Here is a 113,371-nt window from a genome sequence, read left to right on the forward strand (position 1 = left end):
CAAGGAAAATCTCGATCAACGCAATCAGAAGGTCGAGCTTTTCTTCGGCCCCGCGCGTCGCCACCGCCTCGGCCAGCTTCAGCGCGCGGCTCCGGTCCAGTTTCGGCAGATCACCTAAAAGACCCACCAATTCTGCGTATATCTCCAATCCTCCCAGATTGATCAGCCGCACAGCTTCACCCACCGATCCGCCCGACAAGGCCGCCAGCCCCTCTTGTTGGCCCGGCTCCACTGCAACGTCCGCCTGTTCCAGGGCCGCCGCCATATTCGCTGGAGACAAGGGCGACAGGCGCAATTCGCGACAGCGCGACCGGATAGTCGGCAGCAATCTGGATGGTTGGTGCGCGACCAACAGCATGGTCGTCTTGGCTGGCGGTTCCTCCAACATCTTCAAAAGAGCGTTGGCCGCCTGCACGTTCATTTCGTCAGCGGCATCCACAATCACCACCCGCCGCCCGCCCTCGGTGGCTGACAGGGACAGGAACGGCGTCAACTCGCGGATTTCCGAAATCCGGATATCCTTAGAAAACTTGCCGTCGCGCAGGTTCTTTTCCCGGTCAGAGTCCGTGCTCCCTGCCCCGCCACGCCGGATCACCTTCAACCCCGGGTCAGACCCGGCCATGATCCGCCGCGCCACAAGGTGTTCCAGATCGATCTTCAGCGATATCGGCTTAGATGGTGCATCACCAAACAGGCCGCCATCGTCATCCCCGTCCGGTGTCGCCAGAAGAAACCGCGCAATGGACCAGCCCAGCGTCGCCTTGCCGACGCCGCGTGGGCCAGTGAGCAACCAGGCATGATGCAACCGTCCCGAATTGAACGCATCCAAAAACGCAGCCTCGGCGGCGTCCTGCCCAATCAAACGCTTGGTTTCGCGCGGGTGCGGCGCCCCCTCGACCTTGTCCGGTTCCGGGTGCTCAGTCACGCTCATGCCAGGTGCTCCAGAACTGCCTTGGCCACATCTTCGGCCACTGCGCCCATGTCACGGCCTGCATCTATCAGGTGAAACCGGTCGGAAAACTCCTTTGCCAGCGCCAGGAACCCCTGCCTCATCTGCTCCTGCAGACCAGCCCCGAAATCCTCGAACCGTTCCTCGGCGGTACCACGCCCCTTGGCGCGGGCATGGCCTACACCCGGGTCCATATCGAAAAGCAGCGTCAGATCAGCCTCGACACCGATCATCAGGTTATGCAGCGCATCAACCTTCGCCCTCAGATTGCCCCGGCTCAGCCCTTGATACATCCGTGTACTGTCAACAAAACGGTCACAGATCACCACCCTACCGGCCTCGAGCGCGGGCCAGATGGTACGTTCCAGATGATCTCGCCGCGCTGCGGTAAACAGAAGCAGTTCGGTTTCCGCCGACCATCGGTCGGGGTCGCCTTCCAGCACCAGCGCGCGAATTTCCTCGGCACCCGGCGACCCACCCGGCTCGCGGGTCAGAACAACGTCATACCCACGCGCTTCCAGCACTTCGGCCAGCATCCTTGCCTGGGTGGACTTGCCCGACCCATCAATGCCTTCCAGCGTGATAAATCTGCCCTTGGCGCTCAAAACGCACCCTCGGGGCCCTGGTTCAACCGCTCCAACAGAATACCTGACACGGTTTTCATCCGCACCAAGAAGCCACCACGCTCTACTGCGTTCGCCGCCACCAGCGGCACCCGCATCTCTTCCAGTCCCACGGGTTTTAGAACCAACTCAGCTAGTGGAGCCCCCTCCTTGATCGGGGCTCGCACAGGGCTGTCATAGATAATCTCGCCCTTGATCTTGCCGCCTGTGGCCGCAGGGACCAGTGCACTAATATCCGCGTTCGCCACAAGCCCGACTTTTGACGCATTGCCCATCCAGACATCGGCCTCGGCTAGGACCTTGCCCTTTTCGATCACCTTCTTCTGGGCAAACTGGCGAAAGGCCCAGTTGACGATTGCCTCGGCCTCGCGCGCCCTCGCCGACGAGGTATCAAGCCCCGAGATTACGAAGATCACCCGCCGATCTCCCTGCACCGCCGAACCGACAATACCATAGCCAGCTTCGCTGGTGTGCCCGGTTTTGAGCCCATCTGCGCCAATCCCCAAGCCCAAAAGCGGGTTGCGGTTGCGGGTGTTCTGCGGCGCACGGCCGTCAAACTTGAACTCTTTTTCCGCAAACATCGGATAGTATTGCGGGAAGTCCGTGATCAACCGATTGGCCAGGAGCGCCAGATCACGCATGCTCATCCTATGCCCTGCTGCGGGCCAGCCGTTCGAGTTGGCAAATGTCGAATTAGTCATGCCGATCTGCTGCGCACGCTGGGTCATGAACCGGGCAAACCCGGCCTCGGTCCCATCCGGGCTCAGCGCCTCGGCGATCACCGCGCAGGCATCATTGCCCGACAACACAATGATCCCGCGGATCAGATCCTCGACCAGTACACGGTCAGTAGTATCGAGAAACATTGTCGAGCCGCCATAGTTCATCGCGTGTTTCGACACCGGCAGCTTCTCTGACATAGACAGCCGCCCGTCACGAATAGCCTCGAAGGCCACAAAAAGCGTCATCAGCTTGCTCATCGAAGCAGGCGGTAGAGGCTTGTCTGCATTCTTTGTCAAAAGCACTGTGCCGGTGGTCTGGTCCACAACATAGGCCGCTCTTGCGCGGGTCTCGAAGGCGCTTGCTGGCAGGGCAAACAGGATCGCGGCCAAAAGGCCGGTGAAAATCCGGGCAGACAGGTGATGCATCGCGACTCAGGCTCAGTTTGTTACGAAATATGCGTCAGTAAAGCCTGATGCCTTGACCTTTTTCAACAGTTCGCCGCGTTCCGCGCTGGTATTCGCCGGTCCGACCAGAACCCGCCAATAAGGCTTGCCCTTGATCTTCTGCTTTTTCACCGTCGGGACCATGCCTGCCTGGCTCATCGCCACACCGGTGTTACTTGCGTTCTTCTCCACACTGAAAATCCCGATCTGGATGAAGGGTTTCGCAAGCCCGCTGGGTTTCGGCGTGGCCTTGGCTGCTGTCGCTACCACCGGTTGCGGTTTCAGCGCGGTCAGCGGGGCTTCGGTCACAATAGCACTTGCCGGTGTAGCCTCAGCTTTCGCCTTCTTGCTGAACAGCTTCCATTTCTTTTTCTCGGGCGCCGCCTGTGTCTCAGACGCCGCTTGCGATGCTGGCGTCGCATTTTCGGCCTGGTCGATTGCCGCCGCCGCGCTCGCAATTGGATCAAGCGGCTTGGCTTCGATTTCCGCCGGAGCATCCAGTGTTTCTGCAGTGGCTTCCTGTACGGGCGGCTCCTCGGCCACAGCTTCGCGGCGCAGTGCCACAACGTCAAGCTTCATCGGCTGCCCCGCCAGCATGCCAAGCGCATCGGCGGCATCCGATGACACTTGCAGCCTCGGCCCGGGGTTTTCCCGTTCACGGCGAAACAGCGCGCCGACAACGAACTTGCCCGAGGCATCGTTGCGAATGATCACCCGTTCTGGTTCGTTGACATCCGGGTGCGCCACCCAAACCCCGCCAAGCGACGGGCGCCCATCCCATAAACCGGCCTCCTTGGCTTGGAATACCTCAGGTGCCTCGACATCTCGTTCGACGGTCTTGCCGCCCAGCCCGGGCATCTTTGCGCGCGTCACCGCGTCTTCAGCACTCGATTGTTTCTTGAACAAATCGCCAAACTGGCCGCCTTCGCTGCATGCCGTCAGCGTCGCCACCAAGGTGACCGCCAACATACTACGGCCCAAAGCGCCGAAGGGGGTTTTTCGGAATCCTTCGAAATTCATGCCCATTCCTCTGCCCGTTCGCGCCCAGTTTTTGCGGGCGTCTGGTTGAATTGCCTCAAGCGCAAACCCGTTTTTGGGCTGCTTTTGGCTCACCCTAGCGGCTTGCGGCCTTCAAGAAAAGACTGCGAAAGGGAATCGGCGGGAATTCGTGTGTTTTTCGCCCATCCGGTTGTTATTGTCACACATCAACCAGGCATTGTTCCACGATTTTCCGGATATCTGGCGGCGCCGGTTGCGAACGGAACGTGCTGGCGACAGTGAAAACACAGACAAACCGGCCCTCGAAACACAAGATCCCGTCCTGGCACCCGTCGACACGAAACGTGATAGACCGATCACCCAGAGCCGTTGGCACCACCTTGCAGATCAGTCTATGGCGCGGCGTGATCGGGCTGCGGAAATCCAGGCTCATGTGGACAAAGGGCGTGCCGACATCGCGGTCAAGTTCCATCTGGTACCAACCATCCCCGCCCAGCACATCTTCCCACCAGCCATTGATCGCATCCAGCGCCCACCAAGGAATGCGAGCTGTATAGGCAATCCTGGCCGGGTCGCAATCGCCCCAAGTGACCCGAATCTCGTGCTCGTATACCGGTTTTTCTGTCGCTGTTTGCATTGCTCTACTCTGCTTGTTTTGACGCGCCATTTCACCGCCCCTTCTGCCTAGGTCAACCCCACCTGCACAGGGTCTGGCCACAGAACATACCGAACCACTCACCCTATTTCCGGAATTTCGGTAAAAGACATGCTTTTCCTCGGCGACAAAACCCATTAGTCACATCGCACCGGAGGAGTGGCAGAGTGGTCGAATGCACCGGTCTTGAAAACCGGCGAGGGTTAACGCCCTCCGTGGGTTCGAATCCCACCTCCTCCGCCACCATACCAAGATAACACTTTGTTTTTACTCGATAATTTACCCCATAACGCCAGCAACCCTAACCTTTTCCCTATCTTGAGCCAACGCGTGAGTGTCCTATCAGCATATTACGCCTGGTAATTGTTTAGCATTTAAATGCATCTTCCAAGTATTGCGATACTGTACCCATCATGGCCAAGGCAGTTATCAATCACGAGTAGCGGACTTTTGTGCAGATGGTAGCGAATGACCGGTTTGAGCCCAATCTGTTCATTGGTAATTCGTGCAGCATTTGTCACGAAGGGCGGAAGTGGACTTTCTCTGCAACTGTGAGCCAGCCATGCCGCGACAGTGGAAGCCGACATTCAGGCTGCCATGAAGCGGAAGGCTCTCTGCGCCGCCACAGGTCGGTTTGAGAATGAGGGGGCCACTCTTGAATCTAGTGTCTCCGATTACAGGACCGCGACCCAAAGCACGTGAACCGCCATATAGATAACGGTAAGAGACGCTATAGTGTAAAAAGTCGCCCTGACTTCGTGCGTTTTCTTGGTCGAATAGGCCCAGAAATGCGCAAACCGAGCCGCAACAAAGCCGAACATCATCGTTTGCGCCAGCCACAATGCTGGGTTTACAGCAACAAACAACAAACCCGCGATCAAAAAGGCCGGAATATTTTCAAGATCATTGCGGTGCATTCTGCGTGATCGGTCGACATAGTCATTAACCTCCAGCTGGGATGGGTCAGGGCTTTTGTTGATCAATCCCTTTTGAATATCTTCTGGGCTGGCAAGGCCAGAATTGCTTTTCAGCATACGGTAGACTGTCATCCAGCCCTGCAGCATTATTTTCAGAACCATGAGCGCTGCAGCGATTACATACACTTCGAAGATCGGGTTTTCCAAGTTCAGCAGAGTCATTGTTTTCTCCCTTATTGCAGGTTCAATTGGAAGGTGCGCAGCGTCTGCGCAATTGGGTCGATGGGAATAAAGCCGTTACTTTGAGGCTTATGAGCTGTCTCGTTGACAGGTTCGTAGGTTGGATAAAAAAAAACATAGCTAGCCTGAGGCAACACATGCCCGGTCACAGTCGGCACAATTCGTAAATGGAGTCGCACCAGCGGCGCAGCACAGCGGATGATTTTACATATTCGGCGACGGGGGTTCGCATCGGCCAATACCGCAAAGGCGCAACTTGTCCAAAGACGCTGAGGTCCGCAATTGATGGGTGTTCACCGCCAATAAACCGATATTGTTCAACGAGTTCGGAAAGTTTATCGAGTTTGGCGCGTCCACAGGCTTCGATCTTTTCCTGGCCAAATGCTGTGAAACCACAATCATCCAGATATTTGCGGAGTCTGTGGCGAAGTTTGTTCTTTTGGACTGAAGCAATTGCCGAAGGTTGCCCGGCCACAACGGCTTCGAAACCGGGAACGCCTACGGGATGTATAAGCATTTCGTATTCCATGACCTTGTGGAACTGGTCTTCGAATGCTGTTTTCAGCCTTTGAGTGGTTTCATGCTGGCTTTCATCGGGTCTGTGGCCGCAGGGGATATCGTATTGGTTCGCCAGAAAAGCAATTATTGCATCGGTTTCGCCAACCGCCTCACCATTTACTTCTACCCAAGGGCTGTTGCCGGTGGGCGAATTTTCCACGCTGCTGTGAACAATCTGGCGATAAGGGATTCTGTGAAGGTTCAACCAAGCCAGAAGCTTTACCGCGAACGGACAGGCAGACGGCAGCCCCCATGCAGGTGGATATGTGAACACAGTTAAATCAGACATGATTGCCTTCTTGCTTACCAACGGTAAGTGACGTTAACTTACCATTGGTAAAGAGAGCAAGAAAAAAATTATGGCTGATACTGATACCCGTGAACGCATTCTGGAAGTCGCACGTCAATTGTTGGCAGAAGGAGGGGTGCGTGCCGTTACCTTTGACGGAATTGCCCGCAAAATTGGCCATTCAAAACAGGCCGTTCTCTATTGGTACCCAAACAAACGGGCCTTGCTAACGGGGCTGCTGTTCCCATGGTTCGATGTTGAAGTGAATTGTGCATTGGACGCAATTGCGGAAGAAACTGATCGAAAAAAGGTGATCCAGAATTTTGTCCATGCGATTGCGTCGTTCCATCTACAGGATATTGAGCGCTTTCGTATGATGTATATGCTGCCGCAGATTGAAACATCGCAAATGGCAACTGAACTTCTGAAGCCCGATATGAGACTGCATGAGGTTACGGATCTACTTTACGGCAGGCTCGCGGCCAAGCTTGGAGGCACATCGAAAGAAAGCCGCCTGGAAGCGTTCAATCTTCATGCCTCGGTACTAGGCTTGATGACAATGATCTCGTTGACCGAGGCAGTGAACGATCCACTGAAACACGCCCATGAAGACTTGGTCGAGAACCTAGCACACCAGTTAAGCTCTCAGGCTGGAAACTAGAACGGTTTTTAACAAGACCTTCAGATGACAGCTTGCCGCAACTAAAATGCTGAGTGATGCGCAAACTGCAGGAAAGCAAACGCTGTGATGGGGCATGTGATCGACTGACGAGCGGCAGCTACCGGCAGTGGGGTCGCACCCTTGCCGAACACGAATAACGCATGAGAAGGGTAAAATAACTGTGCTGTTGCAGCGAATGGCAGGTTCGACTGGCCGCACCGCAGCATCGAACCTGCATGGTCGAAGTCCGGTAGCGGGCGACACGTGCCTGCGCTTTCCTTCTGGCGGTGACAAAACAGTCTAGCCCAGGATGGCAATGGCCAGAAATTCCATCGGTGCTTGCTTCGTGCTCATTCTGGTGCGAAAGCTCGTGTTCTGTGGCGCCAACAACGTTGGTATCGGAATGCACTCGCACCGATTCCGGTAGCGCCAGGAAAATGGCTAGTGACGTGATCGCTAGAACGCGACATAGAAGGCCCGCAAATTTTCCGCGCGGACCGCACATCAATTGATCCCGTTCTCCCGCTGAAGCTCACGCACGTAGCGCGCAATTAATTTCACGTCGCCCTGTGTCAAACCCTCGACCGGGGGCACGTTGCCGAATTTCCAATGATGCGCGCGCACGCCGCTTTTTGCCGCGCGAATGAAAGACGTGTCCGAGTGGTGACTCGGTTCGTAAATCTTGTGAACCAATGGCGGCGCGACACCGTTTTGACCAGCGGCGTTTTCACCATGGCACGCTGCGCACTTTGCCTCGAAGGCTCGCTTGCCAATTTCCGCTTTAGCCGAAAGAACGGCTGGTAAGCGGACCTCAACGATTGGGTCCCCTTCGGCGATCCTGCTCGTGTCCGGCGGCACCATAGAATGGCCTTGGCTTGCTGGTGCGGGTTGCAGAAACTGCCAGGCTACCATCACCAATCCAGCCAAAAAAAACCCGCCAACGAATAAACTTGATTTGCTCATTTTATTCCCGCCATTTCGGCCTCAATTTCTCAGATCAGTTTTACCTGGGTGCCGATCGGTGCGCGCTCATACACTTCTTCAATCTGCTCGTTGAAGAGACCGATGCATCCATTAGATGATCGGCGCCCAATCTTGCGTGTGTCTTGTGTTCCGTGGATTCGGTAGAATTGCCACGACAAATAAAGCGCACGCGTTCCAGGTGGATTATTTGGTTCGCCGCCTTGAATATACGCTGGCCACTCGGGGTTCCGCTCGCGCATCAACGGGGTTGGTGCCCAACCTGGGTTCATACGTTTTTCAACGACTTTGGTATAGCCACGTTTCGTCAATTCGTCCGTCAATGGCACGGAAGTCGGATAAATTAGCATCTCCCCGTCTGGGGTCCAGTGCTGCAGGACTTTGGTGGTTGTGTCGGATAGCAGAATACCCTTGCCCAAATTGTCGAAGTGGTCCTTCCAGTCATGCAGCACAAACGAAGAGATATTGCGACGAACGGCCTCGTCTTCCTGCGCTCGCAATATCGCGGGCGTCGTCAGGAACGCCGACACTCCAATAAAGAGTTTTCGTCTGTCGATTTCGTTTTTTCGGTTGTTGCCCATTCCATGCCTCCAACTAATGGATTCATCCAGTCGGTTATCGGATGTTTGTCTGCCGGAAGAACGTCCCACATCAACCTGACAAGGCAGTGATATTTGTATCGAAATGTATCCTTGACCTTACCGCATGAGAGGCCCGCAAATGAGTGCAAAGTCAAATCCTGCGAGGAATCGATGAGCGAGAAGACAAATACGACCGGACCAGGTCAATTCAAACTCATGCACTACGGAATGATGGCGTGTTGCGCCATCATGCTCATGCCAATTGCCGGCTACTTCGTTGCTGGCGGTACACTTGGCGGGCTGTGGAGCAACTCGGCCGCATTCCTTCCGCTCCTGTTCTGCGTCGGAGCACATTTCTTGATGCACAAGATGATGGGAAAGTCCTGTCACCGGGCTTCGGAGGATAAAAAACCGACAAAGACGATTCCACTGCTCACGGACCAACGGGTGGAAGATACGCAGCGCCAAGTCCTTTGATTTGAAGGGGCATTGGCGCTGCATTCTGGTCGGTTCGCTGGGGATTGTGATCACAGGGTGTACTCCAAGCCCCAACGTATGTGTAAAACCGGGTGGCGCGGCGTTTGCTTCCACGAGCGCGGCGCTGGCCATGCCGAAAGGATGCAGGATCGTTGGACCAACTTCTGGCACCGTACAGTCGATAATTTGTGAAAACGGGCGCCAGGGATTTATCCTCTCTGATGTCCAAATTGGCCCTTTGGTACCACCCGAATAAAGGTTCGGACTATGAAACTCAGGAATGCACGGCGAAGATGTTTTCTCTTCGAAAAATAGTATTGGCCTTGGCGATTGGTCTGTGGCTTGGCGGCCCCGTTCCAAATGTCGCCAGGGCCAAGTCCTCCGACGAGATATCGGTACCTGCTGTGAGCGCCAAGCTGATCACGGTACAGAATGCCGTTGCCAAGGAGGCCGCCACTATTTCGGCAGGATTGGACCTTGTTCTTGGCGACGGATGGAAAACCTACTGGCGTTCAGCGGGCGAAGTTGGGCTTCCGCCGCAAGTCGATTGGAGTGGTTCGAAGAACGTTGCAAATCTCGAGATTCTCTGGCCGGCACCGACGCGCTTTACTGCCTTCGGGATCGAAAATGCCGCCCTTGGCCTGCCGGCGAACGCCCCATCACCGCACGCATGCGCGCCAGCGTCCCACGTGCCGATTGCACTTGGCCATAAAGGTTTGACAACTCCGCCACCGGTCGGGTCAGAAGTGCAGCATACAGCAGAAAACGGATCAGCTCAGCTGTATCCAATTGCCCGGTCTGCAACCTCTGACTGGACAGAAACACCAAGATCACCGCGGCCGCCCCGGCCGTGAAACCGATGACCGGGTCCATCGCCGCATAAATTCGGTTCTCGCGCAGGCGCAAACCCATCGCCCGATCCACCTGGCCAAGATACCGGTCAGCCTCGACCTTCTCGCGGGCGAAGCTCTTGATTGCCGGCAGCATCTCAAGGCTCTCTTCGGCCAACGCCACGACGTCAGCCTCGGCCATTTGCACGTCCTGGGCCAACCCCCGCAATCTCCGGCCGACAATCTTGAGGATCAGGTAGAAGCCCGGCACCAGAATTGGCACCAATGCCGCTAACAGCGGGTCGATGCGGAACATCAGCACGATCGCGCCCAGCGCCGTCAACGAAAGTGGCACAGCGGATACCAACGTGCCGCTTAAAAAATTGCTCAAGCGGGCAACTTCATAAGTCATCAGGGCAAGCGTGTCGCCTTGTCGATGATCCTGGTGGTAGCTCAAGGGCAGATGCTGCAAGTGGTCAAAGACCTGGACACGCAGATCAGACAGCAACCGCAGCGCCACCCCACCCGACAACCAACTAACCACAAAGCGCAATCCTGTGATCAGAGCAAGCACCGCAAGAATTGTCGCCAATAACTCCAGCCTGGCGTTCCCCTGCATCTGCACATCACTGGCCAGCCTTGCGACAAGCCACGGCACAAACAGCGTGATGCCCGAATTGATCAGCATCAGCGCCGCCACAAGCATCAGCAGTCCCCGATAAGGCCGGGCATAGGTCAGTAGGGCACGCAATTCCACCTTAACGCCTCAGGAAATCAATGATCCGGCGCGCGTAAAGCCGCCACAGCAACGCCCCCTTCATATCTGGATATTTCTGTTCCATGAAGCCGCGAGGTGGAAAAACATTCTGCCGCAGGAACCGTATCTTCGCCCACACCCCTGGCAGGGCCTTGAAATTCTGCATCGCCTGTTGCGTCGCATTCGCCTGCAATAGATACTGCTCCGTCGGAGAACCCTTCGTCTGGTCGTTCAATGCGTCAATCACATCTCCAGGTATCTTACACCCCAGCCGAACCTGCGCGATGTTCAAACCATCTAGGCACACCGCTGCCGCTCCGAGCGCAGCGGCCTTGTCCACAAGTCGCGCCCATTCTGCCTGATCAAGCGCCTCTGCCAACAGAAAAATGTCCTCAGCCCAGATCAAACGATCACCCCCAAAAAACCGGACACCGTTCACCATGTACGGGCTGCTGACATGCTTTGCACGATGAAGGCAGGCAAAGATAAGGGCATCCACCCGGCTCATTCTCCTGGCATGAGGGGACAGCGCCTCAAGCAACTGCGCCTCACCCCATAGATCGTCGAACGGGACAATTCCACGCAGCGCCCGGGCGTTCATGATCGACCAGTGCAGATCAATCGAATGGGTCGTTTCCCCCACATGTTTGGTCCACTCTTCCTGGGATTTCAGGTCGTCGGACAGGTTCATGCCGACGGGCTGGCCGAACCCTTGCGCGTTCAGAACATCCCGCGCTACTGCCAGCTCCTCGGGATCAATCAGCAGATCACTATCCCAACGCGCCCGTGACGCAGGTTCGTCGTAAAGGTCATAGGCCAGGGCGGTCCCCTTCAGGACCAGAACCCGCAGACCGCGCGCAGACATGGCTTCTAGCAGATCCGACAAAACCGCGCGATGACGCAACTCCCACATTGCCTGGCCACGGGCTTGCTGTCTGAGCGGTTCGAGAACCTCTTCGGGCCATTCCTTCTGCCCAAGCAGCAGCCCTGCGATACCACCGTATAGTGCCCTCTCGACGCATTTGTCGGCGTCGATCGTATCATCCCAGACCACCGGCCCGCCGAGTGCCCGGGCCAGAAACCCGTCGATGCCTTGAGAAGGTTTCATTTCTGGCGCCGTTTTCTTCTGAGTTCGGATGCGGAGTTATCACCGATGCTGCCCGGTGTTGTCTGAGGCCAGCATGCAGCAAGTAGAAAGGAAATCAACTTGGTCTTCGACGTTAACCAAACGAACCTGGCTCTGCCACGTTAAAACCAGGCCACGTGCATCCTGCGCACAATCGCACCGGTTCGCCGCCGAGCAACGCACCTATTAAGGGTAAGCTGGCGAATGCTGGAAACCGTTGTGTTCCGGGGCAAAACCGGGGTCTGCGTGCTAAGTGACCGACACTCAGGCCACCGTTTCTCTGTAAAGCCCTGGAACCAAGTTTTCGGCCAACTCTTGAAGGTCTTCAGGCGCCGTCCCCGGCGGCTGCAGTGGCCCGTAATATACGTCATAGCTGCCGCCCAGCTTGGCGAACAACTCCGACGCATATCTCAATGACGCCACCGTACGCCCGAAATCGTCGTTCCCGCCGCTCAGCAGGCGGGCCAGTTTTCGGGTTCGGTAGTAGTGTCGAGAGTTGCGCAGATTGACCGAGGCCGGCACGATCGGTGCCTTGCTTGCGGCAGACATCCGTGTGATGCCGGTGCGCCAGGGCGGTTCAACCAGCAAACCATCGGACATACCGGCGACACGGCCCGACCCGAACACCAACAAGGCGCCCCCCGCATCCAGCTGCTCCTGCATCCCGGCACGCGTCCGTCGTGCTGCAAGAACATTGTCATTTCGGTCAAGGTCCACCGCGATGATACGCTCAGGTCCCAGAAACCGTTCGGATTCACGGTTGGCGACGACCTTTAGATCGGGGCGGTGTTGCAAAAGAGCGCCCGCATGAGCAATGAAATCAAATGTGCCGACCGGGTGAGTTGCTCCGATCACGACAGACCCTTGGGTAGGAATGTTGTCCATCCCGTGTGTAGTGATCTGGGTACCGCCATTTCTTGCCAGCAACGCCTGCACAAGGTCCGGCCCGGTGCGACCATCAAGGTCAATCAACACCTTCTCGGTTTCGCGCAATGCGAAAAAAGCCTGCCCGGTTACGGCACGGTTGAGCATGTCCAGCGCACCCATCGACAACCGCAGAGCTTTGAGCCGAAAATCAGCACCTTCCGGCACACGCAACCGCGCACGCAGAAGCTCGTCCATCGGGTTTTCTTTTTCACGACCGGTCAAGATATGCCCTGGGTAAGAAGCGCCTGTTCGGCTAACGCTATCATGCCTTTTGACTCTCCGCACCCTATCCGCGCAACCGGAGAATGTCGCTCCCCGTCTCTGACGACAAGACCAGGCGCGCAAGACACAACACCAGGCCGTTCTGGAAGGCAACCGGGTGGAATTCTTTATAAAAGCTGCGCGCATGGACTATGATGCCCGCAGGACACGTTTGCGCAGTTTTCCAACCCGGCAAACCGGAAGGTTAAAAGAAGGGACATCATGAACACTCCTGCTCCCGCTGGCATTGACGAGGTGATGCTGAATTTTTCACCCACAAGCCTGCAGATCCTGAATGCCGTCCTTGCGGTGGTCATGTTCTCGATTGCAATTGACCTGAAACCGGACGACTTCAAGAAACTGGTGCGCGCACCCAGGCCGCTGCTGACGGGGCTGTTTTCGCAATTCATAGTCTTGCCGGTTCTGACCTTCTGCATGATCCTGATAACCCAGCCACAGCCATCCATCGCCCTTGGTTTGATACTTGTCGCGGCATGCCCTGGTGGTAATATCTCCAACTTCATAACCCACCGTGCTGGCGGCAATTCCGCACTGTCGGTGTCGATGACCGCGTTCGCCACTGTCGGTGCCATCGTGCTCACGCCCTTCAACATTGCCCTTTGGGGCAGCCTCTATGCCCCGACCCGGGAAATCCTGCGAAAAACCTCGATCGACCCGGTATCGGTGGCAATCACTGTCGGCGTCATGTTGGTGTTGCCCCTAATCCTTGGTGTGGCTCTGAACACAAAACGGCCGGACATCACCGCAAGGATGCGCACCCCGATGCAGTATCTTTCGATGGGGATTTTCGTGGCGTTCGTCGTGCTGGCCTTGGCGGCAAACTGGGCATTGTTCCTGCAATTCGCCGGAGCGGTCGCGGCCTTGGTGCTCTTGCACAACGCCCTGGCGTTCAGCGGCGGCTATGCAACAGCCTCGCTGATGCGGCTCTCGGCGTTCGACCGCCGCGCCATCATGATCGAAACCGGCATTCAAAACTCCGGCCTTGGGCTGATCCTGATCTTCGGGTTCTTCAGCGGGTTGGGCGGCATGGCAGTGGTGGCTGCATTCTGGGGCATTTGGCACGCGATCTCCGGGATCGTTCTTGCGGGTTATCTGGCGCGGACCAGAGTTGCCCACTGATCACTCAGCCAGCATTGAATCTGCACAACACCGCGTTGGAAACCGACGGATAAGATGATGGATCGGTGTCGTGGTTTTTGCCCTGCCTAGATTGCCACATAACTCCAAAATCGGAGCGGCCATCGAACCAACAGGTTCCATGGCCGCCACGCTTGGTTAAACTTCGTCAATTCCAATCAAATCGTGATCAGAATGTCGTCGATAACAACCGCCGTCCCGTCATCGGTGGTGATGCCTACAGCATATACGCCGTCGAAGCTGGTGATGTCGTCCGCTCCGGGTGCGTCGTCGGCGAAATCCACCGCGTTGAAGTCCAACACCTCGGCCCCATCGGACGCATTGATCGTGAACTCGAAACTGTCGACTTCAACCAACGTATAGTAGTAGTCGCTGTTGGTCGGGAAAAACGGATTTGGATCGCCTTCAACAATATCGATGGTGTAAAGCGTGATGGTAACTGTCACGTTGTCGGCACCAACGACGTTGAGCGACAAGCCATCAAGGTTGAAAGACGTGCCGATCCCGTCGGGCAGTAACGTCGGCAGATCCGGATCCAGACCAGGGGCCAGAGTTGCATAGAACAGCCCCTGATCTCCGATACCAAAGCTCGTGCCGGGCCCGGTGAAACCAAAGGTTTCATCCACTACGGTTTCAATAACCTGTTCGCCGCGCTCATCGAGCACCGGCGCACCGGTTTCATCGAACACCGGAACATCAATCTCGGAATAAGTGCCGACCAGAACGTTGTCGCCGCCAACTGTGGTTTGCCCACCTATGATCCCTGCTGAGTTGTCACCGTCACGACCATCACCGGCGGTCAGTTCATCGGTTTCGATCACAGTGGCGCTACCATAGAAGGTAAACCCTTCATATGCTGTGACGTCGATCGTTGCTCCGCTGTCGCTCGAAAACGGTTCGAAATCCAACGCAACGGTTTCCGCACCGGTCCCGTCTTCGGGATTGACGTAGTTGTAGGTCACTTCACCGGACGTGGTGTCAGTACCATCGGAAACTGAGTATTGCAGCGTTCCGATCAGGCTTTCGCCATCGGCCAAACCCAGATCGGCCAGCGTGATTGTGACAATTCCCGTCGCTTCATCAAACGAATACGGGGCGGTGATTGGCACCCCGTCCTCGGAATACCCGATCACGAAAGCATCCACTGTAATGGTCAGCGGATCGCCATCGGGATCCGACACCAACGCGCTAAGATCGATTTCAAGCGTGGTGGTGCCCGGGTCATCAACAATTACATCCTGAATGATTTCGTTGCCGGGTCCGGGAATTGGTGTCGGAATGCTTTGTGCCACAGGTGGGGTGTTGCCCGCGCCCGGCGTATCACCGGCAATCTCAAGCGAAACAGTGCTCGAAGAGCTTTCACCCGCAGCGTCTTCAACCGTGAAGCTGATGGAGATGACCTCAAGATCACCTTCTTCCAGGAAGAATTGGGTCAGGTCGATAATAACGTCTCCGCCTTCACCAGTGTTGACGGCCCCTGTGAACTCGACATCGCGGGTGATCCCATACTGATCGACCCAGGTCATGCTGGTGATGGTCAGTTCGTCACCAATATCCGGGTCGGTTGCCAGGTCACTGAAGGGGATGCTGACAATCCCATCAGCTTCATCCAGCCCGGTCAGGTCTACAACATGCGCCGTCGGCGCCGAGTTACCGGCCGGAGTCGGCTCATTCAGCCCGTTGATCGTCACCGTCAGCACGCCAGTGTCGGAGTTGTTGGTGGCTCCGCTGTCGTCGGAAACCCCGAACGTGAACGCCGTCACGACGGATTCGCCCGTTCCCAGCCCAATTCCATCGGGCGAGCCAAATCCCCCGGACGTCAGGTCGTCGGGATTGATCGAAATCAGCCCGTTGCCTATCACGGTAAACGGGATCGGCAGCACGTCGCGCGACTGGGTGATGTTGGTGAAGAACAAGTTGTCGGTCAGATCCGGGTCCGTCACGTAATCATTCAAGTCGATAACAATGTTTTGGCCGTTCACTTCGTTGAAGATGTCAGCGACCGCGCCGGCCTGAGGTGCATCGTTTTGGCCTGTCACAGTGACCGTTACTGTCGCCGTTGAGGTACCGCCATTGCCGTCATCCACTGTATAAGTGAAAGTGTCCGTCGCGCTTTCCCCATCGGCCAGATGGTCAAACTGGCCGTCCGGATCATAGCTGAAGGTCCCATCGCCATTGTTGGAAACTCGTCCGGATGTCCCTGTGGTATCGACCGAGAACGTGTGTGTGTCCGACGCGTCGATATCGGAAAAATCGGCACTGATGGAAGCAATCGGGCCGTCTTCGCTGACGGTGGCCGCGACATCGTTAGCAACCGGATCATCATTGGCGCCGGTGATCGTCACCGTCACCGTCGCTGTATCTGTCCCACCATTGCCATCGTCCACGGTATAGCTGAACGTGTCGGTTGCCGTTTCTCCGACAGCGAGCGATTCAAACTGACCGTTTGGATCATAGCTGAACGTGCCGTCGCCGTTATTCGTTACGATGCCCAACGTGCCGGTGTCATCAACCGAGATGGTATGTGTATCCGATGCATCGACATCCGAGTAATCAGCATTGATCACCACACCCGGCCCGTCTTCGCTGGCTGTTGCGGCTACGTCGTTCGCTTCGGGATCATCGTTGGCGCCGGTTACCGTCACCGTCACCGTGGCCGTATCTGTCCCACCATTGCCGTCATCCACGGTATAGCTGAACGTGTCGGTCGCGCTTTCTCCGTCGGCAAGCGATTCAAACTGGCCATTCGGGTCATAGCTGAACGTACCGTCGCCGTTTTCGGTCACGCTACCCAACGTTCCCGTGTCATCAACCGAGAAGGTGTGGGTATCGGACGCATCGACGTCCGAATAATCGGCGTTGATCACCACACCCGGGCCGTCTTCGCCAGCTGTTGCGGTCACGTCATTTGCTTCGGGATCATCGTTGACCCCCGTGATCGTCACGTCGAATGTCTGGGTGAAGGTTGCACCATGCTCGTCCGTGCTGGTCACGGTCACGGTTTCCGTAACCGATTCACCTGCTGCCAGCCATTGGTAGCCATCACCCGGGTTAAACTGGACCGAGAAGTCCGTCGCCGAACCAAGCCCGGTCGTTCCTGGAGCCGGGCCGCCGACGATCGAAATTGAGTTCGCCACAGTCGCGTTCACCGCATTGGTACTGGTCACCGAGAGTGTCGGTGTGGTCACGGCATCACCGTCAAAATCAACCACTGTCATGGTAAAGGTCGAACTGTTGTCCTCATCCGTCGTGGCAAGAGGGGTCTGAACGACGGGCGCGTTGTTGGCCTGCGACGTCAGATCAAGCGTGTAGTCACCGAACTGAAGGAAGAAGACCTCGTCATTGACTGTGTCGGTACCTTCGTCGCCGTCGCCCGTGTTCTGGTCATCGATGATCAGATCGGTTCCCGATTGTGAAATCGTGAAATCGCCAATGCTGCCGGCAAAAGCCGCCACATCCTGTCCTGAGCCGCCGATAATGGTATCATCACCTTCGCCGCCAGTAACCGTGTCATGGCCGCTTGCCGCATCGATCAGATCGTTTCCGGACCCCGCAGTGATAACATCATCACCGCTGCCACCGTCGATCGTATCGTTTCCGGTACCGCCGTCGATCGTGTCGTGACCGCTGCCACCGTCAAGATCGTCGGCACCGTCATTGCCCTCGATATCGTCGTTGCCGCTGCCGCCATCGACCGTATCATTACCGTCGCCACCGCTGATCGTGTCATTGCCGAAGACACCATCGATCGAATCGTCGCCTTCGTTTCCATCAATCACGTCGCCGTCTTTGCCGCCATCAAGCGTGTCGTTTCCGGTCAACCCCTGGATGGTGTCAACGCCATCGCCGCCACTAATATCGTCATCGCCTGCCGTTCCGATAAGCAGGTCGTCGTTTTTTGTACCGTTGATTGTCGCCATGAGTGTGGCCCCCTGAAATGATCTCTAATTTGAAAACTGGAATCGCAAAAAACTTAAAAAACACGGGCATTGTATCACAAAACGCCCGCTATAGGTGCGCCGAAAATAGAGTTTTCTCGGTTTTCAGGACGTAATGCCAATCGGCGTCCATCTAAGAACTTACTTTTCAACGTGTTTTTCGAACTGGGATATGGCCGCAACCCGCTATCTCGACGCGCCGTCCAAAACGCTTCAAATGAGCCGATAGCCTTGAGTCTTTTGGTTCGGAGTTGCCTTTACTGACTTGAGCCTGACACACCGTCGAACCCGCCACCAAAGCGATCAAGAACGTTGCGGGTGATCTGCTCGACCTGGGGGTCGCCATGGATCAGCCCCGCCACCCATTCACAGGTGGCCGCGGTAAACACTTCGCCTTTATCGCGCGTCCACGAGATGATCATCCCGTTTCCGCGCTGACAGGCATCAAGCGTCTCCTCCGTCACCTCGCCATGAAGCACTTGCGCCTTGAAGGCCGCATCCGCCGAGCCGATGTAAAGTGTCTCTCCCCAGACTCCGTGATTGTCCTCGATATTTGTGGCAAGGCCCATCGCCAGTATGTTGATCTCCGGCACGGCCCCGTCTGAACAAGTTGGATACGGCAAACCGTCTTCGAAACGGAAGTCCAGCCCGTCCACCTCATACCCAAAAATCCGCGCGTCCCGGCCCAATACGTCTCCGTACCCGACATTCGCACCGTCAAAGGCCCAATGCTCGGGGCGATAGACCGTAAAGCCGCCAGCACCGCCGCCAACGCAATTCCCAAGCCCCGCATAGACCCCGCGCAAGGCGTTGACTCCAAAGGTCAGAGCACCGGGGCGGTCGACCGGCGCAACTTCCCAAGCGCCGGACACAAGATGCTGATCTGTGGTGCCCATCAGCGGGTCCTGGTCGGCGATATACTTGTAACAGACCTGTCTGCGCCCTTGGTCTTCAATCCGCGTTTGCCACAGGAAATTTCCGGCAAATCGCGCGACCTTGCCACCGCCTTTAACATACCCATCTACCGCGTCGCGCATCTCGGCGCTCCAGTATTCATCATGACCGACGAAAACCGCGCAGGCATAACGCTTCAGCAGGTCCGGATCGGTGTGCAGATCGTGCAGTGCGATCACATCGAACTCATAACCTTCGCCTTCGGCCCAGCGGGCGAAGTGACGCTCATAGCTGGCCCATCCGGCCGAAGCGTATTTTTTGGAATAGCCATAGGCATAAGCCCATTCCATATACGGGTAACGCACCATTTCCCCCGGCACCGGAGGCTCTTTTTTCAGGGCCCGGGGCGCACCCTTTGGCAATTTGCAGAAGCCGCGCGTCCACGGACGCTGGGTGGAAAGAACCGGTGAAAACGCATTGCCATCTGGTCCGGTGATCCCCTCGTAATGGTTCGACCCGCCCCAGCAGTTGTACGCGAGCCAGGTCCCCGTCGCGCAGACCATAACATAGGGTGGTGTGATGTCGGCGGCACTGCGTAGCAGGAAAACGTGGTGTTCCTCGACCACATCTTCGCCGCGCCGCGCCCGCAATGTCACCAGGTATCCGCCAGGGGCCCAGTCCTCGGGGATGGTGAATTCGTACCCCACGGGCCAGTTGCAGCCACTAACCGAACAATCTTCGGGTGTCTCATGATGCTGGCCCGGCAGGCCACTTCTGCGATGAACCTCCTGGTAAACCAACCCGTCGCGGCCGATCTCCACTTCCCATTCCGATGCCGTGGTTGAAACGTGCAGAGCCACCCGGTCACCCGGCACATAACTCATCTCGGATGTGTATCCCCATATCTCCAATACCGCATCGTCGCGGGCCGGACCGATATAGTAATGATCGAGAATATGGCGCGCCCGGGCGCGGCTCCGAGGGGTGATCGCGGGGCCTGGGCCGTCCTGTGTCATGTTCTCACTCCGGTAGGTATCTGTCCGACCAGCGCTCGCCTGCCGCGCCCTTGTCTATCATGGTCTGGATTTCACCTTTGGAAAAGCCCAGCCGCGTCAGGATCACCCGAGTATCAGCACCGTATTTCGGTGCGGGTTCCGGGATGGAAATGGTTGCAGTGGCCGGGCGCACCGCATTTGGTGCCACAAGATCAACCCAGCGCCCCATCGGGTGACGGTCATGGCGAACCACACGAAATGTCGCCGTGCTGATATCAATCTCGCCCGCGCTTTCCCGCTGCAACGCCTGATCGCGGGTTTCATGAAGCGAGCCCAACCGCACGATACCCACCGACGTGCCCGAATAAGCCTGCGCCCAATCATCCACCGGTCTGGTTGCGAAACGTTCAGCGAGCTTTCCCACCAGTTCCGCCTCATCCACACCTGCCAGATCAGCAAGCGCGCCCACCATCGCCAAGGCCTTGTACTTCAAAGTCGGCGCGGCAAAGAACATCCAGCCGTCTGCCGCTTTATAGCAGTGATAAAAAGGTCCCCAACCGCGCACTTCACGTCCTGCAGGTTCATCAAACGGTTCGCGCCCGTCGAAATCGTACATGAACTGCGCCTGAATCATCTCGCCCGCCGCCGCAAGCGAGGCCCGCGCGATGCCCCCCGCGCCCGTCGCCCGCAATTGCTCCAGCGCTCCGCCCAGGGCCACACAGGCGCAATAGCCGGTCAGTACGTCAATCGTTCCGAAATGGGCGTGTTCCTCAGGTGTCTCCGGCCCGCCGCCAAAGCGGGTCATCACCCCTGTTGCCGCCTGGGCCAGATCGTCATACCCCAGGTGATCTGACTTGGGCCCGCGCACTGGGCCGCCGAACGCGTCAAGCTGTACGAGAATCAGGCGCGGGTTGATCGAATTCAACCGATCTTCGGTAAGCCCGAGCGCGTCCCGTTGTTGATCCGTGCCGTTTATGGTGATCACATCAGCCTCGGCCACCAGTCGCCAAAAGACCTCGCGCCCGTCTTCATTACGCAGATCCAGCAGGATGCTGTCCTTGCCCCGCTGGGCATGCAGTCCGAAAACCACAGCATTCCAGGGATCTACCGAGGGTAAAACCGGTTGAACCAGCGTGACTGTCGCACCGAAACGCGCAAGCGTAGAGCCCACGGTCGGCCCTGCGATCACGTTGGTCAGGTCAAGCACCCTAAGCCCGTCCAGCCAACCGCCTTGCTTGCTTGTCCCGGACACCGTACGGGGCGGCTCGGCCAAGACGGCCTCCAGCGCAACTCGCATTTCATCCGGCTCGGGCCCTGCAACCTTGTCCATTGCGCCAACATCACCGCAAAGCCAGGCCAGGTTGCCCATCTGTCGCATAATCCCATAGCGCGGATCATCCAGCTGGATCACCAACCCCGAGGCCAGTGCGTCCTTGTCGGCAAGCCATTCGCGCGTGCTGCGCTGCGCCGTGGCCGGCGCCTTCGCCACACCAAACAGCGCCTCCCATTCATGGGCGGGACGGGTTAGGAACGCTGCCTTCATTGCATCCGACACCCGTTTCCGGTCGCGCGCGCCCACTGGATAGCTTCGCAACGACCAGTCATCAGGCCACGCCGACCTGTCAGAATAAACATCGAAATCCGGCAGCTCAGCTAAAAGATGCCCAAGCCCCAGCACCTCCAGAACCCTCTGCGGGTGGTTCACAATCGAACAGGCCACAACGTAGAACCCGCGCCCGTCCGCGCATTCGTAGGTGCGATAAAACGGGTCAAGGAATTCCGAAAGCTCGGCAAAGCTCAGATCATTGGGCAGGCCCTCACCGGCCCGACGTTCCAGCTCGATCTCGCGCGGGGATTTGTAGCGCTCCGGATATCTCTCAATTTGCTCGCAATTATAGACCAACCCTTCCAACAGAGCCGAGGCCAGCGGCACCTCGATATGTTCACCACCCATGCGGTCGCGGGCCGCCAGGGCAAAAAGGACCGACATCGCGCCGAACGTCGCCCCATAGGCCGAAGCCAGACCAAGCGGTGTAAAGGACGGGTTGATCCCCATCAGACGCCGGTTCAGCCCCATGTCGGTGAACTGCCCGGTGCGCGAAGCAATCACCGCCTCCCACGCGGCAAGGTCGGGGAATTCCGGGTCGGTCGAGGCAAACCCCGGCAAGGACACCGAGATAATCCCGGGATGCGCCGTGCGGAGGTCCTTGGGCCCAAGACCCAAACGCTCCATCACACCCGGTCGGAAGTTTTCGATCACCACATCCGCGCGGCGCACAAGCTCCAGCGCTGTTTCCCGTCCAGCCCGGGTTTTCAGGTCCAATGTCAGCGCCCGCTTGCCACGTGACAGCATATCGAAAGCCGGATCAAGCCACCTTGGCCCTCCCGGCGGGTCGATTCTGATCACCTCGGCCCCCAGATCAGCAAGCATCATGCCAACCAAAGGACCCGCTAGATACTGTCCGAAATCAAGCACACGCAGGTGGGATAATGGTCTGTTTTGCATCTGACTTCCCTGGTTCGGCAAAGCGGCATGACGTCACCCTAACCACCTCCCGCAGGTTGCGGACACCAGGAAAGCGTCATGTTTTTGTCGCAACTGGCCTGGCTTATGCTCTCCCCGACACGGTCCCCCGATAGCCATCGGTACGCAGATCATCCGTCCGGGGAGCGCCTCTTGCACAGTCAGGATCGGTTACCCGGAGAACTTTCCGGATCAAACCCGAACGCATAGTTGGAGAAATGGCGGCCTGTTCGTTTGGCATATGCGGGCAGCATGGGCGCACAGTGAGGGAAATTCAGCACAACATGGGCGAGATGCGGGATAAACAGCCCAAAACCCGAAAGGCAGGATGCCGTTCTGTGCTAATTTTCCGGTGCTTTTCCGAGTATTTGGCAGGGGCAGCAGGGTTCGAACCCGCGACCTACGGTTTTGGAGACCGTCGCTCTACCAGCTGAGCTATACCCCTAAGGCCGAGGCAGGATTTAATACCGCACCAACCTGATTGCAAGCCGGAATGACAGTATTTCCGGATCATACCTGCAACAATACCCGGTCAGGGCGGCGCACACCCGTAAACGGTGCGCAAGGCGTTTTCTTCGTCCCCTGACGATACATGCGTGGCAGCTTGCAGTTCATGTTGCGGCACCAGCGGGACCGTCGCTGCCTAGGCGGGGCCTCGACCCGTCTTCACACCGGAAACATGGGCCTCACCCTCACTCACTCATGCCTTGCACGCAGGGCAAGCGCACGGGCGGTCTGATCATTCTCGATCAGAAGCTTGGCAAAATCACCGACATAACCCTTGGGAAGACCCGTTTCGATCGCCTTGTCGAACAGCACCTCGGCCTCGTCGAACTTCCCGTGCAAAACCTTGATTCTCACCTCTAGAAACATCAGCCCGTTCATCCAGGGCGCAATCTCCAAGCCCGCGGAAACAGCTTTCTCCGCCGTGGCAAGATCGTCCTGTTCAAGAGCAATCCGCGCCAGAAGCTTATGGTCATACCCGTCGGCGTCGTCCCCTTCGACATTGCGCATGATCATCGCGCGTGCATCATCCAGCCGGTCATTGCGCCATAAGAAATACGCGGTCCAATAGCGGTAGAAGCTCGACGCACCATGCGCCTCACCCGCCTCGAGCAGGGTCGTCATTGCCAGGAAATCCATACCCATTTCCGAAAAGGCCCGCGCCTTGAGCACAACACCGTCAGAGCGTTTCGGGGCGATCTCAACCACCAGTTCGGCGTCCCGCAGCGCCCGGAACGCATTGCCGTTCACACGCGCGATGTTCGAGCGCCAAATCAGGATTTCGACATTGTCCGGACGCAGCTCGGCCGCCGCGTTGATGTGCTCCAACGCCTCTTCGTTGCGACCGATTTCGAAGAACACCTGGGCCAACCCTTTGCGCGCATTGGCGTCAGATGCGTTCAGTTCCAACGCCCGCTCAAACGGCTTGATCGCCTCTTCGAAACGTCGCTCTTCATACAGGATCCAACCCTTGGTACGCAGGTTCCAGCGGTCCTCGCCCTGGATCGACAGGGCAACGTCGACCAGTCTCAGCGCCTCGTCCGCTGCCAGCAACTCACCCCAATACCCGGCGGCGGCATAACCGGCCCACCCATCCCCCGATGGCCCGGCATCAAGCGACACCTGGAACAGTTGCATCGCCTTGACGTAATCCCCCTGGTCATAGGCCACCCAGGCCAACCCGTTCAGCCCCCGGTGCTCGCTGGGATCGAGTTGTAAAATCTCGCCATAGGCGGCTCTGGCTTTCTGCCACTGTTCAAGATTGCGATATGCATCGCCCAGATTGTCCAGAATGCCGATATGCTGCCGCCTGCTATAACCGCCCTCGTCAAGCGCCTTCTGGCATATCCCGATCATATCCTCGTTCGGGGCATCGTAATCAAGGCAGACCCGGGCATGGGTTTTCTCGGAACTGTTCAGACTGGCCTTGGCCACAGTGCCGGTCGGATGCAGGCAAACGCCCACCGTAAGACCCAAGAAACCGATAACCCTAAACACCTTCCACAGCTCCGTTTCACATCCAGCCGCTTCATCGACGGCTTGCCCAAGAAGGCATCAATCCGTTTGAATTGCAAACACTTCAACAAATCTCAACAGCCCATCCGAAACGAAAAAGGCCGCCCCAAAGGGCGGCCTCTTCATCCGGATGTGATCCGAATTACTCGATGATTTTTGCGACGACGCCGGCACCGACGGTGCGGCCGCCTTCACGGATGGCGAAGCGCAGACCGTCTTCCATGGCGATCGGCGCGATCAACTCAACCGTGAACGACACGTTGTCGCCCGGCATCACCATCTCGGTGCCTTCGGCCAGTTCAACCGTGCCGGTCACGTCCGTGGTCCGGAAGTAGAACTGCGGACGATAGTTGGCAAAGAACGGCGTGTGACGGCCACCCTCTTCCTTGGTCAGGATATAGGCCTCGGCCGTGAACTTGGTGTGCGGTGTCACCGAGCCCGGCTTACACAGAACCTGGCCACGCTCGACACCTTCACGGTCAACACCGCGCAGCAGGGCGCCGATGTTGTCGCCGGCTTCACCGCGATCCAGCAGCTTGCGGAACATTTCAACACCGGTGCAGGTGGTCTTGGTGGTGTCGCGGATGCCGACGATTTCGATCTCGTCGCCCACGTTGATCACGCCACGCTCGACACGGCCGGTCACAACGGTACCACGACCCGAGATCGAGAACACGTCTTCGATCGGCATCAGGAACGGCTGGTCAATCGCGCGCTCGGGCGTCGGGATGTAGGCGTCAACCTCTTCCATCAGCTTGCGGATCGAGTTCTCACCGATTTCCGGATCACGACCTTCCAGCGCGGCCAGGGCCGAACCGGCCACGATCGGGATATCGTCGCCCGGGTACTCGTAGCTCGACAGCAACTCGCGGATTTCCATCTCGACGAGCTCCAGAAGCTCTTCGTCGTCAACCTGGTCAACCTTGTTCATGTAAACGGTGAACGCGGGGATACCAACCTGGCGACCCAGCAGGATGTGCTCGCGGGTCTGGGGCATGGGGCCATCGGCCGCCGAGCATACCAGGATCGCGCCGTCCATCTGCGCCGCACCGGTGATCATGTTCTTCACATAGTCAGCGTGGCCGGGGCAGTCGACGTGGGCGTAGTGGCGGTTCTCGGTTTCATACTCGACGTGCGCGGTCGAGATGGTGATGCCGCGCGCCTTCTCTTCGGGGGCACCGTCGATCTGGTCGTAGGCCTTGAAGTCACCGAAATACTTGGTGATCGCCGCCGTCAACGTCGTCTTGCCGTGGTCAACGTGACCAACAGTCCCGATGTTCACGTGCGGTTTCGTGCGTTCAAACTTTTCCTTTGCCATCGTCCGGCGCCCTTTGCTTGTGGCCCCCGGATTTGCACGGCGGGCCAAGTTTCACTCCGCGCGCCGTTTATTTGGTTATGGTCAGGAAATCAAGGCCCGGATGCACTTGGCTGGCGTAAAATCGGGTCGCGCAGAAGCGTTCGCCCTTCCGCGCGCTTGGCAAGCCGACAAAACCCGGCTTACTCCTCAGTTGCTTCTTCGATTTTCTCTTCGTCCGACACGACCTCTTCCTCAACCTTGGCCACATCATCCTTCTTGTCCTTGAACCAGCCCTCGGCGCGATCTTGTCTGCGCAGGTAGTTCTGAATTTCCTTGGCCACGTTGCGCGCCAGGCCCTGCATCTGCTCTTCTTCTGTCTGGGTATAGCCTGAACCAAGGATCGTATGACCGCCAAAGCTCTCTATCACGGTGATCTGTTCGGGCTTTTCAGTCAGCTTCTTGCCAGCCGCGTCATCCCACACAGTGACGTTCACGATCAGGATCGATTTCGGGCTGACTAATAGCGGGATACCGGGCTGCGCCAGGACATAACCTTCAAGGCTGATACCAAAATGGTAGAACTTGTCGCCCTCGTAACGGCCAAACCGTTCATCCATCGCATCCGTCATCGCAGCGATGAACTTGTCCTTGTCGGCGTCGCGTGACAGTGGCCCCTTGACCATGTTCGGGGCCACCACGACATTGTGGCCCAGCGCGAAATTGCCCAACGCGACGGGGGGTTTATCCAAGTCATTTGCGTTGGTACAGGCGACCAGAAAACTCAGCCCCAGTAAAAGCGTTGCATTGCGAAAAATGGCGCGAAACATGGCATCCCCCTTGGTTGCAAGCTCCTCGATAACGCAGGCAGGCCATGCGTGCAATCACAAGAACAGGCGTTTGAAACACGCACCCCGCCGCCTATATCATCATGTAACTGTCGTGGAGGGCGATATGAGTTCTGCCGATCTTCCGGTACATGTGCCGCTGGTCACCCAGCCAATGGGCATTCTTGCCAGCCTCAATGCCGCGCGGCGCAACCTTCTGGAAATCCTGCCCGAGATTGCCACCCGCCAACCGATGGTCTCGGGACGCACCGCCAAACGCTGGCACATGGTGATGGACCCCGATGCTATTCGCCGGATGCTTCTGGAAAACCTCGACAATTACCCGAAATCTCTGGTTACCAAGAACCTTCTGAAACCGGCGATCGGTGACTCGCTCTTTATCGCCGAAGGGGCGCATTGGCGCTGGCAACGCCGCGCCGCCGCTCCGGCCTTTTCCCATCGCAACGTCACCAACCTTGCCCCGGTGATGTCCGCAGCGGCAGAAACCAGCCTCAATCGGATCACGGCTGCAGGCCCCCGCGCCGTCGACATGTATGTCGAGATGGTTCGCGCCACTTTCGAGGTGATCGGCAACGTCACCTTTTCCGAAGGCTCAAGGTTCGAGCCCGAAGAGGTCCACCGCGCCATCGACAGCTATATCGACGCCGCCGCACGCCTGTCGCTGTTTGACGTGCTGGGGTTCCCCGATTGGGTGCCCCGCCCGGGCCGTATCTTCACCGGGCGCGCGGTGAATGACATGAAGGCGCTGGCAGACGGTGCGGTCGAAGCTCGGGCTGCCAAGGGGCCGCGCGACATACCCGATCTGCTCGACCTGTTACTCGAGGGCGAAGACCCGGAAACCAAGCGCAAGATGAACACCGCCGAACTGCGCGACAACCTGCTGACCTTCATCGTTGCCGGTCACGAAACCACCGCCCTCACCCTGTCATGGGCACTCTACCTCTGTGCCTTTGATCAGGACGTGCAGGCCCGCGCCCGAACCGAAGCTCAATCCGCCCTCGATGGCCGCATCGCCACCGCTGATGACCTCGACAACCTCCCCTTCATCCGCATGATCGTGGACGAGGCCCTGCGCCTTTACCCCCCTGCCGGAATCATCTCGCGCACCGCACAGGAACACGATGAGCTGTGCGGGCGCGAGGTTCTGCCCGGCGACACGGTAATGATCCCGATCTATGCGCTGCACCGCAACCGTGTGCTCTGGGATGGCCCCGATGCCTTCCGCCCAGACCGCTTTGCCGACCGCAAATCGGTGCAACGCTTTGCCTACCTGCCCTTTGGAGACGGACCACGCATCTGTATCGGCGCCAGCTTTGCCATTCAGGAGGCGGTGATTATCCTCGCCACCCTATTGTCGCGCCGACGTTTCCACCTTGTGCCCGGGCGCACACCGAAACCGGTCATGATCCTGACACTGCGCCCCGAAGGCGGGGTCTGGCTCACCTCGGAACCGGTGTGATCCGGCGCGCCCTCCGAAACCGACATCTTTTCCATCCTGTCTTGCCGCGAACGGTAGCCTTGCCTATCCAAGCCACCTAATGTGCAGCCGTTGACGCTCCGCTTACGCTCACCCCACGGAAGGATTGCGCATGTCCCCCAAGGCCACCGAAATGTCCAACACCAGCCTCGACCCCGAGGATTGGGGCGAGTTCCGCGCCAAAGCCCATGACCTGCTCGAGGCCTGCCTCGACCGGCTGGAACAGGCCCGCAACCTGCCTTGGCAACCGGTCCCGCAGGATATCCGGCACAGCTACGTGCTGCCCGACAAGGGTGCCGCCTCGGACGATCTGACAACCGCCCTGCGCGAGACTGTGATGCCCTACAACACCGGCAACACTCATCCCCGCTTCTTCGGCTGGGTCCATGGCACAGGTATGGCCGAGGGCCTGCTTGCCGAAATGGTTGCCGCCACGATGAACTCGAATTGCGGCGGGCGTGATCACGGCATGGTTTACGTTGAACGCGCCGTGATCGATTGGACCCGCCGCCAGATGGGGTTCCCCGACACCGCCTCGGGCGTCCTGGTCACCGGCACGTCCCAGGCAACGGTTATCGCGCTCTCGGCGGCCCGGTTGCGTGCACTGGGGCCCGAGGTACGCACAACCGGCCAGGGCGCCCAGCGCTTGACCGCCTATGCCGGGGCGGGCATCCACAATGCTGCCCGCAAAGCGATCGAGCTTCTTGGCATCGGTTCAGACAACCTGCGCCGGATTCCCCAGATCGATGGGCAGGTCGATATAGCCGCGCTGAAACGACGGGCCGCACAAGACCGCGCCGACGGCGCCATTCCCTTCGCCCTCTTCGGCACCGCCGGATCGGTGGACTTCGGCCAATTCGACGATCTGAACGCGCTGGCCGACGTCGCGGCAGAGGAAAACCTCTGGCTGCACGTCGATGGCGCTTTCGGTGCCTGGACACGACTGGCGGATGCCCCATGGCGCGCGCTCAGCGAAGGGATCGGTCGCGCCGACAGCATGGCCTGCGACTTCCACAAGTGGATGTATGTTCCCTACGAATGCGGTCTTGTTCTGATCCGTAACGAGAACGAACACCGCGCCGCCTTTGCGGCCCGTCCCTCCTATCTCGAAGCTATGGACACTGGCCTTGCCGGCGGCGATCCGTGGTTTTGCGACTATGGCATCGATCTGTCACGTGGCCCCCGAGCCCTGAAAGTCTGGAGCGCGATCAAGGCTCACGGCGCCGAAAAGCTGGGCAAAGCCATCACCGCCAACTGCCACGCCGCCGCGCAAATGGGCGCGTTGGTCAGCGAGACACAGAACATGCAACTGGCGGCCCCGGTGGTGTCGAACCTCTGCGTTTTCACGGCCGATGCATCCCTCGACCCCGAAACGCAAAGCAATTTGAACATGCGCATCGCCCAGGATCTTCAAAACTCGGGTCAGGCGGTGTTCTCAACCACCTGGGCCCAGATCAACGGACACAAGGTCACCTGCCTGCGCGCCGCAATCACCAATCATCGTACCCGCCCCGAGGACGTTCAAGCGGCCATGGATGCGGTAATCACGGAACGCGGCTAGGTCCTATTCCCCGGCCGCCCGTTTCGGCAAAACCCACCCTGCCCGCGGGAAGTGGCAGGTATAACCGTTGGGAACCCGTTCCAGGTAATCCTGATGCTCCGGCTCCGCCTCCCAGAAGTCACCCACCGGCTCAACTTCGGTGACAACCTTACCCGGCCACAGGCCAGACGCCTCAACATCTGCAATCGTGTCCTCGGCCAACGCCATTTGCGTCTCGTCCGCATAATAGATGGCCGACCGGTACGACATGCCCCGGTCATTGCCCTGACGGTTCGGCGTGGTCGGGTCGTGGATCTGGAAAAAGAACTCCAGCAGGTCGCGATAGCTGATCCGTGCCGGGTCAAAAACTATTTCGATCCCCTCGGCATGGGTGCCGTGGTTTCGATAGGTCGCGTTGGGCACATCGCCGCCGGTATATCCCACCCGCGTGCTCTCAACACCGGGCAGCTTGCGGATCAAATCCTGCATACCCCAGAAACAGCCACCGGCCAGAACTGCGCGTTCGCTCATGCCACATCCTCCACCTGATCCAGATAGGCCCCGTACCCTTCGGCCTCCATTTCGTCCTTCGGAATGAACCGCAACGAGGCCGAATTGATGCAATAGCGCAGACCGCCATGCTCGGGTGGCCCATCCGGGAACACGTGCCCCAGATGGCTGTCCCCATGTTTCGAGCGCACCTCGACCCGCACCATCCCGTGGGTCAGGTCACGATGCTCGGTAACATGCGCAGCTTCCACCGGCTTGGTGAAACTCGGCCAGCCGCATCCGCTCTCATATTTGTCTCCCGACACGAACAGCGGCTCACCCGACACGATATCCACGTAAAGACCCACCGCCTTGTTCGTGGTCAACTCGCCCGACCAGGGCCGTTCGGTCCCGCTCTGCTGGGTGACGCGAAACTGCTCCGGTGTCAGGCGGGCAATTGCGTCTTCGGTCTTTTCATAGCTCATGAAGTGTCCCTTTCACGCTGTGCCCCCATTAAGTGCGCGTGGCTCTGGCTTTTTCAACACCTCTCATCAAATCGTGACAAATGCTTCGGTCACTCATGGCACACGCCGGAAACCGCCCTTGTCAGCGCTTTCGGCAAAGGCTGCGTAAACCCGCAATGCCGCGCTTACCTCACGATTGCGTCCAACCGCCCGCCACGGCTTGTCGCTAGCCTCCATCTCGGCCCGCCGCTCGTCCAGTTCCGCGTCGGACACCAGCAATTCGATTTGCCTTGCAGGAATATCAATAGCAATCCGGTCCCCCTCGCGGATCAGCCCAATCGCCCCACCCGCCGCCGCCTCGGGCGACACATGACCAATCGACAACCCCGCCGTCGCGCCGGAAAACCGCCCATCTGTGATCAGCGCACAACTGTCATCCACGCGTGTCGCCTTCAGGCTCATGGTTGGCTTCAGCATCTCCTGCATGCCCGGCCCACCCCTGGGCCCTTCATAGCGGATCACCACCGCCGAACCCGGCTCAATCTGCCCGCCATCAATCGCCTCCAACGCCGCATCCTGATCGTCAAACACCCGCGCCACCCCTTCCCAGCGCAACATCTGCTTGGGCACCGCCCCGGTCTTCACGACGCATCCATCGGGCGCGATATTGCCGCGCAGCACCGACAGCCCGCCCTCTTGCGAATAGGCATTCTCGATACGGCGAATACACCCGTTTTCACGGTCCAGGTCCATCTCTTGCCAGCGCATGTCCTGGCTATAGGCTTGGATCGTCCGGCGCCCGCCCGGCGCTGCGCGATAGAAATGGCTGACCTCTTCATCCCCGCTTTGCAGGATGTCCCACTTGGCCAATTGCTCGGCCATCGACTGCCCCGACACGGTCATCGCGCTATCATCCAGCACCCCGGCCCGCTGCAATTCGCCCATCAGCCCCATGATGCCACCGGCGCGGTGCACGTCCTCCATGTAATAGTCCTGCGTCGCGGGCGACACCTTGCACAGATACGGCACTTCACGGCTCAACCGGTCGATATCCGCCATGGAGAAATCCACGCCTGCTTCCGCTGCCATCGCCAGCATGTGCAGGATCGTGTTGGTCGACCCACCCATGGCGATATCAACCTTCATCGCATTTTCAAACGCCGCCTTGCCAGCGATTGCGCGCGGCAAGATCGCCTCGTTGTCGTCTTGATAAAACGCCTCTGCCAACGCGACGACCCGTCGCGCCGCTTTCTGAAACAAATCCTTCCTGTCCGCATGCGTCGCCAGCATCGACCCATTCCCGGGCAATGCCAAACCAATCGCCTCGGCCAGGCAGTTCATCGAATTGGCCGTGAACATCCCCGAGCACGACCCGCAGGTCGGGCAGGCGTGATCCTCGATCGCCTGTGCCGCATTGCCCTGCTCAGGATCAAAGGCCGCCACATAGGCCTGGATCGGATCAACCCGTGTGACTTCTTTCTGCCCCGGCAGCCGCCCGGCCTCCATCGGCCCGCCGGACACGAATATCACCGGAATATTCAGGCGCAGCCCCGCCATCAACATTCCCGGCGTGATCTTGTCGCAATTCGAGATACAGATCATCGCATCAACGCAATGGGCATTGGCCATATATTCGATGCTGTCGGCGATCAACTCGCGGCTGGGAAGCGAATACAGCATCCCGTCATGCCCCATGGCGATCCCATCATCCACGGCGATGGTGCTGAATTCCCGCGGAATGCCCCCCGCCGCCCAAATCTCTTCGCACACCAACCGCCCCACTTCGGCCAGATGGACGTGGCCTGGCACGAACTCGGTGAACGAATTGGCCACTGCGATCACCGGCTTGCCGAAATCCTCTTTCTTGACGCCACCCGCCAGCCACAACGACCGCGCCGCCGCCGCCGTCTTTCCCTCCGTCACGATCGATGATCTCAGTTTCGGCATGTTTCCCTCCCCGTAGGGTGGGCAATCTGCCCACCTTCCCACCCCGACAAAATCACCCTCCCCGCCTTCAAACAACCACCCTCAGGGAATTTCCCGCGCATTTTCCCCATGAAACCGTCCCTGCGCATTCCCAACTCAACCCCATGAACAGACGCCAATTCAATACCCGTCTCACCGCACTGGGGCTCGCCCCCTTGGTGCCATCCGTCGCTTCTTCCAGCGCGGTGGGTCCGCTGTCACCCGCGGCTTCAGCGCAATATCCCTGGGCGCTGCAATATACCCGTGTGCACGGATCCTGCTCGCCTGCCCGCTTGGCCAAGGCTTTGAAGGTAAAGCCGGAAATCGCGGGGCAGCTTTTTGCACGATTGCAGGCGAACGGTATTGTCTCGGCCCCCGGCTTCACCGGCATCGCCCGCACGGTCAACCCGATTGACTGGAACCTGCAAAGCGCGGCCTCTCCGATGCAGAAGGCCGGTCGTACACTTCAGCGACTACACGACGCCTTCCGCAAAACCAGCGCTCCAGAACCGGACGAGCAGCCGCTCAAAGAGGCCAGAAAAACGGAATCAGCACACTCGCCAGTAGCCCAATCGACAGGTTCAGCGGAACACCGACCCGCATGAAGTCGGTGAACTTGTAGCCACCTGGGCCATAGACCAGCATGTTGGTCTGATAGCCAATCGGCGTGGCAAAGCTGGCGCTTGCCGCCACCATCACCGCCACCACCAGCGGCCTTGCATCAATCCCCATCGCATCCGCCAGACCAATGGCAATCGGCGTGACCACCACGGCCACCGCATTGTTGCTCACCATCTCGGTCAACACAGAGGTCAGCAAGTAAATCGCCCAGACAATCAGCGCCCCCGGCAACAGCGCCAAAAACGGCGCCACCGCCTCTACGATCAGCTTCACGGCACCAGACGCTTCGAGCGCCGCCCCGATCGCAAGCATCGAAAAGATCAGCGCCAGCAATCGTCCGTCAACAAAGGAAAACGCCTCGTCCGCGTCAATGCAGCGGGTGATTAGCACCGCGACCACGGCCAGTATCGCCAGCATGAAAATCGGCGCCACGCCGAACCCCGCCAGCGCCACCAACGCGATCAACGCAATAATCGCAATCGGTGCATGTTGCCGCCGAAACGCCCGCGCCGTCGGTTGGCTGACATCCACCATGTCCATGTCAATTGACAGGCGCTGAATGTCCGCCGGAGATCCTTCCAGCAACAGCGTATCCCCGACCCGTACCACGAGGTCATCCAACTGCCGCCCGATATTCTGGTTCTTGCGATGCACCGCCAGCGGATAAACCCCGTACCGCCGCCGCAACCGCATCGAACCCAGCGACCGCCCGATCATCTTGCACCCCGGCGTAATCAGCACTTCAACCGTCGTGGTTTCAACCGCGCTGACCTGTTCCACGGGTTTCAAGCTCTTGTCCTGTTGCAGGCTCAGCAGCTCGGCCATTTGCGTGCGCAAGACCACACGGTCCCCAGCCTGCAACGTCACCCCGGCCAAGTCGCGCCGCAGCGAGGCATCGCCGCGCAACACGTCAATCAATCGGACACCGGCCCGTTTGAACATCTGCACGCCAGTGACTTCCCGCCCTATCAGCTCGCTTTCCGGTGGGATCACGGCCTCAGTAAAAAACTTCATCTTCGACCGATCAGACAAAAGCTGCGCCATGCTATCGCGATCCGGCAACAGCATCGGCCCGACAAAACGCAAATAGATCATCCCCCAGATCACAAGGATGATGCCCAGCGGCGTGACCTCGAAAATCGAAAACGCCTTCATCCCCTGCGCGCGCGCCACACCATCGACAAGCAGGTTCGTCGACGTTCCGATCAGGGTCAGCGTCCCGCCCAGGATCGCGGCATAGCTCAACGGAATCAGCAACTTGGACGCTTTCAACCCCATGGTCCGCGCCAGTTGCACGAATACCGGGATCATCACCACCACAACCGGTGTATTCGACACCACCGCGCTGGCCAGGATCACAAAAGCCAGCAAGAGCCCAATCGCCAGTTTCGGGTTGGTTCGCGCCTGTGCATCGGCGAACTTGGTGAACGCGTCCAGCGCCCCGGTCCGCACCAGCGCGCCCATCACGATGAACATCGCTGCGATCGTCCACGGTGCTGGATTCGACAACACGGTCAATGCCTGATCGTAAGGCAAGACCCCCAGTGCCAACAGAACCGCCGCACCGGTCATCGCCACCACCTCGGTGGGATAGGTCTCGCGCAGGAACAAAACAAACATCGCCAGCACCACGGCTATAGTGATCATCGCCTGTCCGGTCTGTCCAATCTCGAGGGCTGCCATCATTGCGTGGGGTCCATGTTGTCAGCTGCCTTATCCTCACCCGGCTGGCCCGCATCCGCAAGCCCCGCGTTATCGCGCGGTTGCACCAGGAACAACCCGATCAGCATCAATCCAAGCGCAGCCCAGAAATACCCGGAATAGCGTTCCCCCAGGATCAGCATGGCCCAGACCACACCGAATCCGGTCACAAGATAGGCAACCTGGCCCGCAAAAACCGGCCCGGCGCGCCCGACCAGCCAGACATACCCGACATAGACAAAGGCATGGATCAGCGAGCTGGCCATGAAGGCATAATCGGGTGCGCCCCAAGGCGGGCGCGGGTCGATCCACGTGCCGGTCATGACCGCCAGTGGCAGGGCCATCAACGCCCCCACGATCGACGCCCCGCACAAAAGTTGTGTCGGCCCGGCCCCGCCGGTTCCCCATTTGGCCACCACATTGCCCTCGATCCCGTAGAGAAGCGGCGCAATCAGCGCCACCGGCAGCCATGCCAGCATCCCCGGATCGGGCAACCCCGTTGGTCCTGCCAGCAACGCCACACCGCCGATACCGCACATGAGGCCCAGAACCCGCAGCATCGACATCCGGTCCAGCCCCAGCATCAGCGCAATGGGAAAGGCAAACATCGGCACCGCAGCAATCGACACCGACATGACACCGGACGGCAGGTGCCGCACCGCCTCATAACTTGCCGTATTCGGCAACAAGGTACCGGTCAGCGCGATCAGCACATAAAAAAAAACCTGCCTGCGCCCCAATGGCAGCCCCCGTCGCCGGATTGCCAGCACAACGCCCAGGATCACCGCGATGATCACCATCTGCCAGAAGATCAGCCCGAAATGGCGGTATCCCTGGCTCACCACGATCTTGGACAACGGCTGCGTGATCCCCCAACCCGCGCCGAACAGGCACAGTATCGCGGTCAGCCAGATCCGTTCCTTCAGCCGCGCGCTCAAGGCCCGGCCTGTTCCAGCCGCCCGCCCTGGCGCACCATCTCGATCCGCGTCGCCTTGCCGGTCCTGTCATCGGTCTCGACATAAACGCCCGAAAGGGTGGCCTCGTCCTTGGCCGGGACAAACCGGGTTTTGCTCATCCCGGTCACGAAACGCCGCATCGGCTCGGCCCGCTCCATCCCGATCACGCTCAGGTAATCGCCGCACATCCCCGCATCGCTCTGAAACGCCGTGCCCCCGGGCAGGATCTGTGTATCTCCTGTGGGCACATGGGTATGGGTGCCCACAACAAGGCTCGCCTTGCCGTCGCACCAATGGCCCATCGCCATCTTTTCGCTGGTGGCCTCGCAATGCATATCAACAATCGACGCCTGCACCATGCCGCCCAGTGGGTGCGATTTCAAAACACCCTCGATGGCGCCCCAAGGGTCATCAAAGGCGCGTTTCATGAACACTTGCCCCAACACCTGCGCCACCAGCACCTTGCGTCCGCGCGTCGCCTCGAACACCCGTGCACCCTTGCCCGGTGCGGTCTTGGCATAGTTGACGGGGCGCAGGATACGCGGCTCGCGTTCGATGAACTGCAGCATATCCTTCTGGTCAAACGCATGATCGCCCAGCGTGATGCAATCGGCGCCTGCCTCCAGGATCAGCTTGGCATGCTCGGCGCTGAGCCCCATGCCGTTGCTGGCATTCTCGCCATTGACCACAACGAAATCCAACCGCCACTCTTCGCGCAGACGCGGCAGGTTTTCCACGATGGCCCGCCGTCCGGCCCGGCCCATCACATCGCCAAGGAAAAGTATCTTCATGGCCTACCCCTAGGCGCAACATTCGAAGGGGGCAACCCCCGTAGGGTGCGTGATTTCACGCACCACGCCTTACGTCCCGGCCCAGTCGAACCCCAGCAGGATATCCCAAAGCTCCCCTGCGAATTTCGGAAAGGCCGTGCCCTCGCGCAGCAACAGGCTGACATGCCTCCTCTCCTGCACCCCCGCCACCGGGCGAAACACCAGGTCCTCGCGTTCGGCCTGCACCACCGACTGCGGCAACACCGTCACCCATTTCCCGGTCCGCACCATCGCCAACAACGACGTGGTGTTGTGCAATACCACCTTTGAGCCGGCAATCGCCTGCTGGAACGCCCCATCTCCGATCGAGTTGATCAGGTTGTTGCGGATGAACCCCGCCCCGGCGACCTGATCAATCGTCGGCTCTGGCTCCTGCCGGGCAAGACGGTGATCCGGCGCACAGATCACGCCATAGCGATCCCGGAACAGCCCGACCTGCCGGATACCGTTCAGCGTATGCTGCCCCGACACGACGCCGATATCGGCCTGCCCGCGCATCAGCGCGTCGATCACCTGCTCGGTATCGGTATCGCGCAGCTCGACGCTCAATCCCGGATGCCGACTTGTCAACTCCCCGATGGCAAAGGGAAACACTCTTGCCGCCACGGAAGGGATCGACGCCACCCGGATCAGCCCCTCGGGCGAGCGGGCGCAGGTCTCGATGGCCGCAAGCGTATAATCGAACTGGCGCAGCTCGGTCTGCGCCAGTTCGAACACCTGCTCTCCCAACCGGGTCAGCCGGTTTTTTCGGTCACTTTCAAACAACCGCCAGACAAGGTGTTCCTCAAGCTGTTTCAACGTCATCGACACCGCCGACGGGGTCCGCCCCAGACGCGCGGCGGCCTCGGACAGGTTGCCGCTCTGGGCCACGGTTACGAAGGTGCGCAGCATTTCGATCTTGATCGCCACAGTTTCAACTTTCTTGAAATTTCATTCAATCATTTTAGTTTGACTGACATTGCCCTGTCCAGCCATCCTGCCGCCAAACTTCCAAATGGAATCGAATGATGTCTGACACAAAACTCAACTTCGTGGCTGGTGAATGGGTCTCGGGTGACTCCGAGATCGAAAATCGTAACCCTTCGGACCTCTCCGACCTTGTCGGCATGTTCGCCCAGGCGAGCAGCGATCAGCTCGACGCGACGCTTGACCAGGCCCATCAGGCCCAGCGCGAATGGGCCGCCTACGGGATGGAGCGCAAGCAGGCGGTGCTGATGAACATCGGCAACGAGCTGATGGCCCGGGCCGAGGAACTTGGCACCCTTCTGGCCCGCGAAGAGGGCAAACCCTTTGCCGAAGGCAAGGGCGAGGTTTATCGCGCCGGTCAGTTCTTTACCTACTACGCCGCCGAATGCCTGCGCCAACTGGGCGAAAACGCCGACAGCGTCCGTGACGGCGTTGAAATCGACGTGCGCCGCGAAGCAGTGGGCGTTGTTGCCGTGATCAGCCCGTGGAACTTTCCCACCGCCACCGCCTCGTGGAAAATCGCCCCGGCGCTTTGCTATGGCAACGCGGTGGTGTGGAAACCCGCCAACATCACCCCCGCCTCGGCCGTTGCCCTGACCGAGATCATCTCGCGCCAAGACATTCCCAAGGGCCTGTTCAGCCTCGTCATGGGCTCGGGCCGCGCTATCGGCCAGCGCCTGGTCGAAAGCCCGAAAGTGAACGCCATCTCCTTCACCGGCTCGGTTCCCGTCGGCAAAGGCATCGCCGCCGCCGCGATCCAGAACCTGACCAAGGTGCAGATGGAAATGGGGTCGAAAAACGCCCTCGCCGTGATGGACGACGCCGATCTCGATCTTGCCGTCACCCTTGCCCTTGGCGGCGCTTTTGGCGGGACCGGGCAGAAATGCACCGCCTCTTCGCGCCTTGTCGTGCACGAGGCCATCCATGATGCCTTTGCCGAGAAACTGGTCGCAGGCGCCAAGGCGATGAAGGTCGGCCACGCCCTGGCCGAGGGCACCCAGATGGGCCCGGTTGTCAGCCAGCAACAGCTTGACGAAAACCTTGCCTATGTCGATCTGGGTCGCTCCGAAGGCGCTGAACTGGCCTGCGGCGGCGAACGTCTGACCATGGAAACCGAAGGCTTCTACATGTCACCCGGTGTCTTCCTGAACACCACCAATGACATGCGCATCAACCGCGAGGAAATGTTCGCGCCCCTGACCAGCGTGATCAAGGTGGGCAGCTATGACGAGGCCTTAAGCGTCGTCAACGACACCAATTTCGGGCTGACCTCGGGCATCGTCACCCAGAGCCTTGCCCGCGCCACCCATTTCCGCCGCAACGCCCGGACCGGCGTTGTCACCGTCAACCTTCCCACCGCCGGCACCGATTATCACGTGCCCTTCGGCGGGCGCGGTGACAGCTCTTATGGCCCGCGCGAGCAAGGCAAGAACGCAGCCGAGTTCTACACCACGGTCAAAACCGCCTATATCAGCGCCGGGAGCCCGGTCTGATGCGTCCCGCACCCAGAATAGACGGGCTGCAATACGCCAACTGGTCGGAAAAGATCTTTCGCCAGATGCGCGAGGGGGGCGTGGACGCGGTCCATGTCACAATCGCCTATCACGAGAATTTCCGCGAAACGGTGCTGAACTTCGAGCAGTGGAACCGCTGGTTCGAACAATACCCCGACCTGATCATGAAGGGCCTGACCGCCGCCGATATCGACACCGCCCGCGAAACCGGGCGCACCGCGATTTTCTTCGGTTTCCAGAACCCTTCGCCCATCGAGGACGATATCGGCCTTGTCGAAATCCTCCACACCCTCGGCGCGCGGTTCATGCAGCTCACCTATAACAACCAGTCGCTCCTCGCGACCGGCTGTTACGAAGATTACGACGCCGGTCTGACCCGCATGGGCAAACAGGTCATCCGTGAAATGAACCGCGTTGGCCTTGTTGTCGACATGTCCCATTCCGGTGACCGCTCGACTATCGACGCCGCCGATCACTCCGAACGACCCATCGCCATCACCCATGCCAACCCGCATGAATGGCAACCGGCCCTGCGCAACAAGCGCAACGAGGTCATCCGTGCCGTGACCTCGAATGGCGGCATGTTCGGCTTTTCGCTCTACCCCCACCACCTCAAGGGCAAGACCGACTGCACCCTCGAAAGCTTCTGCGAGATGATCGCGCGCACCGCTGAAAAGTTCGGCGCCGAGCATCTCGGCATCGGCACCGACCTCTGCCAGGATCAACCCGACAGCATCGTCGAATGGATGCGCGTCGGTCGCTGGACCAAAGAAATCGACTATGGCGAAGGCTCGGCATCGGCCCCGGGCTTCCCACCAATGCCCAACTGGTTCCAGGACAATCGCCACTTCGGCAATATCGAGGACGGCCTGCGCAATACCGGCATGGACAGTTACGAAATCGCCGGAATCATGGGCGGCAACTGGCACCGCTTTTTCGCCGAAAACTTCGGCCCCAAGGAGTAGGAAAAATGAGCGAAACCACCGCCCTGCGCCCCGCCTTGACCGCCATGCGCCTGTCACGTCTGGGGTCTATGCATCAATGCCGGCTCAGCTTCATGCGTCAATTGACCCGACGCATGGCACAGGAAAACTGGAGCTTCGCGCGCCCAGTGTTTGACATTGATGCCAAGGGCGTTGGTCGCGCGGTCTATACTGCCCAAGGCCCCGACCATACCTATTCGCTCGTCGCCTTCGCCCATGACCTGCCACCGGAAATGCGCTCGGACCGGGTGATTGCCACCGCGTGGGACGCCACCTTCACGCTCTTTGACGGCGTACCCACCACCGCCGATCTTGACCGGCTAGAGAAGAACGTACCTTTCCAGGAGGCCGGTCGCGTCACCGACAGAGAACTCTCCGTGTCGCGTGCCAACCGATCGGTGCGGCTTTGGGCGCATGTGATGGACGCCCTTGCCTCGGGTCAGCAACCCGACCGGGACGAGGTTGAAAAGGTCGGCTACCTGATGCGGACCACCGCCGTCTACGGCTCGGGCAAGCTCGGCGCTGCGGATCGCGAGAAAACCGCCCACCGTGCCGACGTGCAGGCCCCGTTCCAAATCGAAATGCTCTCGGTTTTCCTCACCCGCGCCTTCGTGCGCGATCTGGTCGAGGAAATGGCCCGCGCCAAGGGTGGCGCCAAGGCCATCCGGCTCGATCCCGCCATCGCCTCGCGCCTTGGCATCGGCAATTCCACCGGCCTTGGCCTTGCCCCCTTCATCGTCAACCACCCGGTGCTGTTCAACAACTGGATCGAAGCGCGCGAAACCGCCATCGCGCGGGTTTGCGCCCTGCCCACGGCCAGCGCCGATGAGATCGCGCAATTCAAAGCGCTGTTCGACTGCCAGAAGATTTCCTTTGCCGGCTGGCACTCGGAACACCCGATCCAGATCGAGAAGCTGGCCAGCTTGCACGGCGACCTGTCCAAGATCGACGCCTACCTGTCCGATCCGGGTCTCACCGGCGCCGCACCATGGCAAGCCTTGATGGACTGGGCCTCTGCAAACCTTGGCGAAGAAGCCCAGGAAATGCTCGCCTCTCTCATCCTCGAACCCTATGGCCACTTGGTCGACGACCTTGGGCCGACGATGGCCGATAACACGCCCGAGGCCTTCACTATCGACGGCAGCATTAGCATCGGTGACACCGCGGCACAGATCGAAAACAGCTTCGGCTGGGCCTTTGATCTCGACTGGGACGCAAAGGGCAACATCGCTCGCGCCTGGTATGTCTCGGAAGAAAAACTCGAACCCCGTCTCGGCGAACGGTTCAACGAACCCATCGCAGAATATGAGCAACCACTGGCCCCGGCCCGCGACGCCACTCGCGCGTATCAGGCCCTCAAAACCTGGGATGCTGACAAACCGATTGCCGCGTTCCTTCTGCGCCACCCGGAACACCGCCACACTGTCCGCCGCGCCCAGATCGCCGCCCGCTTCCCCTACAGCGAAATTCACGACAACACGATCGCGGCGGACATGCTGCCCATCGACATGCTGCGCGTGAAACTGGCTTTCTTCGGGGCCACCCATTTCGATCCGCGCTCGGACCGCTGGGTGCGCATCTGCATGTACCAGGACACGCCCTATCCCGAAGATTTGTCGCCCGAGAACGCCGATTTCTGGACCTACCCCACGGAGGTATCGTCATGAGCTTTGCCCTGAACGAAGTCGAAGTCACCGCCAAAAAAGCAACCCGTGGTGCCGGTTACGACTGGGGCCTCGCCGAAGAGGCCGGCAAGGCCACCCGCTGGCTCTGCATCCAGGGTCTTGACGGCCCGACCCTTCTTGCTTCGCTACTGGCCGCTGGCTACGCTGGGGAATTGTCCAACCACCGTCCGAAAACTCTGGCCGCACCCTGGAATGGCGCTGAATCCCTCTGCCCGCTGATTACCGGCTCGGCCCTGTCGGATTGTGCGGCCACCCTCCCCGGCGAGATCGGCGCCACCACGGCCCCGGCGATCCTGTTGCCGTTCGTGGCCTCGGCGGCTCGGCAAACCGGCAAACCGCTGCAACTCTCTGGCTCAGGCTTCAGCGCCTGGACAGATGGCGATGCCCTATCCGTGCAAGGTAGCATTCCAGCGGAAGTAGAAAGGCTCACGCTGGAACACGCCGGGGAAACCGCCCTGGGAAACCCGGAGCTAACCCGCTCCACTCCCGATGCGGCAGCCTGGGACACACTCAACCAGTTCGCCCATCGCATATATGCACCCGCCACCGAGGAATCCCGCCTCCTGGGCGCCGGCGCCGGCCTGACCGACAACGACTGACAGACAATCGGCGCGCGCCAAGCGCCGTCAGACAAACCCCTTGTCACGGATCACCCGGGTCAGGTTTTCTGCCGATTGCGCAACGCCCTGTCCGGACGTGTCCAGCACCGCATGCGCCCGGCTATAAAGCGCCTCGCGGCTCTTGAGGATCGCGCGTAGCTGCTGCATCGCCTGTGGGTTCCCGGCCATGGGTCGCAAATCCCCCTGCGCCTGCACACGACGCATGTGCTCTTCCGGCCGGGCCTTTATCCACACGGTATGAAACTGGCTCAGCATACGCTCGTATGTCGCCGGTTCCGACACGATCCCTCCGGCCACCGCCAGAACGACCGTGTCCCGCCCGGCAATCACCCGCTCCAGCGCCTGCGCTTCAAGATCTCGATACCCTTCCGGCCCATATAGCGCCATCAACTCGGTCACTGGCATGCCCGCATGTTCTTCGATCTCGCGATTGAGCTCCAGGAATGGCAGCCCCAGCACCTCGCCAACCGCTACGCCAAGCGTCGACTTCCCGGCCCCGCGCAATCCGACGAGACATATCCTTCCGGCGCGCGAAGCATCTTCCGACCATGGGTCACCCTCACCCACCAACCGCTCTAGCGGCACATCCAGAACCAATGCCACCTGCGCCAGTCGCCCGATCGAGATATTCCCTTCGCCCGCCTCCAGCTGCGCCAGGTATCGCATAGACACACCGGATCGCTCCGACACCACCCGGCGTGGCAACCCCTTGAGCTGCCTCGCCTTGCGCACCCGCGCGCCAACACGGGCCAGCAACTCGGCAACCATCGCCTCACCGTCAGCCTTGCCAATGTCCGCGATTTCACTCAATTCAACATTCCCCATACGCCGCAGTAGGATGGGCGACCGCCCACCACCCGCGCCTAATAGGTCTCCACGTGATACCGGCCATCCTCGCGCATCGAATCCCGTGTCGCGCTCCACGACACGCCAGCACTCTCTGCGATGTTCGACAGGGCCTGATCCACGCCCACCTCCATGCCACGCAGGCCGCAGATGAAGATATGCGTCTTCGGATCAGCGATCATCTCGCTCACCACTTCCTGCTTGGCCATCATCCGGTCCTGCACATATTCCTTGTCCTCCCCCTCTAGACGACTAAACACCATGTGCTTTTTCAGGATGCTGTCCGGCACTTTGCCCAGCGGTCCGAAATAGGGCAGGCTGTCCGGTGTACGCGCCCCAAAAAACAACACCATATCGCCGCCTGCGCTCCCGCGCGAACGCTGCCGATGCATGGTGAACGCCCGAAACGGAGCCGACCCGGTGCCGGTACAGATCATCAGGATTCGCGCCTCCGGGTCGTTCGGCATAAGGAAGGTTGCACCGAACGGCCCCGTCACCTGCACCTCGTCGCCAAGCTTCAGGTCACAGACATAGTTCGAACAGACGCCCTGATCCTCGCGCTTCACGGTTAGCGACAGGTTGTTGTACCCCGGCCGCTCGCCATCGCGCGGACTGGAAATCGAATAGAGCCGCGGCAGGTGCGGCTTGCCATCACCATCCACGCCCGGCGGAATGACCCCGATCGACTGCCCCTCCAACACTGGCATCGGATGCCCGCCGAAATCCAGTATGATATGGCGAACATCGCCGTCCGCCCCCTCGCCGGTCAGCCGGTAATTCCCCTGTACCCGCGCCACTACCGGCTTGGCAGCCGTATAAGTATTCACACTTGGTTTGGTGGCACTTGCCGGGGCTTTCGACCTGCCCCCGGCCCCTTCATGCGCCTCGGCGAGCAATGCGGCCACCGCTGCATCCATCGCCTCCAGACCGGTATCCCCACCCTGTTCCAGCTCTTCCTGCTCGGGCAGTTCCTCCCAACCGAACTGCTCTTCGACAGAATAGGGCGTGTTCACCACCCGCCATTCGTCAATCGAACCCGTTGGGCAGACCGGAATACAATCCATGCAGAAATTGCACTTTTCAGCGTCCACCACGACATTGGCATCGTCATGGGTGATCGCTTCGATCGCACAGGTCATCTCGCAGGTGTAACAGCGGATGCAGATTTCCGGGTCGATCAGATGTTGCTTTTGGGCTGTGCTCATCAGTGTCCTTGGGCCGGGCGCAAAATGATCTCGGGCACAACAATGGCCTCGATCAGCTCACGGCAAAGCCCCCGGCAGTTTGTGCAGCCAACACAGGGCGTACCCAGTCCCGCGATCCGCTGAACCAGCGCATCGCTGCGTTCGGTGACGGCCTCACTGCGGGTGATGTTCATACTCATCGCGCGGCTCCCTTGCGTCTGCACCGATTCAGTATTCCACTTCAAGGTGCGGTTTTCCTTGCGTCAGATCAAGGCCCCTATCCATACAGCCTCAGGCTTCAGCCAGTTTCACATACTCGAAATCGCCCGGCTTGTTGTCGATGCCAACCTTGGGCGGCGAAATCCAGCGGGCATAAACTCCCGGTTCGTATTCCGGCTTCATCAGTGACTGAATGAAGTCGCCATCCGCATGGCTGGGCAGCCAGTCTTTTTCGCCCGCATCATACTCGGCCCCGCTTATGATCTGGCCTTCCGGGCTGATAAGCTTGTCGGCAAACACCCCGATCTTGCGGTGGAACGCCTCGTGCGGCAGCTTCAGTTTGAAGTCGATGCCCATCTTCTCGATGATCTTGTTCCAGCGACCCACACCACCCGCTGCGTCCTTGGTATAGTCATCCCGCAAACGCATGTTAATCGCCGTCAGCGCCGGCACCTCATGCTGCACGATCTGGCCATCGACGATGTCCCAGACACGGTAACTGTCGCCCTGCAGCTGGTGGTCATCCGTCAGCCGGTTCTCCTGATAGCGCCCCTTGATGCCCGCGTTGAACGCATTGGCCGCGTTGGTCGACACTTCCTGCCCGAACAGGTCCAGGCTCAGCGTATAGTGCAGGTTCAGCTTCTTCTGGATCAGCGGCAGGTCGATCACCCCCAACCCACGCAGGCGATCGACATCGAACGGATCGTCAATCCCGTTCTCCTTCATCACCTCGCAGGTCCGCTGGATCGTCCGACCGACGCCGGTTTCACCCACGAACATGTGGTGCGCCTCTTCGGTCAGCATGAAACGGCAGGTCCGGCTCAACGGGTCGAACCCGCTCTGCGCCAACGACTCCAACTGCATCTTGCCGTCCCGGTCGGTGAAATAGGTGAACATGAAGAACGACAGCCAATCTGGCGTCTCTTCGTTGAACGCCCCCAGCATCCGCGGCGCCTCTTCGCTTCCCGACTGACGGCGCAACAGATCATCCGCCTCTTCACGCCCGTCCCGGCCGAAATACTTGTGCAGCAAGTAGACCATCGCCCACAGATGCCGCCCCTCTTCCACATTCACCTGGAACAGGTTGCGCATGTCGTAAAGCGACGGCGCAGTCAGGGCGAGCGCCTTCTGTTGCTCGACCGAGGCCGGTTCGGTATCGCCCTGAATGACGATCAACCGCTTCATCAGGTTACGATATTCCCCCGGCACCTCCTGCCAGGCCGGCTCGCCCGCGTGTTCGCCGCAAGGAATACGTCGGTCCTCGACCTGCGGTGCCAGCAGCACACCCCAGCGATAGTCCGGCATCTTCACATAGTCGAACTTGGCCCAGCCCTTGGGGTCGACGCTCACGGCAGTGCGCAGGTAAACGTCCGACTGCTGATAACGATCCGGGATCAGCTTGCCCCACCAATCAAGATAACCCGGGTGCCATTTCTCCAGCGCCTTCAGCACCTTCTTGTCGCTGGACAGCCCCACATTGTTGGGGATTTGCGTGTCATAGCTCACATTGATCAAGTCAAGCATGTCTATCCTCCTTGTCGGGGTGGCGGGCTAAACCCCGCCCTACGCCCGATGTTCCCGTAGGCCGGGATCCAGCCCGGCATCCGTTTTTCATACACGTTCCATATTGTAGTCACCGCGCAACCCAGTGCCATACCGCTGCAACGCGCCATCCTCGCCTACCGCGTTGGGCCGCTGAAAAATCCAGTTCTGCCACGCCGTCAGCCGCCCAAAAATCCGCGTCTCCATCGTCTCGGGGCCCGCGAACCGCAAGTTCGCTTCCATCCCCGTCAACGCATCCGGGCTGAACGAGGCCCGCTCCTCGGCAAAGATCCGGATTTCATCCTCCCAGTCGATGTCATCCAGAATATACGTCACCAACCCCAGCTCGTCGGCGTCTTCGGCCTCAAGCGCCTCACCAACCCGTTCCTTCGCCGCCTCGACCGCCTCTTCATCCCCCCAGAACCGCGTCTGCAATCGGGTCAGATCATTGCCCATCGGATATTGTCCGAAATTGCTCTCGCCCAGGGTGATCGCTGCCATCGGGCGATTGTCGCCTTCGAACTCGTCCTCCATCATGTAGGACCGGTCCACTGCAAACAGAAGCTCGGCCAGCACCCCGGCAAAACACGATCCATGCTCGACCAACGCCACCAAAGAGCGCGAGGTCACATCGACACGTTTCAACACCCGCTTCCACAGACCCAACACTTCTGCAGCCAGCCAATGATCGGCGTTTTCCAAAAGCAGGGTTTCATGCGCCAACACCGCCCCCGGGTCGCCCTGCGTCTGGAATTCCCACAGCCCCAGCTCCATCTCGTTTAGCCGCAAATGCAGAATCGCGTCATCCAGCTCGCGCGCCGCCCGTAGCATCCACGCCTGCGCCCCCTCGGCGGTAAACGCGTCCATGTCCGCCGGGGCATCTTCTTCGGGTCCCTTCACCGTTATCACGGCCTTGCGGATTTCACGGTCCAACTCAACCTCGACCGCGGAATAGCTGACTGCCCTGTCGGTGATCTCCCGCTTGAGAGGGGTCAACTCGATGCCGGTCAAACCGCCCGGCCGGGCCGAAGCCGCGGCAAACTCAGCTGCCCGTTCGGCGACAACGGCGTCGAACTTCGAATTCGGCACCACCTCATCAACCAGCTTCCATTGCCTGGCCCTGTCACCACGCACGCCCTCTTCCATGGCGCAGAACACATCGGCCCGGTCGCGCCGTACCTTGCGCTTGTCTGTCACCCGGGTAAGACCACCGGTCCCCGGCAGCACGGCCAAAAGAGGCACCTCCGGCAACGCCACGCTCGACGAGCTGTCATTCGTTAGCATTATGTAATTGCATGCTAGAGCCAGCTCATATCCGCCCCCAGCACAGGACCCTTTCACCGCCGCAATGTACTTTTGCCCACTGTCGGCCTCGGCCGCCTCATAGGTATTGCGCGTCTCGTTGGTGAATTTGCAGAAATTGACCTTATGCGCGTGACTGGCGCCGCCCAGCATCCGGATATTGGCTCCGGCACAGAACACCCGGTCCTTGGCCGATTGCATGATTACGACCTTGACCTCGGGATGCTCGAACCGCATCCGCTGAACGATGTCGCTCAGCTCGATATCAACGCCCAGGTCATAGGAATTGAGTTTCAACTGATAGCCGTCAAACAACCCGCCATCCTCGTCCACATCCATGTAGAGGTTGGCAAACGGCCCGTCATACTCGACCCGCCAATGGCGGTACTTCGACGGATCGGTCTGAAAATCAATCACCTTCGCCACGGGTCACGCTCCCCTGTCGTCCTGTTTCGCCTCGCATCTCTGCACGATAATGCAAGATTTTACATCGGTAAACGGCAGATCCAAAAGATTAGTTACAAATTTATTTCCACAAATTCAACTATATAGATCCCCTCAGTCAAGCTCACCCAAAATTTATGCATTAAATTTCCTATTTTCCTGCGAATCCCTCGACAAACTCCGCAACCGCGTCCAATACCACCTCGGGCTGATCAAACTGCGGCGCGTGGCGACACTCATCCAGCACCAGCGCGCGCGCCTCCACCAACCGCTCTGTCACTGCCGCGACCTGTGCCAGTGTCCCATACTGATCCCCATGCCCCTGGATCACCAACACCGGCACGCGCACCCCGTCCAGCGCTTCCTCCACGTTCCATTCCCGAAAGCCCGGATCCAACCACGCTCCGTTCCAGCCATCAAATGCAGCCTCCACATCCGAGTGATACCGGCCCAGCTTCTCGCGTAGGTCGGTTGTTTCAAACGCCTCCCTGGCCCGGGCGATTTCGGTCAGACCTTCGTCCTCGGCGAAGAAATGCGGCGCCATCAGCACAACGCCCTCGACTCGCGCATCACCAACCCGCCCTGCATATTCGGCTGCAATCGTCGCGCCATCCGAATGCCCCATCAGAACAACCGGTTCCGCCCCCAGCACGTCCAGAACCTCGGGCAACACCTCCACCGCCTCGTGGGTCATGTAATCCAGCGGCCTTGGCAAATCACAACTGTCGGACTGTCCGTAACCCGCCCGCGAATAGGCGAACACGGCACAGCCCGTGACCTCGGCCAGCGCCCGAGGAAATTCCCGCCACAGCGCCACACAGCCCAACCCTTCATGCAACAACACAATCACCGGACGGTCACGAGGCACCCCCCATGAGGCCCACTCCAACCGCTTGCCCTCGGCGCTCAGAACCCCGCGCCCGGCCTGCCAATCAATCATCGCGCAGCTTGAACCGCTGGATTTTCCCGGTTGCCGTCTTGGGCAACTCGCTCACGACTTCCACCCAGCGCGGGTATTTCCACATCCCGATCCGTGCTTTGACAAAGTCCTTCACCGCCTGCCCTTCGGGCGCGGCTTCCCCGTCCTTCATCACCAAAAACGCTGCCGGCTTCGCCAGCCCCTTGTCGTCCTCGCGCGCCACGACTGCGGCCTCCAGCACGCCCGGGAACTCGATCAACGCCTGTTCCACCTCAAACGGGCTGACCCAAATGCCCGAGACCTTGAACATATCGTCGGTTCGCCCGCAGTAGACAAACCGACCGTCCCCATCGCGTTCGTACTTGTCGCCGGTCCGGGTCCAATGCCCCTCGAACGTGCTCTGACTTTTCGAGCGACGGTTCCAATACCCTTCGGCACTCGAGGGCCCGCGAACCAACAGCTCGCCAACCGCGCCCTCTCCGACATCCTCGTCATGCTCATCCACCAGCCGCACTTCATACCCCGGCACCGGCACGCCCGATGTGCCGTAGACAATGTTCCCCGGCGCGTTCGACAAAAAGATATGCAGCATTTCGGTCGAGCCCACGCCGTCAATGATCGGTGCGCCCCACCGCGCCTCCCAGCGCTCGCCGATATCACGCGGCAGCGCCTCTCCAGCAGAGGTGCAAATCCGTATCGCATGATCCGGATTGCCACCCTTGGCCTCCTGCTCGGCCACCAAAGCGGCATAAAGCGTCGGCACCCCGCAGAAAACCGTTGGTTTATGCGCAGACATGATGTCGAACGCCACATCTGGCGTCGGTCGCCCACCAAAAATCACTGTCGTTGCCCCCACTGACATCGGGAAGCTCATCGCATTGCCCAGCCCATAGGCGAAAAAGAATTTGGCTGCGGAATAGACCACATCGTCCTCGCGAATGCCCAAAATCTGCTGTCCGAACGTATCCGCCGTGGCCTTCAGGCTTGAATGTACATGCCGCACGCCCTTAGGCATGCCCGTCGACCCCGAGGAATAGAGCCAAAAGGCCAGCTCGTCGCCATAGGCGTCCACGGTGTCGATCACTTCGGCCCCTTCAACGAACTCGCGATAACTCTCGGTCCTCTCCGGTGCCCCGCTTTCGTCGCTGTCGATCACCAGCACCGCCCGCAGGAACCGGTTTTCAGCCACGGCAGGCTTTACCACCTCCCACAGCTCATCCGACACCACCAGGATCGACGCCCGGCTGTCGTTCAGGATCGCCTCGTAGACCGAGGCTGACAAAAGCGTGTTCAACGGCACCGGAATGGCCCCGGCCTTGATCGCCCCCCAGAACACTACCGGGAACTCGATCTGGTCGCGCACGATCATCGCGATCCGCTCTTCACGCCTTACCCCATGTCGATATAGCGCCCCGGCAAAATGGCCGCTTTCCTCGGCCAGCCGCCCATAGCTCAGCGCGCGCTGTTTCCCGTCCGCCTCGCGAAAGGCGACCTTGTCGCCACGCCCCTCCTTGATGTGGCGATCGACAAAATACAGCGCCGCGTTTTCGTTTTTCTCCAACGGATATTCCTCCCCTTATTCCGCCTCCCGCGCCCTCCCCGGCGCATGGACGGAATCATTTCCTTGCTGACATCCTGCATCAAGGTTGGAGGATTTCAAACCTGCGGACCAGTTACGCTGCGATCTCCTCGATCAGCTGCGCCCCGCTGGTCCGGTTCGAGTTCACCTCGCGCCCCACCCGGTGGAACTGCAACACATCCTCTGCCGCAGGCCGCATCAATACCGCCGCCCCATGCCCTTCCTCACCCAACCACTTGCCCCAGTCCCTGGGCTCAAGGACCACCGGCATCCGGTGGTGCACCGCGCCGGTCGAGTTGTTTGCGGCACAGGTGACAATCGCGCAGCTTTTCACCAGCGCCTCTCCCTTGTCCCAGCCCTGCCAGATACCGGCAAAAACCAATGGCGCCCCGTCTCGACGGCTGAAATACCACGGCAACCGATTGCCCTTTTCATCCTTCGACCATTCGTAAAACCCGCTGACCGGAATCAAACACCGCCGTTCCCGCGCTGCATTTCGAAAGGCCGGTTTCTCGGCGATCGTCTCGGCGCGCGCATTGATCAACAAAGGCCCATCCGTGAGGTTCTTGTACCAGCTCGGCAGAAACCCCCACCGCATCGCCCCAAGGCGGCGCTGCCCCTCCTCCCCGCTCACCACGTGAATATTGGTGGTCGGGCAGACATTGTAACTCGGCACATCAGGCAAGTCATTGCCCGGCACAGCCCCAAACAACTGGGCCATCGCGTCTGTCGGAAGAGTCATTGCAAATCGTCCGCACATGCCTCAACCACCTCCCGCTGCTCTTTCTTGGCAAAAATACTCCGGGGAGTTTGAGGGGCTGGCCCCTCAATCCCAAACCATCCAAACCCGCACCCACAAAAACTCCATCGGGCGGGGTTCGGGAGCGGGGCGGGCGGTTGGGCGCTCCCGGACCCCGCCCAACCAGCGCTCATTTCTTGGTGATCCGCCCATCGGTATAGGGCTCGTAGGGCGCATGCTCGGCCAGGTACTCCGCCGTCACATCCGCCAGGTCCGGGCCATAGTCATAGGCGTTCATCGCATCGCGGAACATCTTGTAGCCATCCCCACCACCACGGACATAATTGTTCGACACAACCCCATAGACCTTCTCCATATCCAACGGCGCACCACCGACCATAACATCGCTCACCCGGCTGCCCGCCGGTTGGCTGGCGTCAAAGGCAAATGTGATACCAGCTACCTGAGGAAAGCGACCCGCCCCGTCCTCGTACTGGCTGACGCCATTTTCCAGCGCCTCCATCATCACCGCACCAGTAACTTGGAAAGTCGATAGAGTGTTCTGGAACGGCAGCACCGTCAGAACCTCACCCATGGTGATCTCACCACCATCGATCGAAGCGCGAATACCACCACCATTCTGAATGGCGATCTCGATGCCCTGATCCTTGACGCGGGCCAGCATCGCATCGGCAATCAGGTTGCCCATGGTGCATTCCCCGGCCCGGCACGATCCCTTGGCACCGTCAATCGGCTCGGCCGCATCGGCCACCACGCGCTGACGGATTTCCTCCAGCGGCACGGCCAGCTCGGCCACCCGCGCCTTGGTTGCTGCGTCCTCGGCCACGCCCGCATCCATGATCAGCGGCTCACCCTTGGCTTCGACAATCTCGCCGGCATCATCGAAGGTAACGTTCAACTCGCCCAGGAACTTGCCATAGGCATAGGCCGACACGATGGCTGTCGATCCAACCATCGTCGGGTAGGGCCCCGCCGCCCGATCCGACGTATTCGACAACAGCGTGTTGGAATGCCCGCCGACAATCACATCCACCCCGGTCGTCTCGGCGGCCACGCGCTGATCCACACCATAGCCCGAGTGGCTCAGAACGATAATCTTGTTCACCCCCATCTCGGTCAGCTTATCGACCTCGCCCTGCACCGCCTGCGCCGGATCGGTAAAGGTGATATTCGGACCCGGGCTAGCCAATTCATCGGTGTCATGCGGCGTCAGGCCAATGAGGCCGAGTTTCTCGCCACCCCGCTCGATCACCGTCGATTTCGCCAGCTTACCCGCCAGCAATTCCTCGCGGCTCACGTCTGCATTCGACATCAGCACCGGGAAGTTCACTGCGTCCATGAAGCCGCGCAGCACCTCGGGCCCGTCATCGAATTCGTGATTGCCCACGGTCATCGCGTCATAACCCAGCTTGTTCATGAACTCGGCCGCCACCTTGCCCTTGTAATAGGTATAAAACAGCGTGCCCTGGAACTGGTCACCGCCATCCACCAGGATCGCGTTGTTTGTCCGGCTTCGCGCCTCGGACACGGCGGTGATCAACCGCGCGGTGCCGCCGAAACACTTGCCCTCGGCGTTGTTCTCCTCGCTGCAGCCGCTGTCATACTTGCTGATCGGCTCGAACCGGGCATGGAAATCGTTGGTGTGCAGGATGGTCAGGCTGTAATCCGCAGCCGCCGTACCCGCGCTCAGCGCCAGCGCGCCCGCTCCCATCAGAAATCGCATCATCATTTTCAAATACCTCGCTTGTTGGAATCCCTGCTGCAATGCTGCACCCACCTCTGCCCCCCTGTCAAAGCCAATCCCGCTTGACCGCGCGGCAGAGCCGGGGCATCACGCCTCCATGCTGATCTACAAGATTTTCCGCGCCCCCGAATGGGCCGAACTGGAAAGCAACGGCGAAACCGCTGGGGCACCCATCGATATTTCTGACGGCTACATCCACTTCTCGACCGCCGAACAGGCCCGCGAGACCGCCGCCAAGCATTTCACCCACGAGGACAATTTGATCCTCGCCGCGCTGGATGCCGACACATTGGGCGAGGCGCTGAAATGGGAACCCTCACGCGGCGGCGCGCTCTTCCCGCATCTCTACCGGCACCTCACCCTCGCGGATATCCTGTGGACCAAACCACTACCGCTTGGCTCCGACGGCCACGGTTTCCCGGAGGGCTTTGCATGACAACCCTGATCGAACGCCTCGGCCTCACCGCCCTGCACCGGCTCGACCCGGAACGCTCGCACGATCTGGCCCACCTCGCCCTGCGGATGGGGTTCGGCCCGCGGTCAGCCCCCTACAGCTCGCCGCGCCTGCGCACCTCGCTCGCATCGCTCACCCTGCCCAACCCGGTCGGCCTTGCCGCCGGGTTCGACAAGAACGCCACCCTGTTGCAGCCCCTCTCACGTGCCGGGTTCGGCTTTGTCGAGGTCGGTGCCGCCACGCCGCGCCCGCAACCCGGCAACCCCAAACCCCGCCTGTTCCGTCTCAGTGCGGATCGTGCCGCGATCAACCGCTTCGGCTTCAACAACGACGGGATGGAGGCCATCGCCGCCCGCCTCGCCACCCGGCCCAAGGGCATGACCCTCGGCCTCAACCTCGGGGCCAACAAGGACAGCGCGGACCGTTCCGAGGATTTCGCCCGCGTCCTGGCCCATTGTGGCGCGCATGTGGATTTCGCCACCGTCAACGTCTCGTCCCCCAACACCGAATCTCTGCGCGACCTTCAGGGCGCCGAGGCACTGCGCGCCCTGCTCACTGGCGTGATTGAGGCCCGCGACTGGCTCAAACGCCCGATTCCGGTGTTCCTGAAAATCGCCCCCGACCTGAGCGACAACGAAATCGGCGACATCGCCGAGGTTGCCCAATCGGTGCAGATCGACGCCATCATCGCCACCAACACCACGCTGTCCCGCGAGGGGCTGCGAAGCCCCAACCGTGATGAAAAAGGCGGCCTCTCCGGCGCCCCCCTGTTCGAACCCTCCACCCGCGTGCTGGCAAGGCTCTCGCAACTGACGGACGGCAGCATCCCAATCGTCGGCGTCGGCGGCATCTCGACCGCCGAACAGGCCTATGCCAAGATCTGCGCCGGTGCGTCAGCCGTACAACTCTACACCGCCCTGATCTATCACGGGCTATCCCTGACGTCGCAAATCACCCGTGGCCTTGATGCGCTGCTCGAACGCGACGGCCATACTAACATCGCCCGTGCCGTGGGCTCCAAACGACAGGACTGGCTCTGATGCTTACCATCTGGCACAACCCCCGCTGCTCGAAATCCCGCCAAACCCTGGCGCTGCTCGAAGAGAACGGCCACACACCCGAGGTGCGGCGCTATCTTGACGACGCCCCGACCGAGGCCGAGTTGCGCACAGCCGCTGCCGCCCTTGGCGTAGCTCCCATCGACATGATGCGCACCAAGGAAGCCGAGTTCAAAGCCGAAGGCCTGACCAAAGACAGCAACGACGACACGCTGTTCGCTGCCATGGCCCGCGTTCCCAAGCTGATCGAACGCCCAATGGTGTTCTCTGGCGACAAGGCCGCGATCGGTCGCCCACCCAAGGCGGTTCTCGACATTCTTTGACGGGCGGAAGGGCCTTTCGAAAGGCCTTGGACACGCAAATTCGAATTTGCGTAAAAAAGCGCCTTCTAAGGCGCTTGGCTCAAGCCGTTTCGAAACGGCTTCCCGCGCCTACCCCAACCGCTGCAGCAACGCCTTTGACGGCTCGCCCGTCACCGGCAAACCGTTGGCGGCTTCATAGGCCCGGATCGCGGTTTCGGTCTTCTTGCCAAACACCCCATCCGCGCCACCGGTATCATAACCGGCCACGGTCAGCCGCGATTGCAAGCGTTTGCGGTCGTTGATCGTCAACCCATAGCGATCCGGCCCGAAAGACCCTCGCAGTGGCCCCGCCCCTGCCAGCCGATCCGACAGATGCCCTACCGCGATCGCGTATTTCTCTGAATTGTTGTAGCGCAGGATCACGCTGAAATTCCTGAACACCAAAAAGGCCGGACCACTCAGCCCTGCTGGGATCAAAACAGACGCCGCCCCATGATCCGGCAGCCGTCCACCACCGGCGGCTTTCACCCCCAGCGCGGCCCAGTCGCCAACCGATTTCTTCACGCCACGCCCGGCCAGCCCGGCATTGAACCCGGAGGGTAGTTTTACCTCCAGCCCCCATTTGCCGCCCTTGCGCCAGCCCGAACGACCCAGATACGCCCCCGCCGAGGCCAGCGCATCCGTCGGATCCTCGCTCCAGATATCGCGCTGTCCGTCGCCACGGAAATCCACCGCGTAGGCCTCGAATGTGGTCGGGATAAACTGGGTATGCCCCATGGCCCCGGCCCAGCTTCCAACCATCCGCGACGGGCTCACATCGCCCCGCTGCAGGATTTTCAACGCCGCTACCAGTTGCTTTTCAAAGAACGACCCGCGTCGCCCCTCGTAAGCCAGGGTCGAAGTGGCCGAGATCACTGAAATGTCCCCGCGCCGCGCGCCGTATCGGCTCTCCACGCCCCAGATCGCGGCGACCACATTGGCGGGCACGCCGTAACGCCCCTCGACCTTGCCCAAGAGCGCCCGACGCGCGCCAAAGGCCTCCCGCCCCTTCGCAACCCGCTCGTCCGAGGCCATGATCGCCAGGTAATCCTGCAAGGTCCGCGAAAACTCGGTCTGCTTGCGGTCGCGCTCGATCACGCCGGGAAGATACCCCGCTCCGCGAAACGCCGAATTGAGCGTTGCCACACTGATCCCTCGCGCCTCGGCCCGGGCCCGGAACGCGGCCACCCACGCATCATAGCCCACATTCGGCGTGGGCCGCAGCTTGGGGTCCACCCGCGGCGCGGCCTGCCGAGTAGGCGACGGCAATCCGCCCCCCATGCAACCCGACAACAATAGCGCCGCGCCCGATCCTGCCACCCATCGCCGTGTTACCTGCATCGCCCTACCCTCACATGTCTGCCTCACATTGATTGTGGCGCAGCCCCCCGGCCCACATCAAGTCGGCATTTCCGCACTGGGCGGAAACCGGACTATCTCTTGCGCGCCGACCGCTCCAGCGCCGGATAGCGCAACCCAAGGCTCAGCCCGCGCGCCAGTGACGAAATATGCAGCGCCAACCACAGCCCATGATTGCCAAACGGCTCGATCAGCAGCCACACTGCCAGTGAATAGATCACTGCTACGACCATCATCATGTTGCGCATATCGGCCGTGCGCGTCGCGCCGATAAAGATTCCGTCAAACATGATCAGCGCCAACAACAGCGGCGGTGCGACGATCATCCACGGCAGGTAGGTCCGCGCCTCGGCCTGCACCTCGGGCGCTTTTGAGATCACGTCGATCATCATCGGACCGAACAACCAGAACACCAGCGAAAACAGGATAGCGGTGATCCCACCCCACAGGCTGGTCAACAGCGCCCCGCGCCTGAGCCGCGCCACCGCCCCGGCCCCAAAGGCCTGCCCCACCAGCGTTTCGGCGGCAAAGGCGAACCCGTCCATCGCATAACCGGTGATGTGCAGGAATTGCAGCAACACCTGATTGGCCGCCAGTGTCACATCACCGAACTGACCGCCCAAAAGCAGGAAGGAGACAAAAATGGCCTGCAACAGCAGCGACCGGATCAGGATATCGGTATTCACCACCGCCATCCGTTTCAACCTTGCAGCTTCAAATACCCGCCCCCAATCGCGCCACAGGCGGGTGGCAAAGACATCCCGACACAGAAACAATCCCATCGCCAACCCGCTCCATTCCGCCAGAAAAGTTGCGAATGCCACACCTTCCACGCCCCAACCCAGCCCTAAAACGAACCACAGATCCAGAACCACGTTCAACCCGTTCATCCACAGCTGCAGGATCAGCACACCGCGGGTGCGCTCCAGCGCGATCAGCCACCCGGTAATCCCATAAAGCGCAATCGCCGCAGGCGCCGACCAGATGCGAATGACCATATAATCCCGCGCCAACCCCTCGACCTCGGCACTGGCCGGTGACACCGCAAAGGCCCCGGCAAACAGGGGCCAATGCAGTGCAATCAACACCAGCCCACCGCAAATTGCCACGATCAGCGACCGGGTCCAGAGCGCCGCCACCTCGGCTGCATTCCCGGCCCCATGTGCCTGACTGGTCAGGCCCGTTGTCCCCATCCGCAAGAACCCGAAAATCCAGTAGATCGCCGACAAGACAATCGCCCCCACCCCCACGGCGGCAATCGGCGCGGCCTCGGGCATCTGCCCCACCACGCCGGTATCGACTGCCCCCAACAAAGGCACGGTGACATTGGCCAACATGATCGGGATCGCGATTTTCAGCACCCGTTTATGGGTTACTTCGCGGACGGACCCATCCATCACCCTAGTCTTTGGCGCGCGGTGGCATCAGGAAATGCCCAGTCGCCTGGGCAAAAGCCCGGTCGCGATTGTCCTGCCACGCCTCGACATGCACGGATGCGTAGCGCCGACCCGACCTGTTCACCTGGGCGCGCGCATAGGCATCGCGCGGCTTGCCCGAGCGCAGGTAATCAATGGTAAAATCAATCGTCTTGGGCAAACGCGGCAAATGCCCCTGGATCAGCTCGTTCATATCAAGCTCGCCGCGCTCCATCTCGTCCCAGATCACCGCCCAGCTCAACCCGATCACCGCCGCGACCTCGAGAAACCCAGAGATTGCCCCGCCATGCAGCGCTGGCAGCATCGGATTTCCGATGAGTTTGTCATCAAACGGCATCACCGCAGTCAGCTCATCCCCCCTCCGATCGAACTCGATCCCGAGGTAGTTGATATAGGGCACCCCGTGCACCAGCGCATTCAGCGCCGCATCACGGCGTTGCTTCACAACCTGGACCGGCTCGGGTTTCTGGCGCATCACTTGATTCCCTGCACTGTAAAGGCACCACTGGCCGTGGCGACGGGGCGGTCCTCGTCCTCGTCCACCGCCACGGCGCGGACAAAGGCCACCGACCTCGTAATATGGTAGCATTCCGCCCGCGTGGTGATCGCCTGGCCCGGCGTCGCAGGGCGCATGTAATCAATCCGCAGATCGATTGTTGCCGTCAGACTGGGCGAGGCCGGGTGGCTCATTGCCGCTGCGCCGCAACAGGTGTCCATCAGTGCCGATACCGCCCCGCCATGGATGACCCCGGTTTCCGGATCGCCCACGAAACGCTCATCATAGGGCATGACAATTTCGGCCGTGCCATCGCCAATTTCGGTCAGGTTCATGCCCAGCTCCCGCGAATGCGGAATCGCCTGGATGAATTGCGCGGCTACTTTTGCTTTATCCACCATGCGGCATTCCCAACTTGCGCCCGTATTGCGGGTTTTCTTCTTTGAACAGGTATCCCAAAGCGCCGCAAGCATCGAAATAACCTTACGTCGCATCGTCCATCGCTCTTGATGCGCGCGCAGAAACGCCAATACTGCGCCGCAGAATAGCGCCCGCCTCTCCGGTTGCCCTTGCGGCACATAGGCAATACCATTTACGCGCAAGGAGGGCGGAATGTCCGGAATACGATTATCATTCAAGGAAATGTGCGAACGGTTCGACGTAACCCCGCGCACATTGCGCTATTACGAATATATCGAATTGCTGGAACCCGAACGCGACGGCCGCTCCCGCTACTATAGCGAACGCGAAATAGAACGCATGATCCTGATCCTGCGGGGCCGCAAATGGGGGTTTCAACTCGAAGGCATCCGCCAATGGCTGCTGATCTACGAGGAAAACGGCTACCATGCCCGCAGGGCCTGGGTGAAATCCGCCAATGGTCAGCTTGAGGTCCTGCGTCAGCAAATGGCCGATCTGGAAGATGCCATCGATACCTTGGAGCAATCCCGCGACAACACCGCCAAATTGATTGAGACCGAGGAATCAGGTGGAGATATTGGCAATGCTTGGCGCCCCGACCTGGATGAGCGGCCAAAATGACGTGACGTTACGCTTACGTTAACGTCAACTTTACTTGCATCGACACGTTTCCGTCGTAAATCTTGAGCATCCGTTCACAACGCTCAGGCTTAAATGATGTCCGATTCCGACGACCTGATGACCATCCGCCAGATGTGCGACGCATTTGACGTGACCCCGCGCACCCTGCGGTTCTATGAATCCAAGGAACTGATCTTTCCCAAGCGCGACGGTCAAAAACGGCTTTTCACCAAAAGCGACCGTGCCCGCCTGAAACTGATCCTGCGCGGCAAGCGCTTCGGCTTCTCGCTCGAGGAAATCCGTCAGCTGCTCAACCTCTACCACATTGGCGATCAGCAACAGACCCAGTTGCAGCGCACCTTCGAGGTGGCACAGGAACGCCTGGCCGACATGGTGCACCAGCGCGACGAGTTGACTGAAGCGATCAGCGACTTCACCGAACAGCTGAACTGGCTGGAAAAGGTCATCACGTCGATGAAACAGGAAAACGACGCGGCTGAGTAAGCCCACGCTTTCCACGCCACAAGAACAACACCCACGCACCAACACGAGGTCCGATATGCCCACCTATACCGCCCCCACCAAGGACATGGCCTTCATCCTTCATGACGTCCTGAAGGTCGAACAATCCGACATCCCCGGCTATTCCGAACTTGAGGCCGACTTCACCTCCGCCGTTCTGGAAGAGGCTGGCAAGCTGAACTCCGAGGTCATCGCGCCGCTGAACGTGGTCGGCGATCACGAGGGCTGCCGGTTGGAAAACGGCGTGGTCTATACCCCCACCGGCTTCAAGGAGGCGTTCGAACAGGTCAAGGAAGGCGGCTGGACCGGTCTCGACATGCCCGAAGAGTTTGGCGGTCAGAACCTGCCTTACGTGCTGTCGACCTCGGTCGGTGAAATGTTCTCGGCCGCCAACCAGGCCTTCACCATGTACCAGGGCCTGACCCACGGCGCCGCCTCGGCAATCCTGGCCCACGGCACCGACGAGCAAAAGGCAAAATGGCTCCCGAACATGGTGTCCTGTGAATGGACCGGCACCATGAACCTGACCGAACCCCATTGCGGCACCGATCTGGGCCTGATGCGCACCAAGGCGGAACCGCAGGACGATGGCAGCTACAAGATCTCCGGCCAGAAGATCTTCATCTCCGCCGGTGAACACGACATGGCCGACAACATCATCCACTTGGTGTTGGCCAAGATCCCCGGCGGCCCCGAGGGCATCAAGGGCGTCTCGCTCTTCATCGTGCCCAAGTTCCTCGTTGATGACGAAGGCAACATCGGCGCCCGCAACGGCGTGTCCTGCGGCGCCATCGAAAAGAAAATGGGCATCCATGGCAACTCCACCGCGGTCCTGAACTATGACGAGGCGACCGGCTATCTTTTAGGTGAGGAGCACAAGGGCATGCGTGCCATGTTCACCATGATGAACGAGGCGCGCTTGGGCGTCGGCATGCAGGGGCTGGCGGCCGCGGAAGTCGCCTATCAAAACGCGGTGGACTACGCTAAGGACCGCCTCCAGGGTCGCGCCGTAACCGGCACAGAAAACCCCGATGGTCCCGCCGATCCGCTGATCGTGCACCCCGACATCCGCCGTTCGCTGATGGATCAGAAAAGCTTTGTCGAAGGGGCACGCGCTTTCATCTACTGGGGCGCCCAGATGATCGACGCCGCCCACCGCTCGCAAGATGCGGACGCTGACGGCCTCGTGTCGCTGCTGACCCCGGTAATCAAGGGGTTCCTGACCGACGAAGGCTACGACATGACGGTCAAGGCGCAACAGGTCTATGGTGGCCACGGCTACATCGAAGAACACGGCATGAGCCAGTTCACCCGAGACGCGCGCATCGCAATGATCTACGAAGGCGCCAACGGCGTTCAGGCACTTGACCTGGTGGGCCGCAAACTGGCCCAGGACGGTGGCAAACACGTCATGGCCTTCTTCAACCTGGTCAAGGAGTTCTGCTCCGAAAACAAGGATGTCGAGGGCATGGAACCTTTCGTCGGCCCGCTCAAGGAAGCCTCGAAACACCTGCAAGCGGCTGGCATGTACTTCATGCAGAACGGCATGAAAAACCCCAACCACGCTCTGTCGGGCTCGAACGACTTCATGCACCTCTTCGGCCACGTGTGCCTCGGCCTGATGTGGGGCCGCATGGCCAAGGCATCGCTGACCGCACTGGCCAACGGCACGTCCGACCCGACGTTCCACGAGACAAAGCTCGCCACCGGGCGTTACTATATGGCACGCCGCCTGCCCGCGACCACCATGCACCTCGCCCGTATCGAATCCGGTGCCGACACAGTGATGGCCCTGGACGCCGAGCAATTCTGATCGACGGTGCGTGAAATCACGCACCCTACGGAGACGACACCATGCCGAAACGCTTCCGCCTGACCCGCCGGTTCCCCTGTGCAATGACAGAGGACGGATACCGCAGGCTCAAGCGTTTCGCATCCGAGGCCGGGCTCGATGAGGGCGAGGCACTCAGTTTCCTGTTCGAGAATTTCGACAGTGTGATGAACCACGAAAACCTCAGCGCCCGACTGCGGCTGTTCAACTCAGAACTGGAGGCGCGGAAGCGATGATCTCGGTTCGCACCTTACCTTCCGGCCAAGACGCTCATTGCAACCGTCGCAGTGAGTATTTTTGGCAAAATGAAGATCAGGGGCTCACCCCGTTCCACCGCGTCGCACGCGTGGCGTCCGCTAAGGAACGGGGCTTCACTTTGCGCGGCCATCGGCTCTCCAGCCTGTACCGCAATGCCGACGATGGCGCGTTAACCTTAATGCCCGGTAAACGCGCCCCTTCATTTTGCCAGAAATACTCTGCCGGGGTCTGGGGGTGCAAAACCCCCAGCTCCGCCATCAAGACAGGGAACGCGCCATGACCATCAAACTCCACTGCTTCGGCGAATCCGGCAATGCCTACAAGGCTGCCCTCGCCCTTGAACTGTCCGGCCTCGAATGGGAGCCGGTTTTTGTCGACTTTTTCGCCGGAGCCAATCGCAGCCCTGAATATCGCGAGATGAACGTGATGGGTGAAGCCCCGGTTCTTGAAAGCGGTGATTTCCGCCTGACCCAATCCGGCGCCATCCAGCAATGGATCACCGACCAGACCGGCAAGTTCGGCGGGGAAGGTGACGACAAATACCAGGTGCTGCGCTGGGTTCTCTGGGACAACCACAAGCTCAGCTCGCAAGCCGGGATGACCCGCTTCCTGATGAACTTCCTGCCCGAAGAACACCGCAACACCGATGTGATTGGCTTCATGCAAGGCCGCCTCAAAGGCGCTTACCAGGTTCTGAATGCCCATCTCGAAGGTCGCGACTGGATCGTCGGTGATGACATCACCAGTGCCGACATTTCCTGCTGCGGCTACCTCTTCTACCCCGAACCCTTCGGCTTTGACCGCACCGAATGGCCCAATATCGACCGGTGGCTTTCGAACATCGAAAACACCCCCGGCTGGGAACACCCCTATGACCTGATGCCCGGCAGCCCGGCTGACCGCGCCTGAGAAGGAGACCACTATGACCGAAGCCTATATTTATGACGCCGTGCGCACCCCGCGCGGCAAGGGCCGCAAGGACGGGAGCCTGCACGAGGTATCCGCCGCGCGACTCTCCGCCGTGGCCCTCAATGCTCTGAAGGATCGCAACAACCTCGAAGGCCATGCCGTCGAAGACGTGATCTGGGGCAATGTCACCCAGGTCGGTGAACAGGGTGCCTGTCTCGCGCGAACCGCCGTTCTGGCCTCCGATCTGGATGAATCCATCCCCGGCGTCAGCATCAACCGCTTCTGCGCCTCCGGTCTGGAAGCCGTCAACATGGCCGCCAACCAGGTGCGCGGCGGGGCCGGTGACGGCTATATCGCAGGCGGCGTCGAAAGCATGAGCCGGACCCCCATGGGCATGGACGGTGGTGCCATCGCCGTTGACCCGTCTATCGCCATCGACAACTATTTCGTTCCGCAAGGTATCAGCGCCGACATCATCGCCACCGAATACGGTTTCACCCGTGATCAGGCCGATGCCATGGCGGTTGAATCGCAACGCCGCGCGGCGGAAGCCTGGGCCGACAACCGGTTCGACAAGACCGTTGTGCCGGTCAAGGACGTCAACGGCCTGACCATCCTCGGCACCGACGAATACATGCGCCCCGGCACCGATATGCAGTCGCTGGGCAGCCTCAACCCCTCGTTCCAGCAGATGGGCGAGGTGATGCCGGGCTTCGACAATATCGCCCTGCTGAAATACCCGCACCTGGAACGGATCAACCACATCCACCACGCGGGCAACAGCTCAGGCATCGTCGACGGTGCGGCCGCCGTCCTGATCGGTAACAAGGAGTTGGGCGAGAAGCTGGGCCTCAAGCCCCGCGCCCGTATCCATTCCACCGCCAAGATCGGCACCGACCCGACCATCATGCTGACCGGCCCGGTCCCCGTGACCGAGAAGATCCTGCGCGAAAACGGCATCGAAATCGGCGACATCGACCTGTTCGAGGTCAACGAAGCCTTCGCCTCGGTCGTCATGCGCTTTGAACAAGCCTTCGATGTCGACCACGACAAGGTCAACGTCAACGGCGGCTCCATCGCCATGGGCCACCCGCTGGGCGCCACCGGCGCCATCATCCTCGGTACGCTTCTGGACGAGCTGGAACGCTCGGACAAGGAGGTCGGTCTGGCCACGCTCTGCATCGGCTCGGGCATGGGCGCCGCCACCATCATCGAACGCGTGTAATTCGGCAGGAGAATTAGAAAATGTCTGAATTTACTATGGAAAAAGGCGCCGATGGCGTCGCGGTCATCACCTGGGACTGCCCCGGCAAGACCATGAATGTCGGCTCGGAACAAGGCTTTCGCGAGCTTGACGAACTGACCACCGACGCGCTGGCCGACGACGCGGTCAAAGGCATCATCATCACCTCGGGCAAACCCGATTTCGCTGGCGGCATGGACCTCAACGTTCTGGCCGATATGCGCGCGCGCGGCGGCGACAATCCGGCGCAATCTCTGTTCGACGGGATCATGAGCACGCATCACCTGCTGCGCAAGATCGAACGCGCCAACATGGACCCCAAGACCAACAAGGGTGGCAAACCCGTTGCCTGCGTCCTGCCCGGAACCGCCATGGGCATCGGTCTTGAAATCGCGCTGGCCACCCACCGCATCTTTGCCGCCAACAATCCCAAGGCCAAGGTCGGCCTGCCGGAAATCATGGTCGGCCTGTTCCCCGGCGGTGGCGGCACCACCCGCATGGTGCGCAAGCTTGGCGCCATGGCCGCGGCCCCCTTCCTGCTGCAAGGCAAGACGCTGAGCCCCGAAAAGGCGGTCAAAGCTGGAATCATTGACGAAGTTGCCGATGACCCGATGGCCGCGGCCAAGGAATGGGTTCTGAACGCCAAAGACGCCGACATCGTCAAACCCTGGGACACCAAGGGCTACAAGATGCCCGGCGGCGCGCCCTATCACCCGGCTGGTTTCATGACCTTCCTCGGTGCCTCGGTTATGGTGCACAAGGAAACACAGGGCGCGTTCCCGGCGGCCAAGGCTGCGCTCTCGGCCGTCTATGAAGGCACTCTGGTACCTTTCGACACCGCATTGAAGATCGAAGCCCGCTGGTTCACCAACCTTCTGATGAACCCGTCGTCGGCGGCGATGATCCGTTCGCTCTTCATCAACAAGCAGGCGCTTGAAAAGGGTGCCGTGCGGCCCAAGGATGTCGACGACCAAAGCGTCAAGAAGATCGGCGTTCTGGGTGCAGGCATGATGGGCGCGGGCATTGCACTCGTTAGTGCACAGGCTGGTATGGAAGTCGTCCTGATCGACCGCGACGATGAAACCGCCGAGCGCGGCAAAGCCTATTCCGCCACCTACATGGACAAGGGCATCAAGCGCGGCAAAGCCACCGAAGAGAAGAAAGCCGCCCTATTGGGTCGGATCACGGCCACCGCTGATCTGGACAACCTCAAGGGCTGTGATCTGATCATCGAGGCCGTTTTCGAAGACCCCAAGGTCAAGGCCGAGATGACCCAGAAGGTCGAAGCGGTGATCCCCGAGGATTGCATCTTCGCCTCCAACACCTCGACCTTGCCAATCACTGGGCTGGCCAAGGCCTCGAAACGTCCTGAACAGTTCATCGGCATCCACTTCTTCTCGCCGGTTGAAAAGATGTTCCTGGTCGAAATCATCAAGGGCAAGGAAACCGGGCCTCGTGCGGTTGCGAAAGCACTCGATTACGTCCGCCAGATCCGCAAGACACCCATCGTCGTCAACGACGCACGGTTCTTCTACTGCAACCGCTGCATCATCCCCTATGGCAACGAGGCGACCCGCATGGTCACCGAAGGTGTCGCCATGCCGATGATCGACCACGCCGCGCGTCAGCTTGGCTTCCCGGTTGGTCCGATCCAGCTGGGCGATGAGACCTCGGTCGACCTCGCCGTGCGCATCATGAAAGCCACCAAGGCCGCCATGGGCAACGAATATCCCGCTTCTGAGGCAGACAACCTGATCGTCTGGATGGAAGAAGAGGGCCGCCTGGGCCGCAAGTCCAAGGCCGGGTACTTCGACTATGACGAAAACGGCAAGCGTCAGGGGTATTGGAAGGGCATGCAGGACAAGTACCCGCTGGCCGACGAACAGCCCGAGTTGCAAGAGGTTCAGGATCGCCTGATGTTCGCCCAAGTCCTTGAAGCGGTGAAAGCGTTGGAAGAGGGTGTTCTGGAAGACATCCGTGAAGGCGATGTCGGCGCCGTCCTCGCCTGGGGTTTTGCCCCCTGGTCCGGCGGCCCGTTCAGCTGGCTTGACATCATCGGCGCACCCTACGCGGTGGAACGCTGCAACGAACTGGCCGCCAAGTTCGGCGATCGCTTCCTGCCGCCCGCTCTGCTCGTCGAAATGGCCGAGAACGGCGAAACCTTCTATGGCCGCTTCGGTGGCGAAGAGGCCGAGGCCGCGTAACTTCAGGCTGCCAAGCAAAATCAAAAGGGCGCGCCACCTCGGCGCGCCCTTTCTTGTTCATAGCTTTCGGATTACTGACCTGAAAGCTGCTGTAGCGCCCCGGCCCAATCTTCCACGTGATAGGTCTCGACGATCTTGCCATCCTTCACCTCGTGAATGTCGATCGTCAGGATGTCGAACCCACGGCCCTGACCATCCACTCCGAACATCGGGGCCACCGGCGTGCCAGTGGCGCGGCTGCGCACGGTCACGAAATTACCTGCTTCGTGCATCGCCTCGACCTTCCAGTTCAAATCCGGGATCAGCTTGCCAAACCCGCCCATCTGACCCAGGAAAGCTTCCATGCTCTTGGTCTTGCCGGAGTAGTCCCCAATGCTTGCCCAATCCTGCGCCAGCACACCGGTCAACGCCTGTGCATGGGCTTCCGATGCTGGATTGCTCAGAAGGTCATAGAAAACCTGCACGGTCTCCTTGTTCCCGGCCATCACCGCCGAGGCCGACGTTGCGATTGCCAGAACTGCACCGGCGGCAAGGGTTTTCAGGTTGGTCATGTCATTTACTCCACTAGGTTATCATTTTCTTCGGCGCGCGCTGCGCGCTCCCATGCCAACCAATCTGGACAATTCGCCAGTAAATCATAAGATACGATTATTAAATCTAACTGTTCGGAAAAGTTTGCTAATGATAGATCGCCTCCGGCAAATGGCAATCTTCGCCAAAACCATCGACCATGGTTCGTTCCGGGGCGCCGCACGTGAATTGCGCCTGTCGCCTTCCGTGGTCAGCCACCACATTTCCCAGCTTGAAGAGCATCTTGGCGTCGCCCTGCTTTATCGCACCACCCGCAAACTGACCCTTACATCAGAAGGCGAACGGCTGCTGGCCGCAACGCAAAACATGCTCGATGCGGTTGAGGACGAGTTGAACGACCTCACCTCCTCGGCCCGCGATCCCAGCGGCGAGCTGCGCATCACTGCGCCGTCGGTCCTGTCGCAGTCACCCTTTACCGACATGCTCGCCACGTTCATGGCACGCTATCCGCGTATCCGGCTATCACTGGATTTCTCGGACAGCCGCAAAGAACTGATCTCGGACGGATTTGACATAGCAATCCGCATGACGCTCAAGCCGGTTGGAAACTCGCCTTCGACCCGCAAGCTGTTCCGGGTGCCGCGCAAACTGGTCGCCGCGCCCGAGCTTCTTGCGTCACGGCCGGCGGCGCAACAACCCTCCGACCTTGCCGATTGGCCGTGGCTTGAACTCACCCCGGTACAGGACCGGGAAGTGGCCTTTCACAACGGCAACTCGAAACAGACCATGCGCAGATCCGGGTATCGTTCATCCTGCAATGATGCACAGGCCCTCTATCGCCTTGCCCGTGCGGGCACTGGCCTTGCCATTGTGCCGGACTTTCTGGCCAGCAAGGACGCTGCCACAGACGCCATCAGATTTGTACTTCCTGAATGGCAGGTCGCTCCAGCCGAAGTCTTTGCCGAGTGGCCCGTCAACGCCCCGAAACATGGGCTGGTCCGCCTGTTCGTCGACACGCTTTGTAGCTACTGACAGGTATCACAACCCACAACAAGAAATGGGCGCGTCCATCCCCGGACGCGCCCATTCTTTTCCGTCCCCCGGCGGCGGGTGGTTCAGGCCGCTACCTGCAGGCCTTGAGATTGGTCAAGGCGCGCAGCGCGAAGGGCATTAAGGCAGCTATTGCACTCCCCGCTCCGCATGTGCCCCTGAACCAGTTCCATGGCACAAGGCTCGGGCAGCATCTGGTAGGGACAGTGCTGCACCTTGCCCCGCAGGGCGATCTGAACCAGGTCACCGCCGGAAGGACAGAAAAGTAGGGCGCCGTGTTCGGCGAAAATCACCTGATCGGCTTCGAAATGCAGGTTGACAACCTCGACTGCATCCGCGGGACAGACCCGCTTGACTCCACGCGCACCCTCAAGAGCCGCCGCTAAAACCAACGCAAACGGATCGCCCAACGCCTTTTCCGCCAGGTCGCTTTCCAGCATCACGCCCTGACGCGGCAAGACGATCATCAGTTCGGCATTGTCGATGGCCCCCACCGGGACCATTAGCGGCCAGAATGCTTTGGGGCAACGCCCCGAACCGGACCACAGCGGGGTGCGCGTGACCTTGGCCACCCGCTGCATGCCGCCGTCAAAGGTCAGAACCAGGTCTCCCTCCTGGACCGCCCCGACCTCGCGCCAGCCAATTGCCGTGGCAATCATGGTCCCCGCCGTGATCCCGCTCAGAACCCCATGGGCGCCCCCGTCATGGACCTCCGACGCGTCCACCACCCGGTGAGCGCCCTTGCGCTCTGCGCTGATCCATCCAAACATCCGAAAACCCCGGGATTTCTTGCACCGCTCAGTGGCGGCTTTTGTTTTGATGTGACCAGTTGGGGTGATTCCTGTGCCCGCCCTTGGGCCGGGTTTGGGCCGAAATATGTCATTGTTTGCGGTCCCGAAACAATTGCCCTGCGCCGGGCGTCTTGTCTTCGGAGTTGGGCGGATTGGAAAGAAAATCAGAAGGCGTAGCCGAACCGCTCGATATCCTCTTGGCACAAATCCGCGACACGGCTCGAATCGACGTCACTGTAGTAATCCCGGTAATCCCGCACCCGTTCACTGGCGTTTTCATGCGGGAACTCCAGCCGGAATCCCAGGTGCTCCCACAGAGGAGCCGCATCCTGCTCAAAATGCTCAAGCCTTATGTACAGCGCCGCGCGCTCCACGCCCAAAGCATCGGTCATGTAAAACCGATAGGGGAACTGCTGCATCCCGGTGCTGACTTGCGGCGTGTTGAGGAACGCGCTGAACCCCAGCGTCTTGGCCAGCCGCACCGCCTCATGATCGAATGTCTGCCCCTGCAGCCAATGGTAATAGCTCACCATCCGGTCCCACGGGTTGCGCACCAGGGTGAAACAGAACATCCCCGCAATCTCATCGGGGCTGACCAACCCGTCGATATCGGCCAGGGTGGAATGTTTCCACAACCGCCCGCGCGCATCGACATCCCTAAGCCGCTTGCGACGTTTCTTCGCCTTGGGCGTATCGCCCAGCATAATGTCGTCCTTCATCGCCCGGCCTTCCAACGCCAACGCCAGCGACGTGCCCCCGGTCTTGGGCACATGGACAAAGATGTACTTGCGACCATGCGAGAGGATCATGCGGGCAAGCTAGCCGCTGCTTAGAGGGAAGGAAAGGCGGCGATGCGGACATAGCCACCATTCGAGTAAAAACGCTGATTACCGCACTTTTGACGGCACTGCACTGTACTCAACCGTCGATACGAGAAGCCAGTTGGGCATAAAGAGCCCGGTTTATCGGGGTTTCAATGCTCAATGCCTCGCCCAGTTTCGTCACGGCTCCACATGCAGAATCCAGCTCTATGGGCTTGTTCTGCTCCAGATCGACGAGCATCGATGGTTTGGCTTCGGGCGGAAAGGAATGAATGACATCAACAAGTTTTTCCACAAGATCGTCCGGCAGGCTAGCTCCGCTCGCTCGACCGACACGAATGGCTTCGGCCGCTGTGTCGCGAAAGAGTTGGATCAGTGCCGGATCGGATTGAAGTTCACCAAAAGACCCGCAATTCGCGCAGATCACCGAGCTTGAAGAAGACCAGCCGATGAATTTGAACCAAATCGCAGAGGTGATATCGGGCGAAATTTGCGCGTCCAGCCCTGCGTCGCGGCAGGCATCGCGGAATTTCATCAGGCGTGGACTGGCTTTACCATCCAACTCGCCAAAAACAATGCCGGTATTCTCGCCTTGATGCGCAATTTCTCCGGGACCGGCGATATTTGATGGGACCAATGTTACCCCCGAAACCGCATGTTTCAGTCCGACAATAGCTTCAATCCGCTCCGCAGCGTCGATGCCGTTCAGGACCGAGATAATCGCTGTGTTTGGCTTGAGAAGGGGGAGACACTTTTCGGCTGCATCTTCGAGGCTGTAATTCTTGACACAGAAGAGAATGATATCAACCGGGCCGACATCAATCGGATCATCCGTTGCCTGAACGTTTCGAACGTGGCGATCACCGAGCTTACTGGTAACCGTAAGGCCGTTTTCGCGCATCGCTTCCAGATGAGTGCCGCGTGCTATAAACGTTACATCTTCGCCAGCAGCCGCCAGCCAACCACCGAAGAAACCGCCCAATCCGCCCGTGCCCATGACACAGATTTTCATAAGTCACCCAGTGTTGCTTTCCCCGGAGATGATGCCCAACAAGAGGTAGCCTTTCAAGATTTCTACCAATGCCGACGACAGTCGCTTAGTTTTTTGAATGGTTTTGACTTTGCCCACGGTCTCTCAGTTCCGCCATGGGCTCAATGCCGCCGTTCACATCAATCCGAACCGGTGGAAACGGCGCACCCCTAAACGCCAAAACAAAAGCACCCGCTATTCCACCGCTTCCAGCAAATCCCGCGCAATCCGCTCGAAAATCCCCGCCCCAATCGGGATCAGGTCATCCGGGAAATCGAAGTCGGGGTTGTGCAGCGGCGTGTAATCCTCGCCCGGCCCAAGGCACAGCATCGCCGCCTTGGCGTTCCAGCCGAAAACACCGAAATCCTCCGACGCGCGCATCGGCAGGTCATCCTCACCATGCGAAATGCCCAGCGCATCCATCGCCTCACGCGCAACGCGCGTGGCTTCCGCGTCGTTGATCGAAGCGGCGAAAACGTCACAATCCTCGAAAGACACCCGCAACCCGGCCCGTTGACCGGCCTCCTCGGCGATCCGGCGGGCGTTTGAAACCATGTCCTCCATCGCCTCGTCCCGCGCCGTGCGCAGGGTTGCGTGGATCACGGCATCACCCGGCGCGATGCCGAAAGTCGGCTCACCGACATGCACATGGGTGATGGTGACCAGCCGGAACGCATCATCCAGTTCCCCACCAACCCCAAGAGCATTCAGGGCCGGGATCAGCTCGGCCACCACCGGCACCGGCGACACCCCCTCCTCGGGCGTTGCCGCGTGGGTCGTCACCCCCTTCAGCCGGATTGCCAACCCCTGCGAGGCGCAGTTGATCAGCCCCGCACGTGTCGAGACATGCCCGAACGGCCGCCCCGGCTCGTTATGGATGGCAAAAGCCCAGTCCGGTGCGATCTGCTCAAACGCCGGATCGTTCACCACCGCGCGTGCCCCGCTGCCATCCTCTTCGGCAGGCTGGAACATCAACACCACCCGACCCTTGGCCACCGGCTTGCGTTGCAACAACCGGCCCAACGCCAACAGCATTGTCATATGCCCGTCATGACCGCACAGATGCCCCTTGCCCGGCACCTGCGACACCCATGCATTGCCCGACAGTTCTTCGATCGGCAGCCCATCAAGTTCAGCCCGGAACATGACCGTCGGACCTTCCTTGCCGCTGTCGAACACCGCCGCCACGCCATGCCCGCCCAGTCCGGTCAGCACCCGTGTCGGATTTAGCGGCCCCAAGGCGGCAACGATCCTGCGCGCCGTCTCTTCTTCCTCCCCAGAAATCTCGGGAAAACGGTGCAAGTCACGACGAAACTCCGTCAGCTCGATCAAGTCCGAATTTGTCAGCATGAAAGGTCCTGCTCTACCTTGATGTTCAATTGCCGTGCGGACGTTAGACCTCCCCCAAAACCGGGTCAATCAAGCGCTCTTCCCCTGCCGCCCGGATCAAACAGGCATCTGTCGCGAAACCTCAAGAAACGGGTCGCGCTCCGCGTTGATTGTCCCGATGATGCCGCATCACCTTGCTATGGGAGGCGCGGATCGTGAACATCAAGCAAAAACTGGCAGAAAACCATTGGGCAGGCGAAATCGCCTTCACCATCGTGACCCGTGAGCCCGACAGGATTGTCGCCAAGATGCCGGTCACGGATGCCGCAAAGAACCCATTCGGAACAATGCACGCCGGCGCCCTGATCTGGTTTGCCGACATTGCCGCCACACTCTGCGCCGTTGGCGATCCCGGCAGCATCGGCGAGGATGGCAGCGGCTTCCCGCTGGCCGTCGACCTGCACACCGTCCTTGTCGGCAACGAAAAGTCGGGCGATTTGACCGCCACCTCCACGACGGTCAAACGTGGCGGCAAAATGATCGTTGTACGAACCGAGGTTCACGGCGCCACCGGCCGCCTGCTGATCGACATGACAACAACCCACATGCGCGCAGGGTGATCCCTCACCGCGAGCGAAGCGCAATGATGCTCCCGGCCAGCACGATCATCCCGATCCCGACAAGTTGCAACCAACCCAGGCTGTGCCCATAGATCACAAAGGCAAAACACGGCCCGAATACCATGATCGAGTATTCGAACACGGTCACATAGCTCGCCTCGCCAATCTGGTAGGCCCGGATCAAACAGAACACCCCGATAAGCGAGCCCAGCACCTGCGCCCCAAGGTAGGGCCAAATCTCCGGGTTGGGCGGCCAGATCCAGCCCCGGGCCAAAAACCCGTCCGCGCCTACGCCCGCCTCAATCCCGACCACCGCGATCACCACCATCGCCACCAGCCCGATCAACGCCTGCATCCCGAATGTCGCCGCCAGCATCACCAACGTGCTCTCATCGGCGCACCACATCCGCGTCACGATATTGCCTACCGCGTAGAACACCGCGCCAATGACCGGTAGGATCATCATCCATTTGAACCCGTCACCGCCGGGCTGCAGCACCATCAGCACCCCGGCAAACCCGACCCCCACCGCCAGCACCCGCCAGATACCGATCCTCTGCCCCAGAAACGTGACCGAAATCAGCAAAATGAACATCGGCGCGGTAAACAGCCCGGCCAACGCCTCGCCCAGCGAGACATAGGCCAACGCCCCGAAATAGAACACCATCCCCGTTGCCAACAGCCCGCCCCGCGCAATCACCTTGGGCCAGCTATGCGCGCGCAAGTGGCCCGCGCCCATCATCGACGCCAGCACCAGCAGCGGCGCCGACAAGGCCATGCGCAGGAACAGGAACTGCCAGACGCCGATATGCTCGGACATGGGCCCGACAAAATTGTCGACAAAGCCCAGCACGAACATGCCGCCCAGCATGTAAAGCGCTGCCGCCATCGGCCGAAGTCCTGCCTGCTCCATTTTGTCCTGCCCCGTTATGTCCCATCTTCCAAAGACCGCTTTCCCGCAATAATCTGTTCCGAATCCGACATGAACCGGAATCTTAGGGGGGAAAATCATGGGTTGGCTCAAAGACGAAACCGGGCTCGAGAAATGCGCGGCAAACTATTCGGCGCTGACGCCGCTCAGCCACCTCAATCGCGCGCGTGATCTTTTTGCCGATGAACTGGCCGTGGTCTATGGCGACCAGCACCGCAAGACCTACGCCCAATACCATGACCGCGTGACCCGCCTTGCCTCGGCCTTGGCGGCCATGGGCGTGGAGCCCGGCGACGTGGTCGCCACCGTTATCCCCAACCTGCCAGCGCATGCCGAGGCCCATTTCGGCGTGCCCGCCTGTGGCGCGGTGCTCAACGCGATCAACACCCGACTCGATGCCGGCACCGTCGCCTATATCCTCGGTCATGGAGAGGCCAAGGTCGCCCTTGTCGACACCGCCCACCTGCCGCTGGTGGCCGAGGCGATCTCCCAGATGGACGGCCCGGTACCCCAGATCATCGAGGTCGCCGACCCCTCTGCCAGATTCCCCGCCACCGGCGACCACCCGGAATACGAGGACTTGCTGGCCACCGCCGATCCCACTTTCCAATGGATCATGCCGCAGGATGAATGGGAGAGCATCGCCCTCAACTACACCTCCGGCACCACCGGCCGCCCCAAGGGCGTGGTCTATCACCATCGCGGCGCCGCCCTGAACACCTATGGCCAAGTGGTCAGCTGGCGCATGACCCTGCGTCCGAAATACCTCACCATCGTGCCGCTGTTCCATTGCAACGGCTGGTGCCACACCTGGATGATGCCTCTCTTAGGCGGCACCGTGGTCTGCTGCCGCGACATCACCGCGAAAAACATCTACGACGCCATCGCCGACGAAGGCGTCACCCATTTCGGCGGCGCGCCCATCATTCTGAACTCCATCGTCAACGCCCGCGACGAAGAACGTCGCGACTTCGACCATACCGTTGAGGTCTTCACCGCCGGCGCTCCGCCCCCTGCCGCCACATTGAAGGCGATCGAACCGCTGGGCTTCAACGTCACGCAAGTCTACGGGCTGACCGAAACCTACGGCCCGGCGACTGAAACCATGTGGCAACCGGCATGGGACGGCTGCACCCTGGATGAACGTGCAGACTACAAGGCGCGCTCGGGCGTGATGATGCCGATGATCGACGAGAACACCGTCATGGACCCCGAAACCATGACCCAGGTGCCGATGGACAGCCAAACCCAGGGCGAAATCATGTATCGCGGCAACGGCGTGATGAAGGGCTATCTCAAGAACCCCGAAGCCACCGCCGAGGCGTTTGAAGGCGGCTATTTCCACACCGGCGACCTCGCGGTGCAACACCCCGACACTTACATGAAAATCCTCGACCGCTCGAAGGACATCATCATCTCCGGCGGCGAAAACATCAGTTCCGTCGAGGTCGAAGGCGTGCTGATGATGCATCCAGCGGTCTCGCTTGTAGCTGTCGTCGCCAAGCCCGACGACAAATGGGGCGAAGTCCCCTGCGCCTTCATCGAACTCAAGGACGGCGCCGAGGCCACCGAGGAAGACATCATCGCCTTCGCCCGCTCGAAATTGGCCGGGTTCAAGACTCCAAAGGAAGTGATCTTCCACGAGCTGCCCAAGACCTCGACCGGCAAGATCCAGAAGTTCGAGCTGCGCAAGGAAGTGTCATCCTGAAATTATTACACGATCAGGTGAAACATCCGACATCCCACGTCAGAAAAATCCAATTTCATCGCAACAGGACGATCTAAAGAAAGTCGACCTTGCGGCCGACCCGTCATTAATTGATCTCACGCCACTTTTCACGGTTCAGCGTGGGAAGTCTCCTGATCTGCATCGGAAAAACGCGCTACCTGCGCGCCCAGCCAATCACCGAAAGCGACGAGCCTGGCATCGGTGAATGACGCTGTCGTTACAGCCAAATGTATCCCGCGATCCAGAGTGATCTGAACCCCGGACAGACAAACGAGCGACCCTGCTTCCAATTCTCTTCGGATCAGCGGCATGTCGGCAAGAACCACGGCGTTACCGGCAAGTGCATAGTCAAGCGCAAGTGCCCGTTGTTTGTGCCGCGACCAATCCCGATCATCCTGCTCCGCAACTCCGGCCGCCTTGAACCACTGGTGCCAGTATCTCTCCTGATCGTTGACCGCTGCAAGGGGCATCCTGGCAATGGTTTCAGGATGTACCGGCAGCCAATCATCCTGAACCAAGGTTGGCGAAGCGACCGGTGCAACCCTGTCGAGATGGATCAGTCTCATGCATGGATTTGCGGGATCGTGGAGCCCATAACGAACCGCCCCATCCAAACCGGCGGCTTCAAAGTCGGCGATTTTGTAACTGTAGTCGAATTCCACTTCGAGACCGGGATAGCGATCCCTAAACTCGTCCAGAAAAGGAAGAATCATCCGGTTAGCATAAAACGGCGTCACAGACAGCCGAATTGCCCCCCGCATTTCCTGTGAACGGAACCAGTTCGAGGCCGCTTCGATACCGCCGAGCGCTTGCCCCAACTCTTCCGCATAGTTGGCCGCGGCCTCTGTCAGAACCACCCTTCGGTTCAGCCGTTTGAAAAGACGGCAGCCAAAATACTCTTCCAAGGCTTTGATCTGATGGCTGATAGCCGCTTGTGTCACAGCCAGCTCTTCCGCCGCCAATTTAAAGCTCTGGTGGCGTGCCGTCGCTTCGAATGCGCGCAACTGTTTCAGATTTGGCAAACGTCTTGGCATGGGTTTCGGGTTAGAAAAACTAATCGATCCTATGAAATCTTCTCGTTTGTCGTCAACAAAATCCCCGTGCCACCGTATTTCAAACGACTGTCGCGCGGCCGTTTGTGCCGCAACACAGCGGCGATGAAAGGAGAAAACACATGACCTTTTCAATAAAGCCAACCGGTCCCAACGGTGACGAAATCGAATTCTGGAACGGACCACAGGGCCAGAACTGGGTCACGCAAAACGATCTGACAGACCTGATGTATGACCCTTTCGGCGCACAGGCTCTCGCGCGCGCCGAACTAAGCCCCGGCGAACATGTCATCGACATTGGATGCGGCTGCGGCAAAACCACCGGTGCTCTGGCGGAACGCGTCATTCCCGGTGGACGTGTTGCCGCCCTGGACGTCTCCGTTCCGATGTTGGAAATCGCCAAACGCAGAACCAGTCCCGACCTGGACTTCGTTGAATTCGTCAGCGCTGATGCTGCCGATTACAACTTCGATCAAGGCTCCTACGACGTGTTGTTCTCCCAGTTCGGCCTGATGTTTTTCCATAATATGGAGGCGGCATTCTCGAATTTCTTCGGCGCGCTCAAACCGAACGGCCGCACGGCCTTCGTGTGCTGGCGACGACCGGACCTGAACCCATGGTTGATGATCCCTTTCCACGCCGTACGGCGCTTTGTCCCAGACATGCCCGTCCCAAGCCCCGACGTCCCGTCCAGCCCGTTTTCTCTGGCGCGTCAAGATCGGTTACACGATTTGCTTGTTGGTGCAGGCTTTGAGGACGTGCAGCTTGAGGAGTTCAGGGCGCCGACGCGCATGGGCAGGGGTGATCTGGATGAATGCCTACGCTTCGTCGCTGATTTTTCCAATCCGGTAGCCACCGCGTTGCGCTTGTCCGAGGCATCAGAAGCACCGAAGATCCTTGATGCGGTTCGCGACGCGGTAGCACCATATCACAATGGAAATACGCTCGAACTGCCAGCAGCAAGCTGGATCGTTAGCGCGCGACGCCGGTAATGCGGGCACGAGTGGGTCGGGCTCATATGGGATTTGGTGTTCGAACCACCAACGAAAAAACGTGCAAGACAGGTTACCCCTTGCATCGAATCATAATATTCCATATTTGGAATATTAATTCGCGGCTCCCTCGGGGAACCGCCTCATGTAAAGGACTTACAATATGACCGTCTCCCAAGCCGTCATGGCATTCGCAGGTTTCATGGTGCTTCTCTCGGTGGTGCTCACCGTCTGGGTTCACCCGCTGTTCATCTGGCTCACCGTCTTCGTCGGCGCCAACCTGTTCCAATCAGCCTTCACCGGCCTGTGCCCCGCCGCCGCGATCATGCGCAGACTGGGCTTCAAACCGGCCTAACTGCCCGGCATCAGCTAAGAATTGCCCGTCCGGGCCTGCCCGTGCTATCGTTCATGCAAATAACGAGGCAGAGCAGGCCCGAACATGACCGCACTCAGCGCATATGACCGGCTCGAGGCCACCGGCCTCTGGCGCGCGACCCCGGACGAGCAACGCCGCGACGTGATCGTTTCAATCGGCGAGGCGACACTGACCATCACCGACAGCAATGACCGGGCGCTGGCGCATTGGTCGATCCCGGCCATCGCCCGCGCCAATCCCGGCCACACCCCGGCCGTGTTCCACCCCGATGGCGACCCAGGCGAGATTCTCGAACTACCGGACAACGAATCCGAGATGATCGAGGCCATCGAAAAGCTGCGCCTGGCGGTTGAACGCGCCCGCCCCCATCCCGGACGCCTGCGTATGGTCTCGTTGGTACTGACGTTCGCCGCGGTCGTGGCGCTCAGTATCTTCTGGCTGCCCGGCGCCCTGCTCAACCACACGGTTTCAGTCGTTCCGGAAGTCAAGCGCCAGGAAATTGGCGCAGCGCTCCTGGAAAACATCCGCCGCGTGGCGGGTCGTGCCTGCGAGATCGACAACGCCCAGGCGCCCCTCACCCGGCTTTCCACCCGCCTCCCTTCCCCCTCCGGCCCGTCGCAATTGATCGTGCTGCGTGGCGGGGTGAGCGAAGCCGTACATCTGCCCGGCAACATCATCCTTCTGGGCCGTGCCTTGTTCGAGGATTTCGAGGAACCCGACGTCGCCGCTGGCTTTATCATCGCCGAACACCTGCGCGCCTCGCTTCAAGACCCGCTGCGACGGCTTCTGGACCGGGCCGGTTTTGCCGCCACGGTACGGCTTCTAACTACGGGTGCGCTGACCGACGACACGTTGCAGGCCTATACCGAACACCTTCTGACCGCGACACCGCATCCGCTTACCGACGAAACCCTGCTCGCAGGATTCAAGGCATGGTCGGTGCGGGCAGCGCCATATGCCTATGCGATGGACATCACCGGTGAAACCACGCTGGGCCTGATCGAGGCCGACCCATTTGCCAGTTCTCCGCCCGACCCGCTGATCAGCGATGCGGACTGGCTGCGTCTGCAGAATATCTGCGGCGGCTGAAACCTGCGGCGCGCCAGAACTCGCCACGCCCGAACTGTCTACCCCGGCAGTTATCATTGTTTTTTTGATTGCAGCACCGCCATTAGCCACCCGGGACGCCGGGTTATCCCTTTCGCAATGTCCTCCACGCGGCGGCCTATCAGGGCCGACAAACCTCCCGGCTGATGTGTCGTTCCCTGACGTCGTAGGTCGCCCAAAGGGCTTGCCAATATGTCGCGCCTGCCGCACTCTCGCGCTCATGACTCGCGCCCTCGCGCGCCACAACCCGTAGCTTCGGAAAGTGACCCAGATGAAATTCCATTCCCCGCAAAGCGTTGACGAGGCCATTGGCCTTCTTGCCGCCGACCCGGACGCCAAGATCCTGGCCGGTGGCACCGACCTGCTGGTCCGCCTGCGCAGCCGTGACGTCGCCCCCTCGGCGGTGATCGACATCAAGCGTATCGACGCGCTAACCACCATTTCGCAACCGGATGGCCGCTGGCGCATCGGCGCCGCCGTACCCTCGGCCGAAATGAATGAACACGCCGGGCTGAAAGCGGCATGGCCCGGCGTTGTCGAGGCCGCCGACCTGATCGGTTCGACCCAGGTGCAGGGACGCGCCACAGTGACTGGCAACCTGTGCAATGCAGGCCCCGCCGCGGACAGCGTGCCCGCCATGGTTGCGGCTGGAGCTATGGCCGAAGTCGCCGGCCCGGACGGAACCCGGCTTGTGCCGGTCGAGGATATTCCCACCGCCCCCGGCAAAACCTCGCTGAAACAGGGCGAAATGGTCACCGCCATCACCCTGCCCGGCAAACCCGCCAATTCAGGCGACGCCTACTTGCGGTTTATCCCGCGCACCGAGATGGACATCGCCGTTGTCGGAGTAGGTATCGCGTTGACCATGGACGGCGACACGATCAAGGACGCCAAGGTTGCCCTTGGCGCGGTTGGCCCCAAGGTCATCGTCGCGGACGCTGCCGCCAAGGCCCTGATCGGCACCACCGGAGACGAGGCCGCGCTTGACGCGCTGGCCGAAGCCGCCTCGGCTGCTGCCACCCCCATTGACGACAAGCGTGGCACCGCTGAATTTCGCCGCGACGTGACCGGCGTGATGGCCAAACGCACAGCAAAAATCGCCATCGCCCGCGCCAAAGGAGAAGCCTGATGTCCCGTATCCACGTTTCCACCACGATCAACGGCGACGAGACCGAGTTCCTTTGCGAAGCGCAGGAAACCCTTCTCGACGTGCTGCGCGACGACCTTGATCTGACCGGCAGTAAAGAAGGCTGCGCCTCAGGCGACTGCGGCGCGTGTTCCGTTACCGTCGATGGCCGCCTTGTCTGTTCCTGCCTCATGCTCGCGGCCGAGGCCGAGGGTCGCGCCATCGAAACCATCGAAGGCATGGCCGACGGCGATGACCTGCACCCGCTGCAACAGAAGTTCCTTGAAATGGGCGCGCTTCAATGCGGTATCTGCACACCCGGCGTGCTGGTTGCGGCCAAGAACCTGCTCGAGCGCAATCCCGACCCGACCGAGGAGCAGGTCCGCTATTGGCTGGCCGGCAACCTTTGCCGCTGCACGGGATATGACAAGATCATCCGCGCGGTCATGGAAACCGCCAAAGACATGAGAGGGGCAGCCTGATGGCCAAAGACGAATATCAAGCCCGCGAATTCAAGGTAATCGGCACACGGCCCATCCGGCCCGATGGTATCGACAAGGTCACCGGCAAGGCCCAGTACGGCGCCGACATGTCGGCCCCCGGCATGCTGTGGGGCGCGATCAAACGCAGCCCCCATGCCCATGCCCGTATCGTGTCCATCGACACCTCCGCCGCATCGGCCATGAAGGGCGTCAAGGCGGTGATCACCCGTGCCGATTTTACCCACCAGCCCGAAGACAAGGCCAATGCCGATGTGCTCGACAACTGCATGGCGGGGGAGCGTGCGCTTTATGACGGTCACGCCGTCGCCGCTGTGGCTGCGACGTCGAAATCCATCGCCGCGGCCGCTCTGGACGCGATCAAGGTGGACTACGAGGTGCTGCCCCACGTCACAGACGTCGACGACGCCGTCAAACCCGGCGCGCCGATCATCCACGAAGGCCGTCAGCGTGAAAACGTACCCGAAGGACATAATGGCAACGTGATCTCGCGCACCGCATTCGGCCATGGCGACCCCGAAGAAGGCTTCAAAAAGGCCGACCTGATCATCGAACGCAACTTCACCACCGCCGCCACCCACCAGGGCTATATCGAGCCCAACGCCTGCCTGGCATCGCTGGGGGCCGATGGTCAGGGCGAAATTTGGGTCTGTACCCAGGGTCATTACATGGTCCGCAACGTCAGCGCCGCCGTGCTGGGGCTGGACGCGGGCAAGATTCGCGCCACCGCATCCGAAATCGGCGGCGGTTTTGGCGGCAAGACCCATGTCTGGCAGGAACCCGTCGCGTTGAAGCTCTCGCAAGAGGCCGGCAAGCCGGTGAAACTGGTGCTGAACCGCGACGAGGTCTTCCGCGCCACCGGCCCGACCGCGTCGTCGTCAGCGGATATCAAGATCGGCATGACCAAGGACGGCAAGATCACCGCCGCCACCTGCACCTATCGCCTGCAATCGGGTGCCTACCCGGCCGACAACGCGATGCTGGCGGCGATGTGCGGCTTTGCCCCCTATGATCTTGAGCATGTGCGCACCGAAGGTCTGGAGGTTGTCACCAACCGACCAAAAGCCGCCGCCTACCGCGCGCCGGGGGCCCCGATGGGTGCCTTCCCGGTGGAATCGGTCATCGACGAGCTGTGCCAGAAACTGGACCTCGATCCACTGGACACACGGCTGCAGAACGCCTCGCGCGAAGGCACCCGTGCCGTTTATGGCCCGACCTACCCGGCCATCGGTCTGGAAGCGACGCTCGAGGCCGCCAAGGCCCACCCGCACTGGACCGCACCTTTGGGTGACAACCAGGGCCGGGGCGTCGCCTGTGGCTTCTGGTTCAACTTCGGCGGCGATACCTCGGTGTCGCTGATGGTCAACCTCGATGGCACCGTATCGCTGGCCGAGGGTAACCCCGATATCGGCGGGTCGCGCGCGGCCATGACGATGATGGCCGCCGAAGAGCTTGGCATTCCGCTCGACCAGGTCCGCACTTTCATCGCCGACACGGCCAGCCTGGGTCAGAATGAAAACACCCATGGCTCCCGCGTGACCTACGCCGTGGGCCTGGCCACGATCAAGGCCGCGCGTCATGCCATCGAAGTGATGAAGCAACGTGCCGCGATGAAGTGGGGCATCGACGCGGATGCCATCGAATGGAAAGACGGCGCCGCTCACCCTGCCGGTGACAATGCGGGCAAGTTCCCGCCGATGAGTATCAAGGAAATCGCTGCGATCTCCTCGAATACCGGCGGGCCGATTGCGGGCCACCACGAGGCCAACCCCGAAGGCGCCGGCGTCAGCTTTGCCACCCACATGGTCGACACCGAAACCGACCCGGAAACCGGCGCGGTCAAGGTGCTGCGCTACACCGTGTTCCAGGATGCGGGCAAGGCGATCCACCCGGATTACGTTGAAGGCCAGTTCCAGGGCGGTGCCGCCCAAGGCATCGGCTGGGCCCTGAACGAGGAATACGTATACGGCGAAGATGGGCGCCTGCAGAACCCCGGTTTCCTCGACTATCGCATTCCCGTCGCCTCGGACCTGCCGATGATCGAACCGGTGATCCTCGAGATTCCCAACCCGGGCCATCCCTACGGTGTGCGCGGTGTCGGTGAAACCTCGATCGTGCCGCCGCTCGCCGCCATTGCCAACGCGGTCTCGCGCAGCTCGGACGTGCGTCTGACCGCATTGCCGATGTCGCCGCCCAAGGTGCTGGCGGCAATGAAAGCCAAGTAATGGTTGCCGTCCGCCTCTGGGGCTCTCTGGGCGAAGCGGCGGGCGCGACCGAGGTCGAGGTTCAGGCTTCGAACCTGCGCGAGCTTCTGCTCGGCCTTGAAGAAAACTACCCCGTGCTCAGGTCAGAGCTCGAGCGCGGGATTTCCGTTTCCATAGACGGCAAGATCTACAATGACAGCTGGGCGACGCCGATCGCGCCCGACAGCGAGGTAGTGTTGCTGACACGGTTGGTTGGCGGCTGATAGGCTGGCCAATCCCAGGATTTGGCCTCGCGCAAACCTCGCGAACTAGCCATGCGGGCTCTGTTTGGCAAACGATCATTCCAAGCCCAACTTCGAGCCCTGCTTCACCAAAAACAGATACCCTACTTCCAGGCAAAGGACGGCTGCTCGAAATGCGCCACCCTTGTCGCCTCTCCCCGCAAACCCACCTCACGAAACTGGTAAAGCATCGCTGCCGTGGGCGCATAGATGTGGTGCCCAAGGGTTGGCAGGAAGGCCGACATCACCGGGCTCTCCCCAGCCTGCAAGGCGTGCAGAGTCGGTATCGCCGTGTCATCCAGCTCCGTGAATGGAATAAAGAAGACCGCCTCCACCTCGCGCGGATCGGGGGCCAGCCGGTCGACATCACCGCACCACAACACAAAAGGTTCGATCCGAAACCCCGACCGCGTTTCAAAATCATCGAGCCGCCCCAGGATATCCCCCTTGCCCAGTTGCAGCCCGATCTCTTCCTCGACCTCGCGCAACGCCGCCTGCGTCGCAGTTTCGCCTGCGTCCACGCGCCCGCCGGGCAAGGCATATTGCCCCGCATGCCGGTTCATCGTCGTGGGCCGCCGGGTCAGCACCACGCTTGGCCGCCCCGTCTCCGGGTCCTGTGCCAACACGATCGCCACCGCCGCCTCGCGCAGGCCCGCCGCCTCCAACTGAACCGCTTCAAACCGCTCCAGCCGGGCATGGACATCAGACCTAAGATGCCGATCAAACCTGTCAAACGCCATGGCGGCCTTTCGTATCAAATCTCCCACGATGCTACGCCCCTTCCGCCCCGCGTTGAAGCCGTAAAAGAAAACGGGCGGCCTAACCGGACCGCCCGCATCCATTTCCTAAAGAAGATCGCTTAAATCGACGCCGCCAGCTTGCCGACAATCGCATCGCCCATCTCGCTGGTCGACACCGGCTGCACGCCTTCCTCACCCAACAGGTCCGCCGTACGCAGCCCATCGCCCAGAACCGCGTTGACCGCCTCTTCCAGCCGCGTTGCTTCATCGCCTGCGTCAAACGAATAGCGCAGCGCCATGGCAAAGCTCAGGATACAGGCAATCGGGTTGGCCTTGCCCTGCCCGGCAATATCCGGGGCCGAACCGTGCACCGGTTCATAGAGCGCCTTGGGGCGACCATTGGCCATCGGTGCACCGAGGCTGGCCGAGGGCAGCATCCCAAGCGACCCGGTCAACATCGCCGCCAGATCCGACAGCAGGTCGCCGAACAGGTTGTCGGTCACGATCACGTCGAACTGTTTGGGCCAGCGGGTCAGCTGCATCGCACCGGCATCGGCGTACATGTGCGACAGCTCGACCTCGGGGTAATCTTCACCCACCTTGGTCACAACTTCGCGCCACAGCACGCCGGATTCCATCACGTTGGCCTTTTCCATCGAGCACAATTTCTTGTCACGCTTCATCGCCAGCTCAAAGGCAGACCGCGCCACCCGGTCGATCTCGCTCTCGGTGTAACGCTGGGTATTGATCCCCACGCGCTCGTTGCCTTCCTCAAAGATGCCGCGCGGCTCGCCGAAATAAACGCCCGAGGTCAACTCACGCACGATCATGATATCGAGACCGGCAACCACGTCCTTTTTCAACGACGAAAAATCAGCCAGCGCGTCGAAACACTGTGCTGGACGCAGGTTGGCAAAAAGGTCCATCTCCTTACGCAGCCGCAACAACCCGCGCTCGGGCTTCAGGCTGAAATCCAGATCGTCATATTGCGGCCCGCCCACAGCGCCCAGCAACACGGCATCGGCTTCCTGCGCCTTCTCCATGGTCTCATCGGCCAGCGGGATACCATGCTTGTCATAGGCACAGCCACCGACAAGATCTTCGCTTACGTCAAATTGCATACCGCGATTGGCACCAAACCAGTCGATGATCTTGCGCACTTCGGCCATGACTTCCGGGCCGATCCCGTCACCGGGCAGAATAAGAAGCGATGGGTTGCTCATTTGGCTGTATCCTTCTGGGAATCCGTTGGCCTTCGCCTAGCTGGAAGGGGCGGTGGGGTCAAGGAAGGTCAAAGGGTAAGCAAGTTTCTACTGCCCCCGAACAGCTGCAATGCGGGACCAAGTGAGCTGTCGCCATGCAAGAACCAACAGCGGCTGTTGGAATCCGGCGTTAGGTCGCGACTGGGCTTCCGTCCGGATGAAACAGTCGCATCCCCATACGCTGCGCATCAATCTCGTTACCGGTCTCATGCACCTCTGAAAGAAACCACCGATACTCCGGTGTCGTTTCCAGCCCTTTGCGGCACACCAGCCAGAACTTCGACAAGGGCTCGATCGCCGTATCGAAAGGAGCGACCAATTCACCCTTTGCCAATTGTTTGGAAGCGAGGAACGACCCTGCGATTGCCACATGCCCTGTCGCGATCGCTGTCTCAACGGCACTCGCCGTATCTGCGCAAGTCACCGCAAAATCCGTTGGCGGTTCGAGACCGTTCAAACGGTGCCACGAAGACCAAGTCGAATTCTCCCTCCCTGAATCCAATACGAAGTCGACACCGATAAGACCTTGCTTTCCAATATCCGAGGGGCGCTCGACATACCGGGCGATATCGGGGCGCATCAGCGGTGTAAACCATGTCCGCAGCAAAGGCTCCCAATGCAGGTCGCCTTCTGGCTCCAACGCCCAACGTATCGCCATATCGACTTCGCCTTTTGACACATCTCGCACTTGCTTGCTGAGGTCCCAAGATATGCGCACGTCAGACCGTTGTTCTTTGGCGTTTGAAATCGCTGGCAACACCCAGCTATGGACCGCTTTCGCGGGGCCACTGACTTTTAGGACCGTCGTTTCAACGGGTTCGTGTGCGGCATCCCATGCGCTTTGAATGGATTTGAACGCTGGGCCCAGATCCGTGAGCAAATCGCGGCCTCTTTCGGTGAGCTCAACAGCGCGGTGTTTGCGCAGGAAAAGCGCACCACCAAGCTCTTGCTCCAACTGCTTGATTTGAAAACCGACAGCAGCCGGTGTCACGAACAGCTCATGCGCCGCCTTGGCGAAGCTCAGATGGCGGGCGGCTGCCTCGAATGTTCTCAAGGACGTGAGAGATGGGAGACGTTTAGACATTTGACACAAGAATATCTTGCCCAAAATCAAAAGCAATCTCGTTTGTCAGGGACCCGTGAAACTTGCACCGTTGCTTCACCAGCTAACGCAACACCAACCACAGGAGATTATCATGATCCGCAACCTTATCGCCTCTTCCGCCCTCATCTTGGCCGTCGCTCTTCCTGCGCAGGCGGAACAATTCGCCGTAAAACTGGACGCCGCTTATGAAGGTGCCAACGCGAAACTAATGGAATCGCTTAAGATTTCGGCGATTGAGAGTTTCTCGCAAAACGGAGCGCATTTCGTCGTTCTCGACGCCCCTAACGATGCCTATGTCGAAGCATTCATCCTCGCCATTGGACGCGATGCCATAGAACTCAACGCCATTGATGCCGATTGGTCAAACCCAGTGATGGTCGACCTTTCGATCTCGCAGCGTCTTGGGTTCTTGCGCTCCATCGAATGTGACTTCTGCACGAGCTGAGTCGCTAACTTGAAGATTGGGCCGGTCGACATTTCGACCGGCCATCCGAGGCTTTCGGTCGGGTTCTGACGGATCGGAAGCGCCTCCAAGGGCGGCTCCGCGGAGTAGTGGATTTCGGAAATCCAGTCATGATTCGTGTGATGTCAACGGCTCTGGATAAGGAGAACCGACATGCGGCATTCGTTGTTGGTGATAGGTTGCCTATCAGTTGCTGCGGTGAATGCTCCAGCCACTTGGGCGCGAGCTGATTCATCGATCAAACATACTGCGTCTTTGACCGAGTTTATTATAAAGGTCGATGCTCTCGATCAGGTCGTTGATGACATTGTTCAGGCCGGTGCGCTTGCCCTACTGAGCGAAGAATATCCGACATGGACATTTGACGCTGACGCGGGTTTTGGAGAAACGAGCTTAAAAATCTCCAATGACATAGGGGCTATTGCTGGCCGTGCTGACTATGGAATGCCCAAGATTCGCGGCGCAATTGCCAGGAACCAAGCCGTATCTGATGAACAACGTGCACGGGCTTTGGAGGCATTTGGCTACACTAAAGAACTGTTGAAGATCGCTTACGATCTAGACAATTTAGTCACCGAAAAGGCTTTTGACGAGGCGGCAACGCTATATCGCAACGAAATCTTGCATAGGGCTGACGATCTCAACGAAAGAATTCGATTGTTGACGGATGAAATCAGCCTGGCGGTGAAGTTATCAGCATTTTAGAGTTTCCTCCGGCTAGTTGTCCGGTCTCGGCTCAATGCAGCCATTGCCAGTTCCCGAATACGCGCGGAGGGCCTGTAAGCCGGATTTTGTCCAAGGGGTTGCCCCCTCTGGATGACCATTCCTCTGGGCCTGCGATTACCCGCAGGCTCTAGCTGCCAACCCGGATCACCGGGCCAAGGCAGGCCCATATGCGATCCCTATTTGGCATTGCTCCCGGTGGGGCTTGCCGTGCCCCCGTTGTTACCAACAGGGCGGTGGGCTCTTACCCCACCGTTTCACCATGACCCCCGCGGACGAGGGCTGACTGTTCTCTGTGGCGCTTTCCCTGGGGTTGCCCCCGCCGGGCGTTACCCGGCACCGTTGCCTTGTGGAGTCCGGACTTTCCTCGTAGGGCGAACCCCACGCGGCCATCCGGCCCTCCGCGCAACAGCCCAGATAGTCGTGAATCATCACTCGGTCAACTTGGGGTGGGGTTTAACCCACCAATGCCCCAACCGGCCAACGCGCCGCCAACCCGGCGATCGCCGCGCTGTCGGCCTCACAAAGCGCCCCCTCATCCCAGGGCCGGAACCGCAACCGAAACGCCTGCAATACCTCGTCCAGCGCAACATCCCCCACCGGATAGCCGAACGCCGCCGCGTCTTGTTCAAAATCTCCGGGATCTCCGGCCTCGGGCCAAACGCTCAACCCCGCACCCGCCAACCGACGCCAATCAAACCGTTTTCCCGGATCAAACTTCCGTCCCGGTGCCATGTCGGAATGCGCAATCACCCGTTCCGGCGGAATACTCCACCGCGTCATGATATCCGGCATCAACGCCTCCAGTGCGGACATCTGCGGCTCAGAAAAGGGATGGTCCCCACGATTGGCCAGTTCAATCCCGATCGAACGTGAATTGACGTCCACCACATCGCCCCAGCGCCCCGCGCCCGCATGCCAGGCGCGCATTTCCTCATCCACCATCTGCCAGATTCGGCCCTTCTCGCTAATCAGGTAATGCGCCGAAACCTCGACCTCCGGATCGCACAACCGCTCCAGCGCCGCCTCGGCGCTCTCCATCGCGGTATAATGCAGCACGATCATGTCCGGCCGCGCATCGTCGCGACGCGGCCCGAATGAGGGCGACGGATGGTCTATGATCGCAGAGTGGGGTTTCACCCCAACTTACCCGGACTGTCTGGCCGCCCGGAACGGTGCCGGATTCCAGGAGCAGGCATACCCATCCCCGTCCGGATCAAGCCCAAGTCGGTCCTTCTGCGGCCCGCCCTTGGCCAGGAACTCGGACTGCGCCAAATCGGGCGAAGGGTACTTGGCGCAGTTCTTTTGATACCGCGCCTGCATGTTGATCCCGACGCGGCGATAGATGCTTTGCCCGACCGGATGCGAGGTTTTCAGCGCATATTCCACGATACTCGGCCCGCTCGATCCGCTCCGTTTGGGAACGGCGGTCACTTCGACCTGCTGATACTGCGCCTTCAGCGCCGCGCGCCGCTGTGCATCATCCTCGATCGAACGTTGCGCCCCCACCGCGTTGAAATCGTTCTCCTTCGAAATCCCCGCCGGGTTCAGAACCGCCGCCGGGGCCGGGTTGGAGGGACTTGCATCCACTGGCTTCTGACCGGAATTGACCCTTGTCGCATCCAGCACCGCCTGGGTATCCGCCGCCACATCGGCGGCCGCACCCTGCGGTTTCATCGCCGATTGCGGTGCACCAACATTCGTCGAGGCCTCGCCGGAAATCGCCCCGGCCGGAGGAACGGCCTGACCCTGCAGCTGTGCGTCGCGCGCGGCGCGTTGCTGCTGATAGCTGTCATAGTCGCCAAACCCCACGCCCGAGCCGCTGTCGGGCACGGTGGGTTCACACGCCGCAAGGGCGACCAAGGTCGCCGGAAAAAGGAAATACCGCATCACTGAACGTCCTGCCTTATGGGTCTTTTGCTTCCGCTTACCACCATTTACCGGGTTTTTCCACAAATCCCGCCGCACGTTCCAGTGAATAGGCACAATTCAGCAGGTCGCCCTCGTCCCACGGGCGCCCGATCAGTTGCAACCCCAGCGGCAGCCCCTGTTTGTCCAGCCCCGCCGGCACACTGATCCCCGGAAGACCGGCCAGGTTCACCGTGACGGTAAAGACGTCGTTGAGATACATCGCCACCGGGTCGGCCTCGCTCATCTCGCCCAACCCGAAGGCAGCGCTCGGCGTGGCCGGGGTCAGGATCGCGTCGATCCCGTCGGCAAAGACGTTTTCAAAGTCGCGCTTGATCAGCGTCCGGACCCGGCGCGCCCGGTTGTAATAGGCGTCATAGAATCCGGCGCTGAGCACATAGGTCCCCACCATCACCCGGCGTTGAACCTCGTGGCCGAAGCCTTCGGCCCGGGTCTTCTCATACATCTCGGTGATGCCGTCACCCGCGGCCAGCGTGGCGCGGTGGCCGTAACGCACACCGTCGTAACGGGCGAGGTTCGACGACGCTTCTGCCGGCGCGATCACGTAATAGGCAGGCAGCGCGTATTTCGTATGCGGAAGTGAGATATCGACAATTTCAGCCCCTGCATCCCGCATCATCTCGGTGCCCTGCTGCCACAGCGTCTCGATCTCGTCGGGCATGCCGTCCATGCGGTACTCTTTCGGAATACCGATCTTTTTGCCCTTGATGTCACCGGTCAGCGCCGCCTCGAAATCCGGCACGGCCAGTTCGGCACTGGTGCTGTCCTTCGGGTCATGGCCGCACATTGTCTGCAGCATGATTGCCGCGTCGCGCACCGATTTGGTCATCGGTCCCGCCTGGTCAAGCGAGGACGCAAAGGCCACGATGCCCCAACGCGAACAGCGCCCATAGGTTGGTTTGATCCCGGTAATGCCGGTGAACGCCGCAGGCTGGCGGATCGATCCGCCGGTGTCCGTCCCGGTTGCCGCAAGGCACAGGTCCGCCGCAACGGCGGATGCTGACCCGCCCGACGACCCGCCCGGTGTCAAAGCCGCATCGTCATTGCCGCGCCGCCACGGGTTGACGGCGTTGCCATAGACGCTGGTTTCATTCGACGACCCCATGGCAAACTCGTCCATGTTCAGCTTGCCCAGCATGACCGATCCCGCATCAAACAGGTTGTGGCTGACAGTCGACTCATATTCCGGTTTGAACCCCTCCAGGATCGCCGATCCGGCCTGGCTCGGCACCCCTTTGGTGCAGAACAGATCCTTGATGCCCAGCGGAATGCCACACATCGACGGCGCATCGCCCTTTGCAATCCTCGCATCCGCCGCCTTGGCCTGCTCGCGGGCAATCTCGGGCGTGTTGTGCACGAACGCATTCAGAGTCCCTGCCCCTTCGATGGCGCTCAGGCACGCCTCGGTCAGCTCGGCACTGGTGATCTCCTTGGCGCGCAGATTGTCGCGCGCCTCGGCAATGGTCAATGTATTCAGATCAGACATTATTCCACCACCTTCGGAACAGCAAAGAAGCCTTCGCGCGCATCGGGCGCATTCTTCAGAATCTTGTCCTGCATGCCGCCATCGGTTACCTCGTCAACCCGGCGTTTCAGACGCATCGGCGTGACCGATACCATCGGCTCAACCCCATCGACATCCACCTCGTTCAGCTGCTCGATGAACCCCAGAACGGCGTTGAACTCCCCGGCCAGCGCATCAAGCTGGTCGTCTTCCACCTTGATCCGGGCAAGCTTGGCCACTTTCGCGGCGGTATCCTTGTCGATCGACATGCGCGACTCCTGAAAATCTTGTCGATCAGGCTCATACCCGGCCAAAGGCCCACCTTCAAGACAATGCGCCCGCTAATGCGCACATGCATCTTCCTCTTGCCAAAAATATCCCTGCCGGAGGCACCCGCGCGTGCGGCTCGCACCGCCGTTTCGGGAGAACCCAGCCGCCCGAAGGCGCGGGGAGGGTGGGTGGGCGCGTCTTCGGGCGGCTGGCGCAACATCCGCTATACACCTGCCGCCTCCGTGCTAAGCTACCCCCGGCACATACCACCAGAAACGGAGGCTCTCATGCAAATCATCTGGCTCGGTCACGGATCCTGGCGCATCGAAGCCGCCGGTCAAACGATCCTCGTCGATCCCTGGCTCACTGGCAACCCGATGCTGGGCGAAGACCAGCATGGACCCGCCACCCTGGGCGCATCCCACATCCTTCTTACCCATTGCCATTTCGACCATGTCGCCGACCTGGTGCCGCTCTGCCGGACGCTCGGTGCCACCGCGGTCGGCCAATACGACGTCATGAGCCATTATGCCGAGGCCGATGACCTCGAAACCATCGGTTTCAACAAGGGCGGCACGGTCGACCTGAACGGCATCAAGGTCTCGATGGTGCCCGCGTCGCACAGCTCGACCTTCTCCACCCCCGAGGGCCCCAAATCCGGCGGCACAGAGGTTGGTTTCATGATCTCAGCCGAGGATCACGTGATCTATGCCTCGGGCGACACTGACATCATGGCCGACATGGAATGGATGGGGGATTACTACAAACCCGATATCGGCATCCTATCGGCGGGCGGCCATTTCACCATGGACATGACGGGCGCGGCCTATGCCGCAAAACGTTATTTCGACTTCAAAACCGTGATCCCCGGCCACTACAAGACCTTCCCGATCCTCGAACAGGATGCCTCGGACCTGATCGCGGGCCTGCCCGGCGTTGATGTAATCGAACCTGAGGTCCTGCAACCGATCTCGATCTAGGGCGGCGTGCCCATGTTCCAATCCGGTGACACTGTACGCTCTGCCCCGCGTCAGCCCCAGCTTGACGCGGGCAGGCATCATCGCGCCCGGCTTGGCTTCATCCTGATGTCCACCGACCTGGCCGCGGAAAGCGATTTCTTCGCTATGGCACCCGAAGGCGTGGCGGTGCATATCACCCGGCTCAAGACCGATGACTACACCACAACCGAGACGCTTTCGCGCCATATCGACCACATGGCCGATGCGGCGTCTCGCCTGCAACCCGACACCAGGCCCGACGTGATCAGCTACAGCTGCACCTCGGGTTCGATCGTCATCGGCGAAGAGCGTATCTACCGGGAAATCCGCAAAGGCGCGCCCTGGGCCACGCCGATGTGCCTTGTCACCGGCGTCGTCGATGCCCTGCACGAACTCAATGCACAAAAAATCGTGGTCGTCACGCCCTATCTTGACGAAATCAACACCGCCGAGGCCGAATTCCTTCTGGCCAAGGGGTTCGACCTGCTCGACATTCAGGGGCTCAACCTGACAACGGGTATCGAATTCGGCCGGGTCACACCCGATTACTGGATCGAGTTCGCCCGCGAAATCGATCGGCCCGACGCTGACGCGATCTTCCTGTCCTGCGGCGGCATCCGCTCGCTCGAAGTGGCGGCCGAAATCGAGCGCCTGACGGGCAAGCCGGTGATCACCTCGAACCAGGCCCAGTTCTGGAGCTGCCTGCGCCGCGCCGGCGTTGATGACAGGATCAAAGGGTTCGGAGAGATTTTCCAGCGCCCCGGCACCGCACTGCAACCAACACTCTGAGCCGGTTTTGCCCCTGACCGATACCCGCGCTTTTCTGCCAATCGCCCCGACAATCGAAATTCATGCGACCAATCCGCAAAGTTGATGCGTATAATCACTTGCGGGTCGCCCTTCTGACTCGTTGCAACCATGCGGCTTCGACATGCAACAGCTGGAAACCTTCATCGCGCTCAACCGGTTCGGTCTCGGCCCCGCCCCGGGCGAGGCCGCCATCGCCGCGCCGGACCCACGTGGCTGGATCGCCGATCAGATAACGCCTGCACCGCGGCTTCCCGCAACGCTCCGCGGGTTCCGCAGTTCCGCCGCCATCTTTGCCGAGGTTTATGCCGCCCGCCGGATCGGCCCGTCTGATGAGACCACGGCCATGGCCAAGGACCGGCGTAAAACCCTGGCACGCGAAATCATGGCGCGCGCGCAGGCAATGATCGACACGCCCACCCCCTTCGCCGAACGCATGGTGCTGTTCTGGTCGAACCATTTCACTGTCTCCGGCACCAAGGGCATCATCCGAAACTCGATCCCCGGCTATGAACGCGAGGTCGTCCGGCCGCACATCTTTGGCCGTTTTGCCGACATGCTACGGGCCGCATCCCGCCATCCGGTGATGCTCACCTATCTCGACAATCACGTGTCACTGGGGGAGAATTCACGCGTCGGAAAACGGCGGTTAAACCGCACCGGCGGCACCAAGACCCTGAACGAGAACCTCGCGCGCGAAATCCTCGAACTGCACACGCTCGGGGTCAATGGCGGCTATGATCAGGCCGACGTGATTGAGCTTTCCAAGGCTCTGACCGGCTGGAGCCATGACGGTGTGGGCTCCAAGAAAGCCAGCTACACGATCCAGGGGCGTTTCAAGTTCCGCCCGGCCTTTCACGAACCGGGCCCGAAAACGGTTCTGGGAAAAACCTATGGCGAAGCGGGCGCAGACGAGGGCGCGCGCATTCTCGACGACCTCGCCCGCCACCCATCGACCGCGCGATTTATCGCGACCAAACTGGTGCGCCATTTCGTGGCCGATACCCCGCCGGCGGAAGCGGTCGACAGCATCGCCCGCGTGTTCCTGGACACCGACGGTGACCTGGCCCAGGTCAGCCGCGCCCTGATCGCGCTCCCTCAGGTCTGGGCCAACCCGCTGCCCAAGGTAAAAACCCATTACGAACTGGTGATCTCGACCCACCGGTTGACCGGAAACCGCGACGCCAAGCCGCGCGACCTGCTGCAGCCGCTGCGCGAGTTTGGCCAGATCCCCTTTGCCGCCCCGTCCCCGGCGGGCTGGGGTGACAGCGCCGCCGATTGGCTCGCCCCCGAGGCGCTGATGCGCCGGATCGAATGGATCAGGCGCTATGCAAGCACCCTGCCCACGACGCTCGATCCGACCCTCGTGCTGGAGGATGCACTTGGACCGGTGGCCAGTTCGGAAACCCGCACCTGGGTCGCACGCGCGCCTTCGGGCGACGAGGCCATCGCCATGATCCTGGCCAGCCCCGAATTCCAACGGAGATAAGCCATGCTGTCACGTCGCCGCTTTCTGCAAACCACCACCGGCGGGCTGGTCACCTCCCTGGCCGCCAGCGGGGCCAGCTTTGCCTCTGCCCCGACCGATAATCGGTTGATCTTCGTCTTCCTGCGCGGCGGGCTCGACGGGTTGCACACATTGGCACCCTTTGCTGATCCTGATTACCACCGTCTGCGCCCGGTGATCGGACTCGAAGCCAGCCAAGCCGGAACCGATGGCCCCGGCGCCGTCAGCCTCGATGGCTATTTCGGCCTCAACAAGGCGCTGGCACCGCTTCTGCCGCTTTACCAGGCGGGCGAGTTGTCGTTCCTGCCGGCCACCGCCACCCGCTATCGCAGCCGGTCACATTTCGACGGGCAGAATATGCTCGAAAACGGCTCGGGGCAGCCCTATGGCGCCGATGACGGTTGGCTCAACCGCGCCATCCTGGGCCTGAACGCGGGCGACCACCGCCTTGGCCTCGCCCTTGGACCAGCCGTGCCGCTAATCCTGCAAGGTCAAGCCGAGGTGCAGACCTGGGACGACTCGGCCCTGCCCGAGGTCGATGACGATTTTCTCGTGCGGCTGATGCAGATGTATCGCTCTGACCCGCTGTTTCTCGACACGCTGCATGACGCCACCGGTGCATTGAAACCCGATGTGAACATGACCGATTTCGGCAACCTGCCCCGGCTGGGCCGCAACTTCTCACTCTCGGCCCGGGTCGCGGCGGATCTTCTGGCGCACGCCCAGGGGCCGCGTATCGCGGTGATGGAGCTTGGCGGTTGGGACACCCATTTCGGCCAGGACAACCGCCTGCGCCGGTTGCTGGGTTTCGTGTCCGAAGGGCTGCTGGAATTGAAACGCGGCCTCGCGGAAAACTGGAACAGGACCACCGTGGTCGTCGTCTCGGAATTTGGCCGTACCGCCGCCGAAAACGCCTCGCGCGGAACCGATCACGGCACTGGCGGGATCGCCATGCTGGCCGGTGGCGCCGTTGCAGGCGGCCGGATTGCCGGTGACTGGCCCGGCCTGACGACAAAGGCGCTCTACAAGGAACGCGACCTGCGCCCGGTCAATTCACTGGAAAGCCTGTTTAAGACGCTGCTGGTCGGTCATCTCGGACTCGACCAGGGCTTTGTCGAGGACCGCGTTTTTCCGGGAAGCGTCGCACTGCAACCAATGGACGGTCTGTTAAGGAAAATCTGATACTGCACATCCGATCGCGCAAAAGGGCGGGATCACCCGCCCTTTTTCAATCTCGGTTTTCCTGTTTGGCGCTTATGCGGTTGCATCCTGCGGGATACGCAGGACCTGTCCGGGATAAATCTTGTCGGGGTGGCTCAGCATCGGCTTGTTGGCCTCGAAAATCTCGGGGTAACGGCTTGCGCTGCCCAGGGTTTTCTTGGCGATGGCCGACAAGGTGTCGCCTTTTTCCACGGTATGGAAATTGGCGGGCTCATCGCTTTCGTCTTCAACTTCGGCCACGCCGTCGACATTACCAACAGCCAGGATGACTTTCTCACGCATTTCCGGCGAAACCGCTTTGCCGGTTACTTTTACCTTGTCACCTTCCATCTCCAGGTCGATGCCTTCGTGGTCCAGACCCAGCTCTTCGACTTCCTTTTTCAGGTCTTCAACTGTCGGCTTGTCTCCGCCTGCAGTCCGCTTGCCCTTGCGTTTGAAAAAGTTGAAAAGTCCCATGTCATGCTCCATTTCTTGTGTGCGCCAGACGTACCGTCTTGAGCACTTGAAACAAGGGGAACTTGGCGCGGCTTTTGCCCCTAAACCGGGCTCAGACCTGGCGCCGTTTTTCAAAGAAATCTTTCAGCAACATAGCGGCCTCGGACCTGCCAATCCCGTCATAGACTTCGGGGGCATGGTGGCATTGTGCATGGCTGAACACCCGCGCGCCCAGCTCCACGCCGCCGCTTTTGGGATCAGACGCGCCATAGTACAGTCGCCGGATACGTGCCGCCGAGATCGCCGTGGCACACATCGCACAAGGTTCCAGCGTCACGTAAAGATCATGTTCCGACAGCCGCTCGCTGCCCAACTCGGCGCAGTGCTCGCGAATGACCAGTATCTCCGCATGGGCCGTCGGGTCGCTCAACGCGCGCGTCCGGTTGCCCGCCCGTGCCACGATCTGCCCCTCGGGGGACACCAGCACCGCGCCAACCGGCACCTCGCCCCTATCGGCCGCCTTGCGCGCCTCGGCTAAAGCTGCCTGCATGAACCCGTTGAATTCCATGTCCCCTCCCATAGACCCTTCCGCCGCGCGGGCCAATCCGCTATTGCGGCGGTCATGACAGGTAAAACACCCCAAGACACTCCCGCAGGCGACCGCATCGCCAAAGTCATCGCCCGCGCCGGTGTCGCCTCGCGCCGCGAGGCCGAGCGCATGATCGAAGCCGGTCGTGTCACCGTCAACGGCGAACAGATCACCCGCGCCGCGTTGAATGTCACACCGAAGGACAAGATCACCGTCGACGGCAAGCCGCTCGATGCCCCGGAACCCCCGCGCCTGTGGCTCTATCACAAGCCCACCGGGCTGGTGACCACCACCCGCGACGAACAGGGCCGCGCAACGATCTATGACGACCTGCCCGAGGAGTTGCCCCGGGTCATGTCCGTTGGCCGGCTCGACCTCAATTCCGAGGGTCTGCTATTGCTGACCAACGACGGCGGCATCAAGCGCCGCCTTGAGCTGCCGTCGACCGGCTGGCTGCGCCGTTACCGCGTGCGCGTCAACGGCCGCCCGCAGGACAAGGATTTCGATCCGCTGCGCGAGGGGCTCAACATCGAGGGCGAACGGTTCCAGCCAATGACAGTGACGCTGGACCGCCAGCAGGGCGCCAACGCCTGGGTCACGGTGGCGATCCGCGAGGGCAAAAACCGCGAGATCCGCCGCGCGATGGAAGATATAGGCCTCAAGGTGAACCGCCTGATCCGCACCTCCTATGGCCCGTTCCAGCTGGGGCAGTTGAAGCCGGGCGAGGTTCAGGAAATCCGCGGTCGCGTTCTGCGCGATCAACTTGGTCTTGATGGTGACGATCCCAAGGACAAACCCAAACCCCGTGGAAAACCACAACGGAGAAGAAAGCGTTAGAACCGGCCGCATCCGCGGGGACACAGAATGATTTTTGACTGATACTTCGGGCGAGAGAAAGACGTGCGATTACCAGACCGAGGGGTGGTGATCCAACATCGGTTCGAAGCAATTTATCCCCGCGAAATCCGTACAACCTGTCCATGAAGCCCTGCCCTCTCGAACTCACCAGCCCTGCGGGCGGTCTGGTGATCGCACGGCGGCGCTAAGCGCCTTGATTCCGTGCGGCGCCTGCAGGGCCTAACCCGTCCCGGACCATACCCACTTGACCCGGCAATATAGCGACGGCTGAAACGCAACCCGCCGGCCTCCTATACTCGGAAAATTGGCGAAAACGCCTCGACTTTCCCCCACAGGGTGTCTTTCCCTGCATATCCCACCTGCGCTACACCCGTGCGAAATCAATTTCGTAACAAGGGACCGCGACATGTTTGCCGAACTTCTCACCGTCGAAAACCTGGGCAACCTGCTGATGCTATGCTTCCTGCAGGCCGTTCTGGGCTTCGACAACCTGCTTTACATTTCGATTGAATCACAACGCGCACCGGTGGCGCATCAGCGTTCCGTGCGCTTCTGGGGCATCATCATCGCCGTGGTACTGCGGGTCGTTCTGCTGTTTGCAATGGTCAACCTGATCGACGCCCTGGCCGAACCGTTCTACGTCTTCGATTGGGAAGGCGTGATTACCGGCGGCGTAAACTTTGCCACCGTGGTCTTCATCTTCGGCGGCATCTTCATCATCTACACCGCGGTCAAGGAAATCGCCCACATGCTGACCATCGACCACCTCGAAACGGACGTGCAGCACAAGTCAGGCAAATCCGCGACCCAAGTGGTCATGCTTATCGTGATGATGAACCTGATCTTCTCGTTTGACTCGGTGCTCTCGGCCATCGCGATTACCGATGTCTTCCCTGTTCTCGCCCTAGCGATCCTTCTGTCTGGCGCCGCCATGCTGCTCTTGGCCGATGGCGTTACGGCCTTCCTTGAAAAGAACCGGATGTACGAGGTTCTCGGCCTTTTCATCCTGCTGATCGTCGGTGTCGTGCTTCTGGGCGAGGCCGGTCAGGCCGCCGCCCACGCCACCCATGACAAGACGATGGCGCTGCATTTCTTCGGCTACGAAGTGATCCCGATGTCCAAGACCACCTTCTACTTCTCGGTCATCGTGCTCTTTGCCGTGGAAATCCTGCAATCGGGCTACTCGCGCAAACTCAACGCCGAGCGTCACGCCCACCATTGACCTGCTAACCTGTGTAGGCCGGGCTTCAGCCCGGCTTACATGCCTTTGCAATGATGCGAGCTGGCTTCACACCACGTCGTCATCGGCCGTGCGCACGGTGGAATACACGACCGTGCTCAGCACGATCATTCCACCAATCGCGGCAAAGGCCAGCCGGTAACGATCCTGCAAATCCCAACCCATCACCTCGGCCCAATCAAGGATCATCCCGAACCCCACTTGCATCACCGGGATCATCGCCACCGCAAACAACGTCAGCAACGTCGATCCCCGCCCCAGCATATGATCAGGCACCAGCCGCCGCATATGCGCTCCCAGCGGCACATAGAAATGCTGAAAGAACACCATCGCCAACAATAGCGCCACGGTCACGACTACGCCGGGACGTTCCAACAACGCCAGCACCAGCAGGCTCGCCGCCGAAAGCCCCGCCGACACAAGGATCACCCGCTTACGCGATTTGGCCCTCCGGTCCAGCATGCCAAAGGAGACACCCCCGGCAATCGTCGCCACGAACAACAGCAGAAGAACCGCCCCGGCCCCCTCGGGCGACATCCCCGCCACCTGCTGCAAATATGGACCACCCCACAGCCCGGTGATCGTGGTAATCGGCGCAAATGTCACAACCCCCAGCGCCAGTACCTTCAGAAACTCTTTCTGCCTCAGCAGTGACAGGTACCCTCCAACTTCTTCCTCGGCATCGCCTTCGGGTTTCGGCACATGCGGCACGGCGCGAAAAATCAACACTGCCAGCACCGCCGTCAGTGCGGCCACCGTGCCAAACACCACCGGCCACGCCACCCTCTCCAGCGCAAGTGCCAATGGATAGGTCCCCATTAAGCCGCCAACCCCGCCCAGTGTCACAACCAGACCGCTGAAATAGCCAAAATCGCGCGGGGCAAAGTTGCGGGCAATAATCACGTGGGTGGCCGCCCCCATCGACGCCAACCCGATTCCGATCAGCACCCGCGACACAACTGCCGCGCCAAACCCGCCCGCCAGGGCAAATACCACCGTGCCGACCGAAACAATCGCCATGCACAGCGCCAAAAGCCGCCGTGGCCCGCTGCGATCCAGCAACGCTCCGAACGGCAGCTGCGCCACGATCGTCGCCAGGAACATCGCCGAGACCAGCCCGCCGATGGTGGCCGCGGGCAGCGCGAAACGCTGCATCAGAATCGGCGTGAACACCGACCCGGACGCGCGGTGAAACTGTCCCAGCGCGAAAATCGCGACACAGACCGCCAGCACCACCACCTGTTGTCGTGAAATTCGACCCGTTACACTCATTCGCCCGTTGTGGCAGCCCCCCCGACCCGCGGCAAGCCCCCGCCGATATTGAGTAATCTGCTGCATCCGCGCCAATCTTCCCCCTAGCGCCCGGCAGGGCCATACCCTAAGTTGTTCAGGTAACCACTGGGACACTGGGGTAAATGTCTGGAACCGGTCTGCAAAAACTGGCCTTCGTGCTGCTTGTTATTTTGATTTTCTATGTCTCCTTTGCGGGGGGTACATGATGGCTCAGCGTTACGGCGGGAAACACAGCCCGACAGGCGACACCAACACCGATCACGGCAGCTTTCGCGGTGCCTCGCGCACCCGCGCCGGGGGGCGGGTCAATTTCCTCTTTCTCGCGCCCTTGCCGCTGATCTGGAAGGCCTTCACGTCTGAACCCGTGGTTATGGCGCAATACCTTATCGCGCTTGGCCTTCTCATGCTGGCCGCGTGGCTCACACGCGACGGCGAAATCGCGCACGAGGCCTATGACGCTCGCAAGGTTGCCCGCCGCCCCGCCATCCCGCGCAAGATCCTCGGCTCGCTCGTGACCGGCGCCGGTCTGGCGCTGGCGGGATACGCCGGGTTCGGATTACTGGAAGCGATCATCTTTGCCATCCTTGGCATCGTCCTGCATTTCCTCTCTTTCGGCCCCGACCCGATGACCAACAAGGGCATGGAGGGCGTCGACGAATTCCAGACCGATCGCGTCGCCCGCATGGTCGATCAGGCAGAGGAGCACCTCGCCGCCATGTCCGACGCCGTAAAACGCGCCGGTGATCGCCAGGTCGAGGGCCGCGTCGAACGCTTTCAGACCAAGGCGCGCGAACTTCTGCGCACGGTCGAAGAGGACCCGCGTGACCTGACTGCGGCGCGCAAATACATGGGGGTCTACTTGCAGGGCGCCCGCGACGCGACCATCAAGTTCGCCGATGTCTATGCGCGCAGCCAGGATCGCGGCGCGCGGTCCGATTACATGATGCTGCTCACCGATCTGGAAGAAAGCTTCAATTCGAAAACTCAATCGCTTCTGCTCGACAATCAATCCGACATGAATGTCGAGATCGAAGTTCTGCGTGACCGCCTCGCCCGCGAGGGTGTCCGGCTCAACTCATAAACAGTAAGGGGATATCCCATGTCGACAACCATTCAACAACAGGCCCAAGACGCGCTGGCGCTGGTCGAAGAAGTCAATGCCGTGATCCTGCCCGAACCCGCTGCGGCCGAAGACGTGGTATCACTCAAGGATGCCAACAAGACCGTGTCCAAGGAAATCGAAGCCCGCATGGACGAGCTCGACATGTCGGATACCGGCTCAATCGTGAATTTCGGCTCCGCCGCCCAGGCCGAGCTGCAGGAAATCAGCCAGGCCATGCTCAATGACGTGCGCAACAAGGATGTCGGCCCCGCTGGAGACTCGCTGCGCTCGATCGTGACCGCCATTCGTGGTTTCTCGGTCAGCGAACTGGACGTGCGCCGCAAGCGCACCTGGTGGGAGCGCCTCCTGGGTCGCGCCGCCCCCTTCGCCAAGTTCACCGCCCGCTTTGAAACGGTGCAGGGCCAGATTGACAAGGTCACCGACAACCTTCTGCATCACGAGCACAAGCTGCTCAAAGATATCAAGTCGCTTGACCTGCTCTACGAGAAAACCCTGACCTTCTATGACGAACTGGCGCTCTACATCGCCGCTGGCACGGAAAAGCTGCGTGTTCTTGATGAAGATATCATCCCCGCCAAGGAAGCCGAGGTTCAGGCCGCCCCCGAAAACGATCAGGTTATGAAGGCGCAGGAACTGCGCGACCTGCGCGCTGCGCGTGACGATCTGGAACGCCGGGTGCATGATCTGAAACTGACCCGTCAGGTCACCATGCAGTCGCTGCCCTCGATCCGCCTGGTTCAGGAAAACGACAAGTCGCTGGTCACCAAGATCAACTCGACGCTGGTCAACACCGTGCCGCTCTGGGAAACCCAACTGGCGCAGGCCGTGACCATCCAGCGCTCGGCAGAGGCCGCCGTTGCCGTGCGTGATGCCAATGACCTGACCAACGAGCTTCTGACCGCCAACGCCAAGAACCTGCGCGAGACCAACAAGATCGTGCGCGAGGAAATGGAACGCGGCGTGTTTGACATCGAGGCCGTGAAACAGGCAAACGCCGACCTGATCGGCACCATCGAAGAGTCGCTTCAGATCGCCGACGAGGGCAAGGCCCGTCGTGCAGCCGCCGAGGAAGAGCTCAAGAAGATGGAGTCCGAACTGCGCGACACACTGGCCGCTGCCAAAGCCAAGAAAACCGGACTCGGCGATACCGCCGGCACGTCGGTCCCTGCCGAGGGCTGATCCGCGCATGAAACTTGGGGCAAGACTGGTCAGATCTCTCGCCGCCCTTCTGGGCGCGGGGATGCTCACGGCCTGCCTTGCCCCGGCACCCACATTGAAACCGCAATCCCGACCTGCCGGGCTTGTCCCCAAACCGGTCGCGGCACCCAAGACCCCCTCCAAGGAACGGCTGGCGCTTGAAAGTCATTTCGCCAGGATCCAAGCAGATCACCTGGCGCGTGGTCTGATGCGCGTCGATGGTGGTGGCCCCGATACCCGGTTCACCGCGGCTGATCTTCTGACCAACTTTTCGCGGATCGCCTTTGTCGATGAATACCGCCTTGGCCCGACCAATGCCAATGACACCGGCTACAACCGGCTGCGCCGCTGGACCAAACCGATCCGGATGTCCGTCACCTTTGGCAAGTCGATCTCGGACGAGCAACGCCAGACCGACAGCGCCGACATCGCCGATTATGCCGCACGCCTGTCGCGCTTGACCGGCCACCCGATGTCCAAGGCGCGAGGTGGCTCGGCGAACTACCACGTCATGGTGATGAGCCTTGATGATCGTGACGAATTGCAGTCTCATATCCGCCGCATCGTGCCGAATGCCTCGCGCGCCACGCTGTCGCTCTTTCGCAACTTGCCGCGGTCGACCCATTGTCTCGTCTGGGCTCAGCCGAGCGCCGACAACGCCGCCATCTATGACAGCGCCATCATCCTGATCCGTGCCGAACACCCGCATCTGGGCCGCAAATCCTGCATTCACGAGGAAATGGCCCAGGGTCTCGGCCTGATCAAGGACAGCCCCAAGGCCCGCCCGTCGATCTTCAACGACGACGAGGAATTTGCCTATCTCACCACCCACGACGAAATGCTCCTGAAAATGCTCTACGACCCCCGGCTCCAGCCGGGAATGAGTTTTGATCAGGCCCGCCCGATTGCCATGACGATTGCAGCCGAACTGACCGGCAACATGTACTGACAGGCCGTTTCCGACGGCACCGAATTCAAAAGACCCAAGGAGAACTGCACATGGGTATCCTCGATTTCCTCACCGGCGAATTCATCGATGTCATCCACTGGACCGATGACACCCGCGACACCATGGTCTGGCGGTTCGAACGCGAAGACCACGAAATCAAATACGGCGCCAAGCTGACCGTGCGCGAAGGCCAGTCGGCGGTATTCGTCCACGAAGGCCAGCTGGCCGATGTCTTCACCCCCGGTCTCTACATGCTCGAGACCAACAACATGCCGATCATGACGACGCTGCAGCACTGGGATCACGGGTTTGAAAGCCCGTTCAAATCCGAGGTCTATTTCGTCAACACCACCCGGTTCAACGATCTGAAATGGGGCACCAAGAACCCGATCATCGCCCGCGATCCGGAATTCGGCCCGGTGCGCCTGCGTGCCTATGGCACCTATTCGATCCGGGTCGGCGATCCGGCAAAGTTCCTCGTCGAAATCGTCGGCACCGATGGCGAATTCACCATGGACGAGATCAGCTTCCAGATCCGCAACATCATCGTGCAGGAATTCTCGCGTACCATTTCCCGCTCGGGAATCCCGGTTCTGGACATGGCCGCCAACACCCGTGAACTGGGTCAGCTGATTGCGCGCGACATCGCTCCCACACTGGCGGAATATGGCCTCGAAATGCCCGAGCTCTATATCGAGAACATCTCGCTGCCCGAAGCGGTGGAAAAGGTGATGGACAAGCGCACCTCGATGGGCGTGATCGGTGATCTCAGCAACTACATGCAATTCCAGGCCGCCGAGGCGCTGGGTCGTGATGGCGCCGGTGCCGCCGCAATGCAAACCGGCATGGGTGCCGGGATCGGCATGCAGATGGGCGCCCAGATGGGGCCATGGGGCGCCCGCCCGGCGGCAGCGCAACCGACGACAGCCCCTGCCGCCATGGCACCGCCACCGCCACCTCCGGCTGAAAAGGTCTGGCACCTCGCCGAAAACGGCGAGACCAAGGGTCCCTACTCCAAGGCCGCGATGGGCCGCATGGTCGGCAGCGGAGAGCTGTCCCGCGACACCCATGTCTGGACCCCGGGTCAGGACGGGTGGAAAAAGGCCGGTGACGTGGCCGAACTCGCCCAACTCTTCACCGTTATGCCTCCGCCACCGCCCGGGACCTGATCCGGCATGGCAACGATCGGCGATCTGATGCGAACCACCCGGTTCGTGCAGTGGGGGCTTCGGGGCGACCCGGTGCTCTGGGAGCGGATGCGCGATGCGCTGATGCAAACCCCGCTGCCCCCCTCCGCCGACGCGCTGCGCCAGATCCTGCATGCGACCTTTCAGGGCATCACCGGGCACCCGCTTGCCCGGTCTGACGCCCCGTTGCCGGTCGAAAGCCTTCTCAAAGACAATGGCGGCATGTCCAACGGGCTTGTCTCCCCGATGTTCTGGATCGACACCGCCTTCCCGACCATCGAGCAAAGATACACCGAGGAAAGGTCAAAGACGTGACCCTGACCGAGCAATTGGACGCGTTCGCACCGGATGACGAACACCGCTTCCCCTGCACCCAATGCGGCGCCGATTTCCGCTTTGCCCCGGGCGAAGGCAAACTGATCTGCGACCATTGCGGTGCCGAAGAACTGATCGAAGGCGACGGCTACAAGACCCACCCGATCAAGGAACTGGATTTCCGCGCCGCCATCGACGCCGAACTGCCCGAACAGGAGATCGAGGAAACCCGCGTGTTGCAGTGCCCCAACTGCGCCGCACAGGTCGAGTTCGACGAGAAAGACCACGCCGCCGAATGCCCGTTTTGCGCCACGCCCGTGGTGACCGACACCGGCACGCATCGCCATATCAAACCCCGTGGCGTGTTACCCTTCAGCCTCGATGAACGCAGCGCCCGCAAGGCGATGACCGATTGGCTCGGCCGGCTCTGGTTCGCCCCGAACGGGTTACAGGACTATGCCCGCAAGGGTCGTAAGATGCAGGGTATCTACGTACCCTACTGGACCTTCGATGCCGACACCAAGTCTCGATATGACGGCGAACGCGGCACGATCTACTATGAAACCCGCACCGTGACACGCGATGGCAAACATGTGCAGGAGCGGGTGCAGAAAATCCGCTGGAAGCGCGTCTCGGGCCGGGTGGCCCGCTGGTTCGACGACGTCCTCGTGCTGGCTTCGCGCAGCTTGCCCAAACGCTACACCGACGCGCTCGAACCCTGGGATCTTGCCGCTCTGGAACCCTACCGCCCCGAATACCTGGCAGGCTTCCGGGCTGAGGGCTACACCATCGAGCTGGAAGAGGGCTATGGCGAGGCCCGCCAACACATGGCGCGGGTGATCGAGCGGGACGTGAAATTCGACATCGGCGGCGACCGCCAACGCATCCACGACATCGACACCGCGGTCAGCGACGTCACTTTCAAACATGTTCTGCTGCCGGTCTGGCTTGCCGCCTACAAGTACCGGGGCAAGACCTATCGCTTCGTCGTCAACGGTCGCACCGGGCGGGTCCAGGGCGAACGCCCGTGGTCGGCGTGGAAAATCACCATCGCCGTGATCCTGGGCCTGATCGTTGCAGCAGGCGTTGGTTATCTGATCGCAATCAACCAGTAACGGACCACGCCTTCTGTTTCTTCCTCTTGCTTCAAATATCCCGGGGGGTCTGGGGGGCTGGCCCCCCAGTCGGTCGGATTGCAAATGCAATTCGATAACCAGGATCAGGCTGCGCCGCGTGACAATCTCCGATCTTGGACTGGCGCCGATCTTGGACTGGCCGCATGGGCCTGCCGAGGCTAGGTTGTCGAAAATCCAGGGAACCGATCTAACATGACCGCACACGACACGCTCCATGACATCCTCACATCCCGTTATTCCTGTCGCGCCTTCAAACCCGACCCGGTCCCGCGCGACGTGATCGAGCGGATCATATCCACCGCCGGCCGCGTGCCCTCATGGTGCAACGCCCAGCCCTGGCAGATAACCGTGACCTCCGGCAGCGAAACCAACCGCTTTCGCGAGGCGCTCTATACCCATGCCTCGACCAACAGCGCCGGCCCCGACCTCGACTGGCCCAAGCAATACACCGGCCGCTACAAGGACCGCCGCCGCACCTGTGGCTGGCAACTTTACGAGGCCGTCGGCATTGAAAAAGGCGACCGCCCTGCCAGCGCGGCCCAGATGATGGAAAACTTCCGCCTCTTCGGCGCACCCCACGTGGCGATCATCACCTCCGAGGCCGACCTCGGCCCTTATGGCGTGATGGATTGCGGCGGCTTCCTGACTGGCTTCTGTCTTGCCGCGCAATCGCTTGGCGTCTCAACCATTCCCCAGGCCGCCGTCGCCAGCCATGGCCGCTTCGTGCATGACTTCTTCGACATTCCCGACACCCGGCTGGTGCTGGCGGCGATTTCCTTTGGTTACGAGGACGCCGACCACCCTGCCAACGCTTTCCGTACTGAACGCGCACCGCTTGACGAACTGGTTTTCTGGCGCGACTGACGCGGTGGCTTATCGGGCACACCATTCACTTGATAAACTGAATAATCTGACAAAAGATTTCTGACCCGGCCTGACCGTAACTTCGCCCGCCTTTCTCTCGCAAAACAACGAATGCGCACCCAGATTGGCGAAAAATCCAAACCGCTCGAGGTTCTACGTGGAATCACGGCCATCATGGTCGTGTTCTATCTGAACCTCGTGCCTGTAGATATGCTGTCACCGGTGAATCCGGAAAACATCTACTATCGAACGGAACCTGCCTGGGGGCTTAACGCGGTGATCATTCTCGCGACTGTCGCGTTGGCCGCACAGGCACACAAGGGACTTGAAGAGCCATTCAGACTCCTCGCCAAACGCGTAGCTCGAAAACTCGGCGAACCGGCGCCGCAGGTGAAGCCACGCATAATCCAGCGCCACCCCGGAAGACGGCCTTTTCGCATCCGCCTTCCGGAGCAAGCACGACCACATCCCCAAGCCTCAGCCGCGCTTAATCTTGACCTTTGTCGCCTCGGGTTCTTCCGGCGCCTTCTTGGAAACGGCGATGGTCAGAACCCCGTCCTTCAACTCGGCTTCCACGCGATCGCCGTCGGCATCTTGGGGCAGGCGGAACGAACGTGAAAACGCACCGTACTGGCGTTCCGAGAAGAACCAGGTTTCACCTTTTTCCTCTTGGCTCGACGATTTCTCGCCCTTCACGCTAACCACGCCGCCGCTTACCGAAATATCAATGTCCTTTTCCTCGACACCCGGCAACTCCATCGAGATGCGATAGGCATCTTCGTCGGCGCTGGCATCTGATGCCGGGGCCAACCAATCGGCCACCCGACTGCCAAAGCCGCGGAATGGCTCGTAAAGCGAGGGCCACAGGCCCGCTGTGTGGGATTTTTCTACCATGACAGGCACTCCTTTCCTTGTTTTACAACGCGCATTATACCGCCCTCCGGGGGTCACCGCTTTGACCCTGACCAAATCGAAAGGACCCCGGCCCATGCGCGCCCTTCTGCAACGTGTTTCCCAGGCCGACGTGCGCGTCGGCGACGCCATGATCGGCGAATGTGGCCCCGGCCTTTTGATCCTGATCTGCGCCATGCAGGGCGATAGCGAAGCCGAAGCCGATCAGCTCGCTGCCAAAATTTCCAAGTTGCGCATCTTCACTGACGATGCGGGCAAGATGAACAAATCGGTCATCGATATCGCCGGCTCTGCACTGGTCGTGTCGCAATTCACCCTCGCCGCCGACACCTCTCGCGGCAACCGCCCCGGCTTCTCCTACGCCGCGCCCCCGGCCGAAGGTGAACGGCTTTACGAATACTTCGCGTCAGCGCTGAATAAACTGGGTATCCCGGTTCAGACCGGTCAGTTCGGCGCCAACATGCAGGTCAGCCTGACCAATGATGGCCCGGTCACGATCTGGCTCGACACGGCTAGCTAGCACTTTGAAATTGGCCTGACCGGACCCCACGCCATTGGACCTTTCGCCCGGTCCAGAACGGGTCTAGCGTCGCCTCAAGACAAGCTTTGGGAATCACCTCATGCAAGACACCGGCAAACTTCGCCTCGGCGTGAACATCGACCACGTCGCTACTGTCCGCAACGCCCGCGGCAGCGCCTATCCCGATCCCCTGCGCGCCGCCCTTCTGGCCGAAGCAGCGGGCGCTGACGGCATCACCGCCCATCTGCGTGAAGACCGCCGCCACATTGGCGACGTCGATATCGAGGCCTTGATGGACGGCCTGACTACACCGCTCAATTTCGAAATGGCGGCAACCGACGAAATGCAAGCCATCGCTCTGCGTCACAAACCCCATGCTGTCTGCATCGTCCCGGAAAAACGCGAGGAACGCACCACCGAAGGCGGGCTGGACGTGGCAGGCGACGACAATCGACTGGCCGGGTTTATCGCCCCCCTGCGCGACGCCGGTTGCCGCGTGTCGCTCTTTATCGGCCACGAAGAGGCACAAATCCGGGCCTCTGCGCGCATCGGCGCTGCGGTTGTCGAACTGCACACCGGTGCCTATTGCGATTATCACTATGCCGGCGAATTCGACAAACGCGACACCGAGCTTGAAGCCCTGCGCGAAGGCGCCGCGCTGGCCCATTCCCTCGGACTCGAGGTTCACGCCGGTCACGGTCTGACCTACGAAACCGTCAAACCCATCGCGGCTTTCCCCGAGGTGATGGAACTCAATATCGGCCACTTCCTGATTGCCGAGGCGATTTTCCTCGGTCTCGAACCGGCTATCGCCGAAATGCGCCGCTTGATGGACGGGGCCCGCCCGGACTAACGTCACCCCATCATTTTGTCGGAGTGCTTGTTTTGACCGATCTCATTGCCCTTGCATCTTGCGGGCTCGCCTTTTTCGTTGTCGCCGTTTCGCCCGGCCCAGCCAATATTTCCAATGCAACCATCGCAATGAGTCGCGGTCGCAAGACCAGCCTGGTCTATGGCCTTGGCCTCTCCTGCGGTCTCGTCTTCTGGGGCCTTATCGCCGCCAGCGGCATGGGTGCAGTGCTGCAAAGCTCGATAACGCTTCTGATCATCCTCAAGGTCCTGGGCGGGCACTACCTTCTGTGGCTGGCGTGGCAATCCGGACGCTCGGCCCTGCATCCCGCACAGGCATCGGCCACAACAGTGAGTGAGGGCCACTGGTTCTGGCGCGGGCTGATTCTCAACATGTCGAACCCGAAATCCGTGATCGCCTGGATGGCGGCGCTTTCTATCGGCATCGGTCCGAATGACGGCCTCGCCACCGTCGCCGCCGCCACGTTAATCTGCATAGCGGTCGGCTTCTTCAACAACGCGCTCTACTCGGTCCTGTTCTCGATGGGCGGCATGATGCGCGCCTATCAAAAGGCCCGGCGCTGGATCGACGGCGTCGTCGCCGGGCTGTTTGCAGTCGCAGGTCTCGGCCTGATCAAATCGGCACTGTCGCGATGACCGGGCTTGAACTGATCGGCCTGCTGATCGCCTGGGGCGTTGCCGGGGGCAGCCCGGGACCGGCAACGCTGACGATTTCCGGCACCGCCATGGCCCATGGCCGTGCCGCAGGCGTGACCGTTGGCGCCGGGGTGCTGGCAGGCTCTGCCGCGTGGGGTTTGGCGTCTGCGCTCGGCATGGGCACCTTGATGCTTGCCAATGCCTGGATCGCGATCAGTTTGAAATATGCCGGGGCCGCCTATCTGCTCTATCTCGCGATCAAGGCTCTGCGCAGCGCCATGGCGCCGTCTGGCAAGGCCCTGCAACGCGGCGTCAGCGGATCCTTGAACAGCGTCTTTCTCAAGGGTCTATTAATCCATCTCACCAACCCCAAGGCCATCCTCAGCTGGGGCGCAATCTATGCCATTGCCCTGCCTCCGGGCGCAGGCTTCGGTGCGGTCTTTACGCTCTACCTGCAACTTGTCTCGGTCTCTGCCCTGGTTTTCCTCGGCTATGGCGTGCTCTTTTCTCTGCCCATGGTCTCCCGCGGCTATGCCCGCGCCCGCCGCCCGTTCGAAGCCCTCTTTGCCGCGCTTTTCGGCGCGGCGGCCCTACGCATCATGACCGCGCGGATTGAAGGCGTTCACTGAACGTGCCATCCTTTGGCAAGCCGCCGAAGTTCAGGAGCAACCATGACCGCAACGCGCAGAAATTCTTCGAAGAATTTTGCCAAGAGTTTTCGAAAACTCTTGGTCACCCTAGCTCTCACTCTCGCGCCTCTACCAGCCCTCGCGCAAGAGGTCGAACCCTGTGAATGGCAAGCCTCGGCCTGGAACCTTGCCGAACCGTGGGAGCAGAACACCCGCACCTTCGCCAATGGCAATGTCCGCCTCGCCTTGCTCGATACGGTCGAACCTGCCGCCGGGGCCTTTCACGTTCTGGTCCTGTCGCCCCCCTATGACGAGGTCGGCGGGCGCCAGTGCCGCACGGTATCCATGGGCGGCGGCATCGGGTTTTCCGGCGCTGATTTTTCCACGCTCGATGCCAGCTACGACCCGTCCGTTGGCCTGATCTTCACGATGCAGGTGCGCCGGTTCGACCCTGACAGCGGAGATTTCCTGCCCGCAACACTGCGCTTCACCCTCAACCAGGCCACTGGCCATATCGGGGTCCGCTTGCAATGATCCTCGGCATCGGCACCGATCTTGCCAATATCGAACGTATCGCTGGAACTCTGGAACGCTTTGGCGACCGGTTCCGCAACCGCGTGTTCACCGACATCGAACAGCGCAAGGCGGAACGGCGCGCCGACACGCCCGGCACCTATGCCAAACGCTGGGCCGCGAAAGAGGCATGCTCCAAGGCGTTGGGCACCGGACTGCGGATGGGGATTGCCTGGAAGGACATGGCGGTCAGCAACCTGCATACCGGCCAGCCGGTAATGCAGGTCACGGGATGGGCCAAGGAACGGCTCGATGAAATGACCCCACCGGGGCACGAGGCGATCATCCACGTCACGCTCACCGATGATCACCCCTGGGCACAGGCCTTTGTCTTGATCGAGGCGCGCCCCCTGCCCGAAGAGGAACAGGACGGCTCCAAACCCCGCGCAGCCCACTAAGCGGGAATGCGCGCGTATTCATGCGCATCCCCGTGCGCCGCGTTAACCTCTTCGTGGACGAAACCTTGCGTCACCGAACGCCAGACAGATACCCGACAGATAGCCGACAGGTTCCAGCCCTGTTACCAACCCGCAACAGCACCCGCGTTAACCCCACCGCCCGCCGGGTTAACAGTTTTCCGTAGGATGAAGGCCAACCCATCGTCCTTCACTTCCTCTGATGAATCTCGATCACATTGCCATCGGGGTCGTAAAAGAAGATCTGGTGCCATCCCTCAACCGCCCGTTCTCCCCAATCCGAAAACGGCACACCCTTCTCCTCCAGTTCCGCCTTCACCGCCTCGATGTCATCACAACGATAGGCGATGTGCCCCCTGGCCACCGGGTTGACGATCTGCCCGGTGCGAAACCCCGCCATCACGTCCTTCTCGGCCAGGTGCATCTGCACATGCCCGTCCCAGACGAACCCCACATCCCCGGCGTAGCCCTTGGTCTTTTCCAGCACAGGAATATCCCCCGTCGGCACCGGCAGATCCAGCACCTCGCGATAGAACCGCTCCATTTCGGCCACCTTCTCGGTCGCCAGGTTTATGTGATGTAATCGCAGCTTCATGCCCGCCCCTTGGTTTGGTCTTTGCATGTTATGCATATGCCGCAGGCCTTGTCATGCCCGCCCGGGTTGACAGATCACCCCCTGCGCCTCATGTAGCGCTGACACGTGTATATTGGAGTGCAGGGGCATGAGCGAACAAGGCAGCTTTGGCGGCGCCGTCATCGAAACGATCAAGACCATCGTGTATGCGCTGCTGATCGCGGGCGTGTTTCGCACACTCTTTTTCCAACCCTTCTGGATCCCCTCGGGCTCTATGAAAGACACACTGCTGATCGGGGATTTCCTTTTCGTCAACAAGATGGCCTATGGTTATTCCTACGCCTCCTGCCCCTCGATCCGAATCCAACGGATCGGGCTTGATATCGACGCCAAGGATATCTGCGGCTGGATGCGCTCGGACGACGGTGACCGGATCTGGGGCGGCGAGCCCGAGCGCGGCGATGTCGTGGTCTTCCGCCATCCGGTGTCCGGTTCGGATTATATCAAACGCCTCGTCGGCCTGCCCGGCGATCGGGTCCAGATGAAAGAGGGTGTGCTGCACATCAATGGCGAAGCTGTCGCACTTGAAGACGGCGGCGTGTTCTCGGAAGTGAAGGCCCCTCAAGGTCCGGAACGCAACATTCCGCGTTGCGAAAACCGCCCGGTCGGCATGGGCAACACCTGCGAGAAATCGCGCCAGTACGAAACCCTGCCAAATGGCGTGCGCCACTCGATCCTCAATATCGGCACCCAGCACTCGGACAACACCGCGGTCTTTACCGTCCCTACCGGTGAGTACTTCTTCGTAGGTGACAACCGCGACAACTCAACTGACAGCCGCTATGCCCAGACCGCAGGTGGTGTCGGTACGGTGAAGTTCGAGGACCTGATCGGCCGCGCCGACCGCATCATGTTCTCAAGCTCGGGATCGTCGATGCTCTATTTCTGGACCTGGCGCTCGGATCGTTATTTCAAAGCCGTAGAATGAAGCTTGGTCGCGACCTCAAGGACTTTGAAACCCGTCTGGGCCACCAGTTTTCTAACCCGGAACTGTTGGTCCGCGCCCTGACCCACGCCTCGATCTCGTCGCCCACCCGGGGTGACAATCAGAGGTTGGAGTTTCTGGGTGACAGGGTGCTGGGCCTCGTCATGTCCGAGGCTGTTCTGGAACACGACCGCTCCGCCTCCGAGGGCCAGCTTGCCCCGCGGTTCAATGCGCTGGTGCGCAAGGAAACCTGCGCCGACGTGGCGCGTGAAATCGACATCGGCACCGTACTCAAGATCGGCCGCTCCGAAATGATGTCCGGTGGGCGCCGCAAGAAGGCGCTGCTGGGCGATGCAATGGAAGCTGTGATCGCTGCTGTCTATCTTGATGCCGGTTACGACACCGCCCGTGACCTGATCCTGCGTCTCTGGGGCAACCGGGTCGCCACGGTCAAGGCCGACGCGCGCGACGCCAAGACCGCGCTTCAGGAATGGGCTCAGGCCCGCAAACTGCCGCCACCCTCCTATGTCGAAATCGCCCGCGAGGGGCCAGACCACGCGCCCGTCTTCACCATCGCGGCACGACTGACATCGGGTCAGGAGGCCGAGGCCACCGCCAGTTCCAAACGCCAGGCTGAACAAGAAGCTGCCAAAGCACTGTTGGAGTCGGTTGACGGCAGCAATTCCTGAGCCCGAACATACATGAGCTGTTACACCACCTGACCAATCTCAATTTCCGCCGATTTCAGCGTCAGGAAGATCGGCCCGCAACCCCACACAGCTCAGGCGGGAAAGCCCGATCAAAAACCTCGATATTGCACCATGCCTGCCTTTGGCCACGCTCACAACGGCCACATTGGCAGGGCAAATCCAAGCTTCTACGAGTTCAAAGGAAATTGGTAA

The 113,371-nt window shown here is 60.3% G+C and carries 110 protein-coding genes, 2 tRNA genes, 1 other RNA gene and 1 pseudogene (1 of these 114 only partly in view); 55 read left to right on the forward strand and 59 right to left on the reverse strand.

Features of this window, described 5'->3' with window-relative positions; all coding sequences use genetic code 11:
* From RXV86_RS08125 to RXV86_RS08145, 5 genes are all read right to left on the reverse strand, one after another.
* Positions 1–931 carry the 5' portion of a DNA polymerase III subunit delta' gene (locus tag RXV86_RS08125; protein WP_316299003.1) on the reverse strand. 230 nt of this gene lie to the left of the window's left edge, so only the first 931 of its 1,161 coding nucleotides appear in the window; it begins with the start codon at positions 929–931; its stop codon lies beyond the left edge, outside the window.
* Positions 928–1,554 carry a dTMP kinase gene (tmk, locus tag RXV86_RS08130; RefSeq protein ID WP_316299004.1) on the reverse strand — a complete coding sequence of 209 codons (627 nt, stop codon included), beginning with the start codon at positions 1,552–1,554 and terminating at the stop codon, positions 928–930. Before tmk ends, RXV86_RS08125 begins: the two co-directional genes overlap by 4 nt.
* Positions 1,551–2,720, reverse strand: coding sequence for a D-alanyl-D-alanine carboxypeptidase family protein (locus tag RXV86_RS08135; protein WP_316299005.1), 1,170 nt, complete (start codon positions 2,718–2,720; stop codon positions 1,551–1,553). Before RXV86_RS08135 ends, tmk begins: the two co-directional genes overlap by 4 nt.
* Before the next feature lie 12 nt (positions 2,721–2,732).
* On the reverse strand, positions 2,733–3,707 hold the full coding sequence (locus RXV86_RS08140) for an SPOR domain-containing protein (protein ID WP_316299006.1): 975 nt from the start codon (positions 3,705–3,707) through the stop codon (positions 2,733–2,735).
* Positions 3,708–3,936: 229 nt separating this feature from the next.
* A complete protein-coding gene (locus tag RXV86_RS08145; RefSeq protein ID WP_316299007.1) occupies positions 3,937–4,374 on the reverse strand; it encodes a thioesterase family protein in 438 nt (145 codons plus the stop codon).
* 171 nt (positions 4,375–4,545) lie between these two features.
* On the opposite strand from RXV86_RS08145, the gene RXV86_RS08150 reads away from it, so the two are divergent.
* A tRNA-Ser gene (locus RXV86_RS08150) sits at positions 4,546–4,635 on the forward strand.
* Between the two features lie 431 nt (positions 4,636–5,066).
* Here RXV86_RS08150 and RXV86_RS08155 read toward each other — a convergent pair.
* Together RXV86_RS08155 and RXV86_RS08160 are read right to left on the reverse strand one after the other, a co-directional pair.
* Positions 5,067–5,531, reverse strand: coding sequence for an MAPEG family protein (locus tag RXV86_RS08155; protein WP_316299008.1), 465 nt, complete (start codon positions 5,529–5,531; stop codon positions 5,067–5,069).
* A 163-nt stretch (positions 5,532–5,694) separates the two neighbouring features.
* Positions 5,695–6,396 (reverse strand): glutathione S-transferase C-terminal domain-containing protein, encoded by a 702-nt coding sequence (locus tag RXV86_RS08160; RefSeq protein WP_316299009.1) that lies wholly within the window; start codon positions 6,394–6,396, stop codon positions 5,695–5,697.
* A gap of 70 nt (positions 6,397–6,466) precedes the next feature.
* On the opposite strand from RXV86_RS08160, the gene RXV86_RS08165 reads away from it, so the two are divergent.
* Complete coding sequence (locus RXV86_RS08165; RefSeq protein WP_316299010.1) at positions 6,467–7,057, forward strand: TetR/AcrR family transcriptional regulator; 591 nt, start codon at positions 6,467–6,469, stop codon at positions 7,055–7,057.
* Positions 7,058–7,561: 504 nt separating this feature from the next.
* Here the strand turns inward: RXV86_RS08165 and RXV86_RS08170 are convergent.
* Positions 7,562–8,020, reverse strand: coding sequence for a c-type cytochrome (locus tag RXV86_RS08170; protein ID WP_316299011.1), 459 nt, complete (start codon positions 8,018–8,020; stop codon positions 7,562–7,564).
* Between the two features lie 29 nt (positions 8,021–8,049).
* Positions 8,050–8,619 carry a L,D-transpeptidase gene (locus tag RXV86_RS08175; protein WP_316299012.1) on the reverse strand — a complete coding sequence of 190 codons (570 nt, stop codon included), beginning with the start codon at positions 8,617–8,619 and terminating at the stop codon, positions 8,050–8,052.
* A gap of 171 nt (positions 8,620–8,790) precedes the next feature.
* Here RXV86_RS08175 and RXV86_RS08180 point away from each other — a divergent pair, with 171 nt between their 5' ends.
* Positions 8,791–9,096, forward strand: coding sequence for a DUF2933 domain-containing protein (locus tag RXV86_RS08180; protein WP_316299013.1), 306 nt, complete (start codon positions 8,791–8,793; stop codon positions 9,094–9,096).
* Between the two features lie 293 nt (positions 9,097–9,389).
* A pseudogene (locus RXV86_RS08185) lies at positions 9,390–9,656 on the forward strand (copper-binding protein); the annotation flags it as partial.
* 46 nt (positions 9,657–9,702) lie between these two features.
* On the opposite strand, the gene RXV86_RS08190 reads toward RXV86_RS08185, so the two are convergent.
* The 3 genes from RXV86_RS08190 to RXV86_RS08200 form a co-directional block, all read right to left on the reverse strand.
* Positions 9,703–10,683, reverse strand: coding sequence for an ABC transporter transmembrane domain-containing protein (locus RXV86_RS08190; protein WP_316299014.1), 981 nt, complete (start codon positions 10,681–10,683; stop codon positions 9,703–9,705).
* A gap of 1 nt (position 10,684) precedes the next feature.
* A complete protein-coding gene (locus RXV86_RS08195; RefSeq protein ID WP_316299015.1) occupies positions 10,685–11,791 on the reverse strand; it encodes a nucleotidyltransferase family protein in 1,107 nt (368 codons plus the stop codon).
* A gap of 282 nt (positions 11,792–12,073) precedes the next feature.
* Positions 12,074–12,931 (reverse strand): 1-acyl-sn-glycerol-3-phosphate acyltransferase, encoded by an 858-nt coding sequence (locus RXV86_RS08200; RefSeq protein WP_316299016.1) that lies wholly within the window; start codon positions 12,929–12,931, stop codon positions 12,074–12,076.
* 288 nt (positions 12,932–13,219) lie between these two features.
* On the opposite strand from RXV86_RS08200, the gene RXV86_RS08205 reads away from it, so the two are divergent.
* Complete coding sequence (locus RXV86_RS08205) at positions 13,220–14,137, forward strand: bile acid:sodium symporter family protein (protein WP_316299017.1); 918 nt, start codon at positions 13,220–13,222, stop codon at positions 14,135–14,137.
* Between the two features lie 176 nt (positions 14,138–14,313).
* Here RXV86_RS08205 and RXV86_RS08210 read toward each other — a convergent pair whose 3' ends face one another.
* The 7 genes from RXV86_RS08210 to RXV86_RS08240 all read right to left on the reverse strand — a co-directional run bounded on the left by RXV86_RS08210 (position 14,314) and on the right by RXV86_RS08240 (position 26,649).
* Positions 14,314–18,075, reverse strand: coding sequence for an Ig-like domain-containing protein (locus RXV86_RS08210; RefSeq protein WP_316299018.1), 3,762 nt, complete (start codon positions 18,073–18,075; stop codon positions 14,314–14,316).
* Between the two features lie 275 nt (positions 18,076–18,350).
* The gene (locus RXV86_RS08215) at positions 18,351–20,003 is read right to left on the reverse strand and encodes a N,N-dimethylformamidase beta subunit family domain-containing protein (RefSeq protein WP_316299019.1); all 1,653 of its coding nucleotides are present in this window, start codon (positions 20,001–20,003) and stop codon (positions 18,351–18,353) included.
* Between the two features lie 4 nt (positions 20,004–20,007).
* Positions 20,008–22,488, reverse strand: a complete 2,481-nt coding sequence (locus RXV86_RS08220) for a CoA transferase (RefSeq protein WP_316299020.1) — start codon at positions 22,486–22,488, stop codon at positions 20,008–20,010.
* A gap of 387 nt (positions 22,489–22,875) precedes the next feature.
* Positions 22,876–22,951: transfer RNA gene (locus RXV86_RS08225), tRNA-Trp, on the reverse strand.
* Between the two features lie 251 nt (positions 22,952–23,202).
* Positions 23,203–24,507 (reverse strand): tetratricopeptide repeat protein, encoded by a 1,305-nt coding sequence (locus tag RXV86_RS08230; RefSeq protein WP_316299021.1) that lies wholly within the window; start codon positions 24,505–24,507, stop codon positions 23,203–23,205.
* Between the two features lie 160 nt (positions 24,508–24,667).
* Positions 24,668–25,843, reverse strand: a complete 1,176-nt coding sequence (gene tuf / locus RXV86_RS08235; RefSeq protein WP_316299022.1) for an elongation factor Tu — start codon at positions 25,841–25,843, stop codon at positions 24,668–24,670.
* A gap of 179 nt (positions 25,844–26,022) precedes the next feature.
* Complete coding sequence (locus RXV86_RS08240; RefSeq protein ID WP_316299023.1) at positions 26,023–26,649, reverse strand: hypothetical protein; 627 nt, start codon at positions 26,647–26,649, stop codon at positions 26,023–26,025.
* Between the two features lie 124 nt (positions 26,650–26,773).
* Between RXV86_RS08240 and RXV86_RS08245 the strand changes: the two genes are divergently transcribed.
* A complete protein-coding gene (locus RXV86_RS08245) occupies positions 26,774–28,126 on the forward strand; it encodes a cytochrome P450 (RefSeq protein WP_316299024.1) in 1,353 nt (450 codons plus the stop codon).
* 130 nt (positions 28,127–28,256) lie between these two features.
* The gene (locus RXV86_RS08250) at positions 28,257–29,705 is read left to right on the forward strand and encodes a pyridoxal-dependent decarboxylase (protein ID WP_316299025.1); all 1,449 of its coding nucleotides are present in this window, start codon (positions 28,257–28,259) and stop codon (positions 29,703–29,705) included.
* Between the two features lie 3 nt (positions 29,706–29,708).
* Here RXV86_RS08250 and msrA read toward each other — a convergent pair whose 3' ends face one another.
* From msrA to ilvD, 3 genes are all read right to left on the reverse strand, one after another.
* Positions 29,709–30,215, reverse strand: a complete 507-nt coding sequence (gene msrA, locus RXV86_RS08255) for a peptide-methionine (S)-S-oxide reductase MsrA (protein WP_316299026.1) — start codon at positions 30,213–30,215, stop codon at positions 29,709–29,711.
* Positions 30,212–30,658 (reverse strand): peptide-methionine (R)-S-oxide reductase MsrB, encoded by a 447-nt coding sequence (gene msrB / locus RXV86_RS08260; protein ID WP_316299027.1) that lies wholly within the window; start codon positions 30,656–30,658, stop codon positions 30,212–30,214. Before msrB ends, msrA begins: the two co-directional genes overlap by 4 nt.
* A 93-nt stretch (positions 30,659–30,751) precedes the next feature.
* Positions 30,752–32,584, reverse strand: coding sequence for a dihydroxy-acid dehydratase (gene ilvD, locus RXV86_RS08265; protein WP_316299028.1), 1,833 nt, complete (start codon positions 32,582–32,584; stop codon positions 30,752–30,754).
* Between the two features lie 143 nt (positions 32,585–32,727).
* Between ilvD and RXV86_RS08270 the strand changes: the two genes are divergently transcribed.
* A complete protein-coding gene (locus tag RXV86_RS08270; protein ID WP_316299029.1) occupies positions 32,728–33,207 on the forward strand; it encodes a hypothetical protein in 480 nt (159 codons plus the stop codon).
* Here RXV86_RS08270 and RXV86_RS08275 read toward each other — a convergent pair.
* The 4 genes from RXV86_RS08275 to RXV86_RS08290 all read right to left on the reverse strand — a co-directional run bounded on the left by RXV86_RS08275 (position 33,128) and on the right by RXV86_RS08290 (position 37,619).
* On the reverse strand, positions 33,128–34,906 hold the full coding sequence (locus RXV86_RS08275) for an SLC13 family permease (RefSeq protein ID WP_316300205.1): 1,779 nt from the start codon (positions 34,904–34,906) through the stop codon (positions 33,128–33,130). The genes RXV86_RS08270 and RXV86_RS08275 overlap by 80 nt on opposite strands.
* Positions 34,906–35,862: a DMT family transporter gene (locus tag RXV86_RS08280; RefSeq protein WP_316299030.1), complete on the reverse strand. Its 957-nt coding sequence runs from the start codon at positions 35,860–35,862 to the stop codon at positions 34,906–34,908. Before RXV86_RS08280 ends, RXV86_RS08275 begins: the two co-directional genes overlap by 1 nt.
* A complete protein-coding gene (locus RXV86_RS08285; protein WP_316299031.1) occupies positions 35,859–36,671 on the reverse strand; it encodes a TIGR00282 family metallophosphoesterase in 813 nt (270 codons plus the stop codon). The genes RXV86_RS08280 and RXV86_RS08285 overlap by 4 nt, the downstream gene beginning before the upstream one ends.
* A 69-nt stretch (positions 36,672–36,740) precedes the next feature.
* Positions 36,741–37,619 (reverse strand): LysR family transcriptional regulator, encoded by an 879-nt coding sequence (locus tag RXV86_RS08290; RefSeq protein ID WP_316299032.1) that lies wholly within the window; start codon positions 37,617–37,619, stop codon positions 36,741–36,743.
* Between the two features lie 98 nt (positions 37,620–37,717).
* On the opposite strand from RXV86_RS08290, the gene RXV86_RS08295 reads away from it, so the two are divergent.
* Genes RXV86_RS08295 through RXV86_RS08310 form a run of 4 tightly spaced genes read left to right on the forward strand, consistent with a single transcriptional unit; the run spans position 37,718 to position 42,457 of the window.
* Positions 37,718–39,169: an aldehyde dehydrogenase family protein gene (locus RXV86_RS08295; RefSeq protein WP_316299033.1), complete on the forward strand. Its 1,452-nt coding sequence runs from the start codon at positions 37,718–37,720 to the stop codon at positions 39,167–39,169.
* A complete protein-coding gene (locus tag RXV86_RS08300; protein ID WP_316299034.1) occupies positions 39,169–40,155 on the forward strand; it encodes a membrane dipeptidase in 987 nt (328 codons plus the stop codon). The genes RXV86_RS08295 and RXV86_RS08300 overlap by 1 nt, the downstream gene beginning before the upstream one ends.
* A gap of 5 nt (positions 40,156–40,160) precedes the next feature.
* Positions 40,161–41,840, forward strand: coding sequence for a hypothetical protein (locus RXV86_RS08305; protein WP_316299035.1), 1,680 nt, complete (start codon positions 40,161–40,163; stop codon positions 41,838–41,840).
* On the forward strand, positions 41,837–42,457 hold the full coding sequence (locus RXV86_RS08310; RefSeq protein WP_316299036.1) for a DUF3726 domain-containing protein: 621 nt from the start codon (positions 41,837–41,839) through the stop codon (positions 42,455–42,457). The genes RXV86_RS08305 and RXV86_RS08310 overlap by 4 nt, the downstream gene beginning before the upstream one ends.
* Before the next feature lie 27 nt (positions 42,458–42,484).
* Here RXV86_RS08310 and RXV86_RS08315 read toward each other — a convergent pair whose 3' ends face one another.
* From RXV86_RS08315 to RXV86_RS08355, 9 genes are all read right to left on the reverse strand, one after another.
* Positions 42,485–43,288 (reverse strand): helix-turn-helix transcriptional regulator, encoded by an 804-nt coding sequence (locus RXV86_RS08315; protein ID WP_316299037.1) that lies wholly within the window; start codon positions 43,286–43,288, stop codon positions 42,485–42,487.
* Positions 43,289–43,341: 53 nt separating this feature from the next.
* Positions 43,342–44,529, reverse strand: coding sequence for a benzoyl-CoA 2,3-epoxidase subunit BoxA (gene boxA / locus RXV86_RS08320; RefSeq protein WP_316299038.1), 1,188 nt, complete (start codon positions 44,527–44,529; stop codon positions 43,342–43,344).
* The gene (locus RXV86_RS08325) at positions 44,529–44,708 is read right to left on the reverse strand and encodes a hypothetical protein (protein WP_316299039.1); all 180 of its coding nucleotides are present in this window, start codon (positions 44,706–44,708) and stop codon (positions 44,529–44,531) included. Before RXV86_RS08325 ends, boxA begins: the two co-directional genes overlap by 1 nt.
* A 91-nt stretch (positions 44,709–44,799) precedes the next feature.
* A complete protein-coding gene (gene boxB / locus RXV86_RS08330; RefSeq protein ID WP_316299040.1) occupies positions 44,800–46,251 on the reverse strand; it encodes a benzoyl-CoA 2,3-epoxidase subunit BoxB in 1,452 nt (483 codons plus the stop codon).
* An 87-nt stretch (positions 46,252–46,338) separates the two neighbouring features.
* Entirely contained in the window at positions 46,339–47,997 is a 1,659-nt protein-coding gene (boxC, locus tag RXV86_RS08335; RefSeq protein WP_316299041.1) for a 2,3-epoxybenzoyl-CoA dihydrolase, read from the reverse strand.
* Positions 47,998–48,166: 169 nt separating this feature from the next.
* Positions 48,167–48,955: an alpha/beta hydrolase gene (locus RXV86_RS08340; protein WP_316299042.1), complete on the reverse strand. Its 789-nt coding sequence runs from the start codon at positions 48,953–48,955 to the stop codon at positions 48,167–48,169.
* Positions 48,948–50,495, reverse strand: a complete 1,548-nt coding sequence (locus RXV86_RS08345; RefSeq protein WP_316299043.1) for a benzoate-CoA ligase family protein — start codon at positions 50,493–50,495, stop codon at positions 48,948–48,950. Before RXV86_RS08345 ends, RXV86_RS08340 begins: the two co-directional genes overlap by 8 nt.
* 112 nt (positions 50,496–50,607) lie before the next feature.
* Positions 50,608–51,273, reverse strand: coding sequence for an SOS response-associated peptidase (locus RXV86_RS08350; RefSeq protein ID WP_316299044.1), 666 nt, complete (start codon positions 51,271–51,273; stop codon positions 50,608–50,610).
* 169 nt (positions 51,274–51,442) lie between these two features.
* Complete coding sequence (locus RXV86_RS08355) at positions 51,443–53,002, reverse strand: bifunctional metallophosphatase/5'-nucleotidase (RefSeq protein WP_316299045.1); 1,560 nt, start codon at positions 53,000–53,002, stop codon at positions 51,443–51,445.
* A 112-nt stretch (positions 53,003–53,114) separates the two neighbouring features.
* Between RXV86_RS08355 and RXV86_RS08360 the strand changes: the two genes are divergently transcribed.
* From RXV86_RS08360 to arsC, 3 genes are read left to right on the forward strand one after another with little or no spacing between them, the layout of a single operon-like run.
* A complete protein-coding gene (locus RXV86_RS08360) occupies positions 53,115–53,453 on the forward strand; it encodes a DUF952 domain-containing protein (RefSeq protein WP_316299046.1) in 339 nt (112 codons plus the stop codon).
* Positions 53,450–54,511, forward strand: coding sequence for a quinone-dependent dihydroorotate dehydrogenase (locus tag RXV86_RS08365; protein ID WP_316299047.1), 1,062 nt, complete (start codon positions 53,450–53,452; stop codon positions 54,509–54,511). Before RXV86_RS08360 ends, RXV86_RS08365 begins: the two co-directional genes overlap by 4 nt.
* Entirely contained in the window at positions 54,511–54,852 is a 342-nt protein-coding gene (arsC, locus tag RXV86_RS08370) for an arsenate reductase (glutaredoxin) (protein ID WP_316299048.1), read from the forward strand. The genes RXV86_RS08365 and arsC overlap by 1 nt, the downstream gene beginning before the upstream one ends.
* 108 nt (positions 54,853–54,960) lie before the next feature.
* Here arsC and RXV86_RS08375 read toward each other — a convergent pair whose 3' ends face one another.
* The 4 genes from RXV86_RS08375 to RXV86_RS08390 all read right to left on the reverse strand — a co-directional run bounded on the left by RXV86_RS08375 (position 54,961) and on the right by RXV86_RS08390 (position 58,562).
* Complete coding sequence (locus RXV86_RS08375) at positions 54,961–56,211, reverse strand: lytic murein transglycosylase (RefSeq protein WP_316299049.1); 1,251 nt, start codon at positions 56,209–56,211, stop codon at positions 54,961–54,963.
* 92 nt (positions 56,212–56,303) lie between these two features.
* Positions 56,304–57,626 (reverse strand): MATE family efflux transporter, encoded by a 1,323-nt coding sequence (locus RXV86_RS08380; protein ID WP_316299050.1) that lies wholly within the window; start codon positions 57,624–57,626, stop codon positions 56,304–56,306.
* 4 nt (positions 57,627–57,630) lie between these two features.
* Positions 57,631–58,143, reverse strand: a complete 513-nt coding sequence (locus RXV86_RS08385; protein WP_316299051.1) for a PaaI family thioesterase — start codon at positions 58,141–58,143, stop codon at positions 57,631–57,633.
* A complete protein-coding gene (locus RXV86_RS08390; protein WP_316299052.1) occupies positions 58,140–58,562 on the reverse strand; it encodes a PaaI family thioesterase in 423 nt (140 codons plus the stop codon). Before RXV86_RS08390 ends, RXV86_RS08385 begins: the two co-directional genes overlap by 4 nt.
* A 211-nt stretch (positions 58,563–58,773) precedes the next feature.
* Here RXV86_RS08390 and RXV86_RS08395 point away from each other — a divergent pair, with 211 nt between their 5' ends.
* The 7 genes from RXV86_RS08395 to RXV86_RS08425 all read left to right on the forward strand — a co-directional run bounded on the left by RXV86_RS08395 (position 58,774) and on the right by RXV86_RS08425 (position 66,169).
* Complete coding sequence (locus RXV86_RS08395; protein ID WP_316299053.1) at positions 58,774–59,202, forward strand: MerR family transcriptional regulator; 429 nt, start codon at positions 58,774–58,776, stop codon at positions 59,200–59,202.
* 96 nt (positions 59,203–59,298) lie between these two features.
* A complete protein-coding gene (locus RXV86_RS08400) occupies positions 59,299–59,706 on the forward strand; it encodes a MerR family DNA-binding transcriptional regulator (protein ID WP_316299054.1) in 408 nt (135 codons plus the stop codon).
* Positions 59,707–59,761: 55 nt separating this feature from the next.
* Positions 59,762–61,537, forward strand: a complete 1,776-nt coding sequence (locus tag RXV86_RS08405) for an acyl-CoA dehydrogenase C-terminal domain-containing protein (RefSeq protein ID WP_316299055.1) — start codon at positions 59,762–59,764, stop codon at positions 61,535–61,537.
* A gap of 41 nt (positions 61,538–61,578) precedes the next feature.
* Positions 61,579–61,791 carry a hypothetical protein gene (locus RXV86_RS08410; protein WP_316299056.1) on the forward strand — a complete coding sequence of 71 codons (213 nt, stop codon included), beginning with the start codon at positions 61,579–61,581 and terminating at the stop codon, positions 61,789–61,791.
* 298 nt (positions 61,792–62,089) lie between these two features.
* Entirely contained in the window at positions 62,090–62,722 is a 633-nt protein-coding gene (locus RXV86_RS08415) for a glutathione S-transferase (RefSeq protein WP_316299057.1), read from the forward strand.
* Positions 62,723–62,735: 13 nt separating this feature from the next.
* Positions 62,736–63,947, forward strand: a complete 1,212-nt coding sequence (locus tag RXV86_RS08420) for an acetyl-CoA C-acetyltransferase (RefSeq protein WP_316299058.1) — start codon at positions 62,736–62,738, stop codon at positions 63,945–63,947.
* 20 nt (positions 63,948–63,967) lie between these two features.
* Entirely contained in the window at positions 63,968–66,169 is a 2,202-nt protein-coding gene (locus tag RXV86_RS08425; protein WP_316299059.1) for a 3-hydroxyacyl-CoA dehydrogenase NAD-binding domain-containing protein, read from the forward strand.
* Positions 66,170–66,240: 71 nt separating this feature from the next.
* On the opposite strand, the gene RXV86_RS08430 is transcribed toward RXV86_RS08425, so the two are convergent.
* Positions 66,241–66,720: an ester cyclase gene (locus RXV86_RS08430; RefSeq protein WP_316299060.1), complete on the reverse strand. Its 480-nt coding sequence runs from the start codon at positions 66,718–66,720 to the stop codon at positions 66,241–66,243.
* A gap of 151 nt (positions 66,721–66,871) precedes the next feature.
* Here RXV86_RS08430 and RXV86_RS08435 point away from each other — a divergent pair, with 151 nt between their 5' ends.
* Positions 66,872–67,732: a LysR family transcriptional regulator gene (locus RXV86_RS08435; RefSeq protein ID WP_316299061.1), complete on the forward strand. Its 861-nt coding sequence runs from the start codon at positions 66,872–66,874 to the stop codon at positions 67,730–67,732.
* Between the two features lie 83 nt (positions 67,733–67,815).
* Here RXV86_RS08435 and RXV86_RS08440 read toward each other — a convergent pair whose 3' ends face one another.
* From RXV86_RS08440 to RXV86_RS08455, 4 genes are all read right to left on the reverse strand, one after another.
* A complete protein-coding gene (locus RXV86_RS08440; protein WP_316299062.1) occupies positions 67,816–68,520 on the reverse strand; it encodes a Hint domain-containing protein in 705 nt (234 codons plus the stop codon).
* A 185-nt stretch (positions 68,521–68,705) separates the two neighbouring features.
* On the reverse strand, positions 68,706–69,350 hold the full coding sequence (locus tag RXV86_RS08445; protein WP_316299063.1) for a sulfotransferase family 2 domain-containing protein: 645 nt from the start codon (positions 69,348–69,350) through the stop codon (positions 68,706–68,708).
* Positions 69,351–69,459: 109 nt separating this feature from the next.
* Positions 69,460–70,359, reverse strand: a complete 900-nt coding sequence (locus RXV86_RS08450; RefSeq protein WP_316299064.1) for a 2-dehydropantoate 2-reductase — start codon at positions 70,357–70,359, stop codon at positions 69,460–69,462.
* Between the two features lie 228 nt (positions 70,360–70,587).
* A complete protein-coding gene (locus tag RXV86_RS08455; protein ID WP_316299065.1) occupies positions 70,588–71,742 on the reverse strand; it encodes an amidohydrolase in 1,155 nt (384 codons plus the stop codon).
* Between the two features lie 194 nt (positions 71,743–71,936).
* Between RXV86_RS08455 and RXV86_RS08460 the strand changes: the two genes are divergently transcribed.
* On the forward strand, positions 71,937–72,341 hold the full coding sequence (locus RXV86_RS08460; protein WP_316299066.1) for a PaaI family thioesterase: 405 nt from the start codon (positions 71,937–71,939) through the stop codon (positions 72,339–72,341).
* 4 nt (positions 72,342–72,345) lie between these two features.
* On the opposite strand, the gene RXV86_RS08465 is transcribed toward RXV86_RS08460, so the two are convergent.
* Entirely contained in the window at positions 72,346–73,230 is an 885-nt protein-coding gene (locus RXV86_RS08465) for a DMT family transporter (RefSeq protein ID WP_316299067.1), read from the reverse strand.
* A gap of 121 nt (positions 73,231–73,351) precedes the next feature.
* On the opposite strand from RXV86_RS08465, the gene RXV86_RS08470 reads away from it, so the two are divergent.
* Complete coding sequence (locus tag RXV86_RS08470) at positions 73,352–74,980, forward strand: AMP-binding protein (protein WP_316299068.1); 1,629 nt, start codon at positions 73,352–73,354, stop codon at positions 74,978–74,980.
* A 128-nt stretch (positions 74,981–75,108) separates the two neighbouring features.
* Here the strand turns inward: RXV86_RS08470 and RXV86_RS08475 are convergent, their stop codons facing one another.
* On the reverse strand, positions 75,109–76,035 hold the full coding sequence (locus RXV86_RS08475) for a LysR family transcriptional regulator (RefSeq protein WP_316299069.1): 927 nt from the start codon (positions 76,033–76,035) through the stop codon (positions 75,109–75,111).
* A 140-nt stretch (positions 76,036–76,175) separates the two neighbouring features.
* On the opposite strand from RXV86_RS08475, the gene RXV86_RS08480 reads away from it, so the two are divergent.
* From RXV86_RS08480 to RXV86_RS08510, 7 genes are all read left to right on the forward strand, one after another.
* The gene (locus RXV86_RS08480; protein WP_316299070.1) at positions 76,176–77,045 is read left to right on the forward strand and encodes a methyltransferase domain-containing protein; all 870 of its coding nucleotides are present in this window, start codon (positions 76,176–76,178) and stop codon (positions 77,043–77,045) included.
* 163 nt (positions 77,046–77,208) lie between these two features.
* A complete protein-coding gene (locus tag RXV86_RS08485; protein WP_316299071.1) occupies positions 77,209–77,400 on the forward strand; it encodes a DUF2892 domain-containing protein in 192 nt (63 codons plus the stop codon).
* Positions 77,401–77,484: 84 nt separating this feature from the next.
* Positions 77,485–78,510, forward strand: a complete 1,026-nt coding sequence (locus tag RXV86_RS08490; RefSeq protein ID WP_316299072.1) for a hypothetical protein — start codon at positions 77,485–77,487, stop codon at positions 78,508–78,510.
* 289 nt (positions 78,511–78,799) lie between these two features.
* On the forward strand, positions 78,800–79,657 hold the full coding sequence (locus RXV86_RS08495) for a xanthine dehydrogenase family protein subunit M (protein ID WP_316299073.1): 858 nt from the start codon (positions 78,800–78,802) through the stop codon (positions 79,655–79,657).
* Positions 79,657–80,136: a 2Fe-2S iron-sulfur cluster-binding protein gene (locus RXV86_RS08500; RefSeq protein WP_316299074.1), complete on the forward strand. Its 480-nt coding sequence runs from the start codon at positions 79,657–79,659 to the stop codon at positions 80,134–80,136. Before RXV86_RS08495 ends, RXV86_RS08500 begins: the two co-directional genes overlap by 1 nt.
* The gene (locus RXV86_RS08505; RefSeq protein WP_316299075.1) at positions 80,136–82,379 is read left to right on the forward strand and encodes a xanthine dehydrogenase family protein molybdopterin-binding subunit; all 2,244 of its coding nucleotides are present in this window, start codon (positions 80,136–80,138) and stop codon (positions 82,377–82,379) included. Before RXV86_RS08500 ends, RXV86_RS08505 begins: the two co-directional genes overlap by 1 nt.
* Entirely contained in the window at positions 82,379–82,621 is a 243-nt protein-coding gene (locus tag RXV86_RS08510) for a MoaD/ThiS family protein (protein WP_316299076.1), read from the forward strand. Before RXV86_RS08505 ends, RXV86_RS08510 begins: the two co-directional genes overlap by 1 nt.
* Before the next feature lie 122 nt (positions 82,622–82,743).
* Here the strand turns inward: RXV86_RS08510 and RXV86_RS08515 are convergent, their stop codons facing one another.
* From RXV86_RS08515 to RXV86_RS08525, 3 genes are all read right to left on the reverse strand, one after another.
* Positions 82,744–83,406 (reverse strand): CoA pyrophosphatase, encoded by a 663-nt coding sequence (locus RXV86_RS08515; protein ID WP_316299077.1) that lies wholly within the window; start codon positions 83,404–83,406, stop codon positions 82,744–82,746.
* A gap of 92 nt (positions 83,407–83,498) precedes the next feature.
* Positions 83,499–84,602: a 3-isopropylmalate dehydrogenase gene (gene leuB / locus RXV86_RS08520; RefSeq protein ID WP_316299078.1), complete on the reverse strand. Its 1,104-nt coding sequence runs from the start codon at positions 84,600–84,602 to the stop codon at positions 83,499–83,501.
* A gap of 169 nt (positions 84,603–84,771) precedes the next feature.
* Complete coding sequence (locus RXV86_RS08525) at positions 84,772–85,725, reverse strand: LysR substrate-binding domain-containing protein (protein ID WP_316299079.1); 954 nt, start codon at positions 85,723–85,725, stop codon at positions 84,772–84,774.
* 112 nt (positions 85,726–85,837) lie between these two features.
* Between RXV86_RS08525 and RXV86_RS08530 the strand changes: the two genes are divergently transcribed.
* Complete coding sequence (locus tag RXV86_RS08530) at positions 85,838–86,191, forward strand: hypothetical protein (RefSeq protein ID WP_316299080.1); 354 nt, start codon at positions 85,838–85,840, stop codon at positions 86,189–86,191.
* Between the two features lie 171 nt (positions 86,192–86,362).
* A complete protein-coding gene (locus RXV86_RS08535) occupies positions 86,363–86,914 on the forward strand; it encodes a hypothetical protein (protein WP_316299081.1) in 552 nt (183 codons plus the stop codon).
* A 59-nt stretch (positions 86,915–86,973) separates the two neighbouring features.
* Here RXV86_RS08535 and rnpB read toward each other — a convergent pair.
* The 5 genes from rnpB to gatC all read right to left on the reverse strand — a co-directional run bounded on the left by rnpB (position 86,974) and on the right by gatC (position 90,634).
* Positions 86,974–87,337: RNase P RNA component class A (rnpB, locus tag RXV86_RS08540), an RNA gene on the reverse strand.
* A 51-nt stretch (positions 87,338–87,388) separates the two neighbouring features.
* Positions 87,389–87,997 carry an N-acetylmuramoyl-L-alanine amidase gene (locus tag RXV86_RS08545; protein WP_316300207.1) on the reverse strand — a complete coding sequence of 203 codons (609 nt, stop codon included), beginning with the start codon at positions 87,995–87,997 and terminating at the stop codon, positions 87,389–87,391.
* 81 nt (positions 87,998–88,078) lie between these two features.
* Positions 88,079–88,822: a hypothetical protein gene (locus tag RXV86_RS08550; protein WP_316299082.1), complete on the reverse strand. Its 744-nt coding sequence runs from the start codon at positions 88,820–88,822 to the stop codon at positions 88,079–88,081.
* A 37-nt stretch (positions 88,823–88,859) separates the two neighbouring features.
* The gene (gene gatA, locus RXV86_RS08555; protein WP_316299083.1) at positions 88,860–90,347 is read right to left on the reverse strand and encodes an Asp-tRNA(Asn)/Glu-tRNA(Gln) amidotransferase subunit GatA; all 1,488 of its coding nucleotides are present in this window, start codon (positions 90,345–90,347) and stop codon (positions 88,860–88,862) included.
* Positions 90,347–90,634, reverse strand: coding sequence for an Asp-tRNA(Asn)/Glu-tRNA(Gln) amidotransferase subunit GatC (gene gatC / locus RXV86_RS08560; RefSeq protein WP_316299084.1), 288 nt, complete (start codon positions 90,632–90,634; stop codon positions 90,347–90,349). The genes gatA and gatC overlap by 1 nt, the downstream gene beginning before the upstream one ends.
* A gap of 288 nt (positions 90,635–90,922) precedes the next feature.
* On the opposite strand from gatC, the gene RXV86_RS08565 reads away from it, so the two are divergent.
* From RXV86_RS08565 to RXV86_RS08580, 4 genes are all read left to right on the forward strand, one after another.
* Positions 90,923–91,615, forward strand: a complete 693-nt coding sequence (locus tag RXV86_RS08565; protein ID WP_316299085.1) for a metal-dependent hydrolase — start codon at positions 90,923–90,925, stop codon at positions 91,613–91,615.
* 12 nt (positions 91,616–91,627) lie between these two features.
* Positions 91,628–92,422 (forward strand): arylmalonate decarboxylase, encoded by a 795-nt coding sequence (locus tag RXV86_RS08570; RefSeq protein ID WP_316299086.1) that lies wholly within the window; start codon positions 91,628–91,630, stop codon positions 92,420–92,422.
* A gap of 142 nt (positions 92,423–92,564) precedes the next feature.
* Positions 92,565–93,929 (forward strand): DUF1800 domain-containing protein, encoded by a 1,365-nt coding sequence (locus RXV86_RS08575; RefSeq protein ID WP_316299087.1) that lies wholly within the window; start codon positions 92,565–92,567, stop codon positions 93,927–93,929.
* Positions 93,930–93,932: 3 nt separating this feature from the next.
* Positions 93,933–95,129 (forward strand): DUF1501 domain-containing protein, encoded by a 1,197-nt coding sequence (locus RXV86_RS08580; protein ID WP_316299088.1) that lies wholly within the window; start codon positions 93,933–93,935, stop codon positions 95,127–95,129.
* Positions 95,130–95,201: 72 nt separating this feature from the next.
* Here RXV86_RS08580 and lysM read toward each other — a convergent pair whose 3' ends face one another.
* Both lysM and RXV86_RS08590 read right to left on the reverse strand, forming a co-directional pair.
* Complete coding sequence (lysM, locus tag RXV86_RS08585; RefSeq protein WP_316299089.1) at positions 95,202–95,624, reverse strand: peptidoglycan-binding protein LysM; 423 nt, start codon at positions 95,622–95,624, stop codon at positions 95,202–95,204.
* Positions 95,625–95,715: 91 nt separating this feature from the next.
* Positions 95,716–96,171, reverse strand: coding sequence for a nucleoside deaminase (locus RXV86_RS08590; RefSeq protein ID WP_316299090.1), 456 nt, complete (start codon positions 96,169–96,171; stop codon positions 95,716–95,718).
* 54 nt (positions 96,172–96,225) lie between these two features.
* On the opposite strand from RXV86_RS08590, the gene RXV86_RS08595 reads away from it, so the two are divergent.
* Entirely contained in the window at positions 96,226–97,029 is an 804-nt protein-coding gene (locus RXV86_RS08595; protein WP_316299091.1) for a pseudouridine synthase, read from the forward strand.
* A gap of 427 nt (positions 97,030–97,456) precedes the next feature.
* Positions 97,457–98,272: a tellurium resistance protein TerC gene (locus tag RXV86_RS08600; RefSeq protein ID WP_316299092.1), complete on the forward strand. Its 816-nt coding sequence runs from the start codon at positions 97,457–97,459 to the stop codon at positions 98,270–98,272.
* A 66-nt stretch (positions 98,273–98,338) separates the two neighbouring features.
* On the opposite strand, the gene RXV86_RS08605 is transcribed toward RXV86_RS08600, so the two are convergent.
* A complete protein-coding gene (locus RXV86_RS08605; RefSeq protein ID WP_316299093.1) occupies positions 98,339–99,562 on the reverse strand; it encodes an MFS transporter in 1,224 nt (407 codons plus the stop codon).
* 226 nt (positions 99,563–99,788) lie between these two features.
* On the opposite strand from RXV86_RS08605, the gene RXV86_RS08610 reads away from it, so the two are divergent.
* The 7 genes from RXV86_RS08610 (at position 99,789) to RXV86_RS08640 (ending at position 106,354) form a co-directional block, all read left to right on the forward strand.
* A complete protein-coding gene (locus RXV86_RS08610) occupies positions 99,789–100,664 on the forward strand; it encodes a 5-bromo-4-chloroindolyl phosphate hydrolysis family protein (protein WP_316299094.1) in 876 nt (291 codons plus the stop codon).
* A gap of 18 nt (positions 100,665–100,682) precedes the next feature.
* Positions 100,683–101,885 (forward strand): toxic anion resistance protein, encoded by a 1,203-nt coding sequence (locus tag RXV86_RS08615; protein ID WP_316299095.1) that lies wholly within the window; start codon positions 100,683–100,685, stop codon positions 101,883–101,885.
* A 7-nt stretch (positions 101,886–101,892) separates the two neighbouring features.
* Positions 101,893–102,852 (forward strand): DUF2927 domain-containing protein, encoded by a 960-nt coding sequence (locus RXV86_RS08620; RefSeq protein WP_316299096.1) that lies wholly within the window; start codon positions 101,893–101,895, stop codon positions 102,850–102,852.
* Between the two features lie 50 nt (positions 102,853–102,902).
* Positions 102,903–104,021 carry an SPFH domain-containing protein gene (locus tag RXV86_RS08625; RefSeq protein ID WP_316299097.1) on the forward strand — a complete coding sequence of 373 codons (1,119 nt, stop codon included), beginning with the start codon at positions 102,903–102,905 and terminating at the stop codon, positions 104,019–104,021.
* A gap of 6 nt (positions 104,022–104,027) precedes the next feature.
* Positions 104,028–104,354, forward strand: coding sequence for a hypothetical protein (locus RXV86_RS08630; RefSeq protein ID WP_316299098.1), 327 nt, complete (start codon positions 104,028–104,030; stop codon positions 104,352–104,354).
* Positions 104,351–105,469 (forward strand): TFIIB-type zinc finger domain-containing protein, encoded by a 1,119-nt coding sequence (locus RXV86_RS08635; protein ID WP_316299099.1) that lies wholly within the window; start codon positions 104,351–104,353, stop codon positions 105,467–105,469. Before RXV86_RS08630 ends, RXV86_RS08635 begins: the two co-directional genes overlap by 4 nt.
* Positions 105,470–105,682: 213 nt before the next feature.
* Positions 105,683–106,354, forward strand: coding sequence for a nitroreductase (locus RXV86_RS08640; RefSeq protein WP_316299100.1), 672 nt, complete (start codon positions 105,683–105,685; stop codon positions 106,352–106,354).
* Between the two features lie 477 nt (positions 106,355–106,831).
* On the opposite strand, the gene RXV86_RS08645 is transcribed toward RXV86_RS08640, so the two are convergent.
* Entirely contained in the window at positions 106,832–107,248 is a 417-nt protein-coding gene (locus RXV86_RS08645) for an Hsp20/alpha crystallin family protein (RefSeq protein WP_316299101.1), read from the reverse strand.
* 94 nt (positions 107,249–107,342) lie between these two features.
* On the opposite strand from RXV86_RS08645, the gene dtd reads away from it, so the two are divergent.
* From dtd to acpS, 6 genes are all read left to right on the forward strand, one after another.
* Entirely contained in the window at positions 107,343–107,786 is a 444-nt protein-coding gene (dtd, locus tag RXV86_RS08650; RefSeq protein WP_316299102.1) for a D-aminoacyl-tRNA deacylase, read from the forward strand.
* Positions 107,787–107,886: 100 nt separating this feature from the next.
* Complete coding sequence (locus RXV86_RS08655; RefSeq protein ID WP_316299103.1) at positions 107,887–108,639, forward strand: pyridoxine 5'-phosphate synthase; 753 nt, start codon at positions 107,887–107,889, stop codon at positions 108,637–108,639.
* A gap of 32 nt (positions 108,640–108,671) precedes the next feature.
* On the forward strand, positions 108,672–109,292 hold the full coding sequence (locus RXV86_RS08660) for a LysE family transporter (RefSeq protein ID WP_316299104.1): 621 nt from the start codon (positions 108,672–108,674) through the stop codon (positions 109,290–109,292).
* Positions 109,289–109,921: a LysE family translocator gene (locus tag RXV86_RS08665; protein WP_316299105.1), complete on the forward strand. Its 633-nt coding sequence runs from the start codon at positions 109,289–109,291 to the stop codon at positions 109,919–109,921. The genes RXV86_RS08660 and RXV86_RS08665 overlap by 4 nt, the downstream gene beginning before the upstream one ends.
* Before the next feature lie 42 nt (positions 109,922–109,963).
* Positions 109,964–110,455, forward strand: coding sequence for a hypothetical protein (locus RXV86_RS08670; RefSeq protein WP_316299106.1), 492 nt, complete (start codon positions 109,964–109,966; stop codon positions 110,453–110,455).
* Positions 110,452–110,892 (forward strand): holo-ACP synthase, encoded by a 441-nt coding sequence (acpS, locus tag RXV86_RS08675; RefSeq protein ID WP_316299107.1) that lies wholly within the window; start codon positions 110,452–110,454, stop codon positions 110,890–110,892. Before RXV86_RS08670 ends, acpS begins: the two co-directional genes overlap by 4 nt.
* Positions 110,893–111,100: 208 nt before the next feature.
* On the opposite strand, the gene RXV86_RS08680 is transcribed toward acpS, so the two are convergent.
* Positions 111,101–111,505, reverse strand: a complete 405-nt coding sequence (locus tag RXV86_RS08680; protein ID WP_316299108.1) for a VOC family protein — start codon at positions 111,503–111,505, stop codon at positions 111,101–111,103.
* Between the two features lie 127 nt (positions 111,506–111,632).
* On the opposite strand from RXV86_RS08680, the gene lepB reads away from it, so the two are divergent.
* Together lepB and rnc are read left to right on the forward strand one after the other, a co-directional pair.
* Complete coding sequence (gene lepB / locus RXV86_RS08685) at positions 111,633–112,472, forward strand: signal peptidase I (RefSeq protein ID WP_316299109.1); 840 nt, start codon at positions 111,633–111,635, stop codon at positions 112,470–112,472.
* Positions 112,469–113,158 (forward strand): ribonuclease III, encoded by a 690-nt coding sequence (gene rnc, locus RXV86_RS08690; protein WP_316299110.1) that lies wholly within the window; start codon positions 112,469–112,471, stop codon positions 113,156–113,158. Before lepB ends, rnc begins: the two co-directional genes overlap by 4 nt.
* The last annotated feature ends 213 nt before the right edge of the window (positions 113,159–113,371 follow it).

It is taken from the genome of Aliisedimentitalea sp. MJ-SS2, from assembly GCF_032586155.1.
In the GTDB taxonomy this organism is placed as follows: Bacteria; Pseudomonadota; Alphaproteobacteria; order Rhodobacterales; family Rhodobacteraceae; genus JAWHTC01.

What these genes read in the sequence shown, in the direction of transcription:
- RXV86_RS08135 (WP_316299005.1), bottom strand. Translation starts at nt 2,720, where the DNA reads ATGCATCACCTGTCTGCCCGGATTTTCACCGGCCTTTTGGCCGCGATC.
- RXV86_RS08140 (WP_316299006.1), bottom strand. Translation starts at nt 3,707, where the DNA reads ATGTTGGCGGTCACCTTGGTGGCGACGCTGACGGCATGCAGCGAAGGC.
- RXV86_RS08145 (WP_316299007.1), bottom strand. Translation starts at nt 4,374, where the DNA reads ATGCAAACAGCGACAGAAAAACCGGTATACGAGCACGAGATTCGGGTC.
- RXV86_RS08155 (WP_316299008.1), bottom strand. Translation starts at nt 5,531, where the DNA reads ATGACTCTGCTGAACTTGGAAAACCCGATCTTCGAAGTGTATGTAATC.
- RXV86_RS08160 (WP_316299009.1), bottom strand. Translation starts at nt 6,396, where the DNA reads ATGTCTGATTTAACTGTGTTCACATATCCACCTGCATGGGGGCTGCCG.
- RXV86_RS08165 (WP_316299010.1), top strand. Translation starts at nt 6,467, where the DNA reads ATGGCTGATACTGATACCCGTGAACGCATTCTGGAAGTCGCACGTCAA.
- RXV86_RS08170 (WP_316299011.1), bottom strand. Translation starts at nt 8,020, where the DNA reads ATGAGCAAATCAAGTTTATTCGTTGGCGGGTTTTTTTTGGCTGGATTG.
- RXV86_RS08175 (WP_316299012.1), bottom strand. Translation starts at nt 8,619, where the DNA reads ATGGGCAACAACCGAAAAAACGAAATCGACAGACGAAAACTCTTTATT.
- RXV86_RS08180 (WP_316299013.1), top strand. Translation starts at nt 8,791, where the DNA reads ATGAGCGAGAAGACAAATACGACCGGACCAGGTCAATTCAAACTCATG.
- RXV86_RS08195 (WP_316299015.1), bottom strand. Translation starts at nt 11,791, where the DNA reads ATGAAACCTTCTCAAGGCATCGACGGGTTTCTGGCCCGGGCACTCGGC.
- RXV86_RS08200 (WP_316299016.1), bottom strand. Translation starts at nt 12,931, where the DNA reads ATGGACGAGCTTCTGCGTGCGCGGTTGCGTGTGCCGGAAGGTGCTGAT.
- RXV86_RS08205 (WP_316299017.1), top strand. Translation starts at nt 13,220, where the DNA reads ATGAACACTCCTGCTCCCGCTGGCATTGACGAGGTGATGCTGAATTTT.
- RXV86_RS08210 (WP_316299018.1), bottom strand. Translation starts at nt 18,075, where the DNA reads ATGGCGACAATCAACGGTACAAAAAACGACGACCTGCTTATCGGAACG.
- RXV86_RS08215 (WP_316299019.1), bottom strand. Translation starts at nt 20,003, where the DNA reads ATGACACAGGACGGCCCAGGCCCCGCGATCACCCCTCGGAGCCGCGCC.
- RXV86_RS08220 (WP_316299020.1), bottom strand. Translation starts at nt 22,488, where the DNA reads ATGCAAAACAGACCATTATCCCACCTGCGTGTGCTTGATTTCGGACAG.
- tuf (WP_316299022.1), bottom strand. Translation starts at nt 25,843, where the DNA reads ATGGCAAAGGAAAAGTTTGAACGCACGAAACCGCACGTGAACATCGGG.
- RXV86_RS08240 (WP_316299023.1), bottom strand. Translation starts at nt 26,649, where the DNA reads ATGTTTCGCGCCATTTTTCGCAATGCAACGCTTTTACTGGGGCTGAGT.
- RXV86_RS08245 (WP_316299024.1), top strand. Translation starts at nt 26,774, where the DNA reads ATGAGTTCTGCCGATCTTCCGGTACATGTGCCGCTGGTCACCCAGCCA.
- RXV86_RS08250 (WP_316299025.1), top strand. Translation starts at nt 28,257, where the DNA reads ATGTCCCCCAAGGCCACCGAAATGTCCAACACCAGCCTCGACCCCGAG.
- msrA (WP_316299026.1), bottom strand. Translation starts at nt 30,215, where the DNA reads ATGAGCGAACGCGCAGTTCTGGCCGGTGGCTGTTTCTGGGGTATGCAG.
- msrB (WP_316299027.1), bottom strand. Translation starts at nt 30,658, where the DNA reads ATGAGCTATGAAAAGACCGAAGACGCAATTGCCCGCCTGACACCGGAG.
- ilvD (WP_316299028.1), bottom strand. Translation starts at nt 32,584, where the DNA reads ATGCCGAAACTGAGATCATCGATCGTGACGGAGGGAAAGACGGCGGCG.
- RXV86_RS08270 (WP_316299029.1), top strand. Translation starts at nt 32,728, where the DNA reads ATGAACAGACGCCAATTCAATACCCGTCTCACCGCACTGGGGCTCGCC.
- RXV86_RS08275 (WP_316300205.1), bottom strand. Translation starts at nt 34,906, where the DNA reads ATGGCAGCCCTCGAGATTGGACAGACCGGACAGGCGATGATCACTATA.
- RXV86_RS08285 (WP_316299031.1), bottom strand. Translation starts at nt 36,671, where the DNA reads ATGAAGATACTTTTCCTTGGCGATGTGATGGGCCGGGCCGGACGGCGG.
- RXV86_RS08295 (WP_316299033.1), top strand. Translation starts at nt 37,718, where the DNA reads ATGTCTGACACAAAACTCAACTTCGTGGCTGGTGAATGGGTCTCGGGT.
- RXV86_RS08300 (WP_316299034.1), top strand. Translation starts at nt 39,169, where the DNA reads ATGCGTCCCGCACCCAGAATAGACGGGCTGCAATACGCCAACTGGTCG.
- RXV86_RS08305 (WP_316299035.1), top strand. Translation starts at nt 40,161, where the DNA reads ATGAGCGAAACCACCGCCCTGCGCCCCGCCTTGACCGCCATGCGCCTG.
- RXV86_RS08310 (WP_316299036.1), top strand. Translation starts at nt 41,837, where the DNA reads ATGAGCTTTGCCCTGAACGAAGTCGAAGTCACCGCCAAAAAAGCAACC.
- boxA (WP_316299038.1), bottom strand. Translation starts at nt 44,529, where the DNA reads ATGAGCACAGCCCAAAAGCAACATCTGATCGACCCGGAAATCTGCATC.
- RXV86_RS08325 (WP_316299039.1), bottom strand. Translation starts at nt 44,708, where the DNA reads ATGAGTATGAACATCACCCGCAGTGAGGCCGTCACCGAACGCAGCGAT.
- boxB (WP_316299040.1), bottom strand. Translation starts at nt 46,251, where the DNA reads ATGCTTGACTTGATCAATGTGAGCTATGACACGCAAATCCCCAACAAT.
- RXV86_RS08340 (WP_316299042.1), bottom strand. Translation starts at nt 48,955, where the DNA reads ATGATTGATTGGCAGGCCGGGCGCGGGGTTCTGAGCGCCGAGGGCAAG.
- RXV86_RS08350 (WP_316299044.1), bottom strand. Translation starts at nt 51,273, where the DNA reads ATGTGCGGACGATTTGCAATGACTCTTCCGACAGACGCGATGGCCCAG.
- RXV86_RS08355 (WP_316299045.1), bottom strand. Translation starts at nt 53,002, where the DNA reads ATGATGATGCGATTTCTGATGGGAGCGGGCGCGCTGGCGCTGAGCGCG.
- RXV86_RS08360 (WP_316299046.1), top strand. Translation starts at nt 53,115, where the DNA reads ATGCTGATCTACAAGATTTTCCGCGCCCCCGAATGGGCCGAACTGGAA.
- RXV86_RS08365 (WP_316299047.1), top strand. Translation starts at nt 53,450, where the DNA reads ATGACAACCCTGATCGAACGCCTCGGCCTCACCGCCCTGCACCGGCTC.
- arsC (WP_316299048.1), top strand. Translation starts at nt 54,511, where the DNA reads ATGCTTACCATCTGGCACAACCCCCGCTGCTCGAAATCCCGCCAAACC.
- RXV86_RS08375 (WP_316299049.1), bottom strand. Translation starts at nt 56,211, where the DNA reads ATGCAGGTAACACGGCGATGGGTGGCAGGATCGGGCGCGGCGCTATTG.
- RXV86_RS08380 (WP_316299050.1), bottom strand. Translation starts at nt 57,626, where the DNA reads ATGGATGGGTCCGTCCGCGAAGTAACCCATAAACGGGTGCTGAAAATC.
- RXV86_RS08390 (WP_316299052.1), bottom strand. Translation starts at nt 58,562, where the DNA reads ATGGTGGATAAAGCAAAAGTAGCCGCGCAATTCATCCAGGCGATTCCG.
- RXV86_RS08395 (WP_316299053.1), top strand. Translation starts at nt 58,774, where the DNA reads ATGTCCGGAATACGATTATCATTCAAGGAAATGTGCGAACGGTTCGAC.
- RXV86_RS08400 (WP_316299054.1), top strand. Translation starts at nt 59,299, where the DNA reads ATGTCCGATTCCGACGACCTGATGACCATCCGCCAGATGTGCGACGCA.
- RXV86_RS08405 (WP_316299055.1), top strand. Translation starts at nt 59,762, where the DNA reads ATGCCCACCTATACCGCCCCCACCAAGGACATGGCCTTCATCCTTCAT.
- RXV86_RS08410 (WP_316299056.1), top strand. Translation starts at nt 61,579, where the DNA reads ATGCCGAAACGCTTCCGCCTGACCCGCCGGTTCCCCTGTGCAATGACA.
- RXV86_RS08415 (WP_316299057.1), top strand. Translation starts at nt 62,090, where the DNA reads ATGACCATCAAACTCCACTGCTTCGGCGAATCCGGCAATGCCTACAAG.
- RXV86_RS08420 (WP_316299058.1), top strand. Translation starts at nt 62,736, where the DNA reads ATGACCGAAGCCTATATTTATGACGCCGTGCGCACCCCGCGCGGCAAG.
- RXV86_RS08425 (WP_316299059.1), top strand. Translation starts at nt 63,968, where the DNA reads ATGTCTGAATTTACTATGGAAAAAGGCGCCGATGGCGTCGCGGTCATC.
- RXV86_RS08430 (WP_316299060.1), bottom strand. Translation starts at nt 66,720, where the DNA reads ATGACCAACCTGAAAACCCTTGCCGCCGGTGCAGTTCTGGCAATCGCA.
- RXV86_RS08435 (WP_316299061.1), top strand. Translation starts at nt 66,872, where the DNA reads ATGGCAATCTTCGCCAAAACCATCGACCATGGTTCGTTCCGGGGCGCC.
- RXV86_RS08440 (WP_316299062.1), bottom strand. Translation starts at nt 68,520, where the DNA reads ATGTTTGGATGGATCAGCGCAGAGCGCAAGGGCGCTCACCGGGTGGTG.
- RXV86_RS08445 (WP_316299063.1), bottom strand. Translation starts at nt 69,350, where the DNA reads ATGATCCTCTCGCATGGTCGCAAGTACATCTTTGTCCATGTGCCCAAG.
- RXV86_RS08450 (WP_316299064.1), bottom strand. Translation starts at nt 70,359, where the DNA reads ATGGGCACGGGCGGATTGGGCGGTTTCTTCGGTGGTTGGCTGGCGGCT.
- RXV86_RS08455 (WP_316299065.1), bottom strand. Translation starts at nt 71,742, where the DNA reads ATGCTGACAAATTCGGACTTGATCGAGCTGACGGAGTTTCGTCGTGAC.
- RXV86_RS08465 (WP_316299067.1), bottom strand. Translation starts at nt 73,230, where the DNA reads ATGGCGGCAGCGCTTTACATGCTGGGCGGCATGTTCGTGCTGGGCTTT.
- RXV86_RS08470 (WP_316299068.1), top strand. Translation starts at nt 73,352, where the DNA reads ATGGGTTGGCTCAAAGACGAAACCGGGCTCGAGAAATGCGCGGCAAAC.
- RXV86_RS08475 (WP_316299069.1), bottom strand. Translation starts at nt 76,035, where the DNA reads ATGCCAAGACGTTTGCCAAATCTGAAACAGTTGCGCGCATTCGAAGCG.
- RXV86_RS08480 (WP_316299070.1), top strand. Translation starts at nt 76,176, where the DNA reads ATGACCTTTTCAATAAAGCCAACCGGTCCCAACGGTGACGAAATCGAA.
- RXV86_RS08485 (WP_316299071.1), top strand. Translation starts at nt 77,209, where the DNA reads ATGACCGTCTCCCAAGCCGTCATGGCATTCGCAGGTTTCATGGTGCTT.
- RXV86_RS08490 (WP_316299072.1), top strand. Translation starts at nt 77,485, where the DNA reads ATGACCGCACTCAGCGCATATGACCGGCTCGAGGCCACCGGCCTCTGG.
- RXV86_RS08495 (WP_316299073.1), top strand. Translation starts at nt 78,800, where the DNA reads ATGAAATTCCATTCCCCGCAAAGCGTTGACGAGGCCATTGGCCTTCTT.
- RXV86_RS08500 (WP_316299074.1), top strand. Translation starts at nt 79,657, where the DNA reads ATGTCCCGTATCCACGTTTCCACCACGATCAACGGCGACGAGACCGAG.
- RXV86_RS08505 (WP_316299075.1), top strand. Translation starts at nt 80,136, where the DNA reads ATGGCCAAAGACGAATATCAAGCCCGCGAATTCAAGGTAATCGGCACA.
- RXV86_RS08510 (WP_316299076.1), top strand. Translation starts at nt 82,379, where the DNA reads ATGGTTGCCGTCCGCCTCTGGGGCTCTCTGGGCGAAGCGGCGGGCGCG.
- leuB (WP_316299078.1), bottom strand. Translation starts at nt 84,602, where the DNA reads ATGAGCAACCCATCGCTTCTTATTCTGCCCGGTGACGGGATCGGCCCG.
- RXV86_RS08525 (WP_316299079.1), bottom strand. Translation starts at nt 85,725, where the DNA reads ATGTCTAAACGTCTCCCATCTCTCACGTCCTTGAGAACATTCGAGGCA.
- RXV86_RS08530 (WP_316299080.1), top strand. Translation starts at nt 85,838, where the DNA reads ATGATCCGCAACCTTATCGCCTCTTCCGCCCTCATCTTGGCCGTCGCT.
- RXV86_RS08535 (WP_316299081.1), top strand. Translation starts at nt 86,363, where the DNA reads ATGCGGCATTCGTTGTTGGTGATAGGTTGCCTATCAGTTGCTGCGGTG.
- RXV86_RS08545 (WP_316300207.1), bottom strand. Translation starts at nt 87,997, where the DNA reads ATGATCGTGCTGCATTATACCGCGATGGAGAGCGCCGAGGCGGCGCTG.
- RXV86_RS08550 (WP_316299082.1), bottom strand. Translation starts at nt 88,822, where the DNA reads ATGCGGTATTTCCTTTTTCCGGCGACCTTGGTCGCCCTTGCGGCGTGT.
- gatA (WP_316299083.1), bottom strand. Translation starts at nt 90,347, where the DNA reads ATGTCTGATCTGAATACATTGACCATTGCCGAGGCGCGCGACAATCTG.
- gatC (WP_316299084.1), bottom strand. Translation starts at nt 90,634, where the DNA reads ATGTCGATCGACAAGGATACCGCCGCGAAAGTGGCCAAGCTTGCCCGG.
- RXV86_RS08565 (WP_316299085.1), top strand. Translation starts at nt 90,923, where the DNA reads ATGCAAATCATCTGGCTCGGTCACGGATCCTGGCGCATCGAAGCCGCC.
- RXV86_RS08570 (WP_316299086.1), top strand. Translation starts at nt 91,628, where the DNA reads ATGTTCCAATCCGGTGACACTGTACGCTCTGCCCCGCGTCAGCCCCAG.
- RXV86_RS08575 (WP_316299087.1), top strand. Translation starts at nt 92,565, where the DNA reads ATGCAACAGCTGGAAACCTTCATCGCGCTCAACCGGTTCGGTCTCGGC.
- RXV86_RS08580 (WP_316299088.1), top strand. Translation starts at nt 93,933, where the DNA reads ATGCTGTCACGTCGCCGCTTTCTGCAAACCACCACCGGCGGGCTGGTC.
- lysM (WP_316299089.1), bottom strand. Translation starts at nt 95,624, where the DNA reads ATGGGACTTTTCAACTTTTTCAAACGCAAGGGCAAGCGGACTGCAGGC.
- RXV86_RS08590 (WP_316299090.1), bottom strand. Translation starts at nt 96,171, where the DNA reads ATGGAATTCAACGGGTTCATGCAGGCAGCTTTAGCCGAGGCGCGCAAG.
- RXV86_RS08595 (WP_316299091.1), top strand. Translation starts at nt 96,226, where the DNA reads ATGACAGGTAAAACACCCCAAGACACTCCCGCAGGCGACCGCATCGCC.
- RXV86_RS08600 (WP_316299092.1), top strand. Translation starts at nt 97,457, where the DNA reads ATGTTTGCCGAACTTCTCACCGTCGAAAACCTGGGCAACCTGCTGATG.
- RXV86_RS08605 (WP_316299093.1), bottom strand. Translation starts at nt 99,562, where the DNA reads ATGAGTGTAACGGGTCGAATTTCACGACAACAGGTGGTGGTGCTGGCG.
- RXV86_RS08610 (WP_316299094.1), top strand. Translation starts at nt 99,789, where the DNA reads ATGGCTCAGCGTTACGGCGGGAAACACAGCCCGACAGGCGACACCAAC.
- RXV86_RS08615 (WP_316299095.1), top strand. Translation starts at nt 100,683, where the DNA reads ATGTCGACAACCATTCAACAACAGGCCCAAGACGCGCTGGCGCTGGTC.
- RXV86_RS08620 (WP_316299096.1), top strand. Translation starts at nt 101,893, where the DNA reads ATGAAACTTGGGGCAAGACTGGTCAGATCTCTCGCCGCCCTTCTGGGC.
- RXV86_RS08625 (WP_316299097.1), top strand. Translation starts at nt 102,903, where the DNA reads ATGGGTATCCTCGATTTCCTCACCGGCGAATTCATCGATGTCATCCAC.
- RXV86_RS08630 (WP_316299098.1), top strand. Translation starts at nt 104,028, where the DNA reads ATGGCAACGATCGGCGATCTGATGCGAACCACCCGGTTCGTGCAGTGG.
- RXV86_RS08640 (WP_316299100.1), top strand. Translation starts at nt 105,683, where the DNA reads ATGACCGCACACGACACGCTCCATGACATCCTCACATCCCGTTATTCC.
- RXV86_RS08645 (WP_316299101.1), bottom strand. Translation starts at nt 107,248, where the DNA reads ATGGTAGAAAAATCCCACACAGCGGGCCTGTGGCCCTCGCTTTACGAG.
- dtd (WP_316299102.1), top strand. Translation starts at nt 107,343, where the DNA reads ATGCGCGCCCTTCTGCAACGTGTTTCCCAGGCCGACGTGCGCGTCGGC.
- RXV86_RS08655 (WP_316299103.1), top strand. Translation starts at nt 107,887, where the DNA reads ATGCAAGACACCGGCAAACTTCGCCTCGGCGTGAACATCGACCACGTC.
- RXV86_RS08665 (WP_316299105.1), top strand. Translation starts at nt 109,289, where the DNA reads ATGACCGGGCTTGAACTGATCGGCCTGCTGATCGCCTGGGGCGTTGCC.
- RXV86_RS08670 (WP_316299106.1), top strand. Translation starts at nt 109,964, where the DNA reads ATGACCGCAACGCGCAGAAATTCTTCGAAGAATTTTGCCAAGAGTTTT.
- acpS (WP_316299107.1), top strand. Translation starts at nt 110,452, where the DNA reads ATGATCCTCGGCATCGGCACCGATCTTGCCAATATCGAACGTATCGCT.
- RXV86_RS08680 (WP_316299108.1), bottom strand. Translation starts at nt 111,505, where the DNA reads ATGAAGCTGCGATTACATCACATAAACCTGGCGACCGAGAAGGTGGCC.
- lepB (WP_316299109.1), top strand. Translation starts at nt 111,633, where the DNA reads ATGAGCGAACAAGGCAGCTTTGGCGGCGCCGTCATCGAAACGATCAAG.
- rnc (WP_316299110.1), top strand. Translation starts at nt 112,469, where the DNA reads ATGAAGCTTGGTCGCGACCTCAAGGACTTTGAAACCCGTCTGGGCCAC.